The organism is Burkholderia cepacia, from assembly GCF_001718835.1.
Classification (GTDB): Bacteria; Pseudomonadota; Gammaproteobacteria; order Burkholderiales; family Burkholderiaceae; genus Burkholderia; species Burkholderia cepacia_F.
This window is the reverse complement of the sequence record NZ_CP013444.1, coordinates 286,372-401,714: the sequence shown is the minus strand read 5'-3', so window position 1 is coordinate 401,714 and position 115,343 is coordinate 286,372. Positions and strand designations below refer to the sequence as shown.

The window sequence follows — 115,343 nt, the reverse complement described above, 5'->3', positions numbered from 1 at the left end:
TGACGATCAAGGCCACCAACTATTCCAGCAGCCCCTACGCCTACCCTGTTGGCGAGCGTGAAGGTTCCAGAAAAGCAGACGACCCGACGAGCCCGGAGTCTTCCCTTCGTGACTTGCTCAAGCGGAACGAGCAGGTTCGTGTGGCCTTGAGCGACCTTGGACGGTCATCGGCGCAAAGCGCGAAAGAGTATGCGCGCAGGCGCCTGGAAGAGATTGAGGACATGCTGCGAAAGCTGGCAATGCTCGGGCTGTCGCCCAAGCAGCTCGCGGCGATGTTAAAAGAAGTGAAAGGCCTCGTTGAGCAATACCAGGCTGCAGGAAAAGCGCTGGGTGCCGACGCGTCCGTTGATTCGCCGACCGCGTCGGGAGACGCCGGAACGGCGGCGGGTGATGGTGCGTCAAACGTCGCCGCAAGCGTCAATGCCGCGCCGCTGGATGCTTCGACGGCGGTGACGCAAGCCACGACCGGGAATCCGACGACCGCCGGTGACGCCATCTCGCCATCAGGCGCGCTTTCGCAAGCGGGCGCCGGCGGCCAGGCCAGCCCCGCGAGCGCTTATCGCGCGATGGCCGATAACCTTTCCCGCACCAACGATGCCTCGACTGCCGACGTCAATTTCATGGCGCACGCGAAAAGCCTGCTGGAGCGGCTCAAATCCATGCTGAAGCATGCGAATGAGCAAGGCCACTCGCGCTGATCCGGGAAGAACCTGAAAAAATGCCCGACAACGTCGGGCCAATCGGTGACACAAGGAGAGATCCGTCCACCACACAGGACGGCCACGCCGCTCGCACTACCGCACTACACGACGTTCTTTTCGACGATCGGCCGGTTTTCCAGCACCCGCGCCCAACCGAGCGTCGACAGGTCGAGCGTGTCGTAACGCCCGCCCAGAATGAGTTCGCTGACCCCGCGCCCCGTCGCCGGCCCTTGCTGCAGCCCGTGGCCGCTGTAGCCGTTCGCGAACACGACGTTGTCGAGGTCCGGGTGATACCCGATGATCGCGTTGTGGTCGAACACGTTGTACTCGTAGTACCCGGACCAGCAGTTCTCCACGCGCAGCGCCTCGAACGCCGGCACGCGGTTCGCGAGCGTCGGCCAGATCACCTCGTCGAACAGGTCGTGGTCGACTTCGTCGAGCGGCAGGTCGTCCGGATCGCGATCCGGGCTCGGCGACGTCCCGCAGATGTACGTGCGCCCTTCCGGCCGGAAATACACGCCGGTCGGGTCGATCAGCAGCGGGCAATCCGCGAGCCGGGCAGGCGACGACACGTTGAAGATGCTGCGGCGCCGCGCATGCACGGGGATGTCGATGCCCATCATCGACGACAGCGTGCGGGCCCACGCACCGGCCGCGTTGACGAGCGTGTCGCACGCGTAACGTTCACCGTCACCCGTCACGACATGCGTGACCTTGTGACCATCCCGCACGACCGACTTAACTTCAGCCGCCACATACCGCGCGCCCAGCGCCTGCGCCTTCTTGCGCAATGCCTGCACGAGCCCGTAGCCGTCGAACCAGCCTTCGCCGCTCACACCATATGCGCCCGATACGAGATCGTCGACGTTCAGCCACGGAAACTTCGCACGCAGCGCATCGCGGTCCATCAGCCGGATGTCCGCGCCGAGGCTCGTCTGCAGCGCATGGTTCTCGCGCAGCGTCGCATCGCCGGCCGGCGTCGCGAGGAACAGGTAGCCGCCTTCGTGCAGGTCGATCGACGGCTGATGGCCGTCCACTTCGAGCCGCTCGCCGATCGTGCGCAGGAAGTCGATGCCGAACAGCGACATCTCGATCGACAGCGGCGTCGAGAACTGCTGGCGAATCGACGCGGCCGACAACGCCGACGACGATCTCGCATAGGTGGGGTCGCGCTCGATGACGGTCACGGATACCGTGGGATCGGTGGCGCGCAGGAAATAGGCGATCGAGCTGCCGATCACACCACCGCCGACGATGACGACTTGAGAACTCACGACTGACTCCAGATTGCGGATGATTGGCGCGGCGCGCCGTGCGCGCCGGACTGCTTGCGGTATTTCAGCATGGACGGAACCGGCGGGAAAGCGTCGCGCGCGCCCCCGGCCCGTCCGTTCAGCTCAATCCGCCGATTTCGTCGTGACCGGCTGCCACGCGGCGTTCTTCACCTCATACAGCGTCGAGCTCGGGTTCTTCAGGTCGCCCGTGTTCGTGAACGCGATCGTGCCCGTGATGCCGTCGTAGCGCGTGCCCTTCAGCGCGCCGTTGAAATCGGCCGGCTTCGTCGAGTTCGCCTTCTGCATCGCGTTGATCGCGATCCACGTCGCGTCGTAGGCGAACGGCGCATACGCGAGCATGTCGACACCGTACTTCTGCCTGAATTTCGTTTCGAACTGCTTGCCTTTCGCGAGACGCGACAGCGGCTGCCCGTATTCCCACACGGCCGCGCCTTCCGCCGCATTGCCGGCCAGCTTGATGAAGTTCGCGTTCATCACGCCGCCGCCCGCGAGGAACTGCGCGCGGATGCCGAGCTGGCGCATGCGCTTCACGAGCATCGCGGCCTGCGCGTCGAGGCCGCCGAAGAACACGAGATCGGCGTTGGTGCTCTTGATCTTCGTGAGCTGCGCGCTGAAGTCCACTGCCTTGTCGTTCGTGAATTCGCGCGCGACGATCGTGCCGCCGTTCGCCTTCACGGCCTTCTCGAATTCGTCGGCCTCGCCCTGGCCGAACGCGGTGCGGTCGTCGATGATCGCGATGCGCTTCGCCTTGGTCACGCTCGCCGCATAGGCGCCCGCGTTGCCCGCGTTCTGCGTATCGGTCGCGATCACGCGATACACGGTGCCGAGCCCGGCACGCGTGATGTCGGGATTGGTCGCCGACGGCGTGATCATCGGAATGCCGGCCTTCGCGTAGATCTTCGACGCGGGCAGCGTCGTGCCCGAATTGAAGTGGCCGATCACGACGGCCACCTGCGCGTCGGCGAGCTGCTGCGCGGCCTGCACGCCGGTGCGCGGATCGCTCTGGTCGTCCTGCGACGCGACGACGAACTTCACGGGCTTGCCGCCCACCGTCGGATGCGCGGCGTTCGCTTCGTCGACGGCCATGCGCACGCCGTTCTCGATGTCCTTGCCGTACGCGGCGCCGCCGCCCGTCAGCGGGCCGGCGACGCCGACCTTGACGACCGTCTCCTGCGCGTGGGCCGCGCCGGCGGGAAGCACGAGTGTCGCCGCGGCCAGCGCCGCGCCGGAAAGAGAGCGAATTCGGAATTTCATCGGGGCATTCCTTCGGTCTGGGGGGAAGCGGATGCGCAGCGCGGCGCCGTCTCCGGGAGCCTTTCATCGCGAAAGAGGTGAATGGATTGTGGGTAGCCAATACCCGTGCAGCAAACGAAATATCGGAACTATGTTGTGCGCAATAGTCATCAAGTCGCGGCGAACGCGCAATCCGGCAGACTGCGAGCGTCAGCCGTTCAGGCGCTAGAATGGCCCCTTTGTTTCATGCACCGCAGCCACCAGGAGGAACAGCCATGCCCCGCACAAACAGCCGGTCCGTCAGCATCGCGCCGGGCTCCGGCAAGACCGTCCTGTCCAAGGGGCAAAAGGCGTTCAACGCGCTGATCAAGCAAATCGAGAAGCGCCGCAAGCGCCTGTCGGCATGGGAGCACGTCATGCCCGCGTTCCAGAAGCGATATGTCGACGAGCTGTTGCCGCTCGAACGCGCGTGGACGGAGCTGCGCACCACGATGGCTTTCCGGCTCGACGAGGCAAGCGGCCGGAAAGGCTTGACCAAGGCCGAGCAACGCACGCTCTCGACGCTGCTCTCCAGCCTCGCCGGCGACCTGCTCGACGTCAGCGACGACGCGCAGTTGAAGATCCTCTACAACCGGCATCGCGGGACCGACTACGACGACGAAATCGCCGCCGGATTCGCGACGATGAAGGCCGAGCTGGAAGCGATGCTCGGCGTCGAGCTCGACGACGATCTCGACATGAGCGCGCATGACGAAGTCCTGCAACACGTTCGGGCGAAGCTGGAGCAACAGCAGGCTCGGGACGAGGCCAACAAGCGGGCGCGGGAAGCGCGGCGGGCCGAACGGCAAAAAACGGCGAAGCAGCTTGCGAAGGAGTCGCAACAGCAAGCCGAACAGGTCGCGCTGAGCCAGTCGATCCGCGACGTCTATCGCAAGCTGGCGAGCGTGCTCCATCCCGATCGGGAGCCCGACCCGCTGGAGCGCGAGCGCAAGACTTCGCTGATGCAGCGCGTGAACCAGGCTTACGACAGGAACGATCTGCTGAAACTGCTGGAACTGCAGCTCGAACTCGAGCACATCGACCAGCACACGATCAACCAAATCAGCGAAGATCGCCTGAAGCACTACAACAAGATACTCAAGGAGCAAGTCGCCGAACTCGACCAGGAAATCCGGCACGTGGAATCCCACCTCAGATTCGCCTACGGACTTTCTCCGTACGTCGAAGTCTCTCCCGACACGGTGTTGGTCATTCTCGCGCGTGAAATCGTCGGGCGCGAGCAGGACATTCGCAATCTGAAGGAAGAGATGCCGCTGTTCGACGACGTCGGGAGCCTGAAGCGTTGGCTGAAGGAGCTGAAACGTCAGCAGTCGGCCTTCCCGCTCGACGAGATGCCGTTCTGACGCGCGGACGTCGACGCTTTGCCGGCGTCGACGCCGTCCGTCACACCCCGAGCGCCCGCTTCGCGAGCTGCGCGATGTGCAGCGGCGCGCGGCCCGCGCCCTGCTCGATCTGCTCGCGGCAGCTGAAGCCGTTGGTGACGACGATTGCATCCGCGCTCGCCTGCCGCACGAGCGGCAGCAGCTTGCCTTCGCCGATCTTCATCGACAGGTCGTAATGGTCCTCGTTGAAGCCGAACGACCCCGACATCCCGCAGCAGCCCGTGTCGAGCAGTGTCCAGCGCACGCCGAGTTTGTCGAGCAGCGCGGTTTCTCCCTGCATCCCGAACAGCGATTTCTGATGGCAGTGCCCGTGGACGACCACGTCCGCGTCGAGCCGCGGCCACGCGAACTCCGCCTGCGCGACGAAATCGGAGAACAGGAACGTCTGCGCGGCGAGGCGCTTCGCGAGCGGTTCGTCGGGAAGCTGCTTCAGCAGTTCGTCCTTGAACACCGACAGGCAGCCGGGCTCGAGCCCGACGACCGGCACGCCCGCGCCGATCTCGCCGGCCAGTTCGTCGACCGCCGTGCGCAGCAGCGCGCGCGCCTCGTCGAGCAGGCCGTAGTCGTACAGCGGCCGGCCGCAGCACAGGCGCTTTTTCGGCAACGTCACGTCGTAGCCGAGCGCGCTCAGCACGTCGACCGCGGCCGCCGCGATGTCGGGCGAGAAATGCTCGTTGAACGTATCAACCCACAGAATCACCTTGTCGCGGGCCGGCGACACGTTCGTGCGCTGCCCGATCCCTTGCCGCTTCGCGATCGCCCGGAACGGACGCGGCGCGAACGCCGGCAGCGCCCGCTGCGGCGCGATGCCCGCGAGCCACTTGCCGATACGCGCCAAGGGCGGGGTCGAGGTCATAAAATTCGTAAGCCGAGGAAAACGGCTCGCCAGCGGCGCCCATTGTCCGATCCTCCCCATGAACATCGCCTGCCGCGGCCGGCGATGCGTTTCGTAGTAGTGCGACATGAATTCCGCCTTGTACGACGCCATGTCGGTATGCGTCGGGCAATCGGACTTGCAGCCCTTGCACCCGAGGCATGCATCGAGCGCTTCCTTGACCTCGGCGCTGTTCCAGCCGTCCTTGATCACGTCGCCCTGCAGCATCTCCCAGAACAGGTGCGCGCGGCCGCGCGTCGAGAACTTCTCCTCGCGCGTCGCGCGATAGCTCGGGCACATCGTGCCGCCGTCGAGCGAGCGGCACTTGCCCATGCCGATGCAGCGCTCGATCTCGCGCTGCATCCCGTCGCCCTCGGGGCTCGCGAAGGTCAGCTTCGTCTGCAGCGTCACCGGCTTGTACCCGGGGCCGAGCCGCAGGTTCTCGTCGGCGCGGTACGCGTTGATCACCTTGCCGGGGTTCAGCCGGTTCGCCGGGTCCCAGATCGCCTTGAACTCGGCCATCGCCTGCATCAGCTCCGGGCCGTACATGATCGGCAGGAACTCGGCCTTCGCCTGGCCGTCGCCATGCTCGCCGGACAGCGAGCCGCCGAAGTCCACCACGAGCTGCGCGGCCTCGCGCAGGAAGCCGCGCCACACCTGCACGCCTTCCGCGCTGCGCAGGTCGAACGTGATCCGCGCATGCACGCAGCCGTCGCCGAAATGCCCGTACAGGCAGGTTTCGTAACCGTAGCGGTCGACGAGCGCCTGGAACGCGCGCAGGTAATCGCCGAGCCGCAGCGGATCGACGGCCGCGTCCTCCCAGCCGGCGACCGGATCGGGCTTGGACGGATCGACCGACAGCGCAACGGCCGACGCGCCGGTTTCGCGGATCGACCAGATCTTCTGCTGCTTCGCCTTCTCCGTGACGACGAAGCCGCTCACGTCCGGCCCCGCGCCGCCGCCGTTGAAATACGCCTCGGCTTCACGCGCCTGCGCGAGCGCCGCATCGACGGTGTCCGCGCCGAACTCCAGCACGACCCACGCGTCGCCCGGCGGCAGCAGCGCGATTTCGTCGGCCTTCAGCCCGCGCGCCTGCAGCCCGCGGATGATCGCGCGGTCGAGGCCCTCGATCGCGATCGGCGCGAAGCGGTTGTAATGCGGCACCGCGTCCGCCGCGGTGAAGATGTCGGTAAAGCCGAGCACGAGCAGCACGCGGCACGACGGGCTGTGCACGAGCCGCACCTTGGCCTGCAGCGTGATCGCGCACGTGCCTTCGGTGCCGACCAGCGCGCGCGCGACGTTGAAGCCGTTCTCCGGCAAGAGCTGGTCGAGGTTGAAGCCGGATACGCGCCGCTTGATCTGCGGAAACTCGTTGCGGATGCGCTCCGCGTAGCGGTCGCGCAGGTCGCGCAAGCGGCGGTAGATCTCGCCGCGCCGGCCGCCTGCCGCGATGATCGCGTCGAGTTCGTGCTCGGGCGTCGGGCCGACCCAGAAGCGCGCGCCGTCATAAGTGAGGATCTCGAGCGCCTCGACGTTCTCGACCGTCTTGCCGGCCATCACCGAATGCGCGCCGCACGAGTTGTTCGCGATCATCCCGCCGAGCGTGCAGCGGCTGTGGGTCGCCGGGTCCGGCGCGAACGTCAGGCCGTGCGCCTCGGCCGCGTCGCGCAGCGTGTCGCACACGACGCCCGGCTCGACGAGCGCCGTCTGCGCGGCCGGATCGACCGACACGACGCGGTTGAAGTACTTGCTCGCGTCGGCGACCACCGCGACGTTCACGCCCTGCCCGTTCTGCGACGTGCCGCCGCCGCGCGTCAGGAACGGCACGTCGAAGCGCCGGCACACGCCGAGCGCCGCGGCAAGGTCGTCCGCGTCGGCCGGCACGACGACGCCGAGCGGCACCTGCCGGTAGTTCGACGCGTCGGACGCATAGAGCGCCTTCGTGCCGGCATCGAAACGCACCTCGCCGCGCATCGCGGTGCGCAGGTCGGCCGCGAGCGTGTCGAGCAGCGCCTGCCCGACTTCGATCGGAGTTGCGCGCTTCACGATTATTTCGCCGCGTTCGCCGTCATCTTGAAGATGCCCTGCGCGTTGCCCGCATCGAAACGCAGGTCGGTCACCCAGCGGCGCGCCGCCTGGTCGAAGGTGCGCTTGCGCGTGATGAACTCGTAGAACGAGCCCGGCACGTTGCGCTTCACCGTGCCGCCGTCGCGCGTGCGGAACTCGCGCTCGACGGTGTCGGCACGATAGGCGGTCTGGAACACGCGGCCCGAGCGCGAACGCTCGACTTCCGGCTTCATCGGCCGGCCCTTCGCCTTCTCGTCGTCGGACAGCTTGAACACGTCGGCCACGCGGTCGGTCGCATGGTTGAACGCGTTGCCTTCGGTCGCGATCCACGCCATTTCCGCCGATTCCAGCAGCAGCGTCTCGTAGTCGAGCTCGTTCGGCAGGTCGTGCTGGCGCGCGAACGCACCGACGATCTCCGGCAGCAGCGCGTGCGCGGCCTCCAGCGACAGCCAGCCTTCGCGCTCGACTTCCCACAGCAGCGCGACGGCCGCCGGCGACAGCGGATCGCGCGACGAGCTGACGACGTTCGTCACGGCCTGCTGGAATTCCTTCGAGAAACGCTCCGGGTGCAGTTCGCTGACGAAGAACTGCGCGATTTCGTCCGGCGCGTCTTCATGCGCATACGCGCGGCCCGTCATGCCGAGCTTGTCGAGCGGGTAACGGCCGTTCAGGCGGAAGCCGAGCGGACGCAGGATGCGCGTGAACGCGGCCTCGCCCGGCGGCAGCGCACCCGTGTGCGGCCAGCGCACCGTGCGCAGCGCGCCGTGGTCGAAATAGACCGAGCCGCCGCTTTCGATCGCGTCGGCCGTGTACGCGCGGCCGTTCGCCGAACGCTCGAGCAGCCCTTCGAACAGCGCCATGTTCATCGCCTGCGCGATTTCCGCGCGCGTCACGACGCCGTCTTCCCATTCTTCGAGGATGGCCGGCATGTTCAGGGTCGAGAACAGGGCGTCGGTCTTCGCCTGTCCCAGCAGCTTCGTCAGCAAGCTCTCGATATTCGGATTGCGCATCAGGATTCTCGTCTCTCGGGGGACCGCCGGCAAACGTGCCGGCAACTCGTCGGCCGGCCGCCCAGCGGGCGCCTGGCCTTGCGTGGGGAGCATTATTCAAAGGGTTGCAGCCGGGCGTAAAGCGAGATTAAATTGATACGTGATGAGTTTTTGGAATTATCAGCCGTTCCTCGCCCGCCTTCCGCCCCCGCGCGGCGCGGCCCTGTTCGTCAGACGAAACGAGCATCATGCGTAAATTCAAGATCCCCAACATGGGCGCGCTCGTGGCTTTCGAAGCCGCCGCGCGTCACGAGAGCTTCACGCACGCGGCCAAGGAGCTGTTCCTGACCGAAAGCGCGGTTTCGCGACAGATCGCGACGCTGGAAGCCAGCCTCGGCGTGCGGCTGTTCGCGCGCGTGAAGCAGCGCGTCGTGCTGACGCGCGCCGGCAAGCTCTACGGCACGCAGGTGCGCCGCGCGCTGGAGGCGCTCGACCGCGACACGCTGTCGATCATCGCGCACGGCAGCGGCGGCGGCTACCTGGAGCTGGCGGTGCTGCCGACCTTCGCGTCGCACTGGCTGATCCCGCGCATCAAGAGCTTCTACGACCGCACGCCCGACGTGCGCGTGAACATGGGCAGCCGCACCGACCTGTTCTCGTTCGAGGACACGCACTTCGAGGCCGCGATCCACTACGGCAAGCCGACCTGGCCCGGTACGTCGTCCGACTACCTGTTCGGCGAGGAAGTCGTGCCGATCTGCTCGCCCGCGCTGCTCGACGGGCCCGTCGAGCGCGTCGAGGATCTGCTCGCCTACCCGCTGCTGCACTCGACGACGCGCCCCGGCGCGTGGGCGCAGTGGTTCGAGACGCACGGCGTCGAGGACATCCGCACGATGCAGGGCGTGCGCTACGAGCTGCATACGATGCTGATCAGCGCGGCCGCGGCCGGGCTCGGCGTCGCGCTCGTGCCGAAATTCTTCGTCGAGGAACAGTTGCAGCAGCTCGGCCTGGTCGTGCCATGCGACGCGGCGACGGTCGGCGATTCCGCGTACTACCTCGTGTATCCGACGGAGTTCAGCCACAGCAAGCCGCTGGAGCTGTTTCGCGGCTGGCTGCTCGAGCAGGCGAGCGCGTATGCGGCGCCGGGGCGGGACCGGGACGATGAAGGGGACGAATTCGTGGACGACGAAGACGTCGAGTGACGCATGGGAAGGGAGGGAGACGCGGCCGGCCTGTCGGGGCCGCGTCGTTCTGCGCGCGGAGCGACGGGCCGAAACCCGCCGCCCCGTGCGTCATTTCAGTCGGCAGTTGCTCGCCGTCGCGATGCCCGATGCGACGTCCGCGCGGCAGTGCAGTGTGACCTGCTTGCCGACCAGGCGTTGCGCCTTCTGCTCGTTCACCGAGTCGGCGAAGGTCGCGCGCACGGCCTGCTCGGCGTCCTCGCCTTCTCCGATCTCGGCAAACGTCGCGCCCGTGAAGCCCTGCTGGAAGCCGAGCAACGTGCCGGTCAGCGCAATCGGCTTGTCGAAGTACTTGTCGCCGCCCGCACCCGTGTAGGCCGCAATCATCTGCTCGGCCGACACCTTGATTTCGCCTTTGGCGGCGAATGCGCCCGATGCGATCGTCAGGGCAAGCGCGGCAAGTGCCACTCGTTTCATGGTCTGGTTTCTCCGTAGTTGAATACCACTGCAAAAAATCGGCGCGACAGCGCCGACGAAGGACGGAGGCCTTGCGCGCACGCAGGCGGCATCGCTCCGCGCCGCCGCGATCGGGCAACCCGTCGACAGCGCATCGCGCAAGGCCGTGCGATTACTGGCGCGGCGCCCGCTCGATCAGCGCAGCGGCCGCGGCGTCGACCAGATCCGGCGCGGACTTCGCCTTGCGCGCCACGACCTCGCGCACGCTGCCTGCATAGTCGCTGCCGTCGACGTCGCCGCTCATTGCCGGCGCGTCGGGATTCGCGCCCGCTTCGAGCAGCGCCTTGACGCAATCGGGGTTGTGCGCCATTGCCGCGTAGAGCAACGGCGTCGGGACGCTCTTGGCCGGGCGCGCGGGCCTCGGGGGTTCGACCGGCGTGCCGGGCTTGTGCAGGATCGCGATGCGCTCGGCCGCCGTTGGGTCGGGCTGGCCGTTGAGTTCGTAGCGCCGCTCACAGACGAAGGTCAGCGGCGACGCCCCGGAATTTGAATGCGCATAGGGGTCCGCGCCGCCGTCGACCAGCGTCTTCAGCATCGCGAGATCAGAGGCGGCGCGACCGAACAGGATCGTGCGGCCGCTCGGGTCGGCGGCGCGCGGGTTGGCGCCGGCCTTCAGCAGCATCCGGACCAGCTCGAGCGAAGGCGTGTAGGCGCTCGCGGCCGTCTCGAGCGGCGTTTCGCCGTTCGGCGCGATCACGTTGACGTCCGCGCCGGCGTCGATCAGCAGTCGCACCGTTTCGATCTGCTCCGGCTTGGCCTCGCCAAGCGACAGGTTGCCGATCGTGTACGTCAGCAGCGTCGGGCCGCCCGGCGACATCGGCATATTGACTGCGACCCCGGACGCGAGGAACAACCCCACCACGTCAGGCACCCCGCTGACGACAGCGAGGCCCATCGGCGTCAGTTCCTCATCCGGCATCGCGGACGGCTGCGTGGCCGTCTTGTTGTACGGGCGGGCGCCCCGCTTCAGCAGCGCCTTGACGCGCGCCATGTTCTGCGGCGTCTTCTTCACCGCGTAATCGCCCATCGCGGCCATCAGGTCCCATTCCTTGCCATCCAGCGCGTAACTCGCGCCGGAAAACGCCAATCCGGCGCACAGGCACGCCAGCCCCCGTGCCAGCACAGTGGCAATTCTTTTATTTCTTTCGATCATCCAGGTTCTCAGGTTCTTTTTTGTTCGCAGCGCACGCGCTGGGCCGCCATTATCAGTGCAATTCGGAAAACGGGAAGCGCTTTGTTCGGGGCGCGGTGCATCGGATGCCCGGCGCACCAGGGCGAAAACGATACGGGCATTGAATGATACAGGCGAGAAGGCGCGTGTCCGGCGCGCGCCGGACCGGGCAACCCCGATCCGGCGCACCGGCCAGCCGACCTCGTATCGGCATCGCGGCAGATCCGGTTTTTTTCACGACGCGTGTGCTCTCAGGTTCGCTGTATTTGTTCGACGTTGCCGCGCGTCGCCATTATCCGCCCGATTTGGCCGAAAGTGAAACGTTTGCGCGCGCACTGAACCAGTTCGAGCCGGCCATTCGGTAACATGCTTTCTTTTTCATTACGGCGCGGGTCGGCGTCGCTCTAAATCTTGGGCACTGCACGTCACCGACGCGAAGAGCCGACATCTTGAGCGCGACATACTCGTGCTGCTGCTCGGATTCACATGTGGCATGCGCGTGTCGGAGACCGCCCAGATCGAGGAAGATCTCGCGGCACTCCCGCAGCAGGAACTGTTGCGCGTGGCGATGAATCGGCTGGGTATGACGCGGGCGGAGTTCGCAGCGCGGCTGAATCGCCGGTCGCGCGCTGGACAAATGGCTTCTGCCGGATGACTTCCATGACGCACGCACAATGCCCGATATGGGCCCATCGTATGTGCTTGATATCCTGCAATGGCAGCAAAAGCGAAAGCCCTCTTGACCATCCCCATTAGGGATATATCCTGTTCCTCAATTGAGCTCTCTCTGAGACGCAAATGCCGAATCAAACCGCCGCGCTGCTGAACGCGATCGACGCCGACAAGGCGACGCTCGACGCTGCGCGCCCGCTGCCGCAGCACACGATTGCCTCGCTGCGCGAAAAGTTGTTGCTCGAGTGGACGTATCATTCGAACGCGATCGAGGGCAACACGCTGACGCTGCGAGAAACCAAGGTGGTGCTCGAAGGCATCACGGTCGGCGGAAAATCCCTTCGCGAGCACTTCGAGGCGACAAACCATCGTGACGCGATCGTCTATGTCGAGGACATCGTGGCGAAAGCGGAAGCACTGTCGGAATGGCAGATTCGCAACATCCACAGTCTCGTGTTGAAGGGCATCGATGCTGAAGAAGCGGGCCGGTATCGCCGCGAAAACGTGGTGATCGCGGGCGCGAGTACAACCCCGCCGGATTTCATGCATCTGGCTGTCGCTATGGCCGCGCTGATCGACTGGAATGAGGCGGCCGGAGACATGCATCCGGTCGAGCGGGCGGCGGAACTGCACACGCGATTCATGAAGATTCATCCGTTCATTGATGGCAACGGGCCGACGGGGCGGCTGCTGCTCAACTTCGAGTTGATGAAGGCGGGCTATCCGCCCGCGATCATCCGCAAAGAGGATCGCCTTGCCTACTACGACGCGCTCGACAAAGCATGCGTGAGTGGCGATTACGGCGACATCACGCGACTGGTTGCCGAATCTGCACAACGCTCGCTCGACACGTATCTCGACGTGCTCGGGCTGCGTCATGCACCCGCACCGGAATCGCAATCTAATGGCAATGAGGATCGAGTTATATGGGTTCTCGATGAAGGCCACCGGACCACAACTGAATAATCCGATCGTTTTAATCACACCCTGTGATTTTTACTCTGGTCTCTCAGTTGTCGTACACGAGGCTCTCGACACGAAGGCCATCCGAAGTTTCGAGTATGTCTGCATGCGCGGCTACAGGACAGAACATGACGTTCGGCGGGAAATCGCCAGGCTTCGCTTTGCTTCGGTCTTCTACATAAATTCTGATTTCACCATTAGCCGGAGCATTGCCGAACTGCCTTCCGATGTAAAACAGCTTGCGGTTCACCCGGTAATACCCGCGCCCGAAATACCGGAAGGAGTCGTCCTTTTTCGCAATCACCTTTCCATCAAGATAGACCGCATCACCTTTCTGGACGAACGGAAAGAACGACGTGCCAATCCGATACTCGATCACCTGGTAATGCTTTTCCTTTATGTCAGTCTGAATTTTGTCTTCAAGGTCTCCGTACATGGGTTGTTCGGTCCCGTAGTATCCAGTTGTTTTTACCGCAGGCAAGCACGCGTACGCGAGCGTACTGCATGCAAGCGTGAGCAACGGTACAGCTATTCTTTTCGACGGTTTCAAGGCACTCCCCCTCAAGCCACGTCAGAAAAAAATCACAGGATGTGATTTTTGTTCCGAAGCTCCGTTATTCCTTCACCGGCAAGGCCGACCTCGCTTATCCCGGCGCGCATGCCGTTTGCGCAGCACCCGCCACCAGTATCGCCCCCCCTGCGCTCTGGCCCATTTTCGGAAATTTCGCGGCGTCATCTCCTTGCCGCGCTCCCGGCAGTCGCCGTGCCAGCAGGTGTCGAAATAGAGCTCTAGGCCATTGCGAACGAACCAGATTGAAACGGCATGGCATGCGCTCTGGCCCACGGTCCAGACAACACCCAAGATACCAACTCCGCCCCATATGCGGTCCAACGGATATGGCATAGGCATGCTTCCCACGACCAGGATTAAGGCACACACCAAGGGCATCAGCCGCCAGCGATGGGCACGCCAGGCACTTCGTTTTTCCGCTGTGGATTGATCCATAATTCTTCACCTTGATTACCGTCTGTACGTGCGCCGGAAGTCATCGACAAGCCTCCTGTATCGCAGGTATTTTGCCCCGGCAAATGCGGCACCAAGGACCACCGCCATCACCACAGCAGCCGTATCAAAATCCTTCCAGCCATCGTGAACGTCGAGAAGCAGCACACCAGTTATGCCCAGCGTTACAAGGGCGATTTCGGCAACGGGGATGAGGGAATAGGCGTAACTGTCTTTCCATGGCGCATTCACCCCTCGCAGTTCCCTGGCAGCCAGGTTGAGCGTCACGCCCTTCTCTCCCGGCAGCGCCACGAGCTGCGCGCCCTGCCCAAAGTGCGCCATCTTTGCCGCCAGCGCGTAGACCAGCCACCGTGATGCAGGAGCCTGTGGACCGATAGCGGGATCAAGCGCATGTGTCGAAACCTCCAGTCCGCTTTCCTTCACCGCGCCCAGGGTCGCGTGCTGCGCGATGCCCTTAAGGCGGCTGTGCCAGAAATTACGGATGCGCTTCGGTTCAACCTGTTCTGCCTTAAGTAGCAATGTCAGCGCTTCCTCGGCCTGATCGGCCTCCGTCTCAATCCCACGCAGCAACCACGCCTGCGGCTTGAGCTTGTCGCGCAGATTCCACCAGTGCTGATGCGAGGCCAGCAACAGCGCCACGGCAAACTCCGAACACGCCTTCGGCGCATCCGGGTTGTCATTCAGATGCCAAGCCAGCACCAGCCGGTATGACGGGTCGCGGTCAGCCGCGAACCACTGTTCCGCAAACTTTGGTTCCGTGCCGGCCTGCATGCGGATGATCTGCGGCGCACCAGGAAGCGCCAGCTTTTTCCACACGGCGTGAACGGCATCGGAAGATTCGTCCCGGTCGCCCTGCATCATGAGCTGGAATGAATTACTCTTCATCGCACGAGCCAGCTTCGACGTGAGCGGGACAAGCAACTTTTCCAGCACGGCGTGCAACCGGGATTCGGCCCCTGTCTCGTCCACGTCGATTGCCATTACCTTGCCCGGATTCTGCGGTGGCGTGCCGTCCAGCCCCAGCAGGCGCTCGCCCAGCTCCGGTTCCGGAGCAAGCACCACACTGTCGAGTACGGCGACACCTGAACGCCCGTCACGTTGCCATGAGCTACGCAGCTGCCAGCCCTCACGATTGGTAACTGCCGTGTCGAAGGCATACGCCCCATGACAAGTGTGGTATAGCAAGGCAGACAGCGCCCCCCAGAAAAGCGGCCCGTTCAGCAGGATTCCTTGGAGAAAGTCAAATGACGCTACCGATTTCCCCTTGGGCCATGTCACTACGGTTATCGCCAATGCAAAGCATTCCACGACAATGAACAGCACGAGATAAATCCAGATAGGCGGCGGCTCACCCGCATCCTCGTCGTCGGGTATCGCCTGGTTCCAGCGAAAAACCATCGTTCCTCCGTATCAACCTTCGTATGTCCAGTCATGCTGGGAAGCAACCAGCATCGGCGGCGGATTGCAGCGACAACGACAGAAGTCGCCTTCCAGTGCGGGCAGCTTGCCGTCCATGGCGTCGTCTTCCGAACGCGGGCCATTCGCGACGATGAGTCCGGTGGAGCCACATGCGGGGCACTGCACGCGCGCCCCGAGGTAGCTCATGCCGCGCTCATCGGGACCAACGCCGTCGAGGCCGTCGAGGACAGTGCCGTTTGCCGTGGTCCGGTCCAGGTGGAGAATGCAGGCACGTTCGCTCATGTCAGACTCCCAGCCATTCCCACTCGGCCCCATCGTCCCGCCCGGGCATGGTCTGCCCCTGACGCACGGTGACGATGCCCGCGAGATCGTAGCGGTACAACCCGCCAGAAAAACTCCCCGAGTGAATACGCGCAAGCCAGCGGCCACTACGTGGACATTCCGAATCCGGTTTGCAGAACTGCCTTGTTGCTTCGATCATGTCGAACGACCACTGCTTGACAGGCGTCGGCGCGCTACCCTCCCACAGCCATTGCACCGGCCCGTTAAGCTCAGTGCCACTGGCAGACGCCATCAGCATTTTCACGTTGTCCGTTGTGGCAACGTCTCCGGCCTTGAACGGCACGAGCTGCAGGCTGCGATGGGTGCTGGCGTTCGTGCGCACGGCACGGTACAGGCCGTCCTCTGCGAACGTCTCACCCGGCTTGACCGGCTGCCATGACATTTCGGCGCGACGCATTTTCTCCCACTGCTCGCGTTCCTCGGGTGTCGAGGGGTAATCGCGGTCGAATGTCACGCGTGTGGGGGTCTTGTAGTCCGAGTGGAAATCAACATAAAGCAGACTGGACTGGATTCCGGTGACTTCCATGCTCATGAATGCACCGGCATATAAATCGTAGCTCCCTGCCGAGAATTTATCGATGTTGTTCGTTTTCATCTTCAAAACCACGTCACTATGCGGTGCAAGATTTACCTCGCCATCAGGAAACTGCGCCGGATCGACTAGAGTCTGCCCTGCCAGACCAAGGCCAAATTTAGCTCCCGTACCGCTCTTCGAGTCACTTACACCCAAGCTATCCTTGCCCATTCTGGCATCCCATTTATCGGGAGTTTTGAACCTGATCGGGTAGTCGCCGCCATTCGTGAATCTGACGGACACCAGGAAACCATCCTTTTCGCGATCAATTGATACCAGTGAAATTTCTAGTTTCACGATTTTCCGGCCATCCAGTACCCCTGCATTGGTGAGCTTCTCTACCAGATCACCTATTTTGATCGCAACAGGGCGGCTAAAATCCGTCATATAACTGCTCCGCATCTCTCCGCCACACTTCGCAATGTAAAGATCAGGCAGCGTCACATCGCTTTTTGGGTCTTTCGGAGAACAGAGCAGCTCGGCCATCTGTCTGGCGGATTCCAGATTTTCACCATTCAGGTTCAGCTCATATATTCCAACACCGCTGATATTCCGGTTTCCGTCAGAATCACCAATCTGCACCCGAAGCACATCCCCCGAAACGGATACTTCGTTATTTCCATATTTATTGATGCTGCCGTCTGCAGCGCCATTCGTCGCGTAGCTAAATTTCATAAATTGACTCTCTGCATTCACAGTTTCAGCACCCACATTGTTTCCAAGCCCGGACAGAAAAATGGCAGCATACCCAAAGTGTGCGATCCATGACTTACGAGTCATAGCCAACCCTCCACAGTTTATTCGTCGCAAGCGAAAACTGGCGACGCACATATTCCAGATAATATGGCTTGATAGCCGCAGTGACGCGGCCGCCCTGTAATGCCGCATTCGCACCATCACCCATGACATTGGCACCGACGTATGTTGCGTCGGTTTGTGAGTGCCCTTGCCACACCATTGCACCCGCCTTCGCATCGACCAGCGAAAAATCAATCTTCTCGTTCTTGATATACGACTCATGAAGCCAGCCGCCCTGGTCGTAATATTCATCGGGGAAGTTGAAATAGTGCCCACACTCGTGTGCTTCCACATTCGCATCCGGGTAATCGAGAATTTTCCTATTTTGTTTATATTTATACTTCTCCCCCCAGGACCCCGTGTCCGCCCGAAGCACTTGCGGAAAAAGCTTAAGCGATACGTGCGGATTGAATCCGGCAATCGGTGCGCCCTTGACCGATACGCGAAGATCAACCTTGAATTTGACCTTCACCCGGCACCCACACGCTGCCCCTTTGGAACAACCATCCAGGATCAGCTTGTAGCCGCCCTGATTCAGCACCGCCTCGATGCGACCGATTAGCGCCTTGACGTCAAATTTAGGCCCGACCGCATCGCGGTAGTCCATTTTTACACCCTGCTTCACCATTCCAGGCGTCATCATTGAATGCGCAGAATACTCATATGGAATCGTCGCTTCGTCAGCGGACACCGATGTATCGCGCACGCCTTTCAGATCGACGGGGAACAAGTCCATCGGAATCATCATGGCGCGAACCGTACAGGTAATTTCCTTGTCCTGTTCGCTGTATGCAAACTCATAATTCGAATCTCTCGAACCACCACCCCGATATTGCACCGTTTTATCGTCGTTCATCCATGGAGTCCGGTTATTCAGCACGCCCCAATACGAAATAGATTCAACGTGCTGCGTAACGTCAGCCTTCAGATCCGACATTTTCCAGTCGCAGGGAACAGCGTTCACCAGCTTGATAGGATCAGGCGCAACATAGGTTTGCTGCTGGTCGCCAGGACTGTTCAGTGTGACCTTGCCTTTAGGAATCCCTGCATCCACATTTGACGGCTTTCCGTCAAACGGCGAAAAGGCAGACGCACCCGGCGGCAGCGCACTGCTGGATTGACGCGAGAAAAAGTCGCCAAACGGAGACGGCGCATTCGCACCCGCATCCGGCGCGGGAGCAACTGCCCCGGTATTGCCAAGTGACTCCCACTGCGGCGCGTCCAGTGCGCGCGCTGGCGGCTGTACGAAGTCCGGGTTGGTACGCCACACTTCGCACCCGGTCGTGTACGGCACAAACACTGGCGCGAACGCCGCCCCGCCCAGGTCCATCTGTGCCGGGCCTACCTTCTTCAAGCCGCTTGTCTTGAACACGGCACCGCCTCGCGAGCCGAATTCGATTCCGCCCGGCGTCATGCGCAGATACGAACCGCCGACGTTCAGCACGATCTCCTTGGAAGACTTCACATGCAGCACACCGTCCACCGTCTCCATGGTCATGTCGCCCTGCGAGGCGAGCTGCATGCGGCCGCGCTGGGCCTGTGCAACCAAATCCCCCGCCGACGTAATGAGGCTCATGCCCTTCTGCGAGAACAAGGACAGCATCTGACCCGCAGCGACCGTGAAGCGCTTGAGCGTACTGAAATGCACGCCTTTTTTTGCGCTGCCGATGATGGTGCCGTCAGCGGCAAGATGCACGCCGTCGCCCGACGCGACACCGACCGGTCCCGGACCCGTGACCAGCACACCCGGCTTCTTCAGGTCCTTCAGGCCAGCGTTGATACCCTGCTGCGCTTGCGTATCGGCGGGCGACGCCTTCGATGCCCCAGCAGAATCAGCCAGTGACTTGACGAACGTCTGGTGATCCTTGAACTGCGCGTCCGTCTCATCCATGGCGAGCACCTTGCCGCTGCCGCCACCCTGGCTGTACGCCGTCACCATCACGCCCGCGCCACCCCGGTTGACGAGATAGCCCCCCGTGCGAAGCTCCGCCCCCACCCCGCGTTCCTTCAGGTCGCGATCCGGGATGAAGCCGAGGTTGAGCTGCGAGCGGCCCGAGTGCTCCGTGCTGAGTTCGATACCCTCCTGGCCTTCCCAATCCTCCATCCAGAACTTGTTGCCGGACTGCGTGCGAATCTCGTTTCGCGACATGCGGCGGCGCGAACTGTTGATGAGGTCGGGCCGCGTGCTGTTTGGCACGAATGCAAGAATGACAGGCTTGTTCGGGTTGGCTTCCCAAAATCCGATCATCGCCTGGTCGCCGTCCAGCGCGGGCATGTGCATGCCGGTGTTGTTGCTGCCCGCAAACGGCCTTGCCAGTTTCAGAGGAATGCTTTCGCCGCCCTTCGGCCAGTTGCCGAAGTCGCAGTGCAGGCGGACAACGTATTCGCCTTTTTCCGTAAGGAAACTGTATCGATATTTATCCGGAGAACATACTGTTGCCCCGAGTGCACCGAAGATTTTAGGCCACCGGCTTTCGTCAATCGGCTTACGCCAGACACGATCGGCCGGAATCGCACGGATCGAATTCGAATAGCTCTCGCTGCGTCCACCCCGGTGAATCACGCGCGTGATCACCATGCCATGCGGCGCATCCTCGTGCGGCTTGTCCGTTTCCAGCGTGCGCCCCGGAAAGGCTCCAAGGATCGTGCTCTTGATGCGGTACTCGACTTGACGCGCAAGCGCAGCCTCGTGACGCAGCAACGCCTCGCGCTGTGCGCCGTCCTGGTCCAGGTGATGCGTGCCCCACACCACGGGCGTGCCCTGCATGGTCGTGTCGTCGTCGGTGTAGCCGACACTTTCTTCCGCCCTGATGCGCTCCCATGCGGCATCGGGATTGAAGTCCCCGACCATATAGCTGCGTGGCACCGAACGCGTGTGGACCTTGAACGAGTGAATCTCTTCCTCGAATGTGAGCAGCCCCGACGCGGGACGGTCTCGCACCATGATCGGCGGACGCATGTAACCGTCGATATCGTCGGCGATCACCAGCTCGTCGCCATGCTCGCCAGGCCTGGTGTACCAGTACAGGCCATCCTGCTCCATCTGCAACTGGCAGAACTCCAGATCAGAAAGGTTGTACTGGAAACGGAATGCGTGCCGCACATGCGTGCGGCGTAGGTTCGTTTCGACCTGCATGAAAAACTTCAGGTCGTGGCGCCCGATAATTTCCTGAATGATCTCCGGCGACGACAGCCCCTGGTATGTCGCGCAGTTCAATGCACCGTCGAGTACGGCGATATGCTGGCGGACAACAACCTCATATGTGCATAGGTCGCGTGATTCCGAAACGGCGTTGAAGGTGGAAACGGAACCATTGAATTCCCGCATTCCACGCCCGTCCTCGGGCTGGATGGTAAAGCGTGCGAGCTGCCCGAGAATCTGTTTGCGCGATACAGCCTTCGGCGTGGTGACAAGCAGCTTGACGCGGTACGGCTCGTTGAACGCTTCCCGCGCTTCCCAGGAAACGACCGACAGTTCTGGAGCGGTTGGCGTCTTGTCGTCATCGCGCCGTCTTGGCGACTGCCGCACGATGATATTCAGGTGCGCCGACTGGCGCCCCGTCAGTAACTGGTTGCGAACACCATCAAATTCAGCCATGCGGTTCCCTGCGATAAACAGTATGTCTAACGACAAACTTTCCGACATCGCAATCTAACGGGAATGAAGGCCGAGTTATATGGGATAAGTTCGAAATATCGACCTCCCCCCGCGTCGTTCATAGGATTCCTCTATTTTTTTGATAAATCGAAAATTACCTCAGTGTTTCACTGGTGACGCCAGCGCAAGAGAGAGCCTCGCTCGCCTGCGAGAATGATGTCGCGGCTCCGGCCAGCGACGTGGCGTTCAGCAGCGCGCGACAGGCGCTCTTGTTGCGTTTCATCTTGGAACGTGGATGGGTAGGGAAAGTAAACGGCGAAACAGGCAGTGACATCGCGTCATGGGCCGGAACATCTCGAAATCACCAACGATAATGATTCGCGTTTGCGATCTTGATGTTTCGCCAGCAGTCCCTTGCGTTCGCCACCGCGTTCCTTTTTAATGGAACTGGTTACATTTCTTGTGTCGGCCAGACCTCCGCGTGACGCTTCGTCGTGCGCGCGTCATCATGCCGATTCAGGATCGAGGATCGCTCAGCTCAGGATTCGCATCGCCCGTCCTTCCCGGACACCCCGTCAAACGAGACCGTCATGCCCGATTCCGCCTCCCTGCAACAGCTGTTTCCCGCTTACGAAGACATCCCCGCCGAATTCCGGCTGAAATCGCCGATTCACCAGCGCGTGTCGCTCGTCGACGGCGAATTGCGCCCGTGGGACGGCGCGACCAAGACCGTGCTGTCGCCCGTGTGCGTGCGACAGGCGGACGGCAGCGTCGAGCAGGTCGAGATCGGCAGCTATCCCGTGATGGGCGAACCGGAAAGCGACGCGGCGCTCGACGCCGCGGTACGCGCGTACGATTCGGGCCGCGGCGAGTGGCCGACGATGAAGGTCGAGCAGCGCATCGCGTGCATGCAGGACTTCATCAAGCGGATGGTCGCGCAGCGCGAGCTGGTGGTGAACCTGATCATGTGGGAGATCGGCAAGAGCCTCGCCGATTCGCAGAAGGAGTTCGACCGCACCGTCACGTACATGACGCAGACGATCGACGCGCTGAAGGAGCTCGACAACGCGAACTCGCGCTTCGTGATCGCGGAAGGCACGATCGGCCAGATCCGCCGCACGCCGCTCGGCGTCGTGCTGTGCATGGGCCCGTACAACTATCCGCTGAACGAGACTTTCGCGACGCTGATCCCCGCGCTGCTGATGGGCAACACCGTGGTGTTCAAGCCGCCGCAATACGGCACGCTGCTGTTCGAGCCGCTGCTCGAGGCGTTCCGCGACGCGTTCCCGAAGGGCGTGATCAACACGATCTACGCGCCCGGCGCGGTGGTCGTGCCGCACATGCTCGCGTCGGGCAAGATCAACGTGCTCGCGCTGATCGGCTCGAGCAAGGTGGCCGACCACCTGAAGAAGCAGCACCCGAAGTCGCACCGGCTGCGCGCGATCCTCGGCCTCGACGCGAAGAACGCGGCGATCGTGCTGCCCGACGCCGATCTCGACCTCACCGTGAAGGAGTGCCTGCTCGGCGCGCTGTCGTTCAACGGCCAGCGCTGCACCGCGCTGAAGATGCTGCTCGTGCACCGCTCGATCGTCGACGAATTCCTGAAGCGCTTCACCGCCGCGCTCGAGCAGCTGAAGATCGGCATGCCGTGGGAGAAGGGTGTCAGCATCACGCCGCTGCCGGGCATGCACCGCACGGCCTACATGACGGACGCGATCGACGACGCGAAGGCCAGGGGCGCGCAGGTCGTCAACCATTCGGGCGGCGCGTTCAGCAAGACGCTGTTCTATCCGGCCGTCGTGTACCCGGTGTCGGAAGGGATGAAGCTGTACCGCGAGGAACAGTTCGGGCCGATCATTCCGGTCGCGCCGTTCGACGACATCGAGACGGCGCTCGACTACGTGACGACGTCGGATCACGGCCAGCAGGTCAGCATCTTCGGCTCCGATCCGGTGCAGATCGGCGCGCTCGTCGATCCGCTCGTGAACCAGGTGTGCCGCGTGAACATCAACTGCCAGTGCCAGCGCGGGCCCGACGTGTTCCCGTTCGCGGGCCGCAAGGATTCGGCGGAAGGCACGCTGTCGGTGAGCGACGCGCTGCGCGCGTTCTCGATCCGCTCGATGGTCGCGGCGAAGCAGACCGACAGCAGCAAGCAGCTGCTCGATTCGATCGTGTCGGATCACACGTCGAAGTTCATCAACACGGGCTTCATTTTCTGAAGCGGGTGCGGGCGGCGTGGCGCGTTGCGCGCCGCCCGGTTTCGCATCGAGCGCGATGACGCAAGCGCCGATCCGGCAGTTTGCGCTCACGCGTGTTCCGCGACGACCTCGTTCAGCCACGGCCGCAACCCGCCGAGCGTCAATCCGCCGTCGACCAGGATGCTCTGCCCCGTCACGAACCGCGCACCGTCGGACAGCAGTCATGCGACGGCGTCGGCGACGTCCTCGATCCTGCCGGAAGCCGCCTGCGTTACGCGATCCTGGCGGCGTGCCCGGCCACGACGCGCCAGACGGCCCCGGACTGCCGCCACAGCCGGGTATAGGCGAACTCACCGTCGAACGGCGTCGCGCCGAAGCGGCCTGCCAGCGCGGCCTTCGTGGTGACCAGGATCATTTCTCCGATGCGGTGAACGGCGGTCCCGTGCAAATCCAGCCGGTCCAGACGCAGCAGCCTGTCGCGGTGAACGGACAGATCGTCGGGTTTCGACAGGACCTGCCCGTCCGGGCCGGTGAAAACGAGGTCGTCATCCAGCAGATTAGCGAGCGCTTCGACGTCGTTGGCGAGCATCGCCGTCCGGAGCGCCGCTTCATATTTCCCGATGATCGTCACGTCGTCCATATCGAAGCCCCGCATCGCCATACGCGTCGTTGATCCTGCCGGCAGTCACCGCATCGCGCGTTTTTTTTACCGCGGACTCGAACCGCCCGTCAATCGAACGGCCATGCCCGCAACCACGCGCCGCTATTGACCAGCCCATCCGCGAAACGCTACGATGCCCGTCATGCCCAGTCACGTTCACCCCCTCCTTTCTCCGGTGCGCGCATGTTGTCGAAACATGCCGGGGGGAACCTGCGTCTAGCGTATCGCTATACGTCACTGCGTCACATCCTTCTGGCCGCCCGTTGCAAAACCGGCGGCCTTTTCGTTTTCGCGCGCTGCCTTCTAGCCGGAGCAACACGATGCCGCTTGCGCTGTATGACACCTGGTCGCGCACCCTGCGCCCGTTCGCTGCGATACGCGACGATCACGTCGGCCTGTATTGCTGCGGCCCCACGGTCTACGACGATGCCCACATCGGCAACCTGAGAACCTACGTGTTCGAGGACATCCTGCGTCGCGCGCTGACCCGCAACGGGCATGAAGTCCGGCACGTCGTCAACATCACCGATGTCGGCCACCTGACTTCGGATGCGGACGAAGGCGAAGACAAGATGGAAAAGGGCAGCCGCCGCACCGGCGAATCGGCGTGGGAGATAGCCGCGCACTACACCGACGCCTTCAAGGCGGACTGGCGCGCGCTCCACCTGCTCGAGCCGACGGTCTGGTGCCGCGCCACGGATCACATCGCCGAACAGATCGCCTTTATTGAGGAAATCGAACGAGCCGGCTACGTCTATCGCACGGACGACGGCCTCTACTTCGACACCAGTCGGCAGGACGACTACGGTTATCTCGCGCGGCTCGACCGCGCGGGGTTGCAGGCAGGCAAGCGGGTTGCAGTCGGCGCGAAGCGGAACGCGACGGATTTTGCGCTGTGGAAGTTCAGCCCGGCCGGCGTCAAGCGGCAGATGGAATGGGACAGCCCGTGGGGGCGCGGCTTTCCGGGCTGGCATATCGAATGCTCGGCGATGTCGGCGAAATATCTCGGGACGTTGTTCGATATCCATTGCGGCGGCGAGGACCATATCGCCGTGCATCACAGCAACGAGATCGCGCAGACGCGGGCGGCCCACGGCACGCACCTCGCGAATTACTGGATGCACGGGCATTTCCTGACGCTCGACGCCGATACGAAGATGTCGAAGTCGAGCGGCGATTTCGTCCGCCTGCAGACCTTGCAGAGCCGGAATATCGATCCGCTCGCGTACCGTTACCTGTGCCTGACGGCCCATTACCGGAGCAAGCTGCATTTCAACTGGACGTCGCTTGATGCTTCGCAGACGGCGCTGAATCGCCTCAGGCAACTCTATTCCGGCTGGCCCGACGGCGGCAGCGCCGATGCGGCATTCGTCGCGCGATTCGATGCCGAGGTCGATCAGGATCTGAACATGCCGCGCGCGCTGGCGGTCCTGTGGGAGCTCGTCAAAAGCAACCTGCCGCCCTCAACCTTGAAAGCGACGGTGGAAAACTTCGACGCAGTGCTGGGGCTCAAGCTGCGCGATTGGCGGCCGTCGGCATCCGACGTTCCGGAAGCGGTTCGCGCGCTGCTTGGCGAGCGCGAGCGGGCCCGGGCAGAAAGGAACTGGGCACGGGCCGACGAAATCCGCGAGACGCTGAAGGCGCGCGGCTGGCAGGTCGAAGACGGCAAGGATGGGCAACGCGTGACCAGACTCGCCGCGAACGTCACGCATGCCGGGCCAGATTGAGCCGGCCACGGCATCGAATCAACGACGGTCGACGACGGCCGGCAGCCTCGCGGCCTCACGCAAAGCGCCCACCGCCGTCGACATGCAGGATTTCGGCGTTCACGTAACCATTGCCCAACAGGAACGCAATCGCTTCGCCGACTTCGTCCGGCCGTCCGACGCGGCCAACCGGCAACGTGGCCGCCGCCTGGGCAAGGATCGCGTCGCGGCCCTCCGGGCCGAACACGTCGAACAGCGGCGTATCCACGAACCCCGGCGAAACGACGTTGACCCGGATCGGCTTGAGTTCGAGCGCAAGCGAGCGCGCGAGCGCCTCGACGCCGCGCACGGCGGCGGCAATGACGGACGTGCCGTCCCCCGACGGACGATCGGAAAGCTGCCCGCTCGTCAGGACGATCGACGCCGTGGGCGGCATCAGCGGCAATGCGGCCCGGATCGCATGCACCGGCCCCGCGATGCGCTCGCGAACCGCGGCCAGCAGTTGCTCCGGATCGGAGTCGGCCAGCTTGCCGACGATGAAGCTGCCCGCGGTAATGACCAGATGGTCGACGCGGGTCATCTCGGCGAACACCGCGGCGACCGCTTGCCTGTCGGCGATGTCGGCCACCGCGATGCGCGCGCCGCCGATCGCCTGCGCGGCGGACTCGAGCTTCGCGCGGGTCCGGCCGACGAGCGTGAGGTCGGCGCCGCGCGCCTTGGCCGCCGCCGCTGCCGCAAGGCCGATTCCCGAGCTTGCCCCGAACACGACGACATGCGCGCCGCCGAGCGACGATTGCGTGACTGATTGCATGGTGTTCCTGTCGAAAGAAGTGAAGGTGAGGCAACGTTACGTCATGCCAATCCTGGATGGAATGCGCGAAAATCGCATACGGCCTATTCCACAGGGGAATGACTTGGATTCGCTTCAATCGATGTGGCTGTACACGCGCGCCGTCGAGCTGGGCAGCTTCTCGGCGGTTGCCCGCGAAGAAAAAATCGGTCAGCCGACGATGAGCAAGGTTGTCTCCGCGATGGAGAAGCAGCTCGGCGTCCGGCTGCTGCAACGGACCACCACGAGCCTGACGCCGACCGACGAAGGCCGGCGCTTTTACGAGCGCTGCAAGCAGATGCTCGAAACCTATGCCGACGCCGTCGCCGACGTGCGCGGCCAGGCGCAGCGGCCGGTCGGCAAGCTGACGGTCAGTGCGCCGATGGGGCTCGGCGAATTGCGCCTCAACGCGCTCGTGCTCGAATTCCTCGCGCAATATCCGGAGATCGAAGTCGAGCTGAACCTGACCGACCGCATCATCGACCTCGTCGAGGAAAGCATCGACGTCGCGATCCGCATCGGCAACGCCCTTCCCCCGGATGCCGTCGCCCGCAATGTCGCGTGGTCGCCGCGCGTGCTGGTCGCGACACCCGACTACCTGAAGCGCGCGCCGCGAATCCGCCGGCCGGAAGACTTGCTCAGGCATCCGTTCGTCGGCTATGCGCGCGCCGCCGTCGGCGCGCAGCTCGAACTCAGCAAGGGCGCCGAGACCATCGTCGTCCTGACCAACGGGCGCTACCGCGTCAACAACTCGGTCGCGCTGCGCGAGTGCTATCTCGCCGGCATCGGCCTGGGCAGTGCGCCGGCGTGGGTCGTGCAGGACTTGATCGATGCGGGGCAGTTGGTCAGGGTGCTTCCCAAGTGGGCAATCCCGCCGCATTCGGTGCACCTGATCACGCCGTCGCGCCGCTACCCGCCGCTGAGGGCGCGCGTATTCCTGCAGTTCATGGCCGAGCGCATTCCGATGCTGCCGGGGTTTCATGCGTCGGGAGTTTGAAGCAGGCGGCCGCCCCGTCGACCGCCCGCGGCTGTGAGACGATACGGCCTCTCGAACGTCATCCTTGCGGAGAATCTGCTTGAAACAAGAAAAAGTGCTTGCAGCGTTAGGTCGGGCCAGCGCGCCCATGGCGATTTTCGTGACCGGCGACGGAACGCCGGTGCCGTGGGGAACGGCATGCGGCATGGCCGATGCATCCGCCAACCGGCCGTTGGGCATCGACACGCCGCTGCGGGTCGCCAGCAATACGAAGATGTTCACGGCAGCCGCCGTGCTGAGACTTTGGGAGCAAGGCAGGATCGACCTCGATGCGTCGATCGCGTCCGTCGCGACGCCGAGCCTCATTGCCGTGCTGCAGGCAGGCGGCTATCGCACCGAATCGATGACCGTGCGCCAGTTGATGAATCACAGTGCGGGACTGTACGACCACGGCGACGCCCCGAGCTTCATGCAGACGGTGCTCACCGATCCGTCGCACCACTGGACCCGCGACGAACAGGTCCGCCTGTCGGCCCGGTATGCCGGCCCGCAAAGCGAACCCGGCGCGCGGTTCCAGTACTCCGATACCGGATACGTGTTGCTGGGCGACATCGTCGAACGCGCGACCGGCGAAACGCTTGCCGCGGTGGTGCGCAACGCACTGCGCTTCGACGCGCGGGGCTTGCGTTCGACATGGTGGGAGCTGATCGAGCGACCGCCGTCGCATGTCGAGCCACGGGCGCGCCAGTTCTACGGCGATATCGAAATGACGGACGTCAACGCGACGATGGACCTCTATGGCGGCGGCGGGCTGGTGATGTCGGCGCGCGACCTCGCGTCGCTGGCAGCCGATCTGTTCGAAGGCAGGGTGTTCGACAACCCGCAGACGCTGGCCGAAATGCTCAAGGCGGACGCACACGAAGGCGCCGACGCATACCGGCTCGGCGTGTTCGTCAGCGAGATCGGCGGCACCGTCTGCTACTCGCATGCCGGCTTCTGGGGAACCGTCGTCTACTACGTGCCTCGGCACCGCATCGCCATATCAGGTGTCACCACGGCGCGTGGTGCGCGGCCCGAACTCGAGTCGATCATCGAAACCGCGATCGGCGAGCTGGGCCGCTAGATCGTTCCGTTCTCCGAATCACCTATTTGCACCGCTCCATCGGCTCGCCGACGACGAACCCGCCGCCCTGGAACCGCTGCGCGGGATCGTCGTAGTCGGCGGTCGGCGCGGTGAGCGCGAAGCGCCCGGCGAACTGCGCCGAACTGTCGCGCGGGCGGAAGCCGAGGAAGTCGGCCTTCGTGTTGTCCCACCACTTCACCGGGTTGTCCGACGCGCCGTACACGATCGCGTGCCCGACGCGGTTCGTGAGCAGCGAACAGCGCACGAGCTCGATGAAGTCGCGATAGCTGAGGAACGTCACCAGCATGCGCGGATTCTTCGGCACTTCGAACGACGAGCCGATCCGCAGGCATACCGTCTCGATCCCGAAGCGGTCGAAGTAATAGCGCGACAGCGATTCGCCGAAGCACTTCGTCACGCCATACAGGCTGTCGGGGCGCAGCGGCGAATCGGCGTCGAGCACTTCCGTGACCGGGTGGAAACCGATCGCATGGTTCGAGCTCGCGAACACGACGCGCTTCACGCCATGCTTGCGCGCGGCTTCGTACAGGTTGTACGTGCCGGTGATGTTCGCACCGACGAGATCGTCGAACGGCGCGTCGACCGAAATGCCGCCGAGGTGGACGATCGCGTCCACGCCGTCGACGAGCGCCGCGACCGCCTGCCGGTCCGCGAGGTCGGCGACCCGGACTTCCTCGTGCGCAGCCGCGTCGCCGAGCGCCGCGATGTCGCTGACGCGCACGACGTCGGCCCAGTCGGCGAGCGCGCCGCGCAACTGGCGGCCGAGGTTGCCGGCCGCGCCCGTCAGCAGCAGGCGCCCGAACGGTTTGCGCGCGCCGGTGGATGAGGCGTTCATCGAATCTCCTTGGAACTGGCTTGATTGGAAAACGTTTTCCAACTATAGGTTTGATGTGGACGTGGCGTCAATGATCGAAGCCGTCGCCCGGCTTGCGCTTTGCGCGCCGGCTTTTTCTGCCACAATCCGGTGCCCGGCGAAGAAAACGTTACCCTCCGCATGAAAAAAGTTTCCCCGACGATCCGCGACGTGGCGGCGGAAGCCGGCGTGTCGGTCGCGACGGTATCGAAGTACGTGAACGGCACGCAACGCTTTTCGCCGACCGTCGAAGCCCGGCTCAAGGAGGCGATCGACCGGCTCGGCTACCGTTCGAACCCGCTCGCGCGCTCGATGATCACCGGCCGCACGCGCACCATCGGCCTCGTGATCCTCGACATCAGCAACCCGCACTTCACGAACGTGGTGAAGGGGGCGAACCGCGTCGCGCTGCAACACGACTACACGCTGCTGCTCGTCGATACCGAGGAGAGCCAGGCACGCGAACGCTCGCTGATCGAGGCGCTCGCGCAGCGCGTCGACGGGCTGATCGTCAGCACGCGGATGCCCGACGACGAAGCCGGCGCTGGATGCTCGACCTCAACAAGCCGCTCGTGCTGCTGCGCCGTAGCCCCGGCCTGCCGATTCCGAGTGTCGGCATCGACAACCGGCTGTCGACCTACATGCTCGCGCGCCATCTGCTCAACCTCGGCCACACGCGCATCGCGTATCTCGGCTTCGGGCACGTGCGAACGACGAGCGGATCCAGGGCGCGCGCGACTGCCTCGCCGAGGCCGGGCTCACGCTCGACGTGCACGATGCGCATGCGCCGACCGCCGAGGCCGGCGAGCGCGCGTGTTCACGCGTGATGCTCGGGCCGCAGCGTCCGCAAGCCGTGATCTGCTACAACGACCTGATCGCGCTCGGCTTCATGAAGGAAGCCGCGTCGCTCGGCTTCCGGCTGCCGCAAGACGTGTCGGTCGCGGGCATCGACAACGTGCCGTACGGCGAATACGCGGCGCCCGCGCTGACGACCGTCGACATCCAGAGCGAGAACATGGGCGAGCTCGCGATGCAGAAGCTGATCGACGCGCTCGCGGGGCGCACCGATGCGAGCTATTCGACGTTCGAGCCGCGGCTGATCGTCAGGGGCTCGACGGCCGCGTGCCGCTGAACGCGGCTGCGCGCGGCCGCGAACGGCCCGGGTCGCGGCATCACGCATCAATGCAGGCATCAATTCACGCATCAAATCAGGCATCGAGCTTCGCGGGCGCCATGCGCGGCGTGAGCGCATGCATGACCGCGAGCGCCAGCAAATAGGCAAGCGCGCCGATCGCGAACAGCACCCAGTAGTGGCCCGTGCGCTGCAGCACCTGGCCGATCACTTCCGAGAACAGTACGCCGCCGATCGAACCGGCCATCCCGCCGATCCCGACCACCGATGCAACCGCGCGGCGCGGAAACAGGTCGGACGCCGTCGTGAACAGGTTCGCCGACCAGCCCTGGTGCGCGGCGGCGGCGAGGCCGACGATCAGCACCGCGACCCACAGGCTCTGCACCTGCGACACGAACGCGATCGGCAGCACGCAGCACGCGCAGATCAGCATCGCCGCCTTGCGCGCGCGGTTCACGCTCCAGCCCGCGCGCAGCAGCATCGACGACAGCCAGCCGCCGCCGATGCTGCCGACCGTCGTCAACGCATAGATGCAGACGAGCGGCAGGCCGATGTGCTGCATGTCCATCCCGCGCGATTCGTTGAGCCACTTCGGCAGCCAGAACAGGTAGAACCACCACACCGGATCGGTCAGGAACTTGCCGATCAGGAACGCCCACGTTTCGCGCTTGCGGATCAGTTCGCCCCAGCGCGGCGCGCCGGCGTTCGCGTTCGCCGCGTCGAGCGCTTCCGCTTCGTCGCGCGGCTCGTCGAACGCCCGGCTGAGCGCCTGCGGGTCGGCGGGCCGGTAGAACGCGAGCCATACGACCAGCCACAGCAGGCCGATCGCGCCGATGATCACGAACGCCGCGCGCCAGCCGTAGGCCACCGCGATGGCCGGGATGATCGCCGGCGCGAACACCGCGCCGATGTTCGCGCCCGAGTTGAAGATGCCGGTGGCGAGCGCACGTTCGCGGCGCGGAAACCATTCGGCCGTCGTCTTGATCGCGGCCGGGAAGTTGCCGCCCTCGCCGATCCCGAGCAGCGCACGCACGAACGCGAAGCCCATGACCGAGCCGACCGCCGCGTGCAGCATCGCGGCGATGCTCCACACCAGCATCGCGACCGCGTACGAGACACGCGTGCCGAGCCAGTCGACGATCCGCCCGAAACCGAGCAGGCCGAGCGCATAGAACGCGGAAAACGCCATCACGATGCGGCCGTACTGCACCTGGCTCCAGCCGATGTCGTGCTGGAGCATCGGCGCGAGCAGGCCGAGGATCTGCCGGTCCATGTAGTTGATCACGGTGGCCAGGAACAGCAGCCCGCACACGGCCCAGCGGTAGCGGCTCGCGACGCGCGCGACGCCGACGACGGCAGATTGCATGAATGTCTCCGATGCGCGCCGCCGCTCGTCGTGCCGCGCGCTTGTTCGTTGCCGGCGACGAGCGCCGGGGCGGGCGCGCCGCGGGTCTCGCGCGCGGCGCCACGTTTCGCCATCGCTTTGGAAAACGTTTTTCAAAGAATAGGAAGTTTTCGGACGTCTGACCAGTGCGGGATTTCTATGAGTCATCTCTAAACACGCGGCGCGAAGATACGACTCAGGCACTCGTCTGAGTTAATCGTTTTTTACCGCACGACGAGTCGGCCGCGGCCGCAATGGTTTACATTCGTCGCCTGAACTTCGATCCGGACACCAGCCATGACACACGGCAACCTGATATCGAGCCCGCTGGGCGACATCGTCGTGCGCGTGGAAGACGACTGCCTGACGGGCCTCTACTTCGTCGGCCAAAAGTATTTCCCGTCGATCGCGATCGCGACCCACGAGCAGCCCCTGTCACCGGTGGCGCAACAGGCTCAGGAAGAAATCGCCGAGTACTTCACCGGCACGCGCGAAACGTTCTCGGTGCCGATTCACCTGCGCGGCACCGGATTCCAGCGGCGCGTGTGGAAGGAATTGCTGGCGATCCCGTTCGGCGCGCTGGCCTCCTACGGCGAGCTGACGCAGCGCATCGGCCTGCCCGTCAGCGCCGCGCGCGCCGTGGGCGGCGCGGTCGGGCGCAACCCGGTGTCGATCATGGTGCCGTGCCATCGCGTGGTCGGCGCATCGGGCAGCCTGACCGGTTATGCGGGCGGCATCGACCGCAAGCGTGCGCTGCTGTCGCTCGAAAGCGCCGGCCGCCGGTCCGTCGGCGACCATCCTGCGCAATACACGCTGGCGCCTTGATCGGAGCGCTTGCGACGGCGCGCCGCGCTGCGCGCGGCCGTCAACCCGGCTTGACGATGCGTCGCGCCGCCTGTTTCGCGAACGCGCCGGGCGTCACGCGGAATTTCGCCTGGAACAGCGCGATGAACGACGACGTCGAGTCGTAGCCCAGTTGCGCGGCCACCGCGCCGATCGGCTCGCCCGCATCGAGCAGCGGCAGCGACGCCAGCAGCCGCACCGCCTGCCGCCATTCGGTGAACGACAGCCCCGTGTCCTGCCGGAACAGCCGCGACAGCGTCCGTCGCGTCGCACCGACCTGATGCCCCCATTCGTCGAGGTTGCGCGCGTCGCCGGGATCGGCGTGCAGCGCGCGGGCGATCTTCAGCAGGCGCGTGTCGCGCGGCAGCGGCACCGTCAGCGGCGCCGCCCGCAGGCGCTGGATGCGATCCGCGATCAGGCAGACGAGCGCACCATCCGGCCCCGTCTCGTCGTAGTTCACCGGCAATTCGGCCGTGGCGATCACCAGCTCGCGCAGCAGCGGCGTCATGCACAGAATCCGGCACGTATCGTCGAAGCCGTCGCCGGCGATCGCCTCGTCCAGATACAGGCTGTGGAACGCGACACAATCGCGCGTCGACACCGCATGCGGCACGTGCGGCGGTATCCACATCGCATAGTGCGGCGGCAGCAGATGACGCCCGTGCGGCGTGTCGACCTCGATCACGCCCGCCGTCACATACATCAGCTGCGCCCACGGATGACTGTGCGCGTCGACGCTCGCGTTGCCGGGAATCTCGAACGCCCGCACGTACAGCGGCCTCGGCAGGCGCGCCATCGCCAGCACCGCCGGGACGGCGCAGGGTTGGGCCGATTGTCCCGCCAGCAACATAAGACGTCCTCCGAATGCCATTCCGTGCACGGGCGTGGTGATACCTTGACGCACCTTCACCCGACACGACATGTGTTCATGAGCGCGCACACTACCACCAATCGCAAGACCGTCACCACGATCCGTTCGACCAAGGGCGTCGGCAGCCTCGTCTCGTTGACCGCGTATTCCACGCCGATGGCGAAACTCGTCGACGAGGTGGCCGACGTGATCATCGTCGGCGACTCCGTCGGCATGGTGCTGTACGGGATGCCCGATACGCTGCGCGTCACGCTCGACATGATGATTGCACATGGCGCGGCCGTCGTACGCGGCGCCGCGCAGGCATGCGTCGTCGTCGACCTGCCGTTCTCGACCTACCAGGAATCGCCCGCGCAAGCCTACCGCTCCGCCGCGCGCCTGCTCGCCGAAACCGGTGCGCAGGCCGTGAAGCTCGAAGGCGGCAGCGAGATGGCCGACACGATCCGCTTCCTGACCGAGCGCGGCATCCCGGTAATGGCGCACGTCGGCCTGATGCCGCAGCAGGCCAACGCGACGGGCGGCTTCAAGGCGCAGGGGCTGGAGCCGCGCACCGCCGAACGCATCTTCGCGGCCGCGTGCGCGGCCGAGCAGGCCGGCGCGTTCAGCGTCGTCGTCGAAGGCACCGCCGAGGCGCTCGCGCGCCACATCACGGCCGCGCTCGAGATTCCGACGATCGGCATCGGCGCATCGCCCGCGTGCGACGGGCAGGTGCTCGTGACCGAGGACATGACCGGCGCGTTCGATGCGTATACGCCGCGCTTCGTGAAGCGCTATGCGGACGTCGGCGCCGTGACGCGCGACGCGATCGCGCAATACGCGCACGACGTCCGGCACCACGCGTTTCCCGAAGCGCAGCATTGCTTCGGGGTCGGCAAGCCGCTGCAGTTGCCCGGCGCGACGGACGACGCACGCGCCGCCGCCTGATCTCCGCGCACGCGCATCGGCATGCGCCTGCGACGAGCGTCACGTCCGCCGGCGCATCGCATGCGTGACCCGCGCGTTCGCCTCGAATTTCGCGCGATGCGTCGAGAAGAACGTCCGCACGTTGCGGACGTTCGATGCGCCGGTGAACAGCCGCCGCGCGAACTCGTCGTATTCGGCGACGTCGGCCAGATCGGCCACCACGACGAAATCGGGCCCCGGCGACACGCGATAGCACTGCGTGACGGCCGGCTCCGCGCACACGTACGCTTCGAACGCGTCGTGGTCTTCCGCCGTCTGCCGGTCGAGACTGATCTCGATCAGCGCGGTGACGGCCGTGCCGATCATCTGCTGATCGAGGATCGCGACCTGCCGGCGGATCACGCCCGCCTCCGTCAGCCGCCGCACGCGGCGCATGCAGGTGGGCGGCGACGACAGCGCGCGCTCGGCCAGTTGCAGGTTCGACACCGACGCGTCGTCCTGCAGGATCGCGAGAATGCGCAGATCGAGATCGTCGAGGGTCACGCTGGCCAAGGGGCCTCCCGTTCTTTTAGAGTGAAATTTAATTTCAACATGATACGCGACGATCGCCTCGTTTCATCATTTCATGTTTTTTGAAATTTAATTCCATTTCATCGCCTCTACCATCGCTCTCACTGATCCAGACAGGACATTTACGGAGCGCGATATGTGTGGAATTGTCGGGGCGGTCGCCCAGCGGGACATCCTGCCGAACCTGGTCGACGGCCTGAAACGGCTCGAATACCGCGGTTACGATTCATGCGGCGTCGTGGTCTACCGCGACCGGGCGCTGGCGCGCGCCCGCAGCGTCGACCGCGTCGCGAACCTGCAGCGCGAGATCGCCGGTCAAGCGCTGTCGGGCTACACCGGCATCGCGCACACGCGTTGGGCCACGCATGGCGCGCCCGTCACGCTCAACGCGCATCCGCACTTTTCGCCGAGCGACGCGAACGCACGCATCGCGTTGTCGCACAACGGGATCATCGAGAACTGCGATCAACTGCGCGCCGAACTGCAGGCGCACGGCTACGTGTTCGCGAGCCAGACCGACAGCGAGGCGATCGCGCACCTGGTCGACCACCTGTATGACGGCGATCTGTTCGATGCGGTACGGCGCGCGGTGGCGCGACTGCGCGGCAGCTACGCGATCGCGGTGATGTGCCGCGACGAGCCGCACCGGATCGTCGGCGCGCGCGACGGGATGCCGCTCGTCGTCGGTGTCGGTGATGGCGAGAATTTTCTGGCGTCCGATGCGATTGCGCTGTCGGGGATCACCGATCGGATCGCGTACCTCGAGAACGGCGACGTTGCCGATATTCAGCTGCATCGCTACTGGATCGTCGATGCGGACGGCCAGCGCGTCGAGCGCGCGGTGCAGCGGGTCGCCGCGCATGGCGGCGCGGCCGATCTCGGGTCGTATCGCTACTACATGCAGAAGGAGATCTTCGAGCAGCCGCAGGCGGTGGCCGATACGCTGCTCGATGTGTCGTCGATCATGCCGGAACTGTTCGGCGACCACGCGTGGCGCGTGTTCAACGACGTCGACTCGGTGTTGTTGCTCGCATGTGGCGGCAGTTATCACGCGGCGCTCACGGCGAAGAACTGGATCGAAAGCATCGCGAAGCTGCCTGCCAGCGTGGAAATCGCCAGCGAGTTTCGCTATCGCGACAGCGTGCCGAATCCGCGCACGCTCGTCGTCGCGGTATCGCAAAGCGGCGAGACGGCCGACGTGCTCGGCGCCGTGCATGTCGCGAAGCAAAGCGGGATGATGCGTACGCTCGCGATCTGCAACGTCGCCACCAGTGCGCTGATGCGCGAGTGCGCATTGCAGTTCGTCACGCGTGCGGGAGTCGAGATCGGGGTGGCTTCGACGAAGGCTTTTACGACGCAGCTCGTTGCGCTGTTCCTGCTTGCGCTGTCGCTCGCGCAGGTGCGCCGCCGGTTGAGCGACGACGACGAGAAGCAGCATCTGCGGGCGCTGCGGCATCTGCCCGATGCGATGTCGAAAGTGCTCGCGCTGGAACCGCAGATCATGGCGTGGTCGGAACTGCTCGCAAGGCGCGACAACATGCTGTTTCTCGGACGCGGAATGCATTATCCGATCGCGCTCGAGGGCGCGCTGAAGATGAAGGAGATTTCCTATATCCATGCGGAGGCTTATCCGGCCGGGGAGCTTAAGCATGGGCCGCTGGCGCTTGTCAGCAACGAGATGCCGGTGATTGCGGTGGCGCCGAATGACATGCTGCTCGAGAAACTCCGGTCGAACATGCATGAGGTCAGTGCGCGGAATGGCCGGCTTTTTGTGTTCGCGGATGTGGACTGCGGGTTGGCGCCGGGCGACGGGATCGAGGTCATTCGGCTCAACGAATACTACGGGCCGCTTTCGCCGATTCTGCATACGGTGCCGATGCAACTGCTGGCGTATCACGCGGCGCTGGCGCGGGGGACAGATATCGATAAGCCGCGGAATCTGGCGAAGTCGGTGACGGTGGAGTGAGGGAACGGGGAAACCGTGACCAATTGGCAATCCAGATTAGAAGCGTTTACACGTAAACGCTTCTATCCCGTCTGGGACCAGTTTTTGGCTCCAAACGCTTGATTTCTCAACGTAAACGCTTCCAATCCGGCAACACCAAATCGCCCGCTTTCGAAGGGGAAATTTCAAAAAAAGTGTCACGGGATGAATCCACCAAGCGGGCGGACCGGGGCTTCGGTCCTGGTCTCTCCCTCCCGCTCCCCCGCAGTTTCCGTGTCTTTCCACCCTGCATCATCGCGTCCGCCGCGTCGCTTCCCTTGGCAACCGCGCGCTCTCACTTCGTGGCGCCATTGGCGTAGTTGATACCGTAGTGCCGCTCGCGATGACAGTTCGGACACAAGGCCATCGCGTTCTCGATGCTACCCGTGCGAGTCGCCCCAAGCGCGCGCCCACGAGAGTCCGGCATCCTGCGCTTCCTCTTCGGAGTCAAAGACACCGAGGACTCCCGAGGCTTCTACGAAATTCCGGTCCCGAGTAATCGTCCCGCTCGCGGCGTATTGCTCGGGCGCGGTAACCTCTTCCTGCTGCTCAATGGCGTAGCCCCATAGCACGTAACCTTTATAGGTAGCCTGTTGCATCGTCTTCGTGTTTCTATGTGGGCGCTTCGACTTGTCGGGCGCCGAACATGGTTGAAATGAATCGTTTCGCTTCTTCGCGGCTCACATGCTCGAACGGCGCGGCATGGTGAGCGTACAGAAATAGTGTGCCTTTGCGGTCAGTCAGCGTGACCGAGAGCCGGAACAGCGAGCCTGCTGGATATTGCCGCCGCATGGAACGACTGCACTCGACTTTGAGGTTTGGGTCTACCCCCTGCCCAGGAAGCGGCTTCACGCGCAAGCTTGCCGACGAAGGTTCGCCAGAGGGCACATACGTCTCAACGATGATTTCCATCCGATGACTCCACTCAGGTAGGCGTCTGTCGACGCGCGGCCGGCGCGCAGCTCGCCATGGGACGCGGCTCCGGCGACCGACACAATGGCCAGCGTCCTCGCTGTCTCGCTGCCTGTTATTGTTGCAGAAACAAGGCACGCTTTTGCGAAGGCCTCGAGTGAGGCGATGCGCAAGCGCGAAACATGGAGGCAACTTTCATGGTTGGTTCGAGCGTCAATCTCCCGGTAGTTCCTTTCGAGACGATACGGAAGCTGATTACAGACGTTCTGTACGACGTCAAATCGTACAAGCTTCCGCACGTATGTATGCGGCTGGGCATCCAGCCGGCCGTTGGACCGGATGACGAAGCAGAGGCTCACAGCGGCAAAAGGACCTATATCAGTCGGAGAATCCTCGATTTCAGCGAGGAAGCGCTCATCGAACTGGCGCGTAAGATACTCCGCGAATATCCGAGTGATGACCTCACGGAGGCCCTTGCCGAGCTGACCGAGCATGGTCAGCACCGCGTGAGCAAGCTTGTTCGCTGCGATGTCCTCAAAGTTCTGAATCGGCTTGAATCACTGTTCGGCGACTTCCCGGCCCTTGATAGCCTGGAGGAAGTATTCGGCGCCGCGGCTTTGCGCGAAGGCGATTCGTGGTGGGTGGACAACTCCAGCGTCAGAGCTCAGATAGAGCAGCACTATCTGCGCAACCCAGATTGGTCCAATGAGGAGATGCTCATTCAGTGCGGCGCGTTGACGTGCACGCAGTTTCGCTTCTTCGCTCTACTTGAAAAGCTCGTCCATCCGATGACGCGCCGCGACGCTGAGCAGGCGACGTTGGCCGGCGCCATCAGCGACGCACTGAAGCGAGACGGCTTTACGCTGAAGCAGACTACTGTCGAGTCTGGATACGCGATTTACGGAGTCGTTCGCGCTCAAGCGGGTGTCGCCGGGACGATGAAGAATCTGATTTTCGCGTCGACCGGTGAGAAGCCAGAGATAGTCTTTCGCGACGCGCTGAACAATGACGTCGAAATCACAAAGCACGCGGACAAGGTACTCATCTACGACCAACCGCTTCCCAGCTCCGGTATGCTGCTGTGGAACGACCTTCGTGGCTGGTACGCCGAAATGCACGGCGTAGACAGCGCTGAGGGCTCGAAGATGCTGTACAGGCGCCTGCGCCAATCAGTCATTGGCACCAATTCGCCAGGTGAATACGCGCTTTTTCACGGGTACTACAAGCGTTTCGGGAAACAGCTTGGCGATAGACTTCCCGCTTTAATTCCTCAGGTCTACCTGCATTACGACCCATACACGCGTCGCGAGCGTGGCGATGAGAAATTCTTGGCGCGACAGCGCATGGACTTTCTTCTCATGCTCGAGCAGGGCGTCCGCATCGTCATCGAGATAGACGGTCGCCACCACTATGCCGTGCAAGACCAAGGCGCGCCCGCGCGCTACATCGCGAACGCCGAACTGTACGCCGAGATGGCATCAGAGGACCGGCGGCTGCGATTGATGGGCTACGAGGTGTATCGCTTCGGTGGTTACGAATTCCGCGATGTCGACCTCGGCGCCCGCAAGGTAGGTCCGGAAGCGCAGCGCCGTGTAGCCGAATTCTTCGACAGATTGCTCGCTCGGCACGGAATCCGCTAGGCTTCGCGGCGCGTGGCGCGCAGCACGCCGTCATGTACGAAGCCCAAGCTGCAGAGAGGCATACGCCTGTACCTGACTATGAGGTCCCGGCTGTCAGCAAGCGGCTCGTCATCGCTGTGCTGCCGGCGACGCTCGTCGAGTTGTAGCGGCGAGTTTCGATATTCGCCAACGTCTTTTTCGTGTAAAAGGACGCTGGCGGCCGCCGAGAGTTGAGCGGGAGCGCATCCATCTGCCTCCGGAGCACGTGAAGGTCGTTGGAGACGCATGTAGTCGCAAGTACGGCCAGCAATTCGACTGCCCAGGACGGCAGGCGCCGCCATACTGCCAGATTCGCGCGACCAGGCAGCACTCAAGCCTTGCGTTCGAACTCCCAGAGCGCGGGCTGCGACCGGTAAGCACCGGACCGGTCGGGAGCAAACACCTCGGGCATGCGCTCGCCCTGCTGCACCCGCACACCGGGCACGTGATGGCCTTGTGCTCTCCAGATGCCGGTTTCCGGGCAGACCTGACCGGTGCGCACTGTCTTCGGCCCGTTGTCCTGAAGTGCCGGCGGATTCCCCTTCGCGGGGTCGAAATTGCGCGCGAAGTCGGCAAGGTCCTTCGGATACAGCAGATTGTCGCGGAAAGAGCTATCGTCCAGCTGCAGCAAATAAGCAACTGCAGCGGCTTCAACGGCCCAGTACCCGACGTAGGTGCCCTTACCCTTCTTCTTCGCTTCCAGATGCCCATCGTGCCACGGAGCGGCGGCCATGCCTCGATACCAGCCTTCGAGGTATTCGGTCATGTCGTCGACAGACTCCTTCTTCGTCTCGCGATACAGACTGAAAACAAGAGGCCGATACGGCACGTCGTGATTCCAGCGGTCTACGTTGATTCGACCATCAAGTTCGTAGGCCAACAGGTCCTCATACAAGGTGTCGGTTCCCCGATAGGAGGGGTCGAACATCTCGACAATCCGCGGAAGCAAGTCACGTCGATGCAGCAGGTAGCAAAAGCCTATCAGTTGCATCACTGTTTCATACTCACTGATTTCCTCGAAGACCAACGGCGGCTCGCTGGCCTCCTGCCGATTCAGGCGTTGGGCTGTCGTGTACCGCTCATAGGCTTCGATAACAGTCTCGAGTTCACCGCGCATCGGCTCGATTTCCGCGCCCCCCGTGTACATGAGCAGGAAGCGTCGATAGACATCGGAAACGAGATAGCGCTGCGTCAACGCCTTCCGCTCGTTCTCAGTACTGCCAGTAGGGGCAATATTTTCTGACCAGTACGTGATGTTGTCATTCAAGAGGCCCATGCGCCAATTGAAGTAGTCCTCGCCAAGGAAGCGTTGTCGCCGTTTCGAATCGAAGTCTTCGCTCATATCAACAATCTCGTAGCAATGCCGCTATTTTATCCTGCTCGCTTTCAGCTTGACCGCCTCTTCAACTTCTCCATCCTTGTAGTGGTGTGTGAACGGAAGGTCGTGGTCCGCATGTTCATGTTCGGTGCCCGCGGCGAGCGCTTCGACGTGTTGCACCGCGGACGGAAGATAAAATGGAACATACAACAGATGACGCGAGTAGCCTAAACGCAGAATCGCATCTGCTAGCTCCTGCTCCGGAACCGCTCCCGAGATTTTTGCTTCAATCCACTCGTGACTCATCTGGACTCTGGCGATTTTTGCGCTACTCGGTCCGGTCGTGGCAGGTTTGTCTTTCTGAGTTGTTTCAGTCTTCGGCGATGCAGAGTCGGACTGCTCCCTTCTCGGAGGGCTGCCCTCATTCGTAGAACCACCCGGCGTTGGTTTTCCACCGCCAGGTGATGGCTTCCCTCCGCCGGGTGAAGGCTTCCCTCCGCCAGGCGACGGCTTCCCTCCGCCAGGCGACGGCTTCCCTCCCCCGATATTTGGCCCGCCCGCAGTCGGCGATGCTGGTCCGGAATCATCGGGCGGCGGCTCGAGAAGGTCCTGGGCAGGGGGGCGTACCTTTTCCTTAATCGTCCCGAGTTTGCCCGCGATACTATGCTTGGCATTCGGGTCTTTCAGTTTTCGCGTTGTCGTCGACGCTTTCATTTCGACGATAGCGAAGTCCTTCATCTGGTTGCTGAACGGCGCGGCACGCCAAACGCCGTCGATACCGTGGCCACGGGCCTTGAGGTCGAAAAGTTTGTTCAGCCTGCCCTTGTCGTTGAGCTTACCCATCACCCGAAGGCCCGGCCGCTCGCTCCATTTGCCGCTCAAACCTTTGTCGTGGCCGGTCCAGCCATTGCCCCACTTCAGCTTTTCATAACAGTAGTAGTCCCCAATGTGCTCGCCCAGAATTCCGGTGATTTCGGTCGTAATGTCGGTTACTGCCAGCTTTGCGTTCACGACTCCCTTGGAGGGTGTCGAGACCGGGCGGTCATGACCCGCCTTAGCCTCTTCGCCCTTTGCGCCTGGCTTCTCGGTCGTCCGGTGCTCCTCAAGGGTACTGACGGCCGATGAGTTCGGTTGCTTCTTTCGCCAGTGAAGAAGCTTGCGCTGGACAAACTGTCCGAGCCAGTACGGCAGATTCGTTTCAACGAAGGTCAGCGCTTGCATGAATGTGACCTGCACCGAGGACGGCATCTCACGGTATAGCCACGACTGCTGGATATGCTCGCGAGCCTCCGTGAGGTATTTCTTGACGCCTGTTGCATCGAACAGCTTGTCAATCAGTGCATCCGGACTGGTCTGCACATGAGCGCGCTGGAGCACTAGGCGCAGAATGTCGAACAGCAGCGGACCGTAGATTTCCGACTTGTGGTTGACGAGGCGGAACGTGCGCTTGACGCCGGCGCCGACGACGGGCACCCAGCCCACGACCGCAAACACCAGGTCGATGCCCGCTTCGATTTTCGCCATCTCGTCCGCGCTTTCACGCGCGTTCCAAACCGCCCAGACGCTCTCGGTAGTGTCGTAGACGTTCTGCGCGACGTAGAACACCGGGAAGGCGTTGGACGCCATCGAAAGCCCTATTTCTTTGACTGCGTCTTCAATCGCTTGTTGGTCGTTTGCGTTCATTTCACGTCCGGCCGGCCAGAAAATTTATTGAACAGGCTGTAGAGGTTTTCGTCCGTAATGCCTTCGTGTCCGCCGGCATGCAGTTCCTTGAGGATGTCAGACTGAGCAAGCTCCTTTGCGGCAGGTACAGACTGTGGATTGAACGGCCGCGCATCTTCCCCAAAGAAGACCTTGGCGGCACCGTCCGGCACATCGCGAAGGACAGCGTGGCCGTTACCGTCCAGCTTGCCTGCCATCGTCGTGCCGTTCTCGAACACGACCTTGTACGGTGCGTTGGGGACCGCCTTCAGGTTGTCGTCCGTGAGGTTCAGCTCCAGCTTGCTGTGCAGGTCACCTTTGGGCAGTGCGGGCAAGTCGTACGTACCGCTCGTCGGTCCGTTGAAGGCATGCTGCGCGCCCTTGATGTCTATCTTGCCCGGAGCGTGAATCTCGATGTTGCCGCCCTGGATTCGAATGTAGGCACCACCCGATGTCAGCAGGATTCCCTGGCTAGCCGCGACCTCCACCTTCTCGGTGGTCGACAGGACCTTCACGGTCTTCTGCGCGGTCAGCTCGATATTGTTCGACTGCGCTTGGATTTCCACCTTTCCCATTGCCGCAAAGAGCTTCATTCCAGCATTCTGGACGAACAGACTGATACGCTCCGCCACACTCGCGAGCAACGACTTTCCGGCTGCAAGGTGCGTGCTCTGGCCGCTGACCAAGGTGACCTGTTCGTCCGCGCTGACGTGCACAGTCTGCTGCGACGACAGGGCGATGCCGGCCGGGCTCGCGGCCAGCAGTACCGGGAGCTTGAAGGCGTTTGCCGCCCCCTTTCCACCGCCAGCCGTACGGCCGCCCGACGACTGATGTTCGACGTTGTCGGTCGTAGCGTCCGAGAATACCTTCAGGGCATCCTGGCCGGGCTTCAGACTCTCTGCCTGGTGGATTGTGCTGGCGTCGGACAACGATTCAAGGAGATTGTGGGCGCCGGCGAGTTGCTGCTGAGCCTGCCGGACCTCGAGCTGCTGAGTCGCCGCGCCGGAACCAGGGTGCGTCGTGATGAATAGCCCGCGGTTGGCGCGAATCGCGCCATATGCATCGGTACGTAGGTCGAAACCGCTGCCCAGGTAGTTGCCGCGGACGTTGCCGTTCTGGGCAATCAGGTACCCGAGGTGCAGCATCGAGCTGCCTTGCGACGAGAAAAGCTGCAGACGGTTCTGGCCCGTCGCGTCATCCATCACGAGCTGGTTGTAGCCCCCTCCGCCGTACTCCTTCGAACTGAAACCCGAGAGGATGCCGTTCGAGTGCCAGCGAGGCTGCGTCGCCCCGTTGTATACGCGCCCAGTTGCCAACGGTCGGTCGCAATCACCACCGACCCAGTCGATGGTAACTTCTTCCCCGACGCGCGGTACATGCACGCTGCCGTAGCCGCCGCCTGTGTCGGAATAGGCGACCCGGACCCAGCACGTTGCTCCAACACCGTCGCGTCGGTCCCAGTGCATGCGAACGAGGATGCGGTTCAGCGAGTCGGTGTAGACCTCCTCGTTCTCTGGGCCAACGACGGTCGCCGTCTGCAGGTGCATGACAGGCTTCTTGTGGTCGAACGGGCTGCGAAACGGCACCTTCCGGCGCTGGGCTTCCACTTCCACGAGGAAGAAGCCCTCGCTGCCCAATGCGTCCTTGACGGCGAATGCCGACGCCGCCGCCTCATGAACATCGTGAACCTCAGCAAGACGCGCATCCAGGCTATGCGGATAGGGGCGACTTCCGCCCACCGGCAGATTGTTGCGGATGTACCAGGTTGCCTCGACGACCGCGAACTTGCGGTCCTCTACAGCGTCCCGGTCGTGCTCAGGATGGTCGAAGAGGGTGAACCAACGCCCCACGTCAATGCCGGGCAGACTGCCCACGCCGTAGAATCGCTTCGCACGCGACTCCCATTCCTCGAGCCTGAGCTTGGTCAGCCGGTTACCGCGGTCCTCCTCCAGGTACGTGTACGGCCCGGTGTACTCGTAGACCTCGGCCTGCTGCGGCAGGTCGCCCTGGTTCTCGACGGTAGGATAGGACTTCTCCTTTCGTGCCTCGGGATGCTTGTAGTCGAATGTACGGGTCGAGTACGAGGTGCTCTGCAGGGTGCGCGCGCCTGCCCAATGCACGAGCGTATCTGGCGCTCGAGTGACGCCGGCACGGTAAAACTGAACGCGCTCAGGCTCGAGCGGCTTGAGCGAATACAGGTCGTCCGTGATGACGAGGGTGTGCGACTTGCCGTCCTCTGCGTGCTCGAAATGATAAAACCAGCCCTCCGCTTCCAGCAGCCGGTGCACGAAGTTCCAATCGTCCTCGTACTGGACGCAGAACGAGCGCGCGGGCGACGGCGTGCGCACCTCGAATCGATACGCCCCGACCGCCTGCGGATGTCCTTGAAACACTGTTTCGAGAATGGCTTCGGCCGACTGGTCCTGGAATATTCGAGCGTCCTTGCGGAACTTCAGGAAATGCAACCAGGATGAGAAAATCAGCTGCATACTCGTCAGCTGTCCGTCCGCACCCAAGCGTCGTGCGGTATGCACGTAGCCATGTCGCGGCCGGTATGTCTTGTCGGCCTGCTGAATCCAGAGTGTGACCGGTTGTGCAATAAGCGACTTCAGTTCGAGCGAATCGTGCAGCGAGACCACATCGACTGCATACTCGAAATTGCCCCCCAGCCGGGCAACGCCGACGACGATATGCGGCAGCAGCACGTCCGGCCCAGCTGGAGTGTCCAGTTTCACTAGACGGTCGGACTGGAGTAACCCTGATTTCATTAATGCGATAAGGTCCTGCGCTCCCATTTGCTTTTCCTTGTGCCGGCCTCTCTCGCGGCCGAGCAAAATCATACGGGGAAACCCCTATTCGGACAATAAAAATGGAGGAAAAACAACCGAGATTGCCGGCACAAGTTCAATGCGCCGCCATTCACGACAATAACGAAACAACCAGCATGCAATCCCGAAATTGCTTACATATTTGCGATATTCTGGACATCGCCCATCCACAAGTAGTCACTTTGCGCGCCGACAATTCGGTCCATCTCGTTACTGTCGAGTCGCTGAAAGCCACTGCGACAGTGTTCTTCACCTCGTGCTACGGAACGAGAGCGAGTTAGAGGCGTGCCTTGCGGCGCTTGCGTCTCGGCCGACATACGTTATTGGTGATTGCGCACCGCTGAGAATTCTCGAGGAGAGAGCGTAAGCGACGTGACAGAGTTGAAGGGATGGCCAAATCTCAATTCGGGCATCCGGCGTACTCGAGGCCATACGCGACGACGGTGGCTACCTCGATTGTCTCCGCCGTCGAGGGGGCCGAAATAATTCGCTCCTTCGTGAAGGCTCAAACATCGCCAGGGCATATCCAGTGATACATGGGCGGCTATTTTGCGACCACGGCGCCACAGCCCCCAAGTTCCCATCACCACACACTCATTCCCCCGGCTACCCGCGCCAATCCAGCGCATAGCGTTCGCCTATTCACTTTCATTCATCATCATATTTATCTATTTACTGTATAAATATACAGTTTCATCTCTATACTTCTGAAGCCCTTGACGGAGATGCTTGGTCCTTTCTCTCGTTTGTCGCATATCAGCATCGAGAAAACCGCGACCACATGACGAAAGTGTGGCTATTTCGTAGTAGCCGCTGGAAGCCCGATAAAATCGCAACCTAATTGAGAGGTCGAACAATGAGCGGTGGGCAAAGCAAGATTGAGTGGACGGAGCGCACGTGGAACCCAACCGTGGGTTGTACGAAAATCTCCAAGGGCTGCAAGAACTGCTACGCCGAAGGCATGGCGAGGCGTCTGCACGCCATGGGCACCCCGGGCTATGAGAACGGCTTCAAACTGACCATTCTGCCGAATCGCTTGGACGAGCCGTTAAAGCGCAAGAGTCCGACAGTGTATTTCGTCAATTCGATGTCCGACTTGTTCCACCGCTCGGTTCCTGATGCCTACATCACGCAGGTATTCGATGCGATTCGCGCGTGCCCTCAGCACACGTTCCAAATTCTCACGAAGCGCGCTGAGCGCCTCGCGAGCTACTGCAGCCGTCGTGATATTCCGGCAAACGCCTGGCTCGGTGTGACCGTGGAGGACCGTCGGTATGGGGTACCTCGCATCGATGAGCTGCGCGCGGTGCAAGGCGGTGTGCGCTTTTTGTCCGTCGAGCCGCTGCTCGAGGACCTCGGAACACTGAATCTCGAGAACATCGACTGGGTCATTGTCGGCGGGGAATCCGGTGCGAAGGCGCGCCCGATGCTCGAAGAGTGGGTGCAGAACGTAAAGGTCCAGTGCGAGGAGCAAGGCGTGAAGTTCTTCTTTAAGCAGTGGGGTACATGGGGCAGCGATGGCGTACGTCGCTCCAAGGGCGCAAATGGGCGGCTCCTCGAAGGACGCACCTGGGACGATATGCCCGACCGCGTGCGGCTTACGTGAAGAAATTTCGCTGCGGCGAGTATTCGATGATGTCGGAGGGTTTGTAGTGCTTTGACGGCCGCCGCACTCTGTCGTCTTTATTCGACACCACAATACTCCCTGAGGCGTGCAAGCCACGGATAACCATTTGCAGCCGAGTTTCGTCTGCGATAGTGTTGGAAATGTGGTCGGTGAGCAGTTGCCGAACAGTGAGCGGCTGCTGCCGGCCTGACAGAACGCGGCCGAGGTCTTCCTTCAATGTCTCGATGCAGAGCTCTGCCCCACCAGCATCGAAGAGGATAGACTGACCGGTATATTGCTCGTCCCGTTTCGGGTCGTAGCCAAGCATGAAGAGTCCCGGCTCGAGCTCGTGTCCGAACTCGCTCGAGTGCGCCCAGTGCAGCGACTTCATCACGTCGTGGGCTTTGTACTGCTGCGACAAATGCACTAGCCAATAGCTCCACGGATTTGCCGAGTCTGGCCGAACGAAGAACAGCGTCATGTACGGCGCGCCTGTTTCAGCTTTGATGCCATGCGCAACGTAACGTTGGAGCGCCGCTCGTCCAGACTCCGCCTTGATTTGCCCCAGTTGCTCCCAAGGGATGTACCGCTCAATGCCAATACTGCGAACGGCCTTTCGATTTGCCTCTCTGTCGCTGATGTAGGTGAGGAGCGAGTCGACGTTGAAAGTCATGATGACTTCTGCGTTCGGCAGCTCGGTCATCAGCCACCGAAGCTTGTCCATCGGTACGGCGTTGTAGCTGTACTGGTCGAGCAGAAAAATCGCCCGGCCTCCGCCTCGGCGTGCTTTGATGCGCTCGACGATTCTCGGCAGCTCGTCGAGAAATCCACCGTTCAGCACTTTCGACCGCTCGAAGTCCCGTTGCGCAATGGCACCCTCCGCTCGCCGCCTTTCCAAGTGCTGACACAGATACTCCGCAGATTCCCGCTTTTTTTCCACGAAGAAAAACTCAGTGTCCACTTCGCGCAGCGTGCGCCGACCGACATTGAGGGCGGCTCTCGCCAGGTGCGCCGCCCGCATCATAAGCAGAGGCGTGCCATCAACTGATTTGGCCTGCGCGTTGAGGTATTCCCCACCGCCGGCAAACCCGTCGACCAACGTCAAAGTCAGTTTGGGCATGGTCGGCAAACTCATCAGGGTTTCGATGTATTGCTGAACATACTCTTCGACAATCGAATGCTTAACAGCGCTGTGCTGGTCAAGAATCGGCGGAGGATGCCCGACCTGCCAGAAATACTTGTCTTCTGTCTTTGCCATTCTTGGTGTAATGCGGGGCTCTTGGTCTCTCGAAAGATTATCAGGTTTTGGTAGATATTTCGAAATAGCGGCATACTATTTGACATCCCCATTGAGCCCTCAAAATACGGGACACAAGCGTGGCCAAAAAAAATGACGACGAGATTGTCATCGACCCGGCTGATGGTCTGCCGGTCATGAAGGTTGGTCCTTGGTCGGAAGACAAACATGTGGCGCTGTCCCGTTATGTCGACGCAGCCCGAAAAGCTCGCGCAAAATGGCCATATGCCTCGTTTATCGACCTTTTTTCGGGGCCAGGACGAGTCATGAACCGTGAATCGGGGGTTATCTCTGATGGCGGCGTGCTGTCTGCCTGGCGTATGTCGGAACGCGGTGGAGCGCCGTTCAACGAGATATACATCGCCGATGCCGATGCTGAAAGCGTGGAGGCTTGTAGCTCGCGACTTCGCGCCGCAGGCGCCAAAGTGCAGGCATGCGTGGGCACCGCATCCAAGACCGTTGACTGGGTGCTCGAGACGCTTCCGAGGGGATTACATTTCGCCTTCCTCGACCCATTCAACATCGAGCACTTGGACTTCGAGATTATCCGCAAGCTTGCCGCTCGGCCGAACATCGACCTCCTGATTCACTTCAGCGTAATGGACGTTCAGCGAAACATCGGTGTCGACTTCAATCTGGCCACCTCAAGATTGGATGCGGCCGCGCCGGGGTGGCGCAACAATTTGCGGCTGAAGGAGGTTCCCAAGCGCGAACAAGTCAGTGTGTATCTTGAGTATTGGGAATCGCTCGTCACGGACCTGACTAAGATGCAGGTTGCCCAGTCCAAGCCGCTATTCGTCAACATGAACAAGGGGCCGCTATATCGCCTCATCCATCTTGCCCGTCATCCGCTCGCTACGAAGCTTTGGAATGACGCCGCGTTGCCGACATCGCGCCAGCAATCGCTGCCTGGAATGTGATTACTAGGCGTACGGATGCTGTCGTTCGCCGTGACTTGGACGAGACCGACGGTCGCGGAATCCACAGTGGAGACCTGACGGCACAGCCGTCCAACCTGTGGTCGGGCGCCAGGTGCCTCGCGCCGACCGACGGGGCGCTGGGGTTCGCGCACTACCGGAAGCCCGCAAACGGGTCTGGAAATGCACCCGCATCGCCTCGCCGGCCCTCGGTAGGCAACCGGTTGAAGCGAAGGCTAGAATGGCGTTTCGCTGACCGACCCGAGGGAGCCGAAAAGACATGCTCTCAACGGCCATGCCCGTTCTACCGCCTTCCTAAGTTGGCTATGCTCGTGTCATCGAACTGGCGGCGAAGGCTACATTCGGCTACCTGCAGACGGCTGTCAGCACCCTGAACCCTGAGCGTTCTACATTTTCTCTATGATTTCGTTCCAGCAGACCGTCAGCCTCCGCGAGATTGAAGCCGCGTACGATGAAGCGGTCCGCGATTCGATTTTGCGGATTCCACTCTCCCTTCGGTATGGCGGTGCTGTTGGCGTCCCATCGGCGTTGATGCAGTATGTCGCGACGTGGTCGCGCCTTCAGGCGAATTCCGCGCTTCGACTGTACGGACACGTTGACAGCAATCCGATGGAGGCCCTGGCGCAAGAGCCTCACGGGCTGGTATCCACATATTTCGCCGGCTCAGTCGAAGTGCCGGGACGTGAAGACCCGTTATCGACACGGGAGGCACTGTCGTTTGGTGTCGGCAGAATCCAGGCCATGCAGGAGAGTCAGTTCCGCGACACGATGCGCGGTAGAGGGGTCTTCCTCTGTTGCTTTGCACGGGCGAAGAACGAATATCTCCTTCCGTTCTATAACCGGCCGCAGCCCGGCGCGCTGCGCTCGCGAGCGGATTTCGTTTGGCTCACCTCGAAGATAATCACTGCAATCGCGCCCGCGGCGGAATGGAAGGTTTCCGAGGAAGCCAATACCTCGATTGGGACGTTGATATACGAGCTCTTCAAGAACACCGATGAGCACGCCACCGTCGACGAGGACGGGAAGCCGTATGTCAGAAACGTACGGGCACTCATGGCAAAGTTCATTTCCTATGACCGAGATGCTCAATACGAGCAGGTGGTCTCCGACGACGCGGTATTTAGCGAATACCTCGCAGAGCATTCTGCGGCTCACGCCGCGGCGGCGCCCGGCGGGGATTCCCCTCTCCAACGCACGTCGTTTTTAGAGTTGACGGTGCTCGACACCGGGCCCGGTCTCGTCCGTCGCTGGATGTCACGATACGGTGCGCCGCCTACAGGAGCTCTTTCCATTGACGAAGAGGTCGACATCGTTAAGCGTTGTTTCGCTCTGCACGCGACAACGAAGGGCACGAATGCGAGCGGTGGTGGGCTTACCTACGTACTCAAGACGCTGAGCGAGTTGAACGCATATCTTCGACTCCGCACGGGACGGATTTGCCTCGTCCAGGATTTTTCGAACACACCCGCCGGCGCATTCGAGCCAACGCATTGGCTTGAAGACCAGAGAGAACTGAGCCACACCGCAGGCGCGTCGTACTCCATTGTTATTCCCATGACGACGGCGGTGTCGCGATGAAGGGCTTTTTTGCGTTTGATTGGGTACCCGAAAGCAGTTCGCCGGTCCGAAACTTCCATTTCCTCTTCAAACCACCAGGCACGTTCAACGTAGCAAACCTGGCCGATGCCATTGAGGCCGGCTTGCAAGGCATCAATCCGCCGGACGTGGTCGCCATCATCTGCGAGACAGAGGAAGCCGCTGAGGTCAAGAAGGCGTTCGAGCAACCGCTGCTCGTCCAGGCTTCGAACCGTACGTCGAACAAAGTTTGTCTTTGTATCTGCTCATTTGGCCACGACGGGACCATCAAGCAGGTGGATGCGCTCACCAACCCGGTTGCCGACCTTGAACGGTTGTTCCGCGGCCAGACCGCAGCCATCCGGACCGCGGGTCTCAAAGAACTGTTTTCGGCCAGGCACGTCTCCGTCGTTGCGCCGCCGGGCTTTACTTTCGTCAAACCATCTCAAAAGCGCTCGACGCACTTCTTGCGCGCCGAAGAAGCGTTGACCGAAGTTGAGGGAGTCCAGTTCCTCGCGTTCGCCCTGCTCGAAAAGCTCTGCAATCGCGCCCTGAAAGTTGGGGCGAAACTCGATGTGATTTTCGTCGACACGATGGGAATTGCTGCGGTGGCCTACGCGCTGCGTGACATGTACTGCACGTTGTTCGGCGTTGCAAAGCCTCGCGTGGTCACATTCCATTCGCACGAAGGGATAGACAAAATCGATGCGCCGCTTCATGGCACGTCGTTCACGCTCATCTCGGCATCATCGTCGATGAATCTGGAGCGCGACTGGAAACAGAAGGTGAAATGCGACGCCACCGAAGTCGTCACGCTTCTGACGCTGGTCGACGCGAAGGACGCCACGGATGCTCTCTTTGCACTTCCGGCTCCGACAGGCCTCGATGGCAGACCGCACCATAAGCACCTGAAGGACCTGCCAATCGTCGGCGAGCGCTTCGCTCCAGAAGACTTGTTGCCGAAGTCCGTCCTGCTCCGAAAGAAGCAACATCGACTGCAAGATGTCTCTGATTTATGTAAGGCCTACGGTCTGAACGGCGCGCTCGCCGTTCAAGCTCGCGGCCCAATTCCAACCGCCAAAGTCCGCCCCATTTATCTCGATGGACGGAAGCTGATGGGTAACCTCGGCTTCAGGAATTTCGCCGACAAGCTGGTGAGTCAGCAGACCCCCGCATCGGTGAGCGCCATCGTCTATCAAGATGATGAAGCGTCGCGTGAGATTGCGGAATACTGTGCCAAGAAGCTGCGGGAGGTCATGCATCGAGCGACTCCGCTCACTCTGGTAAGCGATGCCGAAATCGAATCTGGTGACGCCAAGCTGGATGGTACCGCCGGGATTCTGGTGGTTGCAGCGGTGGTCGGGCGTGGCACGCGCCTGCTTTCGATAAGCCGTGACTTACGCGACGTCCACTCGGGCGCGCGCACCTACTTCATTGGGGTCCAGATTGCGGAGACCGCAGCCCAGCTCTCTGCACTTCCGTTGAATCTGAAACACTCGGCTTCCGGGGCAGAAATCAGAATCGAGAGATTCAATGGCGTCGCCGTTGGGCAAGGTATCGAAGAATCGTTCCAGGAAGAGTTACAGGCGCTGCGAAACATTCAACGGCGGTTGGGTGACCCTTTCGCTGCGCGCCTAGAGCGGCTTGCCGGCTCCGCGGACGGCTTGGGGAACGCGGTCTTCATGCCGCGCGATGACAGTCTCGTTACGGATATGCGACTCCGTCCTGATTTCGCGTACTGGGACGGCTTCTACGAGGAAGAGCAAGACACAAACGCTGCTGTTCTGGCGACGGCCGGCGCGCTTCTCCAGAATGCCAGAGAGGGGAAAAAATTTACGAGTGAAAGCGACCGGCTCGCCACCGACGCATTCCAGCAAGTCATCCTCAATCCAGAGAACTTTACGCGGTACAACGATGGCGCAATCCAAGCAGCACTCTTGCGCTGCGCGCGCCCCAGCGAGCTGGACTACTCGCGAGAAGCGAGCGCCAGTCAGTTCATGCTGGACCTGCTGGCAAACATCTTCGAGCAGCACAACCGGCGACAAGGCGAGGCAGCGTGCGAGTTTGCGTTCGCGCTGTACACACGCAAATTGCGCCTCCAGCAACAGCACCTTGATGAGCTGAAGGCTCGCATTCAGCCAAAGCTGGAAGGCTCCACCCACAAGCTTCGCCTGCTCCGAATCCTGTTTGAATTTGACGCGATGCCGGCAAGCGATACCCTTCCCGACGAGTTCTGAACGGGGCATCGTCAGAGTCATCGCCAGCTCACATGGGTGACTAACGCCGCGCTACCTCTTGCTCGAGCTTTGCACTTCGGCCAGCCAGTCTCGAATTCGCTGTTGCGCCTCCTCATCTCCAATACCGCGCTGACCGTCAAGCAGGACGAGATGCGGCTCCAAGTTGAGAACGTTCGTGTTCAGGTGATATGCACCGTAAACCGAATCGTCAATCGCGAGCCAGTTTTTGAGACGGTGCCCAAATACGTACGAGCGAATGATGTATGTCCGCGCGGAGCCGTCCTGCACGTAACCGAAACGTGGCTTGATACCCTGAGTTGTCCCGACTACCCGCTTAGCAAGCGGTGGCGGCAGATATGACAAGACCGTTTCGAAAGGCAACGTGTCGAGCCATGAAGTGGTCAGAACAATTTCAACCTGGGGATAAGGGTCAAGCAGGCTGGCCAGGAGAGGAGCAAATTCGAATAGCGGATTCCCCGTATCGAGTGACACGTGTCCACTTTCATCAAGCAACGCATGGCCACGATGGAGCGCTCCGTCATAATCAACAAAAAGGGTTGGTGTCGGTTGGTCCAGGACCAGTACCTGCGGCTTTAACTCTTTGCGCATGGCATAGGCCTCCGATTTCAGGATTGAGCAATCGAAAACGGACATTAGGACCGGCACATTTCTATCACTTTCCGTATCGAGCCCAAACATTGGCCGCGTCCGCCCATCCACAGTGAACCATTGGGCGCAACCGAGTTCTTATCACATCGCTTGTGATGGAGGTTTGCGTCGACGCTTACTCGCGCGCTGCCTCGGACTCGCGTTTCTCGTCATCATCAAAGGATTGACCGTTGGAACCGGGGCAATCAACTCGAGCCAGGACTCGCGGCCTAAGGTGCGTACGACTTCGATAAGCGTGTGCAACGACGAACCCTTTCCGCTTTCAAGGTTTCGCAGCGAACGTACGCTAATACCCGCTCGTGCCGCAAGGGTCATTTGGTCGAGGTTTCGATGGAGGCGGAGCGCTTTCAAGCTTTCACCCAGTTCGACCTCCCACTCCTGTACCGTTCGGCTGCGCATTGTCAACCTCCCCGACATGAAGCATCGCACTGCTAACGTGCGAAATTACAAGCAAATTTTTGCCTATAAAAGTAAAGAGCGCCGTGTAACAGGCGAAATTTTGCCGCTTGTTGCGAGCGTGCATCTCTTTCTCCGCTCAGTCACGTCAAGAACCGTTGGCAACCTCTCCATCACGCCCCGTGGTTTCCCTGTTCCCTAGACGAGCGAAAACGCCCACGAGCGAATCCCCCACCCCCTGATTACCGAAGGCTCTTAGAGCGCACTGGCCAGTCCGGTGGGAAAGCACCGCCCCATCGCTCCCTACAAATAAGTATGAAATACTTCCGATTTCATTCTAGGAGACGCAATCAGAACGGCAAACGGATAGTTGAAGACGGCTCACAAGGAGCGCTCAGCCGCTGCGCCACGAGCAACCGCGACCAGGTCGTCGTAGTCGATGTATCGGTCAAGGCTCAAGCTGCCGAGCGCCACAACGCACTGGAGAAATTCGGGGAGCGAAATAGTCCCCTGTTCGATATGCAAAGCAAGTGTCTTCTCGCTCAGACTCGCGCCGAGTTGCACCATTCTTAGGGCAAGGTCGCCCACGGACACGGTTGGATGTCTAGCGCGTTCCGCGTCCAAGACCGCTGCCGCACGAGCCTCCCAGCTATCCTCCAACGATAGCGCATCGAGCCAGAGTCGTGGTGTTGTGGAATGCGTGACATGCAAAATTTGGAGCAACAGCGAGAACTTCACTCGACCACGCATCACTCGAAGCGCAAGTGACCGCTCATTTTCCTCAACGCCCACGGATTCCAGAGCTTTCGCGAGTTCTGCGTACCCCATGCCCTTCCGCGCGAGGATGACCCGCACAACACGCGCTGCCATATCTGCCCAAGATATATCAACTTGACTCACAAGGCTCCTTGTAATCGTGCGACGGCGAGCTAAACTAAAGCGAAGTAAAAGTCACCAAAAATGAAGCGAATCCATGCTGCCGGACGACAGCGAAAGAAGGGGCGACATCGGATGATTGTACTGTGCCGCAGCTTGGCGATGACGACGGCTGCAGCGCGAACATCATGACCCGGCAGACAGGGCGCACGGAGCAACTCTGAGCCGCGCCTTGAGCGAGCGAATCAAATGAAGATGAGGTGCCAGAACGGCAAAGGAAATGCAAAGACGAGCAAAAACGCGCACATATGTTGCTGTGCGAGATTGCTCAATGTAGAATATCTTTGAATATTATCGTGTAAAACCGCATTTGTCAACTAACACCACCTGACATTTTGCGGTTTGCACTTTGTGCACAGTTACCACAAATTGAGTTTTTCGCCGCACCGCAGGAGCCACGCGGCATGGCCACAGATTCGTCACCCAGGAGGTCTTAGCGCAGTACCAAGCTTACAAATGAAAAACGGGGCAAAGGGAATGCCGTCCCGATGCCCCGCCTTGTGGCGAACCCCGAAAAGGGACCCCACGCGTAATACGCGCGCGTACGGTCTCACATGGGGTTCGCTTTGTCAACCCTTGCCTGCTTACTTTGCAGGCTCAGGGGGAAGACACGCGCCCCCTGATTTTGTGTGAGAACCCTATGAACACGCCCTTCGAAAGTGGCGTCGCTGGCGCCAGCACGGCGTCACCCAATCCATTTTTCGTGGCTGCACCGGTCTCTCCTGGCTGGTTTGCTAGCGTCGCCACGAGCACTCGCCCCCTCCGGGCCCTCGTCACTAGCGACCGCCCAGCGCCCGGTGCACAACACCTCGCGCTCGCCGGGCTTGAGCCGGGTCGAGTCCTGTTCGCAGTCGTGCCCAGCACACAATTCCGTCTAGGTGTCCCATCGTCGTATAGCCCGCATGCTCGCGACCAAGTCACGTGGGGTGCCGCGTGATGGCGACCGTAGACGGAATCGTCGACGAGGTCCTGGATTCTGCCCCGGGAAAGGTAAGCAAGCGCAATCCTACACTCGACTACACGCCTGTTTGGCGTGGGTATGACGACGCAATGGAGCAGCTGACCTTTGACCCCGCACGGACGAAATCTGGCCTGATGGAATCCGACGGAACAGCAAACTTCGCGACAGACGCCCAGGCACGCCTCGTCCAGGCGCTCGTTACGAACATCACCCACAGTCGCCTGGAACGTAATCCAGCGGACCCGCTATTCCAGGCCCGGCTGTACGACGCCGCCAGCTTCATCGCCGATTCAGAAGACGCACACGGACGGCGCACCGACTCCAAGGTCGTCGATGTCCCAACATCAGGTGCACGGGGCCTTTGGGTGTCCATACCTGCAGATATGGGGGAGCAGGCTTTAGTCGACGCAGTGCAGCGGGTCATAGGAACAAGCGCTCATCGGTTCTACGTAGACGCCCAGGCAGGCGGGCGATTTGACGTAAGCATTGTGAGGTCGTTGACTGTTCCTTTCCCTGAGACAGGTTCTCCGCGCAGCTTCATTGACACTCTGCTCAAAAAAATGGACTCCGTGGTGAATGACGGCTCGTCGACGCACCGGACCGGGCCGTTCCACCGAAACTGGGACGACTTTGCCAACGCGATGAGTAGCTTGGCAATCCAACACAATCTCGGTGCGCTCCTTGTCCCTAACCTGACGGCCAAGGCTGTCAGAGGAAGTGCTGCAGGAGTGCTGCTCAGCGCTCTCGCAAGATTCACAGAGCTGTCCGGCATTCCAGTTGTCTGCTTCGGTACGCCGGGCGCCACGGCTGAGATTTACACGCACGGCAAAGCGCTCAACTCTCTACGGAACAAGGGCGCGGTAAGCATCACCGCATTCCGGCTCGATGAAGCCCAGTGGTTCATGTGGGCTGAGTACCTGTGGGACAACTACTTCGCTTTTTCATTTCGGCATCCCACGCCGGATTGGTTTCCAGCTGAGCTCTGGCGCCTCACAACCGGCCTCACTGAGCTGGCGACAAAGCTATCAGTCTATGTCTACAGCCTGCGAGAAATTGAGCCGGAAGAAGAACTCACCCAACAGTTGCTTTCGTCATATGCAGACGTTGCTCTCCAACTGGACATCGGGCCCCTGACAGCATTGCGCCTCACCCAAGGAGGCAAGTTCTCCACCTGTGGACAGGGCCCCGCCCGACTATACGCAGACTGGATTCCTCTCGAATCCGCGCTGGCGATGGCACTTTCAGTAGATGGTATGCCTCTCAGCATAGCGCTGGCGAGCATGAGGAAAGCAACATGACGCGCTTGATGCTCTTCCCGGCCGTACCTCGTGAAACTGTGACCAGCATAGCTGCAATGGTCTCGCAAACGACCACATCAAAGGAAGCCAAGGAAATCAGCCACCTCGGAAATCGACGAGGTCTGCTCCTGTACAGCACACTCCCGTGTCGAGCTCAGCGCTTCTGTGACGTCACCCAGAATGCATATGGTGACGCTATGGAGGTCTTGGCCAAACACACGTTGCTCTCGTACGGCACATGCGGGATGTCCTTGGAGATGGCCGAGGCAGCGACACGCAACATCGCTCGTGGCTCCGCGTCGAGGACCATGTTCCCCCGATTACTACCAGGAGTCGAGTCGGGAAACCGCTTCGGCCTGCGCTGCCCAGAGTGCACTGACCAATTGCCTGGCGGTCGTACCCGCCAAGCCTCCCTTTGCGCTCACTGTATTCCGTATGTAACTCGTTGCCCATGGCATGGCTGCCGCCTGGTCTGCATGCACGAATCCAGCACGCTCGAGATACTCATGTCGAGCACGGGAGGGCATGCACGAGCTGACAACTCACTCCGCTACGCTCAGCTTTCGTGCTCGGTGAGCGAGGTCATGCCGCGTGAACCGCTCTGGCCGAAGACGTTCGGATTGCTGCACGAGAAAGGGTACGTGACCGAGCGCGGCGCGCTTCGAATGGAGCGACTGCACCGGGACTTCAAAAAGCTGTTCTCCGCAGGGTTCGAAGACGAAAGGCTCACGCATCTAGTGACCGACACAAGTGCTCTCGACTTGTGCCTTCAGGCCGTACGCCAGAGTGGCCGCGCAGCACCTGCGCCGATTCTCGTGCTCATCTACTGCACTGCCTGCGACGTAGAGGCTCTCTCGCATCTGCCGGCCCCATATTCTGCAAAACGGCCGAAATCAGAGGTCGATGGCGACCAGCGAGACCGCTACCGTGCTCAGTGGCTCGCACACATCGGCGAGCATCCCGAGATGACGCGAACCCAATTGCGCAAGTCCATGCCGGCTGCGTGGACCTGGCTGCATCGTCATGACGATGAATGGCTCAGCTCTAACCAACTTCCGAAGCGCCGACCTCACGGAGGCCGGATTCAACGCGAGCTTCCGTCCTTCCTGACGAGCGCCATCGCCCACAGCCAGGTCGACAGGCGCGAGCACACCGGCGGTCGCGAGCCGCTCCCGTCCGCGTACCAATTCCGCCTCGCATACGGCATGGGTGACTTCCTCTTCGGTCGCATCACCGCGAAGTCGACAGCTGTCGGCACCGTAGCGCAGTTGCCGGGACGCAAGGAAGTATTCGTCCGCCGACGCGTGCAGCACGCAATCGAACAGCTTGCGCGCCAAAACAAACCGCTCGACATCGCCACTGTCGCGCGTGCAGCACGACTGCGCATCGCGACCGTCCGAGCCTTCAGCTTCAACATCGAATCCTCACCGCATGACGTCACGAAAGCTCCATCGCCCGGCCCTTGGCCTGTCCATCGTCAAGGGAGAGCTGTTCCCGCTGTATCTACGGAGACTCAGAGCTGTATCCAAACACAACCTATCACCGACGAACGTGTGGATGCTCCCCAGCCGCATGGGGCCGGTCATACAACTGCTGGGAGGAAACGTCGGCTCAGTTGAGGATGTCATCCAACACAACATGTTGATACCTCTTGCATCGCGGTTCATTCCTCCGGAGGACACCAAAAGCATCATGTCGCACTTTATTGATGGCCCCAAGCAGGGGCTTGCATCGAAGGTAGGAATGGCAGGCCCAACCTCTGGTTGGGCCAAACATCGCCTCCTCCGCTGCCCCAAATGCCTCGAAGAAGACATTGGCTGTTGCGGCAGGCCCTTCTGGCGTCGCGACCACCTGCTGCCCGGCATCTTGTTCTGCGGAAAGCATCAGATGCCGTTACATGTACCATGCGACGATTGTTTGAACTACACGGTATTCCCTGAACGCACGTTGCATGCAGGACACCACTGTGGCTGCGGCCTCAAGCCTTTGCCGGAAGCAACTCGGCTAACAGACGCAAAGGCGGAAGCAGAAATCGGCCTGGCACGTGTCGCATCACTTCTCATTGAGTCTGACTACCTCCCGAACTTCGACTACCGTCGCGTCGCTGATGAAATCAACCTCAGCGCTGTCGACCTCGGCCTGGTCCAAGGGGGAGAATTTCGGCCCGCACTGGCGAGGGAATATTTCTCGAACTCTCCGTTCAGCGCCCTCCTCTCAAGAACGGGAATCTTTCGCTCGGATGCCGACACCCTGAGCGAAATCTTCAAGGGGCGTCGTTGCATTCGCCATCCCATCACCGCGATTGCAGTGCTCAAGTCGCTTGCTGGCGGATGGGGCCAAGTGGAAGACCGAATGAGAGGCTTCGTTCGTGACCTTGCAAACTTGCCGGTGCAAGACGTCCCGAAGACTCCGGGTTACCCCCAAAAAAGTACGCAGGGGCGTTTCATTTACTACGCGAAATGGTACAGCCAGCTAAGCGTCGAGCACCCCGAGCTGAACCACGCCAGGCTGATGGGCCTCTTGCCGGGGGCGGCAAAAAAACACCTGACCAAAAAGAGGCTAGAAAGCGCCGGATTTGATACTCCGACTACCACCAACGATACGCGGCTCGCCGGAGAGCTGATTGTCCATATCGAACAGCGGTCGCGTCATCTCCGAGCGACAGGGTATCAGCGGCGCATCACCAAAACCGCGCTCTTGAGTACTTTTCACCGCCCCAAAGTATTCAGTCAGAGAGGGATGACCGAAAGGCTCATCGACGCCTGGGAGACGCTGGAACGAAACACCGAAGACCCCGCCGCGTGGCGTGAACGGTTGAAGTCGAGAAACGCCGCGTCGAAGGCAACACGCACCGCCACTCAACGCCCACATGGGTCGAAAGCCAGCACATCCACCACAGTCGACCAGGAGGACTGATATGACGATGCGACCGGTCTACGCAAGCTACGGAAATCGCAAATCCAAGCTGAAGTCAGCACTCGGCACTGCTGCAATGGAATGGAACGACCCCAACTTCGAGTACGACGAGGGTGTCCAACCCATCGTCACACCCGAACAGAAGAAGGGATTTCACATCTTCGATTTGAAGCCCCCTTACCCCGCGCCTTCGCAAATTTTGCTTCCATCACACGACGCGTTTGGGTGGCCACACGGAAACGAGTACACGCCACTGCTCAAAGCTCGTACCCCTTCGATGAGCACGCGAGCAGTGATGCCAGGATTCAAGCTGGACCGGCTGCATCAAGCGCTCTCGATGGCCGAGCTACGCGTCATGACGAAGCTGGCACTTCATCCAGGCGTCCTCGACTTCCGAGAGCAATACGGCATCGTCGACCGCAAAGCATTCTGGCGTGCTGAAGCGGCCAAGACGCGTATGCAGCGCTCCAAGCTGATGACCATCGACGTCATTGTGACCTACGCCAACCCGCTCGACTTTAGCCTGAAGTATCACGGAATTTCCATCAAGGCACGGGGGTACACCCCGACCGAGCAGGAGTTGCGTCGCGAAGCGCGCGAGCGAGACGCGATGGCCGAACGGGGTTGGACATGGGAGCTCATCATCGGTGACGAAGTCTCCATCGTCGAGTTTGGCAACTTGCGGCTCATCTACGGCTTGTCAGCCCATCGAAACATCGCCTCTCTGTATGGCGCTGCCGAGCAGTTTTCCAAAGTAGTCATACGATGTAGCAATCGAGGCAGCCTCGACGCGGTCTTACTGCGGGTCGCTCGGAACACCGGCATCAGTCTCGACGACGCATACGTCAGGTTCAGTGCCGCGGTCACATACGGCTTTCTCAAGGTCGACCACCGCTATGACCTTCGACCGGCGAACCGTCTCGAACTCATCCGCGACAGCCGTCGCACGAATCAGGATTAATAGCTTGGCCATGTCCACACAAACTGGAGAAGGCGGTGACGTCGCGCCGCTGTCGAAACTGAGGCCGCGAGTAGCCGATGCGGCCACCATTCTGCGGCTACGGCAACTCGAAGAAGAATGGCCCAAGGGCCTAGTCCGATTCGACCTGTTCAAGCATCGAGATGACGAGACCGCGCGCTATCGAGCAATATGTTGGAATCCTATCGACAGGCAGCTTCATGTTCTGAAGCTTGTCGCGAAAGGTTCCCCGGAGGGTCCCGGTGACTGGAGTGCCTGGTCAGCCGATGCTCCTGATTCTCCGCTGCGAGGCATCAGGCGTATCGAAGAGAACGTCGTTCCAGCGTATATGAAGCTGCCGTTAGATATGCTGCCTGATAGTTTGAGGAAGGCACGCAACGGATTCGCGCGGCGCCTGCAAATTCTCCAAGCATTTTGCATGCTTGATGTGGGTGGTAACGGCAACCCTGCCGATTTCGTCTTCAACGACCTGGTGGTCACAGACCGCGCCGCGCGTCTCGAAGCGCTAGATTTCGTCATCTCCGCATTGCGCGTGCAGCGAGGCTATAGCAGCTACATACAAAAGCTGTTCCACCAACACTGCCATTTCAATGGTCACGAGAACTCGATGCTCGCCCAACACAGCGAAAAGGGGAAGACCGGACCTCGACCAAATCTGGCGAACAAACCAGGAGCGTTGAGCAAGGAGGAATTGCGGGACAAATGGAAGTGCGAAGCGACGGGTAAGCCTAGGAAGCTCCGACGCAAACCCGTAAGCGATGAAGATAGAGCGAAGTTTCTGGGCGTTCTCGAACGCTACTGGGTAAAGAAGGGTTGGCCCTTCACAAAAACGTATAACCAGCTCATCAAGGAACACTATGCAGGGGTCGATGAGCGTCTGAATCCAACCTACGACACCTTTTGCAGGGTCGCGAATGAAAATCTGATTCCGTTGCACAACCTGTTGGCGCGTCGAAATGGAAGCAACATCCACCAAAAGCATTTCGCACCACTCTCCGGTACGGCTACCGACTACACGCAAGGTAAGTTCGAAACAGTCGATGTTGACGGGTGGGTTCCCAAGGTCGGTGTCCGGGTCAAAGTCCAACGTAGGTGGAAAAATATTTCCGTGCGGGTTCTGTTCGCCGTCTCTCGCAACTCGCGCGCAGTTCTTGGAATTGAACCGATTCTGACCGGGGAGAATGCAATTGCATATCGAAGGTGCATCGCTTCCTGCTACCTGGACAAATCCAGGATTGCCACGGAATTCAACCTTGCCTCGTCAGACGGATTGCTGCACGGGAACATTGACGGTGTTTTCGTCGATAACGGAGCAGGTCCCTCCAAAGATAACATCAGAATCGCGTGCAGTGTGATGCGACTTTGGTTCGAGACGGCCCCGCCGGCATCTGGTCAGAAAAAATCCGTTGTCGAGAGTCTCAATGAGCTGATGGTCCAAGCTTTAGTGGATTCCCCGAGCGGATACACTCGAAAAAAAGACCCTCTTAGCACAGAGAAACGTAGGAAAGCGATTTTGACTCGGGGCGTTTCGCTTCGACAATTCCTCGCCTCATTGTACGAAGCAGTGCGGCAGCACAACCTTACGGCTTACCGACCGCGTCTTCGTAATCACGAAGACTTCATTGAGGGCGCAGCGAGCACGCCGAAGGACATCTTCGTCTCGCAACAAGCAGAGCGCAGGGGAGATGCAAGGAGGCAGTGGTCGGAGAGGGAAATCCTCTCCCGGTTCATTGACTGGGAGTCGCGCACGGTGCGATGCGGTCTAGTACATTTCCACGGGCTCCGTTATGAATCTGCTCCACTCAAAGCCCTCGCGGAAGAACATGCCGGCCTCCGCCCGGAAGCAAGAGAGAAATTGGTGGTCTTGGTAAAGCGATTCACCGCAGACCCGCACCACCTCATTTGGAAGCATACCTTAGGAGACGAAGAAAAATTGCTGACCATCATCCCTGAGGACATCCGGCGAGTTCAGAACTTGTCGTGGCAGGAGTTCTACCTGACCCAACACGCCGACACTGTTCTCAAGAATGAAAGCGAAAGCAAGAGGCGGAAATCTAAACGACGGGTGACAGCCGAGCAGCATAAAGTGATTGCCGAAGCCGAGCGCACCCGTGCGGCTAACGGAGACATCCACGACCTTGCAGGAACCTCCGTCGCAAACGCGAAAGCACTCGGGATTATTCAGCATGAGCGCGCCTGGGAGGACCGTGAAGCCGCGGCACTGGGCCTCGAAAAGCGGAACGCGATGCCAGCCGTCCCCGTACCGCCGCGGGTATCGAGTTCGGTCAACGATTCATACGCAGCCCGGTACCGCGCAAGAAGGGCCGCCATCAAGGAAGCCACCGCCGAATCGCCGGAAAGATAGGATGCTTAGATTTGTGGCACAGCTGGGTATCGTTTTCTGACCAATGGACGGTACTGCTGTCCGAAGCCCTGGTATAGCGCTGCCAAGCCGCAACCAGGGCGCAGGACAGTTTGAGAGCCAGTTATACAGCAAGCGTCGAATGACGGCTGATGACCTTACCGTCCCTTGTCATCCAAAAATATATCGTCAAAGTTCATGTTGCGCATCTGATAGGTTTGGTTTGCGGTCAGGCGCGCCAGCTCGTCGATACTGAGAAGGTCGATTCGACCATTTGGAAGGTAGCGCACACTGAGCAAACTATCGGGGCCTCGGAGTCCCTTAGCGAAACGCATTTTCCCGTTTATCACTTGTTCCCGCGCATAGTTCATCCGCTCTTCAAACTCGGCTCTAGTAGAGGGCGTTTGCATAGACGTAAACATACTGTCACTACTCTCTATAGTTTGTGAAGGACTGCTCGGACTTTACCATTGACTCGTAGAATCCACCGCATTTGCCAGCCTTCAGGCAATGCAAGTGCATCCCGCTCAATCGCAAGTAGCGCGTTCTCATGTCGACGACTTGACGCTAGGCTCGTCACAGTACCTCCATCTCTCCAATGGTATCGGACGGTTTTCGACGCCTGAGCGCGAACAAGCTGCAGAAATCGAGGTGTTGGAATGGCTGGACTAACGGAACCGAAGTACGCAATGGTCGGCAAGGCTCTGCCACAAATAGCGATGGGTTCATCGGGGCCGGGCCGTGGCAGCTCCGTTGCCTTGAAGCTAGGCGGCGTAGGTGGTGCTGGCTGGGAGTGGCCGGGAGGCACAAGGTGCGATGTAAGCTCTACGTCAGTGGTACGGTGCTCAATCTCCATGAGGCATTGAAAATCGAGGAAGACCAAGTTCCCATGCGATGGCACGTAATTTCGTTCGCTGCCGCTTTCCACGCACGCGACGAGGCTTGCCAGCAGGTCTCGTCCGTTCTCGGGCTCCCGAAGCGTTTCTGGGTTATAAACTCTGAGCACGACCTCAGCATTTCCGAGCTTGCTGGCGGGCATGGGCTGAAAGAGTGCGGTATTCAGCGCATAGCGAACGATTGAAGCCCAACGGCCGGTTGGAAGACTCGAGTCTTCTCGCCCACCCTTCGCGACGAGCGACTCCAACTCAAAGGCCAATTCGACCGTCAACGGCAGACATGAATCAACCATCTGAGCTGCGAAAGCTCGTAGGCTGCCTTCGGTAAAAAGACCGAGCTGGGACAAGTCACGCCAGAGCTTGTGCAGCGTCAGCGGGACAAAATTAGGCGGTCTCCTATCGGGGGCAGGAGTGGAGACGGGGCAGTCCTCGGGGAATCGCTCCTGCAGCGTCCTAAAAGCCGTCACGGCCGAATCGATACCACGTTTGCTCGCGCGCTCAACGATTCGCATGAACGTTGTGAACCGGCTAATATGCCGACACTCCTCGATAACATGTGCAAGCTCGATGTAGGGCTCGATGCGCAGCCACAACCCCACCGGGTCTTCACGAGAGAGGATGTCCAAGGTAGCAGAGGCAATATCTGCCCTATTTCGCCTGTCCATCGAGACAGCAAGACGGGCGAGTTTTGAGAGCCAGTCTCCGTCCGTACGGGCAACCCACAGCACCATCGCCGCGCCGCTATCACGGCGTTCCCAAGCCGGATGGTCTAAAGTCCAAAGCAAGAGTTCGAGCAGTGCCTCAGATGCGCCGCCCGCCGCAGAGCTACCGATGTATGCGAACGGCGCCGCGGAGGCGTCACCCACGATTTGCCTGACGTGGTCAACGGCTACCGCCAAGAGTGCCGTCTGCTGGGCTGCGTCAATCTTTTTTCCGACCAGCGATATGAGGTGGGATGAAACCGCCCACCGTTGCGTATGGCGCTCTTCGAGAGCCAGGGGGCCATACAGTCTGGCGAGCTCATCTGCGTTCTGGACTTGAGCGTCGATGAGCCGGTCGGCGTCGCTGCCGGAATGGTTGTTCGACCAGACCGACCATCCTCCTGCCTGCAACGTTTGTAGTGCCCGTATGCACTCTTGCGTCGCCGCCGAGAAGTTGCGTCGGTTTATCAGTGTACGTGCGCTATCAATTTGAGCACGGGCGTCTCTTACTGTCGAACGTTTTCCAAAAGTACCAGGCATGAAAAAGCGGTCATCCTCGGCATCCGCTTCGGCCACGTCATCGGTCGGCGCATTGGTGTCAGATTCAGGCGTCGGTATCTTATCCGCTTCATCTTGCTCATAGCTAAGACCGAAACTCGATGTCAGCCGTTCAATCTGGCTTGCGTCCAGGTTAGACATCACATCATCGCGGAGACGCACAAAGTCCGGCTGAAGGTTGGACGGCAGACTTAGAACGAAACTCCTCAATAGTAGCCATGCGCGCTCATTATTCAACGAATTTGCAATCGAGCGGACCCGGTCCTTTGCTCGCTCCAAGTCGTCAGGACAATCAACCAGTTGCGAGATGATGGCAGCGTACTCTTGCCCCCAGTCCGTCAGGTGCCGTTCGTCGCCATGTTGATACACCTCGAGGAGTGCCCAACGTAGCTGCCAGCTCGCCTGTTCACGACTGTGGCGCAACAGCGGAAGCAGGGCAGCCTGCTCCTCCAACGCTGCTCCTGGAAACCGCATCCCAACAAGGGTTGAGACGCGGTCGAGGTTGCCACTCGTTGCTTGTGCGAACAACTCGCTGAGAGTGCCACAGGTCTGATGTTGGAAGTATCGGACAGCATCCGAGAAAAACGACCTATGGCAAAGCTGGCCGATGAAATTTCCCTTGTCGGCGCGAATAAATCTTTGAAATGTCATCTCGCCCGTCGCTCTCTCCAAGAGGCCAGCGATTTGGGCTAGCGACGAAGCATCAACGGGCGTCGTAGCCGGTAGCGCCTCCAAGGTGCTGGTCATCATGGATAACTGGTCTTCCTTGTACCAGCTTGGCCCCATCGAGAACGACAACATCGACTTATAGGTTCGGAGAGCCTCCTCATGGGCGTCCAGCATGGCGAACAGCGGGACAATTCGCAGAAGCTCTGGCACCAGTTCGAACCTATTCTCAACGTTCGCTGAGACGTAATCCCTGTAGCGCAAGACGAGTGAGAAGACCTTGTCCGCGACTAGCCCTTCGGGACGGCGCTCGATGAAGAGGCGCAGCACCTCGTGGAGCCCCTGCCGGAAACCTTCGTTGTAGATGCCAAGCTGTACTGCGAAATTGCCCTCAATTGCGTCGAGCAAGACCGCTGCTTTCGTCGGAAAACAATCAAGCACCAGCTTTGCAACGCGCCGGTACAGTTGCGGAACCACGGTCTCGGGAATGAAGTAGCTTGACTCCCAGTGAATACGGGATTCAAGGTTGAACGCAAAGCAAGGAAGTAGGGCATCGGCTAGAAACGACCATACGGCATCCAGCCCGGGTTGGTCTTTTATCGCCATGGCCCTCCGGCCCTTGCCGTCACACCATGCAACTGCTCGTGCGATGGCCTCGAGAGTCTTCTCCCAATCATTCTTGGTCGGCATATGCACCGAAGGCGTGGCATATCCGTCCTGACGGAACGAGGAAGCGCGGAGGCGTAGCATCGCACTCTCGAAGATGGCTTCGTCAGGCTCTGCTCGATTCTTCTCATAGAAGGGCAGCGTTTCGTCGCCCATATCTACGCCCACGGAGTATGTCTCGACGATACCGGGGCGGGCTCCAGCCTCAATCAAAGCATCTATAAAAAATAATTGTCGGTCCTCAGGGAGTAGAGGCGCGTCAATAGCTCTTTCGATGTCGGCGAGCAAGAGGTCGACCATCTCGCGCTCAAGCACTATTCCATAATGCTCTGAGTACATTTCGGCATGCGCCAGCGACTGCAGAAAAAGGAGCAGTTGATGACGCAAATCAACGTCGACAGGGACGCCTAGGCTTAAGAAAGGTCGATACCCGCCCTGCAAGCAAAGCTGAGCCCCTGTTATCTCGCCGGTTAGCTGCCTAAGTATTCCGCTCCCTTCCTCTCGCGAGAAGTTTCCATTGGGGCGAAACAAAAAGCCTTCAGTAATGGCACGAAGGAATCTCGTGAATGATGGAGCGTCGCCAGCGGCGTGTGCGAGTGAAAAAGCATGCAGTCGATGATTCACCGCACTGAGGAATTCTTGGATACCGACACCGTTCTCGGAACCCATTTTTTCAAATACTTTATTTATCTCGCGCTGAACAAGCTCCAAGACTTTTAAGGCTTGTTCCGAGCTTCCTTTCTGGGTTAAAGCGTTTGCTACTGCGAAAGCTTCATCTGCCGAGACAACAAGGCGGCCGTTGCGAACGACATGCCTAAGCGCGTCGTCAGTTTTTCCTATTGAGATGAGCGCCAACGCGACGAGTTCTGCCGACTGCACAAAGAGTGTGTTGTACCGAAAGGTAAGGCGCTGGGAAAGTAGCAGCAGCCGAATGATGTCGATTGCACTCCCGACACTGGTAGCGGCACTGAGGGCCTCATCAATGTCCGCGAGCAAGACGTCTGGTTCCGCGCCAAGTAACACGGAGTCGTCAACCCACGCCTGCTGACAGTTGGGAATGGCCAGCAGCAGGGATTCTGGACCGCCTCTCAGCCCGTGGTAAAGCTTGTTAAGAATTCCATAGTCGCCGCTTGCTCTCGAGCTGCAAAAGCCTGCAAGACGCTCGTGCACCCATTCGTCGATAGATGCTGTCTTGTGAACGACAAATTCTGAAAATGAGGGGTGGTAAATCTCAGTATTCTCGGGATTGGCGAGTAGATGCCGAACACGAAGGAGTGTGGACGGGAAGACACCCGATTCGGCAGCGGTCAACATGCTTGTCAGGTTGCTGGTCGGGATACCCCAACGTAGGCGAGCAAGGATTCCAAGCAAGTTGACGACATCCGCGTTTTGCACCAGTTTCGCCCAGATGGTCTCATAGTAATCTTGAATGGAGCCGCTGAAAACTGGCAGCTCAGCAATGTCACCCTGAGTGGCCCCGCTGTTCACCAGGTCGGCTAAATACCGAAGATATAGCGGGTGTCCCATCGCCCTGTCGCAAAGAGCGCCAATGATTTCGGTCGTGGATTTTTCCTTGTCAAGAAATCCTAGGCATACCCCGTATTGGATGTCGCGGTCGAGGGTGGGCAGGGTCAAGCGCTCCGCACTCTGAAGGAGTGTTCCAAGGCTGCTGGCAATTGAATCTAGTCCGACGCCAGTGATGGCGACCACCAAGCCGTCAGGCACTTCTTGTGGTAGCAGATTGATAAACCGCTTTAGCGTTTCTTCCCCTGCAGCGGCAGCCTCATTGATTCCATCGATGAAGAGCACGCCCACTTTCCCCACCTTCGCGCAACGGTTCGCCAAAGACTGAAGTACCTCATTGGTACTCTGAATGAGCTGGCTGTACGACAGTTCCATTAGCCTGGCTGGCTTGCCCGTGGCCCTTTCAGAAAGTAGAGAATTTGCCCAGTCGAAGAATACCTCTGGTTGGGCTTGGTGCGCCGGCGTTGAGCCACGGACACGCTCAGTAAATTGGTAAACGCCGAGCTTATCCAGCTCTGGTAACTCCGGGCTGAATTGTTGGCAATACGTAGACTTACCGATACCGTGCGAGCCCTCGATGAAGACATAGCCACCGCGCTTGGTGGAAATGGCGGATTCGAAAAGTGTGTTAAAGGCAGGCCGCGTTCCGATTGTTACAGGGTCGTCGTTGTCAGTTGGCTCATCAGGCAGCAGGCCATTTGCTAGGAAGAAGGGCTTTAGAATGGAGAAGCTCAGGCCCCCGATGGCACTGTCTACGTTGAGTCGCAGCAATCCTTTGCAGGCGGCGCCGACCATGAACGGGGCGCCGGAGAACCCGTGGTAATCCGATAGATGCGTTCCTGGCTCTATCGACAGGTCCAGGTCGACGCCATGTACCCGCTCGGGCAGCACTTGTTGTATCTCTCCCCTGACGACATGGCCCAGCAGTAGTTTTGCTGCCGGGTAGCCGAATGCGAACCACTTCTCGCCAGGACGCAGGCCATCAACATTAATGGGTATGGGTTCGACGCTGAGCGGCGTAGATAAATGCAGCAGGCAAATATCGAGGTCTTCATCGTGTTTGCCCACAGCCACCGTGAGTTCAATAGCGGACGACCCAATTCCAAACCGAACAGTCACTTGTGCGCCATCACGTATTGCGGTTTCGACGCAGTGATACGCCGTGAGGACGAGGTCCGCCTTGATAAGCCACCCGGTTCCGGATTCGTTCTTACCCGCGACTAGGCACGTAGCCTGCTTGATTTCGTCTTCAGTCATGGTTGACCTCCCCCAGTTGAATCCAGTCGTTCTTAGCCACATGGACACTGAAGGCAGTGCCGGACCTCGATGTATGTAACTCAAGCTGCTTTGTCGCAGCGGTCTCGTAGTTAAAAAACAGGTGCCTTGTGAATGGAGCCGGTCTGTCCACGATTTCGGCTAGCACCTCAAAGTCCGGATGGCCATGGCGAGTTCCGTCGGATGAGATGAGAAAGCGGGGCGAGTCTGCAACCGAGAGCAGGTCTACACTCGTGTTGTGGAGGCTCCCGTGATGCGAAACCTTGATAGCATCAAAGATGAGAGGCGTAGTTGGCGCGTGAAATGACCGCAGCTTCGCTACGACATCTTCAGCCCAAGCATCTCCGAGGAAGAGAACTCGCTTGTTTCCCGCAGAGACGATGAACGTGATGGAACTGCCGTTCGGGATGGAGGTGTCTGGCGTATAGACTTCTGCGAGACGAAGATTTCCGCTGGCTGCTATGGGTGTGGCCTGAGGATTGGAACGGTCTGGCATGCTGGCGCACCACATCTCATATGCGTCGTCAATGATGTCGCTGGGCTGAGATGAACCCTTGTAGCCAAGTCTTTTGACCTCACTCAGCCACAGGTTTCGCAGGTCTTCGAGACGGGCTGTCGTAGGCCCAATAACGTGGATGCTCACATCGCCCGGCAGAGTATGCATGTGCCCCTCACTGATGCACTTTGAGCCATTCCCCGAGTTCCAGATATAGCTATGCTGTCGAAGCAGCCTGGCAAGCGAACTTCCTTGTCGAGCGCTTATGGGATTCGGCGAAGATGTCGGAGGTCTCGGAAATCCACGCCGCCGAATCGCTTCAAGGACTACGCCGTCATAGATGCTGTCGGGCCCTGCGGTCGGAGCCGGCAACGACCGTAGGCTATTGTGCCAGACTGCGGCCACCTCAATGCCTCGTTTGGCAGGAGTGCCGTTTTGGGAGAAGAACTCCAGAAGGCCGCCGATGTGGTCAGCGTCGATATGCGTGCAGACAACCAGGTCGAGTCGAGCTCCCTTTTTTGCAAGCTGCGTCAAGTCTGGCGCAATGAACTCTTGGTAGGTGGTCGCGAAGCCGGCATCAATGAGAAGGTACGTCCCTCCGGCGTCAACAAGAAAGGCGTCGCCGTTTTTGGCGGGGTACATCTTCAATCCAAACATGTTAGTGGGCGAACAGGTGGTCGTTTTCACGTCAAATGTACTTATCCGAGTGCGCATGCCCAGCTGTGCTCACTCCCAAGGTTTATCGCCATTGCCGTAACCGGAATAGCATGCCAGCATTATCTACTTGCTTTGGCTTGCGATGCACTCATTCCATATCTGCGCCGGGGGCAGGGGCTGGAGCAGGTGACGTATCCCAGTAAAGCACTGGAGGTCGCTCGGCCGAACGCTGGGTGTGCCCATCTTCCAGGAGCAGGTATGCAGGTCGCTATCCTGGCTGCCGGCCGGAACCCGCCCCGCTGGAGAGGCGCTTTAACGGAGCCGGCCAGGTCCGCGAGTCTCATTCTTCCGTGTGCGAATCCAGCCATGCGCGGAATCCGGCGTCGTTCTTGGCCCGATACGCGAGCGCCGACAGCGGGTCAATATTCGGCTCGTCACCAGGGCGCTTCGGCCAGACCTCGGCCAACGCACCTCGGTCAATGAGCTTGCGAACGTGCGGCCGACTGACGAATAGGAACCGCGCAGCTTCGCTTACGGTCACAGGTGGCTCCTCTATTGCGGGCGGCTCCCTTTGCAGTCGTGCGACGGCCGCTCATCGCGCGGCGAACGCAACCGCAGCCGCCAACACTACGTTGACCCATCCATGAGCCAGCGCTCGCAGCGGAGTGGCGCGACCAAGGGCGTAGTACGGCTGACTGAGAAACGCCCACTTCCTCCATCCAGATATACAGCCTAGCTCTCGTATTAACCGTCGAACAGCACAACGACGTTGCCGATTCGGTGCGCCACCGCACAGCAAACGGGGACATTCACGACCTAGCAGGCACCACCACCGCTAACGCGAGAGCCCTCGCGATTCTTGAGAATAATCGGAAGTGGGACGAGCGGACAGCTGCTGCACTCGGGTTCGAGAAGCGGCCTGTTGCGCCAGCCCCTGCGGTGCTATCAGCGCCAGCGACGCCTGCGGACGCGGAATACGATGCGTGGCTACAAGAACGGAAGGCCGCCAGAGATGAACGTAGGCGGGAGTCAGAGGAACGCTAGCGCGTCAGACGCGCGGCGCGGCCATGGCGAGGAAACGCCCGATGTGTGGTCGTGCTCGGCAAGTACACTTTTTCACGGGAAGCCTTGCCTTGCGGGCGTAACCACTTCTAATCCAGATTTGCCGAAAATTCATTCACTGTGCACTTTCGGCGGCTCGCCGTGGAAGAGAAGTGATTACGCTCTCTGCAGGGCCATGATTCTTCGGGGAGTTTCTTGCCCGGCCGCGCAGGATGGATTGTGTAACTACTTCTAATCCATATTGGCACAATTGGAATCAGATAAACATCGTCTCAAGCGGCAAGCTTGTGTTCGTAGTATGGCCGGTCCTTGTCATCGACGATGGCGTACATCGCATCTAGGTTCGATGCGCTCGGATTGCGCCATGTTTCGATGTTCCCGGGCTTGATGAGAATGATGCACCGGTCACGGCCGGCCGCTTCAATCTCAGGCGGAGGGTCATCCGTGATGACCGCGAACAACAGCAGGTCCGGCTCACCAGGTTTAGTCCATCGCGACCAAAGACAGGCGACGTGCATCAGTGCCTTCGTCGCGGATTTTCAGCCGCAGCACGTCAAAGTACGGCTCGTAGATGTCGTAGAGATGCGCTTGTATCCTCTCGACGTTTACTGCACACGAGGCCGCGAGAGGGGGAGGCAGTCGTCCTTAGAGTCAGGCCTTGCGTTCGAGCGTCCAGAGCGCTGGCTGCGGCCGGAAGGCACCACTTTTATCCGGCGCAAAAACGTCAGGCATGCGCTCGCCCTGATTCACCAGCACGCCTGGCACGCTGTGACCTTGCGCCTTCCAGACTCCTGTTTCTGGACAAATCTGCCCAGTACGGACCGGTGTAGGTGCTGTGGGAACTGGAGTCGGAGGCCAAGACTCCTGATAGTTTCGACCAAAATCGACGAGGTCCTTCGGATAGACGATATGTTCGCGCAGTGAGGTATCGTCGAGTTCAAGCAGGTAGGCCAATGCAGCGGCTTCGATTGCCCAGTACCCCACATAAAGCCCCCATTCATTCGAGAGATTGAGGTGGCTATCGTGCCATCCGAGCTCTTTCATCGACACATACCACTTCTCCAGATAGGCGTTGAGGTCCGCAAGGCTCTCCTCATCCGAGTCTCCGTACATGCTGTTGATACAGTCGCGGTACGACTCGTGAAACCAGCTGTCAACGTCAGTACGCCCCTCCATGCCGTACGCAAGAAGGTCCTCATAAAGCGTATCGCGCGCGCGATACGTAGGGTCCTCCAACGCAGCAATACGGGGAAGCAGGTCGATTCTATGCAGCAGATGACACAGGCCGATGAGTTGCATCGCGCGTTCGTAGTCGCCCAACTGGCTCAGCCGGAAGGCTGGCCAACCAGGCCGATAGACCAGCGACTCGCGTTGTGCGTACTCTTCATAGGCAGCAACCACTTGCTCCAATTCTTCGCGCATTGGCGCGATGGGCTCCCCGGCCGTGTAACGCAGGAGCATGAGACTGAAACGGCTATCGGCACGGAAATAAGCAGCGCCTGCCTGCTTCTCTTCGGGGGTACCTTCCGCAGGGAGCGTATGTGTCCACTGCTCGATGGACTCGAGGTGAAAGCGCGACCACCACTCGAAGTATTCTTCGCTAATGAACCGTTGACGTCGTTTCTGGGTAAAGTCCATTTAAGTTGCCGTCCTGATGCCGTATCTGTCGTTCAGCCGCTGCTGTTTTTCGTTTACCGCAACCCGGACTTCTTCCTCACGATAGTGGAACCGGATGTTGTGGTTCGGATGGACATGCTCAATACCTATCAGCAACGCCTTCGCATGCTGCAAGGCGCTCGGCAAGTAGAACGGAACGTACAGAATGTGGCGAGCATAGCCCTCTGCCTCGACCGTACGCGCCATCGCTGGCCCAACCGCATCCTGCAGGTTCTGCCGTATCCAGCCACGGCTCATCTGTGCAATTTTATCGCCGGTAGGCGCAAGGTCCCCACTCTTCGGCAATGAGGTGCCAGAGGCTGGTGGCGTGCCTGCGTCGCGGCCACCTGCTTTTGGCGCTGGCGAGCCCGACTTGGGCGGCCTTCTGCGGCCACCTTTCTTTTTTCCCGTCGAAGTGTCGTTGTCCGCCGCTTCGCCTTCATCGTCGGGCGGCTCAAGCAACTCGACGGGTCGGGGCAAGACTTTGTCCACCGCATGACCAAGCAAGCCCGAAACTCCGGGCTTCCCTTTGCGAACGCGCTTTTGAGCGACCCGCGAGGACTTCGCCTCTACGATGGCAAATGGCTTCCCGTTGTTGTTCGCGGGAGTTGCGCGCCATACCCCGTCAATCCCGTTTCCGTGTGCCTTCTCGGCGAACAGCTTGTTGAGCTTGGCTCCGTCATTGAGCTTGCCGAACACCCTGGCGCTCGGCGCCATTTCCCACTTACCAGCGAGGCCGTCATCGTGCTTCGTCCAGCCGTTAAGCAACAATCACTGGTTGGGACTTCAGCCGGATAGCGCTCAAGAAGGTGGCAACCGTGAACGAGGTGCCAACCAAAAAGCCGTCGACAAAGAGGCCTTTCCAGGCCTCGAAGAAGGCGTCTGCCAAGAAGGCCTGCGTAAAAAAGGCCGCATCGAAGAAGGGCGAAGCAGGTGGTTCCCGAGGCTGCACACCGCGCGGTGACCGACGCTGCTGTAATCGCAAATGTTCACGTTCCGACCGAAGGCGCTGGGGCCGCTTGAGCGCCCTCCAGTGTGCGCCGTGAAGGTTCATCGCGACACTACATACGCTCCGGGGAGAGCTGTTGGCTCCTGGAAGTCACCGACTACAACGATTTGGTCGGCACGTTCCCCGGGGCGCATGGGTCGATGCGCAATCGCCTGAGGTTGTTCGGCGGCTGCTCGATGCGACGGATGCCCTGGACGGCAGGCGACACGATACTGCCAGATTCGTGTGACCAGACAGCACTCAGGCCTTGCGTTCAAACTCCCAGAGCGCGGGTTGCGGCCGAAAGGCTCCGCTTTTATCTGGCGCGAAAACATCAGGCATGCGCGCACCCTGCTGCACCATCACGCCCGGCACCTGGTGACCCTGTGCCTTCCAGATACCCGTCTCGGGACAAATCTGTCCGGTGCGAACGGTTGCGGGCGCGACCGAAACGGTGGTCGACTGGGTTGGTTCTTTAAACGTGCGAGCGAAGTCCACAAGGTCCTTGGGATAGACGATGTGTTCGCGCAGCGAAGTGTCGTCGAGTTCAAGGATGTAGCTCAGTGCCGCGGCCTCGATTGCCCAGTAACCGAAATACAGACCCCACTCGTTCGATAGGTTGAGATGGCTGTCGTGCCACGATACATCCGACATAGACGCATACCACTGGTCCAAGTACGCATTCATGTCGGTAAGGCGCTCGTCATCGTCCTCGCCGTAGATGCTATTCAAGCAATCGAGATAGGAGCCGTGTATGCACGTGTCGACGTCGATGCGCCCCTTTATAGCGTAGGCCAACAGGTCCTCATAGAGTCCGTCCTCGCCCTCGTAAAACGGGTCCTCCATGGCTGCAATTCGTGGCAGCAGGTCACGCCGGTGAAGCAAATGACCTAGTCCAATAAGCTGGACCGTCCTCTCGTAATCTTCCAGTTCGCTCAATCGCAATGGCGGCCAACCCGGGCGGTGCACCGCGGCCTGACGCTGCGCATACTCTTCGTATGCGGCGACAACGCCCTCGAGTTCCTCACGCAACGCCACAACAGGCTCGCCCGCTGTGTACCGCAGCAACATCAACTCAAAACGGCTCTGTGCCCTTCTTGCGGCAGCGACAGCCTGCTTCTCATCCTCGGTTCCATTCTTGGGCAACTGCGTTGTCCACCGCACGAGGGCTTCGCGGTGGTAGCCTGACCAAAAATCGTAGTAGGTCTCGCTGATAAAGCGCTGACGGCGGCGGTTAGAAAAGTCATCCATATATCAGGCCGGTTTGGGTCCGTAACGTTCGTTAAGGCGTTTCTGCTTCTCGTTGACCGCCTTGAACACTTCGTCCTCGCGATAGTGGTGCTGGACGGAATGGTCCGCGTGGTCGTGTTCCCTTTTGGTCATCAGTGCTTCTGCGTGCTGCCTTGCGCTCTTCGAATAGAACGTAGTCCCGCGCACTGCGTCAACGTTGTCGGCGTTCGTGGCACTCGTCAGGCCAGCGCGTTCCCTCCAACGCTGCGCGAAGAGCTGGCGCGTCGGCCGGTGTAGCGGCAATCATGTCCAGTTCCGTTTGCATAGCCAACCGGGTCGAGTAGTTTCCGCTTCACGTAGCGCGAAGCCGCGCCCAGCAAGAATTCCGCCGACTTCGCCACGGCGAGAAGCGTCCTACGGAATGCTTTCATTGTTGGCGAACAGTTGGCAATCCGGATTGGAAGCATTTACACGTAAACGCTTCCGCCCGACGACCCACCGGGTCTTGCCGAGGCAGACCCGCGGCGCAATTGTGTAGTCAGTCAGGCAGCGAGACTGTTCTTGAAGAATTCGCCTTGCTTCATGATGACATCCAGGTGACGCCCTTGCTCCCCCAGCAGACCGATGTTCTGCAGCGGGTCTCCGTTGACCACCAGCAAATCGGCGGTGGCTTCCGGCGCCACCACGCCGAGTTCGCCGGTCTTGTTCAAGACCTCGGCTGCGATCGACGTCGCCTGACAAATCACCTCGAAGTTTGAAAACGCTCGCGTGCGCAGCAGGAGTTCCTCGCTTTGGCGTTGATGCATCGTTCCCAGCAAGTCGGAACCATAGGCCATCTTGACCTTGTGGCGCTTGTAAATCTCCAGTGAATCCAGCCCCTTCTGCAGCACGGCGACATTCTTCACCAGCGAATCCGCCGGATAACCCGCTTCAGCGCCATCCGTTCTACAGGCCTCGTACGTAATCAGTGTCGGCACGATGAAGGCGCCTCGCTCAGCCATCGCACGGGCCGCATCGTCGTCGACGAGGTTGCCGTGCTCAACCGTGCGAACGCCGAGCTCGACAGCGCGCTTGATTGCTTGAGCCGTGTAAGCGTGCGCCATGACGTACGTCTGATGCTGGCGCGCCTCGGCAACGGCGGCCCGGATTTCGTCCTCCGAGAACTGCAGATTGCCGATCGGGTCCGTCGGAGACGAGACACCGCCGGACGCCATGATCTTGATTTGCGTCGCGCCCTGACGGATTTCCTGTCGAATGGCGCGGCGAATGTCATCCACGCCATCCACGATGCGACCAATCGCACCGTAGTACTGCGAGCAAGGGCAGTGGTCGGCGCTGTGGTCAAGCCTGACACGATAGTCTGCGTGCCCGCCGGTCTGGGAGAGCGCCTTGCCCGAGGTGAATAGGCGAGGACCTTCTGCGAGCCCGGCCTCTACGGCCTGTGCCAGTGCATAGTCGGCACCGCCTGCATCGCGAACGCTCGTAAAGCCGCGCTCCAGCATCCCGCGAAGAATCGGCACCGCGCGGAACAATGCAAAGGCATTGGGCAACTTCGCGTTTGCTCCCAGGTTGGCCATGCTGGCCATGACGTGGACGTGGCAATCAATCAGCCCCGGCATCAACGTCTTGCCTCTGATGTCGAGCACATTCGCATCCGACCGGACCTCGATGTGTGCCGCGACTTCCCGGATGATGCCATCCTCGATCAGAACGTCGTACGGCTGGTCGTCTTCGTGGTGGTTGACGTCGACGATCCGTCCGCCTTTTAGGAGTGTAAGCATCGTTTCCTCTTCAAGTAATGCCAAACGTCGAGGCCAGAAATTCAGCCTCGACGGGGGAATTGACCATGTAATGGGTACCGAGGCAAAGGCAGCTATGGCAGCTTCAATCGCCCGATACCCGAATCCTGAATTTGGCCTTGTTCCGCTTAAGCGCCAATCATCCCAGGTTTCGCGGCGGATCAACGAGAAGGGAAGATTGACTTCGACGAATAAGGCAAGCGCCTGACTAAAGGTCGCCTGCCCGGCCGGTGCCAGCTCGCAGCGCACCCAAGACTTCTCGATGTGCCCGCGAAACTCGATTGCACCATCCCCGCTTCATCAGCTTGCTAGACTTTCCGAACGCCGTTTCGAGCCAGAGTTTGGCGCAGAAACCCCACTTGCGATTCGGTAAGCAGGCGTTTCGGTATGAAGCGGAGCATCAGCACCGACTGGTAGTACAGGATCACGTGGCGATCCTCGCTCCAATGGACAAGATCCGCGTAGCGGATTTCTTCGCGGGAGGTCGGGGTTTCGACGACGAGGCAATCGCTGCGGCAGGTGACCGTGTAAGGCTGGTGGAGATTTTTTTGCTGGACGTAGACCTTGCGGGCGGCGCGCGGCAGCAACAGATTGGCAAGCAAGGGCCAGCCGATCGTAACCAACGCCGCAATTCCGACGATCCACCAGACAACGCGCAGTTCCGGCAGGGTTCGGTTTGCTATCCAGGCAACACCGAGCGAAAAAAGGACATACACGGCCAACGTGATCGCGAATGTCTTGAGCAGATATTTCCAGTTATATCTGCGCCAAAGATTCAGGCGGTAAGCGAGGACGAGGTCCTCCAAGGTGGGCTGAAAGGCGATTACGGTGTCACTCATGTACCGGCTCGGAATGGTTCTTGATTTTTACTGTCGATTGGGGCTCTGAAAAACGCACCGCCAAAGGCATCGGCCGTTCGAACGGCGTTCCCCGGCGCAATGCCCACGAGGAATACGCTCGTAATGATCTGCTGCCGGCGCTCATCCGCGATGCGTTTGACATTACCCCACCGTATGTCCTTACATTATCGCCGAATCGGAACGTGGCCATAAGAAGCCCAGCCGCACGACGGCCGTCGCGCCCCGCTCACCGGGTCGTGAACACGGATAGTGGCTCGATTCCCGCCGCGGAGCAGGTGGAAGAAAAAGCGATCGCCGGATCCGCGGCGATCGCAAGGCCGCCTGCATCGAGCCAATTCAAGAAACGCAGGCGGGACACAAAATTGGGGACTTGCGTCGTGTCCCGATACGCCAAAAGCGGCCTAAGCGGATCGCCAATAGCCGACGGCGAGTTGACGTCGGCGCTCCCGAACGGGCGTCATCTCGTCTCGCATTCCTGCGTGCCGCCGATTCCTGCCGATTGTTTACAAAACAAACCCCAAAGACCCCAAAGTTTCAAAAAATCAAAATAACGCCAACGACAACATAGTTAAATTGCCTCTTAAAATCCCGATCAAAAATCCACCATCCCGGCAAGGCTCGATTGATTTTCCACAGACGGCACCAGTAAGACATCCGCGAAAATTACTGATACAGTACCCGCGTGCGCATGCTAGATCGGAGTGTGGACGACAATTCCCCGAAACTATTCGGGTAATTTTCATTAAATTTGTTCACAATGCGCCCCTTGCACCTCACCGGGCTACGCCATGAAATGCGACAGCGCAGTTGCCAGCCTCATCGAAAACTTTCCGACTTCGGCAAGCCTGAAGGAAGCGGACACCGGCAGATACATCGTAAATAACCTGCACAACTCGCTTCAGTTTGGAATAAAAAATCCAAAGGATCTCCTGGGGCTGACGATACAGGACATCAGATTCAATCAACCCGACTGGGGAACACAGTACGCAAAGTCGATCGAGCGCCTGGATTTATCCGCGCGCGAAAAGAAATCCCACGTGATCGGCAGACACCAGTTTCTCGACGCTTGCGGCGAGGCGCAGGTCGAGGAAATGGTCAAATTCCCGGTGCTGGGAACGCGCAAAAACATACTTGGCATCGTCACCTATCGGCACGACATTACGCGAACCCTCCCGCCGATTAATGTCTATCTGCTGAACAGGAAGTTTTACAACACGACATCGTCGATCGAACGAACGCTCACCTATTTCAAGGTCCACCAGTATTTCATCACGCCCTTGACGGATGCACAGGTCCGCGTTTTTCTTTTGAGATCGGAGCGGCTCAGCACCAAGGAAATCTCCCGATTCCTCCGCATTTCGGACAGAACGGTAGAGTGCCATTGCGCCGCGTTGCGCAACAAGGTCATAGACGGAAACCTTCCCTACGTCCTGTCGCTCATGAAGGAAAGCGTTTCATGCGATCAAGATTTGACCCAATCCTGAAAATAGCGCTCACGGCCAACCTTTTTGAATGGTATGAATTTTCACTCACTGCCTTCATGGCATTGGAAATCGGCCGTCTATTCTTTCCGCCCGCAAGTGACAAACTGGCGCTGGCGCTGAGTTTTTCGGTGTTCGCAAGCAGCTACCTGGCACGCCCTTTCGGCAGCCTGTTTTTCGGCGCCTTGGGCAATCGATACGGCACCGGCACGGCGCTCAAGTTCAGCATGCTGGGCATGGCAACGCCGGCGTCCCTGATCGCATTCCTGCCGACTTATCAGGCGGCCGGCTACCTTGCGACCATCCTGCTGCTGACGTTGAAAGTGCTGCAAGGCTTTTGCGCCGGCGGCGAAATGCCGTTAAGCGGATATTTCGTGTCGCTCAACGCGAATGACCGGAATCGCGGACCTTATTGCGCGTTCGTTGTGGTCAGCGGATTCATCGGCATGCTGTTGGCGTCAGGCACCACGTTCGGCTTGCCGTATCTTGCCAGCGCGTTGCGCCCGCTCACGGACGGGTCGACCGCGGGGCACTGGTCCGAATCATGGCGCTGGCCGTTTTTGCTCTGCATTCCATTGTCGCTCGCGATCTACTCGCTCAGGTCGTCGGTCAGCAAGGGCTTGAGCGCGCAGGAGCGCCGCACTTCGCGCCGGAAGCCGGCGTTGCCGCTGGCGCAGGCGTTCATCCTGGTTGCGTTCATGGAAATCGTCATCTATGCGTTGCTCGTGTGGATGCCGAATTATTTGCACAGCTATCTCGGCGCATCCAGCTTCGACGCGCATTTTTCGAATGTCGTCACCTTGATCGTCTTCTCTGCGTCGACGATCGGCGCAGGCTATGGCGCTCGCGTCACAAGCGCGGCCAATCTCGTCCTGGCCGGGATCGTCTCGCTGGTCCTCGGCAGCTATCCGCTGTTCCGCGTGTTGCAGACGGGCGATCCTGTTTTGCAATTGCTTGCGCAAGCCGCTTTGGCAATCATGGCCGGCTGCATCGTCGGCGTCATTTTTGTCGTTCTCGCAGACTTGTTCAAGGAGAGCTGGGGGGATGTCGGCATGGCCAGCACTTACTCCTTTGCCACTGCGATTTTCGGCGGGACTGCGCCCGTCGTGTGCGCTTACCTGATCGAAGTCACGCATCTGGTGACGGCACCCGCAATCTATATTCTGGTCACGGGACTGCTTGCCGCGCCCGTTGCGTACAGTCTGGCTTCGACGCAACGAGGCCGGATGCGTTTCCGCGTATCCGACTGATCTCCGACAACGATACCGCCCATCCCTTGTTATCCCTCGCCTGTCACCAAGCCCGATGCAGCATTCAACCAAGTTGCCGTCGACCTGTCTGGTCACGCCGGAACCCCCGGCCGACAAACCGTTAGGCGGTTTTCTCGTGGATCTCGAACGCGCGTTGAAGGCGGGCATCCGCCTGGTTCAGCTCCGCGCCAAAACCGTGACTGCTGCGCAGTATGCGTGGCTGGCCGAGCAAGCGTTGACGTGTTGCCGGCGCCACGATGCGCGGCTGCTGCTGAACGCGCCGCCTGAAGTGGCAGAGACGCTGCACGCAGACGGCGTACATCTCACCAGCACTCGCCTGATGGCGTGCTCGAGCAGACCGTTGCCCGCAGGATTCCTGGTTTCCGCTGCATGTCACGACGCCAACCAGATACAGCATGCAAATCGGATAGGGGTCGACCTATTGACCCTCTCGCCTGTTCTACCGACTGCAACGCATACCACTGCCGAACCGCTTGGCTGGCCGCGTTTTCGCGAACTCGCGGCACTGACCTCGATTCCGATCTATGCGTTGGGCGGAATGTCCGCCGATACGTTGGCCGAAGCCCGCGACGCCGGCGCGTATGGCGTCGCGGCAATTCGCGCGTTTTGGGGAGGGGTCGTGGAAAAGTCGTAATCGAAGAAGCAGAGATTCCTGATGCGCCCGGCTTCCGGTCATCGACTCCCGCGCATCGAAGCTACCTGCCTCTGACTTTCAACTTCACCTGAAGCAAGGTCAGCGCCCCCAGCACGAATACGGCGAGCGTCCACGTGCCGCCATGGTGCTGCAGCAGCGCGGCCGTCGCGGCGATGCCCGCCAGTCCTTGCTGCAGGAAACCGCACAAGGCCATCGCATGCGCGCCATGTTCATGCGCGTCGCCGACGGCAGTCGCCATGCTGTTTGGAAACAGCACCGCCTGGCCGAAGATCGCCAGGCAATACAGCGCGATGAAGATCCACAGGCCGGTGACATGGATCAGCAGGCCGCTCAGCCACGACACCAGCATCAACGTGGTCGCAAGCGCCAGCAGCGTCGCGCCGGCATGCATCAATCGCACGCCGCCAAGCCGTCTCACGAGACGGTTGACCAGCATCGCCCCGCTGAAATAGGCCATGCCGAGCAGCAGGCCGATACTGCCGAAGCTCGTCACGGCCAGCTTGAAATGCGCCTGGAACACGAACGGGCTCACCTCCTGCAAGGTGACGGTCGTCGCGAACCCCAGCCCACCCGCGCAAGCCGGCCACAGGAAGCCCGGGCGCCGCAGCACGGCCCGGTATGTGCCGGCCATGCCCGACATGACGGCGGCGCGGCGTCCCGCCTTCAAAGGCAGCGAATACGAGATGCCGATCGCCAGCGCGGCGACGACGGCCATCAGCACGAAACCCGTTTGCCAGTGACTGTACCGGCCGATCAGCCCGCCGATGAACTGGCCACCGCCCAGGGCCGTGATGAACGCGATCGACAACACGGAGAGGCGTCGCGCCAGTTCGTCGCCGCGCCAGTTGTCGCGGACGATGATCCGGGCGATGATCGCCGCGCCGCCACCGCCGATGCCCTGGATGGCGCGCAGCACGAGCAGCGCCGGTGCGACCGTGCAGCTGGCGAGCAGCAGGCTGCTGGCTGCGAACAGCAGCAAGGAGATCAGCAAAGGCGCGCGCCTGCCCCAGCGTTCCGCGGCCGCGCCCCAGAACGGCACCGGCAGCGCGGCGCCGATCACATAGGCGGAGATGGAGAACTCGGCGCCGCCTTGCGTCATCTTCAACTCGCGCATGACGACAGGCAGCGACGGCAGGTACACCGTCGTCGCCATTTGCGCCATGAACACGACCAGGCACGCCAGCGCCATCGCGCGAAAAGCCGATGCGGCGCTTTCCAGCGGCGCATCGGCGGTGAGAGCCGGTTTGTCATTCATGAGCAGCCTTGGCAGGTCTTTCGCGGGGAAGAGCGCGGTGAACGAAGCATGGCATATCCGGAGATGACCAACGGGCGCCGATCCGCATGCGCAAGAGATGAAATGCGCGTTGCGATATGGCTATTCATCGAACCCGATGGCCGCAAGCGGGGAATCAATTTAAATCAGAATCGCCGGACCCGCATACAAAAAGCGAAGCAAAATTCCTCGGCATATAGAATGATTCTTCTATTTGCGGGATTCCGCCACTCACGTGACGAACGCTACTTTCCACCGGTAGAAGCACATGACCCCACCCATCACGCTACGCGCGGCAACGCCGGCTGACGTCCCGTTCCTCCTGAGACTGCGCAAGCTCACGATGACGGCGCATCTGCAACGCTCCGGCGTCCCCACCGACGACGACACGCACTACGGCCGCATCCGCGCGAACTTCGAGGACGCGAAGATCATCTGCGACGGCACCGAAAGCATCGGGCTTCTCAAGTTGAGCCGCACGCCGGATGAGTGGCACCTCCATCAAATCCAGGTATTGCCCGCACACCAGGGCAAAGGCATCGGCAGCGCGGTACTGCGCGACGTATTGGCTGAGGCGACACGCGCGGGCGTACCCGTCTCGCTGAGCGTTCTTCAGGGCAATCCGGCGCGGCGCCTCTACGAGCACCTCGGTTTCAGACTCGTCACGGAAACGCCCATCGATGCGAAGCTGACGTGGCATCCGTGATGCGTCGCGTCAGCGCGCGCGCAGCAGCGACGGCGGGACGCCCAGCAGCCGCAGGAAGCTGCGGCGCATGTTCTCGGCGTCGCCGAAACCGCATTCGTTCGCCACGCGCTGCAGCGACGACGCCCCGCTTTCGAGCGCGGCGCGCGCCGCTTCCACGCGCAGTTTTTCCACCGCCTTCGCAGGCGTGAGACCGGTTTCTTCCTGGAACGCCCGCGCGAAATGGCGCGGACTCATGCACGCGCGCTCGGCCATATCGCCGACGCGATGACGCGCGCCGAGGTTGCGGCGCACGTGATCGAGCAGCGGCTTGAAGCGGCCGCGCGCGCAGTCCATCTCGATTAGCGCGGAGAACTGAGACTGTCCGCCGGGGCGCCGGTAATAGACGACCAACTGCCGCGCCACCGCGCGCGCGACACGCTCCCCCAGATCCTCGCCGATCAGCGCGAGCGCAAGGTCGATGCCGGCGCTGATGCCCGCGCTGGTCCAGAACGGGCCGTCGTTCACGTAGATATGGTCGGGCTCCAGATGCACCTGCGGGAACGCGCGGGCGAATTGATCGCTGCGGGACCAGTGTGTGGTGGCGCGCCGGTTGTCCAGCACGCCGGACGCGGCCAGCAGCAGGCTGCCCGTGCAGACGCTCGTCACGCGCGCGCCGCGCTTTGCGCAGCGCTGCACGAAGCGATGCAGGCGCGCGTCGGCGATCAGCGCGTCCACGCCGTCGCCGCCGGCGATGAGCAGCGTGTCGACCGCGCTTGCCGGAGGCAGTCCTTCGGCTGCCCAGCTCACGCCCGACGAGCTGCGCACGAGGCCGGCTTGCGCGGCGATGGTGCGCATCGTGTAGTAGCCGTCGCGATAGTAGCTGGCGACTTCGAACGCGGCCACGGGCCCGGCCGCGTCGAGCAGCTGGAAGTCGGGAAAGACGAGCACGGCGATGCGGTGAGGCATGGCAGAAAAAGCAGGATCAGCGACATTGCTGCCAAAACGATAAGGCGCGACGCTGTGGGGTGTCAATCCACCAGAAGGAGATTCACGACATGACTGCCGCACCCTACGTCGTCGTTTTCGCGCTGTTCGACAATGTGACGCAACTCGATTTCGCCGGCCCTTACGAGGTGTTCCTGCAACTGCCCGGCGCGCAATGCGTGATGGCTTCGTCCCGCGGCGGGACGATCGTCGCCGACGGCGGCCTCACGATCGCGAACGTCAAGCGGCTGGCCGACATCCCGCATGCGGATCTCGTGTGCGTGCCGGGCGGCTTGAGCGTCGTCGACGCGCTGGGCGACGCCGAATACTTGCGCGAGCTGCGCCGGCTCGCGCAGGGCGCGCGCTATGTGACGTCGGTATGCACGGGATCGGTGCTGCTTGGGGCGGCGGGGCTGTTGCGCGGCAAGCGGGCGGCTTGTCACTGGTCATGGCGCGACCTGCTGCCGCCGTTCGGCGCGATCGTCGATGAAGCGCGCGTGGTGCGCGACGGCAACGTGATCACCGGCGGCGGGGTGACGGCCGGCATCGACATGGCGCTGACGGTAGTGGCGGAGATTGCCGGCGCGGAGCACGCACAGTCGGTGCAGCTTTGCGTCGAGTATGCACCGGCGCCGCCGTTCGATTGCGGGCGCCCCGAGCGCGCGGCACCCGAGCTACTCGATGCGGTGGCGGCGAAGCTGGACCGGATGAGGACCGATCGCTACGCGGCGGTGCAGCGGGCGGCGCAAGCGCTCTGACGCAGAGCCGGCCGCGCTTTCCGCACGCGCTCGGTCGGGCTCGCTCCTTTGCCGGGCAGGCCCGCCGATGTGCGCGCGGAAGACGCATACTCCACGCATCCGTCACCGTCGCGAACCGCGAACTCTGGCGCATCAATGTTGTGCCGCCCACACCGGTTCGCGCAGGCTGTGGAGTTCCTTGTTCCGCGCAATGGTTTCAGGGCCCGGCGGATAGTCGTGGTTGCTGGTCGGCAGCAGGCCATCGTGATACGCGCGAATCAGCTCCTGACGGACTTGCTCGCGCGTCATTCCGGACGGAGCCGAATTCCCGGACGGGCTGGCCGGCGCAACGGCAGCGGCGCCGCGGGTGCTCGACGCGCTGCTCGCCACGTATGCGCCGGGGTAATCGTGACCGCCATCCGCGAAGGCGGACGTGGCAGCGGTCGCGGCAACAATCATGGCGACGACAATTCGAATGTTCATGTGATCTCTCCGGTTCGAAACCCGGAATCGCGACAGGCGACTCCAATGGCTTGCATTCTGGAGAGCGGCCCCTGAATGGCCCGTGACGCATGCATGACCTTTCGGTCACGCCGCTTTCATCCGCCACCGAATTCAACCGATGCCTCCCGCCTTCAACGCGTCCGTGGTCATGTGTGCGCCAAGCGCAAGCAGCATCACGCCCATGCTCCAGCGTTGAGCCAGCAGGAGTCCCGGGCGACTGGCGAGGAACGTCGCCAGGGCGCCGGAGCAGACCGCCACGAAGCCATTGACCGATGCGAACGCGAAGATCAACGACGAACCGAGCACGAGCGACTGCCTGAGAACGCTGCCGTCATGATCGTTGATGAATTGCGGCAGGAGTGACAGAAAGATCATCGCGAGCTTGGGATTCAACAGGCTCGTCGCGGCGCCCATCGCGAACAGCCGGCGCGGCTGTTCCCGGGGCAGATCGCGAACTTCCAGCGGGGAACGGCCGCCTGGCCTGACGGCCTGCCATGCCAGATAGAACAGATACACGGCGCCCACCGCACCCAACACACTGCCTGCATAAGGCACGCTCAAGAAAAATGCCGTGATGCCGAACGCTGCGCCAAACATGTAGAACAGGTACCCGATCATCACGCCGCCGAGCGAAATGAGCCCCGCCGTGCGGCCCTGTGCGATCGAGCGCGACATCACGTAGACCATGTTCGGGCCCGGCGTCACGGCAATCATTCCGGCAACCGTCAGAAATCCGTACATCGATGCGGAACCGTACATTGCCGTGCTCCCGAAGTGTTCAACGATCGCAGTATCGGTTCGATGCAAACTCCAGTAAAACGAATTAAACTGAATCGATTGATCAGTTTTTCTGAATACGATGAAAAAGCTCGACCTGGACGTGCTCGAGATGCTCGTGGCGATTGCCGATACGGGGTCGTTTGCTCGAGGTGCGGAGTCCGTGCACCGGTCGCCTTCGGCGGTGAGCATGCAGATCAAGGCGCTCGAAGACGCGCTCGGCAAGCCGCTTTTCGTGCGAAGCACCCGTAACGTAACGATTACCCCGGAAGGCATGACGCTTTTGGACTATGGCCGTCGCATGCTTGCGATGCGGGATGAAGCGTGGGCGTCGGTCGTTCGCCCCGAAGTGAAGGGCCGCGTGACGATCGGCGTGCCCGACGACTACATTTCGTCGCTGCTGCCGCAGGTTCTGGGAAAGTTCGCGGTGGCGCATCCGCGTGTCGAAATTCGGGTAATCGGCCTGCCTAGCCACGCGCTCGTGCCATTGCTCAAGGACAACACGCTGGACCTCGCCTGCATCACGAAAGCGAAGGGCGTTGCGGGCGAATTCCTCCGGTTCGAGCCAATGGTGTGGGCCGGATCGCCCGCAAGAAAGGTGTGGAAGGAGCGCCCGCTTCCGATCGCCGTTTTTGCGCATGGCAGTACGGCGCGCGCCCATGCCATCAGCGCGCTTCAGCGGGCGAACATCAAATACCGGATGTCCTACGAAAGCCCGAGCCTGATGGGCCTGATCAGCATGGTCGAAGCAGGGCTCGCGATAGCGCCCCTCGCAAAATGCGGCGTGCCGGGGCACCTCGTTCAGCTATCGCAGAACGAAGGGTTGCCGCCGCTGGACGAACTCGAAGTCGTCCTTGCCCGCAGTGCCCGGTCCGGTCGACCGCCCTGTGATTTTCTCGCCGGGCAGATTCTGGCTGAACTGAGGGCTTGAGCCGGACGCTCGATGGGCGAATTGGGCCGCTACCGCTCAGGAATCTACCTGCCGTGCCGATAATACTTCGGAGCACATACGCCTGATCCTGCATATATAGATAGAGTCATGAAACAAGCCCTCCTTTCCCTGATTCTCTTTCTGTTCGCCTCGGTGGCACACGCCGGACTGGATATCACGGCATACAGTGGATTGAAGATTGTCGAATCGCCTGTCCTGTCATCTGACGGCATGCCTCAACGAGAGAATCAAGTCATTCTCGAATCCGGCGATTTCCCTGAACGTTTTCGCGGGCTCGAAAGCGGGAAGGTGTATCAGTTCGAATCGTCTTTCGACTTCAGGGCCGGCTCCTATTCCGGCTACAACGCATGGCGAAACAAACTGGCAAAGCTCGCAGGCTATCAGCCAAGCACGTCCGTCCGGAATGACGTGGTCGAATTGAGATACGACGAGACGGCATGGAAACTCGACCACGGGCCGTTTTGGGAGTTGATCGATTTCTCCGACGCAGAAGGCACGATTGGTCCGGATGTCTGCAGAAAGGTCTACCAGGATTTTGTCCAGTACCGCGATCAGGCGGCACACGTGGCCGACGCCTACTTTTACGAGTCTTATGTTGACTGGATGAAGGCCTTTGAGATGTGTGCGAACCATGGCGCAATCGTCTTTCACTAAAGGCCTTCGCGGATGAACCGGTTACCGACACACATGCCAGGTAGCACCACCAACGAAACCAATGACGGGGTTACGGACCACATTCGCTGCGAACCTGGCTCTGTACGCGTCGTCGCCCCACGGACGGTTTCTAACTCGAAGCATTGTTTGGGAGCAGCAGCATGACGTTCCGATCTCTGGTTAATGCGCTGTTGGGACGCAAGAAGCATGAGCCGTCTGCCGCCCCGGTGCCACAGGCCGCAGTCGGCCCCAAACTGAGCGAGCAGTTTGAACTTCCGGCCCAATGGGTCTTGCAGCAGGAAGATGAGCGCATCGCCTTTTTCGGCAACGCAGCGGGTGATGTCCTCACGATCAACTTCTTCATGGCCACGCCCGATATAAAAGCGCCCATCGACGACGTCGACGCGCTGCGCGCGTTTTACCGTCGCACATCGGAGGCCAACGGTCTCGCCTTGGTCGAGACGGAGCTGGCACAACTGACCACCTTGAGCGCCGTGCGCACGCTGTTCAAGGCGCGAATGAACCAGATACGCGGTTTCGCCTTTGTCGGCGCCTACACGCTGCCCTTTGCCGACCGCTCTTACGTCATCAAGGTACAAAGCGCCGAGCAGGGCGTCACCGGTATGCGCGAAGCGGCCGTCATGGTTCTGATGGGGCCACCGGAGATTGACGAAGCAACGGGTGAGTTGATCGGATGGACTCAGGATCCCTACGACTCGAGCCATCGCGCCGCGTTCATGCGCAACCAGGCCGATGATCAGAAATTCGGCGCCCAGTTTCCCGACCATCCGCTGAGCAAGGTTCGACGCTATCTGGCAGAGCTTGAAACTGGCGTACGCGTCGATCCGGCCATGCGTGGACTTCAACCATTCGCCTATCCAGCGCAAGGGTACTGAAGAGACGACACATCCGCACAGACCGCTCCGGGCCGGCAAGCGACATCCACGAAGAGCCGAAAAAGAGCCCGGCCACACGGCCGGGCCTGCAAAGGATGGTCGCCGCATGCCAAAGCCGCAGCGTCACGGACGAACCACCCGCGTGGACGGATACCGCAACCGGTCGGCCTACCCCGTGCCCGGCAGCGCACTCGAGACGAGCACGGCCGCGACCAGCAGCACGCCGGCCAGCACGAGCGACTCGACCTTGAGCACCGCGCCGAAACGGCGCAGCGGGCCCGCCGGCGATGCCGCGGCAGGATGCTTCAGCGCGGCCAACAGCTTCGGCATCCCGAAGAAGCGGTTGTGTCCGCCGAGCGCCGCGGCGATCAGCACCAGCGCGAGCTTCAGCAGCAGCACCTGCCCATAAGCGGACGCCAGCAGGTTCGAAGGCGTACTGACTCCGCGCCATCCGTTGTATGCGCCCGTACTGAACAGGACGATCAGCGCCCACGTCGATGCATCGGAGAGCGATTGCACGAACGATGCGCCGTTCCGGTATTCACTTCCCGGAGCGCGAATCAGGGACGGCATCACCGCATACGTCGTCACCAGCACGAGCCCGACCCACGCGCTGATCGCCAGCAGATGCAGCCAGTCGATCCACACCGGCACGCTGAACAGCCCTGCGTCCACCGGATGCCCGGCGTTGCTGCGCGCGAGCGCGACACCCGCCAGCGCAATCCACATCGCGAACGGAACACGCGCGTCGCTTCGTGACGGCAGAAACGACAGCACGACGATGCAAAGCGTGAAGCCGGCGCCGGCCAGCCACGCATGACCGAACCCCGTGCCCGCGAGCATCGCGCACACGGCCGGCCCTGCTTCGAACAGCGTCGACTCGCTCATCAGCGCGCAGTGCGCCCAGAACGCGACGATGCTCGCGACCAGCGATACGACGGACGCGATGCGCAGCGTCGCGACCAGACGCCGAGCCATGCCCGCCTGCCAGTCGGATGCGCCGCGCGCGAGCCAGCGGCTGCCGAGCAGCGCACCGACGACGACGGCGAAGCCGACGTTCTGCACGGCGACCGCGACCAGCCTCAAGATGCCGAGGAACCCGTCGTTCATCACTTCACCCTGAACACGTAGGTGCCTTTGGTCTTGTGCGCATCGGCCGTCATCGCGGCCCACTGCACCGTGTACGCGCCGGGCCCGAGCTTCGGCATCGCGACGGTCATCACGCGCGGCGCGGACGCGTCGACCTTGGCCTTCTCCTTCGTGACGGCGGCGCCGCCTGCGTCGGATACCTTGACCGAACTGAAGGTCGGTTCGAGGTCTTCGTTGAAGGCAAGGCGCAACACGTCGGGCGCGGCATCGACCGTGCTGCCCGATGCGGGCACCGCGCTCTCCAGCTTGCCGTGCGCCAGCGCTGCAACCGGCGCGAACGCCAGGGCGCCGGTCGCGGCCAGTCCGGCGAAGTGCTTGAGGGTGAATGTCTTCATGTCGGGGCTCGTCTCGTCACTGCTTCTGCAGCTTCGTGACGGTCAGCGCTCCGTTCACGTCTTCCGCGACGAAATCGATCCTGTCGCCCGCCTTCACCTGCGACAGCATCGCCGGGTCCTTCACCTTGAACACCATCGTCATCGCGTCCATCCCGAGGTTTTCGAGCGGGCCGTGCTTGATCGTCAGCCTGGCCGCAGCCGTGTCGACCTTGCGGATTTCGCCGTGCGACATGCCGCTCGCCGCTTCGGCGCCCTGCTTCGCGCCGCCGCCCATGTCCATGTTGCCCATCTCGCCGGCCGCATGCGACGCGGCCGAGAACGCGAGGGCGCAGCCCATCGCAATCGAAACAAGTGCTTTTTTCATCGTGCTTTCTCCAGGGTTGAGGGGATGAAACGGTCGGCCGGGTCAGGCCCGGCCTGGTTGTGTCGTTCAGCCGTCCGGCAGTTCGCCGGTGTACTCGTACGCGACGGTGCCCTTCGGATGCCGGAACCAGCCCGGATCGCGATAGTCGTTGCGGCCGAGCCCCTGCCGCACCTTGCAGACCGTGAACATGCCGCCCATCTCCAGCGGCCCGAACGGGCCGGTACCCGTCATCATCGGCAGCGTGTTGTCGGGCAGCGGCATCTCCATGCCGCCCATCGCGCCGCCCGTGCTGCCCATCGCCATGTAGTCGGGCACGAGCTTGCCGATCTTCCTCGCGAGATCCTGCTGCGGCACGCCGATCAGGTTCGGCACCTGGTGGCCCATCGCATTCATCGTGTGATGCGACTTGTGGCAGTGGAATGCCCAGTCGCCCGGGCGATCGGCCGTGAACTCGATCGCGCGCATCTGGCCCACCGCGACATCGGCCGTCACTTCCGGCCAGCGCGCCGCCGGTGGAATCCAGCCGCCGTCGGTGCCCGCGACTTCGAAGCTGTAGCCGTGCAGGTGAATCGGATGGTTCGTCATCGTCAGGTTGCCGAAACGAATCCGCACGCGGTCGCCCGCGCGCACCGGCAGCGGATCGATGCCCGGGAACACGCGCGAGTTGAACGTCCACATGTTGAAGTCGGTCATCTCGTTCACGCGCGGCGTGTAGCTGCCGGGATCGATGTCGTACGCGGCGAGCAGGAACACGAAGTCGCGATCGACCGGCATCGTGCCGCGATCCTTCGGGTGCACGATGAACATGCCCATCATCCCCATCGCCATCTGCACCATCTCGTCGGCGTGCGGGTGATACATGAACGTGCCGTGCGCTTCCAGCTGGAACTCGTAGACGAAGGTCCTGCCGGGCGGGATATGCGGCTGCGTGAGGCCGCCGACGCCATCCATCCCGTTCGGCAGCCGCAGCCCGTGCCAGTGGATCGTCGTGTGCTCGGGCAGCCGGTTGGTCACGAAGATGCGCACCTTGTCGCCTTCGACGGCCTCGATCGTCGGACCGGGCGACTGGCCGTTGTAGCCCCACAGATTCGCGTTCATGCCGGGCGCCATCTCGCGCACGACGGGCTCGGCCGTCAGGTGAAACTCCTTCCAGCCGTTCTTCATCCGCCACGGCAGCGTCCAGCCGTTCAGCGTCGCGACGGGCGTGTACGGCCGGCCGTTCGGCGGCACGAGCGGCGGCTGCGTGCCGGTTTTCGCCATCGTGGGCGCGTCGGGCAACGACGCGGCGCCGGCCTTGCTGACCATCGCCGCACCGAGCAGCGCCGCGCCCGAGTGGCTGAGAAATTGTCGACGGGACACCATGTCAATGACCTTCCGGATGCGTTGCCGGCGCCGGTTGTGCCGTGGGAGCCGAAGCGGGCTGCGCTGCGCCCGCGCGGGGCAGATGGCCGCCGACCGCCTGCTGGAGGTCGGTTTCGGCAAGCCAATAGTCCTTCAGCGCGTCGATGTAGCCGTTCACCGCGCCGACCTGTTCGCGTGCATCGGCCAGCAGCTCGAACACGCTCGCGAGCATCCCGTTGTAGCGCAGCAGCAGCTCGTCCGAGATCGTCTTGCGCAGCGGCACGACTTCGTCGCGATAGTGGGTGGCGACGTCGTAGCTCGTCAGGTAGGCCGCATACGATTCGCGCACGTCGGAACGCGCATCGATCGCGGTGCGCGCGAGCTGGTTCGCCGACTGCATGTACACGGCCTCCGCTCGCGCGACCTTCGCGCCGCCCCAGTCGAACAGCGGAATCTCGACGCTGATCTCGAAGCCGTGCTCGTGACCCTTGCCGGTCTCGTAGTCGTTCAGATACCCGACATCGAGCGCGTTGATGAAGCGCGTCGCCTTGGTGAGCCCCAGCGACGACGCGACGCCCCGCGTCTGCAGCTTCGCGGCCTGGATGTCGAGGCGGTTCTGCATCGCGTAGCTTTCGAGGTCCTGAAGATCCGGGCGCGCCGTCGGCAGGTCCGGCAAGCGCTCGGGCAGCGCGTATTGCGTGCCGGCCCCCCACACGCCCATCGCGCGCGTGAGCTTCTCGCGCGCGGCCACGGCCTGCTGGCGCGCCTTCGCGTGCTGCGCGACCGCATCGGCGTGGAACGCCTGCTCGCGCGCATGGTCGAGCTTGCTGAAGTTGCCCGCCTGACGCATGCGCGACGCCAGTTCGGCGCCGGCGTCCGCGGAATCCTTCACCTGCTCCGCGTACCTGGCGGCCTGCTCGGCCGCCACCGCGTTGACGTACGCGCGACGCGCGTCGGCGGCGACCTTGAGCATGGCGTCCGCCGTCTCGAGCTTGGTCTGCTCGAAGCGGCGCCCTTCGATGCGCGCGGCGAACGGCAACGTCAGGAGACCGAGCACGTTCGCCGAAAACGTGCGGCCGATGCTCAGGTCGCCGTTTCCCGCGCGGGTCCGGCTGAACGTGAACCCAGGGTTCGGGAGGCGGCCGGCCTGCACCAGGTCGGCTTCGGACAGGCCCAGTTCCGCATAGGATGCCTGAAGGCCGCGATTGTTCAGCAGCGCGACCTGCACGGCATCGTCCATCGTGAGCGGCTTGGCGAGCAGTTCCTGCGTGCGTTTTGCCGCGACATTCCGGTCGTCTTCCGTCCTGACGACGATCGCGTCCTTGCCGAGCCGCTCCCTGGCGGCGGTGGACACCGTATCGAAACCGCCGTCCCTGGAGAACGTGGTGCAGCCCGCGAGCAACGCCATCACCGCGATGCCCGCTCCCATTCGAGCGGTAAGGAATCGTCGCATCATTTGGCGGTTTCCTCGTGCTTCGCGTGGTTCGAATGGCCGCCGGCCGGTTGGGCCGGCGCGCCGCCGCGCTTCATGCCGCCTTTGGCCGGTTTGTCGAGGACGGCCTTGTTCAATTGCAGCCACGTCGGCCCGTCGCCGTCGCGGTAAGGCTGATAGCCGTCGAACGCAGAGGGAACGGTCATCGCCGGCACCGGGGCCGTCGCGTCCGTGGGGTCAGGCATCGTTGTTGCGGCATGCGCGAGCGACGGCAAGGTAGCCGCCGCGCCGAGCAGCGCTGCAGAGATTAGTCGCATACGTGTTCTCGTCATGAATCAGCTGGCAGGCGCGTATCGGCGCACCAGGTCGAAGGCGTAGCGCGGTTCATCGACCGCGACGGCGAACTAGACGGGAAAGCGGCGAGGCGGTCGCTCGATGCCGTCGGTCAGGAACGACGCGACGCCGACGGGAGGCGGAATGGGGCGGGCGGCGCGAGCGGCGGCCGGTGCAACGGCCGCGGCAGGCATCGCCGGCAATCCCGTGCCGATGCAGCAGGATGCACAGGTCGAACACGCATGCGCGTGGTGCGCGCCGTCGTGATGTCGAGGGTGATGCGCGCCGTCCGCACGCGCCATGCGTTGCATGTCGCGGTGGTATGCTGGCGCGGCCTGTTGCAGGTACCGGGGCGCATCGTCCTGCGCGGCGGCGCATTGCGTCGAGACGGCCGCAAACGACTGAACCGGAAGGCTCAGCGCCAGCAAGACGACGATGAAGAATGTGCGCCAGTACGACATGGAAGCGGCAATCGAGTGTGTCAGGACAGAACGTGGGCCGCAGCTTAGCGCCGCGCGCATGACGCCGGCATGGCCATAAAATGACCGAAATGTCATGCAGGCGCGTTGTCCGGACCGTCGACGGCCGGCGCTTCATGAAAAAATTGTCATCCAGCCGTCATGCCCGGCGCGTCCGCGCCGCCCCAAGCTCGGACCCTGGACCGACCCGCCTCACTACAGACAGCACGACCCACTCAGCAATGCGGATACTGATAGTCGAAGACGAACCCAAGATGGCGTCGTACCTCCGGAAAGGGTTGATGGAGGCGAGTTACACGGTCGACGTCGCGGAAACCGGCAAGGACGGGCTGTTCCTTGCGCTGCACGAAAGCTTCGACCTGATCGTGCTCGACGTGATGCTGCCGGAAATGGATGGCTTCGAGGTGCTCCGGCGCCTGCGCGCGCAGAAGCAGACGCCGGTGCTGCTGCTCACGGCGCGCGAGGCGATCGAGGACAAGGTGACCGGCCTTGAATTGGGCGCGGACGACTACCTGCTCAAGCCGTTCGCGTATGCCGAGTTTCTCGCGCGTATCCGCTCGCTGCTGCGGCGCGCGCCGCGCAACGTGCGCGACATCCTGCATGTCGCCGATCTCGAAGTCGACCTCATCAGGCGGCGCGTGAAGCGCGCCGACACCCGCATCGACCTGACCGCGCAGGAATTCGCGCTGCTGCAACTGCTCGCGGAACGCGAAGGCGAAGTGCTGACGCGCACCTTCATCACGTCGCAGATCTGGGACATGAATTTCGACAGCGACACGAACGTCGTCGATGCGGCGATCAAGCGCCTGCGCGCGAAAATCGACAACGCCTACGAGAAGAAGCTGATCCACACGATCCGCGGAATGGGCTACGTGCTCGAGGATCGTTCGTGACCGACGGCCCCGCACCGTACTCGCTGCTCCGGCGCCTGACGCTGGCGTTCGCCGTCGTCGCCGCGCTCGTGTTCGCGCTGACCGGCGCGTACCTGTATCGCTCGCTGTCCGCCGAGCTGACGCGGCGCGACGACATCGAGATCTCCGGCAAGCTCAACCAGTTCCTGCAGCTTGCGCATGCGAGCGGCTCGACCGAGGCCGTCCGCACGAACCCGGCCATCGTTCACGAAGTGCTGCTGTCGCATCCGGGCGTCTATCTCGGCATCTACGACAGCCGCAACACGCTGCTGGTCGAGCACACCGACAAGCCGGACGTGAAGCTCGACGCGCTCGTCACCGGCCGGCATCCGGGCCGCCGGCCGTTTAGCTGCTCGCCCGACGGCATCGGGCCGTCCCGCTGCATCGTCGCCGAAGCGACGCTGCCGTCCGGCGATGCGATCCAGGTCGCGCTGGCACGCACGGCGGCCGATCGCCAGTCGCTGCTCGAAAGCTATCGCGTCGACATCTGGCTCGCGGTTGCCGTCGGCGCGATCCTCGTCGGCGCGCTCGGCTATGCGGTTGCGCGCCGCGGGCTGCGCCCGGTCAAGAGCCTCGGCCGGCAGACGTCACGCATCGAGGCGCACAACCTGAACGCGCGGCTCGACGCGCGCGGCGGCCCGGTCGAGCTGCGTGAACTCGCCGTCTCCGTGAATCGCATGCTCGACCGCCTCGAACGCGCGTTCGTGCGGCTCTCCCAGTTCTCGTCCGATCTCGCGCACGACATGCGCACGCCGCTCGCCAACGTGATCAGTTCGTCGCAGGTCACGCTGTCGCGCGCGCGCACGACCGAGGAATACGAAGCGCTGATCGATTCGAACATCGAGGAATGCGAACGGCTGCAGCGGATGATCGAGAACATGCTGTTTCTCGCGCGCACCGACAACGCGCAACAGCACCTTAAGCTGTCGGACCTCGACGCGGCGAACGAGCTGGGCCGGCTGGCGTCGTACTTCCAGGGCATCGCCGACGAAAAGGACATCAGCATCGTGGTCGAAGGCGACGCGCGGGTGGCGGCAGATCCCTCGTTGTTTCGCCGCGCCGTCAGCAATCTCGCGTCGAACGCGCTCGAACATGCGCTGGCCGGCTCGACGATCGAACTGGCCGCGCTATCGTCCGCGGGGTTTTCCGTCGTCAAGGTGACGAATCGCGGACGCCCGATCGCGCCGGAGCACATCGACCGCATCTTCGAGCGCTTCTACCGCATCGATTCGTCGCGGCACGGATCGTCCAGAAATGCGGGCCTCGGGCTCGCGATCGTGAAATCGATCATGGAGCTGCATCGCGGCAAGGTCGAGGCGGTGAGCGACGACGCCGGCACGACCTTCATCCTGCGCTTTCCCGTTCCGGCCACGGCCTGAACCGTTCTTCACTCGCCACGCCGCGCGGCATGGCGTGCATGCCGCGCGGCGAAGCCCCCCGGCCGGCGATCAGCGGCCGCCCGGCAGCGCGATATCGATCAGCACCGGGTCGTGATCCGACGAACGATACGCATCCGGCGCGTACCAGGTCCGTTGCTGCTCGGCGCTCTTGTAGGCGAGCGTGTACTGCAGCGCGAGCGGCTCGTCCGCGTTGATGTGCCATTCGTGCACGGCCTTCACATGCGACGCGAGCGGCAGCGTCGCGAGCGCGTGATCGAGATAGCCGGCTTCGCCGTTGTACACGTAGCTGTACGCGTTCGCGCCGATCCAGCGCGCGACGAGGTTGCGGTAGCCGCGCGATTCGAGCGTGCGGATCGGGTCTTCGTACGTGTAGCTGTTGAAGTCGCCGATCAGCAGCACGCCCTGGCCCGCGACGCCCGTCGGATTGCCGGCGAGCCAGTCGGCCACCTTCGCCGCCGCGCGCGTGCGCGTCGGGTTCCAGCAGCCCTGGCCGTCACCCTGGTCGAGATCGTCGTTCGTGGCGTCCGGGCAGTTCTTCGACTTCAGGTGGTTGACCGCGACCGTCAGCGACTGCTTGTTGCCGCCGACCAGCCGGAACGACTGCGCGAGCGGCTGGCGGTTCTTGTCGTCGATCGCGAGCGTGGCCGCGCGGCCGACCGGTTCGACCTTGCGGCTGTCGTAGATCATCGCGACCGCGATCGCGTCGCCGCCGAGGCGCGACACGCCCGGATCGACCACGCGCCAGTGGTTGCCGAGCTTCGCCGCGAGCTGGCGCACCGCGCTCAGTTCGCCGTAGCCGTTGTTCTGGATTTCCATCAGGCCGATCACGTCGGCGTCGATCGCCTTCAGCGCGCTGACGATCTTCGCCTCCTGGCGCTGGAATTCCTGGAAGGTTTTCGCGCCGCGGTTGTTCGGATCGTCGAAGCCGCCTCCGAGCCCGTTGCCGTTGAAGTAGTTGAGGACGTTGAACGACGCGACGCGCAGGTTCGATTTCGGATCGCGCGCGGGTGCGTTGGTGCGCGGGTTCGTGCGCGCGTCGAATGCCGGCACGGCCGCGCCGGGCAGCGGCTGCACGCGCCATGCACCGTAACGCACTTCGAGCACGCCTTCGACGTCGCGCACCGTGTAACCCGCACGCAGCGTGTTCGCGGCCGACAGGCCCGGCGCCGGATACGGCACGGTCGCGGGGTTCTGCTTGTTCGAGCCGTCGTCGAGGACGAGACGGTTGCGTGCGTTCGCATCGATCTGCGCCTGTGCCTGCGCGGGCGGCACGACGCTCGTCGGCGTGCGCAGGCGGCCGTTGCTGAGCAGCACGCTGCCGTAGCGGCCGAGTTCGTAGTTGTCGGTGACGTTCAGCGTCTGCGGCAGGCGCACCCGCATCCCTTCGTATGCGGCGAACGCGTTCGGGCTGTCGACCGGCAGCGTGAGCGTCGCGGGCGTGACGGTCTGGCCGTTCGCGCACACCGCGATCGCGCCCGACTGCGTGAGCTGCGTCTGCCCGTACTTCTCCTCGACCTTGCCCGTCACGTGCACGAGATCGCCCGCCTTCGCCCGCACTTTCGGCGCATAGACGAACAGGCCCTCGGACACGCCAGGCTGGTTGCGGCGCTGCGCATCGGCCTGCTGGACGAAGAAGCCGCCGAAGCCGTCCGCGCCGCCGAAATCGGCAGTGACGACCGCTTCGATCGACACGTTCTGGCCGGCGAGCGGCGACGGCGCGCCCGGCCCCTGGATATCGGCGATCGGCGTCGTGCTGCCGCCGCAGTTCGCGCTGACGGGCGCGGCGGTGGCCGCGAGCGCCGGCGCGGCGGCAAGGGCGGGCAGGAGCAACAGGAGGGCAGACACGGGAATCGGAGCACGCATGACGGAGGGTCCGGTTGTGAGGGTGGCGAAAGCTTAGCGGTGCTTGGTGACAGTTTTTGGTAAGCGAAGGATGGATGGATGTAATGTTTCCGATCCGATCGGACGGACCGCCGCATGGCGGATGCCCCGGGTCGCCGGAAAGCCTTCGCGACCGGCTCGGCCCGACGGCAGCGGGCCCCGCGCCATTCCTTCGTCGATCGCCGCGCCGAAACCCGGCGCCGCCAATTACTACGAGAAATTACATGTGCTATCGTTCGGCCCACTCGTGCCGTGGGTCGCTCATGACTCGCGCGCACGCCTCGCTACGCCGGCCGTTTTCGGCCCCAGATAAATCACGCCCGGTCCGCCGGCGAACTCCAGACTCATGCAGATCCAGAACGCCCGCCGCTGGGCGCCACGCGGGCCACGGCGATGGGTTGCCGCACTCGCCGCGCTGGGCCTGGCGAGCGGTGCGCGCCTCCTGTTGCACCCGCTGCTCGGTCCCGTCATGCCGGGCACCGCTTTCAGCATCGCCGCCGTGCTGATCGAGTACTACTTCGGCCTCGCGCCCGCGCTGACCGTGATGCTGGCCGGCCTGTGCATCGCCGACTACCTGTTCGTGCCGCCTTATGGCGTGTTCGACGTCATCGATCGCTCCGACATCCTGTTCGTCGTCTCGTACCCGCTGGTCGCGCTCGTGCTGATTACGCTGATCGAGCGCCTGAGGCGCGCGCAATTCCGCGCGGAACTGATCGCGTCCGTCGCGCAGTCGCGCTACGAGATGCTGCTGCGCCACGACAACGAGCGCTTGCTCGCGCGCCGCGCGATCGATGAAACGCACCGGCTGCTGCATCACCTGTCGCAGTACCACCGGACCTTCGTGCTGATGCAGGCGCTCGAACACAACCCCGCATGGAGCGGCGGCACGAGCGGCCCGGCGAGCGGCGCCCATGCCGCGCTGCCACCGCCGGCGGAAATCGCGCCCGGCCCCCGCTTCGACGACGTCGACCCGGACGATCTCCGCCGCCTGTCGAAGACCCTCTCGGCCGGCCGGCACCGCGTGCGGCTGCGCCGGTCCGGCACGCCCGCCACGCGCGCGGCGGGCGACGCGGCGGGCGACGGCGCCAGGCGCTTCGCCGACTGCGTCTGCGAACGCTTCACGACGCACGCGGGCGATTTCCTCGTGCTGCGCATCGACGACTGACGCCAGGGTCTGTTTACACATGTCAATCTCCGCCAGAACGGTGTTCAACGAAGGCGACGGCCACGCCGTGCTGATGCTGCACGGGCTGTCCAGCTCGCCGCTGGAATTCCGCTATCTCGCGCGCTTCCTGAACGACGAGGGCTTCACGACGTGCGCGCCGGTGCTGGACGGCTACAGCGCCGGCACGCCGGAACAGGCGATGGAGCAATGGCTCGACGCCGCGACGCGCGAATACGACGCGCTCGCCGCACGCTACGAACGCGTGTCGATCTGCGGGCTGTCGATCGGCGCGACGCTTGCGCTCGCGCTCGCGCATCGCCGTCCACAGGCGCAGGCCGTTGCGCTGCTGTCGCTCACCCTCGCGTACGACGGCTGGGCGATTCCGTGGTATCGCTTCCTGCTGAACTGGGCGTATTACTCGCCGATGCGCCACCGCTACCGGTATCGCGAATCGGCGCCCTACGGCCTGCGCAACGAGGCGCTGCGCGCGAAGATCGCGCGCGCGATGAGCCGCGACGACTTCAGCGAAATCGGTCCGTCGACGATCTCGCTCCCCGCCCTGCACGAGGCCAGCCGGCTCGCGGCTTGCGTGCGCCCGAAGGTGCGCGCGATCCGCAACGACTGCCTGATCATCCATGCCATCGACGATGAAACGTCGAGCCCGCGCAATGCGCGCTTCATCGCTTCGTCGATCGGGGCCGGCTTCCTGCGAACCATCTGGCTCGACGACTCGTATCACATGATCACTTCCGACAACGAACGCGAAATCGTCGCGCGGGAAACCGCGCTGTTCCTGCGCGAAAGCGAAATGGCAAGCCGCACGGGCGACGCCGGCGCCAAGCCGGTCGTCTCGAAGGCGCTGGCGCGCCGCCTGCGGCAGCTGGCGACACTGGGCAACGGGCGGACGTCGTGATGAAGCTTCCTGCGTTCCTCACCGCAAAGCGGGCCGCGCTGCTGGCGGCGGGATTGTCGCTGACCGTCTGCGCGCTCGACGCATCGGCCGCCGACGCCGCATCCGCCGCAACCGCTGCCGACGCGGCCGTCCAGCCCGCCGGCAAATGGAAGATCGCGTTCGGGCCGGGCCTGTTCGTCTCGCCGCGATACCCGGGCTCGCGGGACCTGCGCGCGTTCCCCTATCCCGCGCTCGACATTTCCTACGACGACCGCATCTTCTCGCAAGGCCCCGACGTGCTGGGCGTGAACGTGCTGCGCGGCGACGACTATCACGTCGGCGCAGCCCTCACGCTCGATTTCGTGTCGCGCCACGAGAGCGACGATCCGCGCCTGCACGGGCTCGGCAACGTGAACGCCGGCCCGAAGCTGAAGCTCTTCGCCGATTACACGGTCTGGATGTTCACGGGCTCCGTCGCGATGTATCAGGACATCGCCGGACACCATCAGGGCAAGACCGTGCTCACCGATCTCTACGCGTCGCTGCCCGCAGGCGGCTGGCTGTTCTCCGCCGGGCCCGGCTTCACGTGGGCGGACGCCGTCCATACGCGCACGTTCTTCGGCGTGTCGAACCAGCAGAGCGCCGCGTCGGGGCTGCCCGCCTACAACACCGGCGCGGGCATCCGCGACGTGCATCTGAACGGCTACGTCAGCTACGACTTCTCGAAGCACTGGGTCGGCTCGGTCGCGGTGACGCTCGGGCGCTTGCAGCACCATGCCGCGTCGAGCCCGATCACCGAGCGCAGGACCGAGCTCAATACGCTCGCGTCGGTCAACTACCGCTTCTGACCGCGCGTGCGGCCGGGACGATGCGGCTCAGCGCCTGGCCTTCGACCGGTTCAGCGCCACCGCATCGCGCACGAGCGTCTTCAACGCGCGTTCGTTGATCGTTTCGCCTTCGTGGAAATCGATCGCGCGCCGCGTGTTCCCTTCGAGACTGGCATTGAACAGGCCGGCGGGGTCCGGCAGCGCCGCCCCTTTCGCGAAGGTCATCTTCACGACGCTCTTGTAGGTCTCGCCGGTGCAGAGGATGCCCGCATCCGACCACACCGGCACCCCGCGCCACTTCCACTCCTCGACGACGTCGGGATCGGCCTCCTTGACGAGCGCCCGGAGCCGGCCGAGCATTTCGCCGCGCCAGTCGCCCAGTTCCTCGATTCTCGCGTCGATCAGTTGCGAAGGCGACTGGACGTTCTCGTGCTGCGACTCGCTTTTCGTCATTTGCGTTTCTCCTTCGGCAAGCGTTCCAAAGTACACGTCATGTTCGTTCGGCGTGCCGGATTCATCACTCGCGAGTTATCGATTGAATTTGGTCGGGAACCGGCGCGAGTCAAGCGGGCATGTCGAAACGTCCGGGGCCCCGTCCACCGCGAGTAGAAACGACTCGATCGCCGCCACCAGCGCGAGCGGGGTTTCGTTCATCGGATAGTGGCCGGCGTTCGCCAGTACGTCGACCGTGGCAAGAGGATACCGCCGCAGATAGGTCCTGGCCATCAGCGCCGCGTTGAACGTCGGATCATGCTCGCCTACCAGCACCTTCACCGGGTGCCGCCCGGCGATCTCGTCGCTGAAGTCCGTATCGGCCCATGCGTGAAAGTAGGCGGCGAACGCTTCCGGCGACGAATGCGATGCCGAATACGCCGCTTTCCATTCGACCCACGACGACGGCAGCCGGCCGCCGGTGCTGCGATCGATGATGGCCCGCCGGTTGCCCGGATGCCCGGCGGCGCCTTCGAACAGCGCGCGCCTTGCGGCATCGAACGCGATGCCGCCGCACGGAACAGGCGCGACCGGCACCAGCGCACGCACGCGCTCGGGCGCGCATGCGGCGATCTTCTCGATCGCCATGCCGCCCATCGAATGACCGACGAGGCTGAACGTGCGAAAGCCGAGCGCATCCGCGAGCGCAAGCGCGTCGGCGGCGATCTCGTCGATCGTGTAGGCGCCGCGCGTGTCGCGCCTTTCGCCGTAGCCTCGATAATCGACGAATACGTAGGAGAACTTGTCCTGTGAGAGCCATGCTTCGATCGGCTCGAACGAGCGCGCGTCACCGAACCAGCCGTGCAGCACGAGAACAGCGTGCGGGCCATGTCCCACGCGATGAAAGGGTTTGGGCATATCGACTCCGGAAGAATCACGATCAGGCGTCCGGCGACTTGTTCGACTGCGCCGTCGCGCCACGCATGAAACGGATCGTAGGCCGGTCGACCATGGCCCGCCTTCGACGCCGGGCCATTCGCTATAGAATCCGGGCCATGCGAAATACCCTGCTCGACCCTTACGAGAACATCCCGCGCAGCGTGGTGGTGACCGTGAACGACTATCCGGCCGGCCTGACGTTTCCGCCGCACGCGCATCGACGCGGGCAGTTCGCGTTTGCTTCGCGCGGCGCAATCAGCATCGCCACCCCGCAGGGCCGCTGGCTCGTGCCGCCGCAGCGGGCGTGCTGGGTCCCGGCCGGCGTCGAGCATGAAATGACGATGAGCGGCCCGGTCACGATGCTCAATACCTTCGTGTCGGGCGACGCGGCGCATGCGGCGGGGCTGCCCGACCATTGCTGCGTGTACGGCGTGTCGCCGTTGCTGCGGCAACTGATCGACGATGCGATCGACCTGCCGGCTCTGTACGACGTCGACGGACGCGCGGGCAAGCTGATGGCGCTGCTGGTCGCGGAAATCGCGACGATGCCGCGCCTGTCGCTGCATGCGCCGTTGCCGGACGATCCGCGGCTGGCAAGCGTGTGCCGGCAACTGTTCGAAGCGCCGTCGATCGCGATCGATCTCGACACCGTGGCGGCCGACGCCGGGATGAGCAGGCGCACCTTCACGCGGCGCTTCCGCGCGCAGACCGGCGTGAGCTTCGCCGCATGGCGGCAGCAGGTCTGCCTGCTCGCGGCGGTCTCGCGCCTGAGCGACGGGCAGCCGGTCACGCGCGTTGCGCTCGATCTCGGGTACGCGAGCGCCAGCGCGTTCACGTCGGCGTTTCGCCGCATCCTGGGCGATACGCCGAGCCGTTATCTGGAAGGTCGTCCATCGGGCGAGCACGAAACGAAACCTAGTCCGCCGCCAGCACATGCTGCACCGACGCGCGACTCCCGACCCGCTCGTACTTCTCGGAGCAACAGATGAAGCGCCCCGTTCCGCCCCGACTGTCCCTGCGCCTCGCCGCGGCCAGCTTCGCCTGTTGCACGCTGCCCGCCGCCGCGCATGCCGCCGAGCCGCTGCTGACGTTCAAGGTCGACCGCGACGTGACCGCGCGCATCGAGCACGCCGACGGCAAGCATTTCACCGTCCGCTTCCTGCCGCGCGGCAACACGCAGACGCTGGACATCGGCGTCACCGGCGAAGAAGGACGCTACGATTTCGACACTGCCGACTACAACTTCGACGGCCATCAGGACCTTGCGGTCACCGCGCCGAGCGGCATGGTCAACTTCAGCTACCGGATCTACCTGTACGACGCGGCCCGCCGGCGTTTCGAGCCGCTGCGCATGCCGGCCGGCGACCGGCCGCACGGCCAGTGCGGCGAACTGACCGACGTCGTCCCGAAGCCGATGGAGCGTACGCTGTACAGCTCCTGTCGCAGCGGTCCGCTCTGGTACACCGACGCCTATCGCTACGACGGCGACGGCCGGCTGTATCTCCATCAGGCCAGCGAGGCGATGCCGGACGACGTGAGCGCGCTGCTCGACGATGCGCCCGACGTGGGGCCCGCGTCGATGCTCACGACCTACGACGCGCGCGGCCGCCGGATCGCGCGCCGCCCCGACGCCTATGGCGGCGGCACCGTCGCGTTCAAGGTGCGGGTGGCGCGGCTGCCGCTGCACGATGCGATGACCGATGCGCCCACGCGCCGCTATGTCGTCGCGGGCGACACGCTGGAAATGATCGATGTCAGCGCCGACAATCGCTGGCTGAAGGTGCAGTACCGCAATCCGCGTGCGGGCGTCGTGTCGGGCTGGATCAGCGTGCGGGAAGCGACGCCCGGCTGACGCGGCGCGCCGGCGCTTCCCGCAAGGATGCGACGGGCCGACCGGACGCTGCGATCCCGCTCGGCCGTCGACGCTCAGAGTTCCTTGACCATGAACACGCGCGCGGCCCCGGCCGGCTGGCACGGCACTTCGCCGAATGCGCGGTAGCCGTGCTTCTCGTAGAACGCGGGCGCCTGGAACGTGATCGTGTAGAGCACCGCGCGCGCGCAGCCGCGCTGCTTCGCCTCGGCTTCCGCCGCATGCAGCAGCTTGCTGCCGAGGCCGTCCTTGCGCAGGGATTCGGGCAGGTACAACAGGTCGATGAAGAACAGCCCCAGCGAGGTCCGGCCGACCAGCCCGCCGAGGGTCTCCCCCGTCTTCGGGTCGGTCACGTACACGTCGAGCGCCGTGTTGTCGGGCTGGCCGGTAATCGCGTCGTTGTATTCGTTGAGCTTGCGGCTGATCAGGTCTCGGGCCGTCGGCTGTCCGACAGCGGCCAACTGGATTGCAACGTCTGATGGAGCGGTCATGTCAATGTATTTATCGGCGAAAGAATGTCGGGCCGGTTGATCCGGCCCCCTCGGAAACTGCCGCGCCATTCTGCCCGATTTGCACCGCCCCGGGTCGTCCGCTTGCCGCGCCGGCGATGCAGGTCAGTTGTAGCCGAGGATCGCGGCCGTCGCAACGTCCGGTCGATCGGTCGTGCCGCCGACGAGCGACGTCATCGGCTCCTGCAGCACGGCCTGATACGACGTCGCGCGCGCGTCGTCCCCGTTGTCCGCATTGCCTGCGTCGTCCCACACGGGCTCGGCAAAATCGTCGATGCTCGAGAAGAACCCGGGTTGCATTTGCGAAAAAGTCATCTCCACTCCTTAAGTTTTCGTTGATGTTCTAAACCACTTGCTTCATTTTCGCTGGTCGCGCCGGCTCGCCGTCGCGGCCGGCATCCGCATGCGCCAGCTGCGCGCGCGTGCGCCGCGTGACGTGAATCACCGCGAACACGACCGGCGCGATCAGCAGGCCTTCCGCCAGTTCGGGATCGACCGGCAGGTTCATCACGTGCAGCGCCTTGAACGCTGCCGTCGCGAGCGACAGCACGTAGTACGAAATGGCGGCCACCGACAGCCCCTCCACCGCGTGCTGCAGATGCAGCTGGTTGCGCGCGGTGCGCTCCATGCCCGCCAGCAGGCGCGTCACGTCCTTTTCCTGCGCGAGATTCACGCGCGTGCGCAGCAGGTCGACCGCCCGCGCGATCCGCGCGGCGATCTGTTCGTGGCGCGCCCATACGCTGCGACAGGTTTCCATCGCCGGCGCAAAGCGCCGTTCCATGAATTCGGCGATCGTCGGCATCCCTTCGATGCGTTCCTCGCGCAACTCGTGGATGCGCGCCAGCACGAGCTTTTCGTACGCCCGCGACGCGCTGAAGCGCGCGCCCGATCCCGACAGCGACTCGACCCGTACCGCCAGGTGCGTGAGCTTGACGAGCAGTGCGGTGTCGTCGCCGTCGGCGCCGCTCGCGTCCATCCGCTGCATCAATGCGTGCAGCGCCGCGTGGATCTCGTCGAGTTCGCGGCTCATCCGGCGCGCGACGGGCAGCGCCAGCAGGGCCATCATCCGGTACGTCTCGATTTCATGCAGGCGCTGCAGCAGCCTGCCGCCCTGCTCTTCGCGGAAATCCTCGTCGACGACGAGAAAACGCATGAAGCCGTCGTCGCGCACATGCCAGTCGCAGAACACCTTGCCGCCGCCGAGCACGTTGCCGCCGACCATCATCGGCCCGTCGATCCAGCGGCGCAGGTCGCCGCACACGAGCCGCGCGGCGTCGCCCGTCAGCAGCTCCATGCGCACCGCGACGAAGCGGATGCCGGCAAGCCGCGCGAACCACGCGGCCGGAATGCCCTCGATCGCGAGATCGTCGAAATAACCGGTGTCGCGACGCGGCGCGACGAACGTGAAGGTCGAGAATTCGGTATGGCGCTCCCACTTCAGGTGCCAGCCGCTCGGCGACTGCACCGCGTAATGCGTCGCGCCTTCGTGCGGCGCGGCGATGCCGGTATCGCGGCACAGCGCGTGCAGCAGCGTTTCGTGAATCGCCGGTTCGCCATCCGAATAGATCGCGTAATGCGTGAGCGACACGGCTTCGGCGAGCCGCAGGAACGGCCGGGCATGCAATTCCGCGGCCAGTGCGGCGCGCAACGGATGGTCGATCATCGATACACCGGGTTTTCCTCGTTCAACTGCGCGGGTTCGGCATGCCGGCAATCGTGGCCTGGCATGGCCCGACGCACCGGCGGCCGCAGCGGAATCGCTTGCGTGATCGCACTATCGCACGCACGTAACGACAATAAAAACGCATAATGCTGATCGTTACGTTCAGTTTTCCTGATACCCATGAAGATGCTCGATCACGACGTGCTGGCCACCGTCGTCGCCGTCGCGGAAACCGGCAACATGACCCGCGCCGCCGAGGCCGTGAACCGCTCGCAGTCGGCCGTGAGCATGCAGATCAAGAGCCTGGAAGACGCGATCGGGCGGCCGCTGTTCGTGCGCAAGCCGCGCAGCATCGTGCTGACGCGCGAAGGCGAGGTGCTGCTGGGATTCGCCAGACGAATGCTGGCGCTGCGCGACGAGGCGTGGGCGGCCGTGGTGCGGCCGGAGGTGACCGGCAAGGTCGTGATCGGCGTACCCGACGACTATGCGTCGTCGCTGCTGCCGTCGGTGCTGAAGAAATTCTCGGCGACCTACCCGAAGGTCGAGATCCAGGTGATGGGGCTGCCGAGCAGCGCGCTCGCGCCGCTGATCAAGGAAGGCACCGTCGATCTCGTCTGCGGCACGCGCATCAAGGGGCTGTCCGGCGACTTCATCCGCCACGAGCCGATGGCGTGGGCCGCGATGACGAACGGGCCGCGCGTGTGGGAGGAGCGGCCGCTGCCGATCGCGGTGTTCATGCCGGGCAGCGTCGCGCGCGAGAACGCGATCCGCAGCCTCGAACGCGCGAAGGTGCCGTACCGTACCTCCTATGAAAGCCCGAGCCTGCTCGGGCTGCTCAGCATGGTCGAGGCCGGCCTCGCGGTCGCGCCGCTCGCGCGTTGCGCGATTCCCGCGCAACTGTCGATGCTCGGCCGCGCGCACGGGCTGCCCGACCTGCCGCCGCTCGAACTGATCCTCGCGCGCAGCACGAAATCGAAGCGGCCGCCGTGCGACTTTCTCGCGGAACAGCTGATGGAAGACCTGCAGCGTCAGACCGGGCAGACCGGCGACGCATAGGCGCCGGCGCGGCGCTCAGGCCGGCGGTGCGCACCGCCCGCCGCTACGCGAACGCTTCGAGCGACGCGCGCCGCCGCTCGTCGACCATCGATTCGATCAGCGACACCAGATCGTCGGTCAGCGGATCGCAGATGCCCGGCGAGCGATGCAGTTCGAGGTCGGCCGCCGGCAGCGGCGGCAGCCCTTCCGTCGCGTCGAGCACGCGCCAGTTCTCGGGCAGCGTGCAGCGGTCGATCATCGTCACGGCCGCGCCGTGGTTCACCGCGATCTTGATGCCGGTCGGGCTCTGGCTCGTATAGACGACGTGATACGGCCGCTCGGCCGTCGCGAGCGCCTGCAGCCCGCGTTGCCGGTAGCAGCATGTCTCCGGAAACAGCGCGAGCGGCACCGACGCCCGCGGGCCGAGCACGAAATCGCGGTGCGCGGCCCACACGACATCGTGCCGGCCGAGCAGCCGCCCGCCCGCGTTCGGCCCGTGCCGCACGACGAGCGCGACGTCGAGCTCGCCGGCCTGCAGCCGTTCGAGCAGTTCGAGCGACGTGCGGCAATGCACGTGAAAGCGCGCGCCGGGCCGCATCGCATAGAACGACTTCAGCAGGTCGGGCAGCCACAGCTCCGCGTAGTCCTCCGGCAGCCCGAAGCGCACGACCCCGCGGTCGCTGCTTGCCTGCTTCAGCGCGAGGATCGCGTCGTTCTGCACCTGGATGATGCGGCGCGCATGGATCAGGAAATTCTCGCCGTCGCGCGACAGTTCGAGCCGCCGGCTGTTGCGCATGAACAGGTGCGTGTCGAGCCGCTCCTCGAGCGTGCGGATGCGCAGGCTGATCGTCGACTGCGTGCGATGCAGTTGCCGGGCCGCCGCGGTGAAGCCGCCGCTCTCGACCACGGCGACGAATGCGCGGATCAGTTCCGGATCGAGCGAACTGAGCTTCGACCAATCGGGCCTTTGAATGGCAGCCATCGGAATTACTCGCTTTCTAAAAAAGTAGGGAAGACGAAAGATAGAGCTCGGAGTACGCCGATTGTTGTCCGGATGCGCCCGGCCCTCCAACCCCTGCCCGGGTATGACAAACCCGGAGCCGGCGGGCGTTTGCGCGGCCGGATCAGGGCTTTCCCGGAGACGACGAGCACGCAGCCCCGATCAGGAACCCGCGATCCACGGACCGCCGTGCGGCCGCCCGCCATCGCTCCACCCTCTATCGACGAGACACCGCAATGACCGCATCCCAACCCAGGCAGCTTTACATCGGCGAAGGCTTCGAAGGCCCCGGCGTCAACCTCGCGCACATCAACGTGCTGGTCGGCCCGCGCAACGGCCCCGCGGGCCAGGCGTTCGCCACGGCCCTCGCGACGCCGTCGGCCGGCCATGCGCCGTTCGTCGTGATCGCGCAGCCGGGCGTGCCGACCAAGCCGCTCACGCTGTACGTCAACAAGGCGCAGATCGCCGGCGATTTCCACGGCAACGCCACGTGGGGCGCGTCGCAGGCCGGCATCGCGAAGGCCGTGGCCGAAGCGCTCGAGAACGGCACGCTGCCGCCCGAGGCGGAGAACGACTGGGTCGTCGTGTCGGCGAACTGGGTGAACCCGCAGACCAACGATCTCGATGCCGTGTTCGAGAACAACTATCGCGCGTGTCGCAACGCGATCGTCGCCGCGATGGAAGGGCTGCCGCATCGCGACGCGGTATTCGCCGCCGCGCGCGACGTGTCGAACCCGTTCTACACCCCGAAGAAAAACTGACGACGACAAGCGGCCGGTACAAGGCCGCACCTGGAGGAAGCATGGAATACGTCCGCCTCGGCCAGTCCGGCCTGAAGGTGTCCCGCCTGTGTCTCGGCACGATGAACATGGGCACCCCCGAATGGAAACCCTGGATCTTCGACGAAGCGCAGAGCGAGCCGATCGTGCGCCGCGCGCTCGATGCCGGCGTGAACTTCATCGATCTTGCCGATTTCTATTCGACGGGTGTCGGCGAGGAAGTGGTCGGCCGCATCCTGAAGCGCAACGCGCGCCGCGAGGAGCTCGTCGTGACGACCAAGGTCGGCTACGACATGGGCAGCTACCCGAACGCGGGCGGCCATTCGCGCAAGCACGTGCTCGACGGCATCGACGCTTCGCTGAAGCGGCTCGGGATGGATTACGTCGACATCTTCATGCTGCACTTCTTCGACGTGAACACGCCCGTCGAGGAGACGATGAGCGCGCTGCACGACATCGTGCGCGCGGGCAAGGCGCGCTATATCGGCGTATCGACGATGTACACGTGGCAGTTCGCGAAGATCATGCAGGCCTGCGAACGAAACGGCTGGGACAAGCCGATCAACATGCAGCTGCAGCTGAACCTCGCGTATCGCGAGGAAGAGCGCGAGATGGTGCCGTACTGCATCGACCAGGGCGTCGGCGTGTCGGTGTTCAGCCCGCTCGCGCGCGGCCTGCTGACCTGCGAGCCGCAATCGACGCGCAACCAGACCGACTTCTTCACCGCGCAGATGTACGGCGATGCCGCATCGCTCGCGATCGCGGAATCGGTCGCGAAGGTCGCGAAGCGCCGCGGCGTGCCGCCCGCGCAGATCGCGCAGGCGTGGGTGCTGAGCCGCCCCGGCGTCGCGAGCATGCTGGTCGGCGCGGATTCCGTCGCGCAGTTCGACAGTGCGCTCGGCGCGCTCGAAACGCAGCTCACCGAAGAGGAATTGCACGAACTGGAGCGCAACTACACGCCGTGCGACCTGATCAACGACTACACGGCCGGCAAGCGCATCGCGCGCGCGTCGCGGCCGGCGCAGGGCAGTTTCGCGGCCGACTGAACGAAGGAAAGACGATGAACGAATTTTTGAGGACCGGCCATTACATCGGTGGTGAATGGCACGAGCCGCACAGCGCGACCTACGCGGTGCGGAATCCGGCGACGGGCGAAACGATCGCGCAGGTCGCGACGGGCGGCGCCGAGACCGCGCGGTACGCGATCGCCGCGGCCGCGCACGCGTTCCCCGCGTGGCGCGCACTGACCGCGAAGGCGCGCGGCGCACGCGTGAAGCGCTGGGGCGAGCTGATGCTCGAACATCGCGACGCGCTCGCCGAGCTGCTGACGCGCGAGCAAGGCAAGCCGCTGGCGGAAGCGCGCGGCGAAGTCGCTTACGCGGCGAGCTTTCTCGAATGGTTCGCGGAAGAAGCGAAGCGCATGTACGGCGACGTAATCCCGAGCCCGAAGCCCGATGCGCAGATCGTCGTCACGCGCGAGCCGGTCGGCGTCGTCGCGGCGATCACGCCGTGGAATTTCCCGCTCGCGATGATCACGCGCAAGGCCGGCCCCGCGCTCGCGGCCGGCTGCACGATGGTGCTGAAGCCGTCGGAGGAAACGCCGCTGTCGGCGTTCGCGCTGGCGGTGCTCGCCGAGCGCGCGGGCGTGCCGGCCGGCGTGTTCAACGTCGTGTCGGGCGACGCGGTCGCGATCGGCGAGACGCTGACGAGTTCGTCCGTCGTGCGCAAGCTGTCGTTCACGGGCTCGACGCGGGTCGGCAAGCTGCTCGCGAAGCAGTCGGCCGACACGCTGAAGAAGCTGTCGCTCGAACTCGGCGGCAACGCGCCGTTCATCGTGTTCGACGACGCCGATCTCGATGCGGCGGTGGCGGGCGCGATCGCGTCGAAGTTCCGCAACACGGGCCAGACCTGCGTGTGCGTGAACCGCTTTCTCGTGCAGGACGGCGTGTACGACGCATTCACGCGCAAGCTCGCGGACGCCGTGCGCACGCTGCGCGTCGGCAACGCGCTCGCGGGTGAGGTCGACCAGGGGCCGCTGATCAACGAGGCGGCGCTCGGCAAGGTCGAGCGGCACGTGGCCGATGCGACCGCGAAGGGCGCGACCGTCGTGACGGGCGGCAAGCGTCACGTGCTCGGCGGCACGTTCTACGAGCCGACCGTGCTGACCGGCATGACGGCCGACATGCTGATCGCCGAGGAGGAAACCTTCGGCCCCGTCGCCGGCTGCTTCCGCTTCACGACCGAGGAAGAGGCCGTCGCCGCGGCCAACGACACGCCGTTCGGGCTGTCCGCGTATTTCTACACGCGCGACCTCGGCCGCGCGTGGCGCGTGTCGGGCGCGCTGGAAAGCGGGATGGTCGGCGTCAACGACGGGATCATCTCGACCGAAGTCGCGCCGTTCGGCGGCGTCAAGCAATCGGGGCTCGGCCGCGAGGGCTCGAAGTACGGCCTCGACGAATACGTGGAACTCAAGTACACGCTGATGGCCGGGCTAGGCGGCTGAGCGCCCCGTGCCGATCGCATGGGTACCGGGGCGAAGCATCTGACGCTCGGGGAGGCATCGGAGCATTGACGACGCAAGGCGGGCGTGTTCGGGCCGACAGGCTCGGCCGCCCCGCCTTCGCGGTGGTCGTTTGGCCGAATGGGTCGGCCGGAACAGCGGTGATACGCTGGATTCTTTCCGCTCCGTACCCACTGCCATGCCCGCCCCATGTGTCGATCTCAGCCATGTCCTGCCGTACGAGACGACGTACTTCGACGATCGGCTGACGGTCAATCGAAACGATCTGGACATCCCGTCGTTGCTTGGGGTGTACGGCGACGTTTCCGACGGACTGCTCGTTTCGTTGTGCGGAGCACCGGCCGAATCGGATAGTCAAGCCTATCTCGACAGTGCTGACAGACTGACATTCGCCGTCACCCACCCGATACTGATCCGATCCGAAAATCGCGTATCCGTGCTTCACACCCCGGACACGTCCGTACTCGAACTCGGAACCATCGATCTCGTCGACAACGCGATCGCGGGACTCGGCGCGGCGATGCTGTGGCGCATCGTTAGAGCCTGTGATAGGTTGGGGATCGCCTGGATCAGCGCTTTTGCAATAGGTGGTCGCAAAGCAGCACCGGAACCTGGTGGGTCGCAGGATCGCATCGGTGGGTGACATTCGACGTTTCGCCGCATGGCAAGTCAGTGCTGGCGCTGCAACAGTACTTGATCGAAAAGGGAATTTACGAATGACCAAAAAGCACCGCCCGATTTCCGGATTCCGGATCGCGCAGCCTGCAGCGCGGCGCGGTCGCGCGGCGAGCGAAAACCGGCCCATTCGTCTCTCGGAAATCAAGCAGCTCATTGGCGAGCTCATCACGAGCGAACGCCACCATCACGGCCAAGCACATGCCATGCTCGCACCGGCCGGCAAGCCGGCATCACCGCCGCAAAGAAAGGTATTTGACGTGGGGCGCATCGATCGCTCAAGGAGCCAGTTGCGCGTCATATCGATGGCCGACGCCGAGGCGCGTTGTCGCCGGGAAACGCTCATGCACTTCGGGCTGGATCCCGATCAGTAACTTGTCGCGGCAACGAGAAGGCCGCAGCCGTCATGCCGTTCGGTCAAGCGACTGAACGGCAGTTTTGTTTGCGGTGGCAACGACGGACAGGGCGGTGCGACATCCAAGCGAAAAGCTGCCGCATGCACGACGCCATGCGGCGAAGCCCTTTTCGCACGCCAGATATCGGGTAACCCTCGAACTCATTCAGAAAAGAACGGCCGCATAGTCACGCGCACCATGCAGCACGTGAAGAATGTCGATCCGCGCCGGCGGATCACCGACGACCCGATAGAAGATCTGGTAGTTGCCGTACACGCGGTGCCGCACGCCGTGACGCTCGAAGCGCGGCACCAGCGGAAACGCCAGCGGCATCGCGGCCAGACTCATGCACTTGTCGCGAATCTCCCGCACGAACGTCACGGCGCGTTGCGGGTTGTCGCGCGCACGCGGGTTGTCGCGTGCAATGTAATCGGCAATCGCTTCGAGTTCGGCAATCGCCACGTCCGACAAGCGGACGATCAGGCCTGCCGATCCGCCTGCGCCCGATACTTTGCCTCGAGACGGTCGAAGACTTCCGCCGCCTCGGCGCCGCGTCCTGCTTCCGCATCGGCCAGGCTGCGCGCGATTACCGCGTCCAGCGCATTCAGTTGCGCCTCGCGATCCTGGATCAGGCGCACGCCTTCGCGCAGCACTTCGCTCTTGGATCCGTAGCGCCCCGATTCGACCAGCTTCGCGACGTAAGCCTCCAGTTGCTGGCCCAGTTCCGCACTGATCATGTCGACCTCCCGACGGCATTGAACTCAATGCGCGTAGGGTAGCTCGGTTATCAACTATTATCAAGCGATCGACCTCCAGGCGGATCGGCGCGAATGCAGGCATCGCCGATCGAACGGATGGACGGCACGCGACTCGTATTGGGCACGTCCCGACAACGCCCGGCCGTCATCGGCCGATCGCCTTCGCTCGTGTCGCCCTGCCGAACCGCTGCCGTGCGAACGCCGATCATGATTGAAGACATCGTCACGCCACAACCCGGCCTGAAGGTCTACCCGTCCGATTCTGTCATCTTCTCTGAGACCTCTATCGCGCCTCGCTCCTGACGTTCGACGTCGTGACGCCGGCGGGAACCGCGACAAGGCGTCGAACCCACTGGCTGTGCGAAACGAGTGCCGCCGCTCGCCTCTCCCTCGCCACCCGCTCCTGCAGCCAATATCGCCAGTCGCTCGCGTCGCCCCGTCACACAGCAAACGGCCGCCTCCCCATGCCGCGCGCCTACAATAAGCATCCCGCACCGAACACGACACCGCCCCGTGAGACGCAAGATGCCGGCGCTGAACGCGCTGAAAGCCTTCGAGATGGCCGGCCGCACCGGCAGCTTCACGCGTGCGGCCGAACTGCTCAACGTGACGCAGAGCGCGGTGAGCCGCCAGGTTCGCCAGCTCGAGGGCCAGCTCGGCGAAACCCTGCTCGAGCGGCGCCATCACCAGCTCGAACTGACGGCGGCCGGCCGCGTGCTGCTGCGCGCGCTGCAGCAATCGTTCGACAAGATCGAGCTGACCGTACGCAGCCTGCAGGAAAAAACCCACCTGAACCGCCTGCGCGCGAACGTGCCGCCCACCTTCGCCGCGCGCTGGCTGATGCCGCGGCTCGGC

At 62.3% G+C, this 115,343-nt stretch carries 103 protein-coding genes and 2 pseudogenes (2 of these 105 only partly in view); 46 read left to right on the top strand and 59 right to left on the bottom strand.

The genetic code is table 11. From position 1 onward, the window contains the following. Positions 1–698: the 3' portion of a hypothetical protein gene (locus WT26_RS22240; RefSeq protein WP_069270874.1), read on the top strand. 1 nt of this gene lie to the left of the window's left edge; 698 of the gene's 699 nt are visible here — the last part of the coding sequence; only part of the start codon is in view: it crosses the left edge, with 2 bases visible at positions 1–2; it ends in the stop codon at positions 696–698. Between the two features lie 104 nt (positions 699–802). Here WT26_RS22240 and WT26_RS22235 read toward each other — a convergent pair whose 3' ends face one another. Then, complete coding sequence (locus tag WT26_RS22235) at positions 803–1,975, bottom strand: NAD(P)/FAD-dependent oxidoreductase (protein ID WP_069273961.1); 1,173 nt, start codon at positions 1,973–1,975, stop codon at positions 803–805. A gap of 123 nt (positions 1,976–2,098) precedes the next feature. Next, positions 2,099–3,250 (bottom strand): branched-chain amino acid ABC transporter substrate-binding protein, encoded by a 1,152-nt coding sequence (locus tag WT26_RS22230; RefSeq protein WP_069273960.1) that lies wholly within the window; start codon positions 3,248–3,250, stop codon positions 2,099–2,101. A gap of 254 nt (positions 3,251–3,504) precedes the next feature. Between WT26_RS22230 and WT26_RS22225 the strand changes: the two genes are divergently transcribed. Continuing rightward, positions 3,505–4,632 carry a J domain-containing protein gene (locus WT26_RS22225; RefSeq protein WP_069273959.1) on the top strand — a complete coding sequence of 376 codons (1,128 nt, stop codon included), beginning with the start codon at positions 3,505–3,507 and terminating at the stop codon, positions 4,630–4,632. A gap of 40 nt (positions 4,633–4,672) precedes the next feature. Here WT26_RS22225 and WT26_RS22220 read toward each other — a convergent pair whose 3' ends face one another. Together WT26_RS22220 and WT26_RS22215 are read right to left on the bottom strand one after the other, a co-directional pair. Continuing rightward, complete coding sequence (locus tag WT26_RS22220) at positions 4,673–7,591, bottom strand: FAD-binding and (Fe-S)-binding domain-containing protein (protein WP_069273958.1); 2,919 nt, start codon at positions 7,589–7,591, stop codon at positions 4,673–4,675. A gap of 2 nt (positions 7,592–7,593) precedes the next feature. Then, the gene (locus tag WT26_RS22215) at positions 7,594–8,622 is read right to left on the bottom strand and encodes a DUF1338 domain-containing protein (protein WP_059664951.1); all 1,029 of its coding nucleotides are present in this window, start codon (positions 8,620–8,622) and stop codon (positions 7,594–7,596) included. Positions 8,623–8,849: 227 nt separating this feature from the next. Between WT26_RS22215 and WT26_RS22210 the strand changes: the two genes are divergently transcribed. Next, entirely contained in the window at positions 8,850–9,803 is a 954-nt protein-coding gene (locus WT26_RS22210; protein WP_069273957.1) for a LysR family transcriptional regulator, read from the top strand. 90 nt (positions 9,804–9,893) lie between these two features. Here WT26_RS22210 and WT26_RS22205 read toward each other — a convergent pair whose 3' ends face one another. Together WT26_RS22205 and WT26_RS22200 are read right to left on the bottom strand one after the other, a co-directional pair. Continuing rightward, entirely contained in the window at positions 9,894–10,259 is a 366-nt protein-coding gene (locus WT26_RS22205; protein ID WP_060156188.1) for a hypothetical protein, read from the bottom strand. A 151-nt stretch (positions 10,260–10,410) separates the two neighbouring features. Continuing rightward, a complete protein-coding gene (locus tag WT26_RS22200; protein WP_230461711.1) occupies positions 10,411–11,658 on the bottom strand; it encodes an ankyrin repeat domain-containing protein in 1,248 nt (415 codons plus the stop codon). A 277-nt stretch (positions 11,659–11,935) separates the two neighbouring features. Between WT26_RS22200 and WT26_RS38515 the strand changes: the two genes are divergently transcribed. Next, on the top strand, positions 11,936–12,124 hold the full coding sequence (locus WT26_RS38515) for a hypothetical protein (RefSeq protein WP_230461710.1): 189 nt from the start codon (positions 11,936–11,938) through the stop codon (positions 12,122–12,124). Positions 12,125–12,267: 143 nt separating this feature from the next. Further along, the gene (locus WT26_RS22195) at positions 12,268–13,107 is read left to right on the top strand and encodes a Fic family protein (RefSeq protein WP_081333757.1); all 840 of its coding nucleotides are present in this window, start codon (positions 12,268–12,270) and stop codon (positions 13,105–13,107) included. Between the two features lie 43 nt (positions 13,108–13,150). Here the strand turns inward: WT26_RS22195 and WT26_RS22190 are convergent, their stop codons facing one another. The 5 genes from WT26_RS22190 to WT26_RS22175 form a co-directional block, all read right to left on the bottom strand. Beyond that, the gene (locus WT26_RS22190) at positions 13,151–13,540 is read right to left on the bottom strand and encodes a hypothetical protein (RefSeq protein ID WP_069270872.1); all 390 of its coding nucleotides are present in this window, start codon (positions 13,538–13,540) and stop codon (positions 13,151–13,153) included. 585 nt (positions 13,541–14,125) lie between these two features. Next, on the bottom strand, positions 14,126–15,526 hold the full coding sequence (locus WT26_RS22185; RefSeq protein WP_059893779.1) for a hypothetical protein: 1,401 nt from the start codon (positions 15,524–15,526) through the stop codon (positions 14,126–14,128). 12 nt (positions 15,527–15,538) lie between these two features. After that, positions 15,539–15,829, bottom strand: coding sequence for a PAAR domain-containing protein (locus WT26_RS36140; protein ID WP_059866255.1), 291 nt, complete (start codon positions 15,827–15,829; stop codon positions 15,539–15,541). A gap of 1 nt (position 15,830) precedes the next feature. Continuing rightward, positions 15,831–17,243, bottom strand: coding sequence for a hypothetical protein (locus tag WT26_RS22180; RefSeq protein ID WP_069270871.1), 1,413 nt, complete (start codon positions 17,241–17,243; stop codon positions 15,831–15,833). Beyond that, entirely contained in the window at positions 17,233–20,859 is a 3,627-nt protein-coding gene (locus WT26_RS22175; RefSeq protein ID WP_196222182.1) for a type VI secretion system Vgr family protein, read from the bottom strand. Before WT26_RS22175 ends, WT26_RS22180 begins: the two co-directional genes overlap by 11 nt. A 590-nt stretch (positions 20,860–21,449) precedes the next feature. Here WT26_RS22175 and WT26_RS22170 point away from each other — a divergent pair. Beyond that, complete coding sequence (locus WT26_RS22170) at positions 21,450–23,078, top strand: NADP-dependent glyceraldehyde-3-phosphate dehydrogenase (protein WP_069273956.1); 1,629 nt, start codon at positions 21,450–21,452, stop codon at positions 23,076–23,078. A 250-nt stretch (positions 23,079–23,328) separates the two neighbouring features. On the opposite strand, the gene WT26_RS22165 is transcribed toward WT26_RS22170, so the two are convergent. Further along, entirely contained in the window at positions 23,329–23,697 is a 369-nt protein-coding gene (locus WT26_RS22165) for a nuclear transport factor 2 family protein (protein ID WP_069271816.1), read from the bottom strand. Between the two features lie 341 nt (positions 23,698–24,038). On the opposite strand from WT26_RS22165, the gene cysS reads away from it, so the two are divergent. Then, entirely contained in the window at positions 24,039–25,445 is a 1,407-nt protein-coding gene (gene cysS / locus WT26_RS22160; RefSeq protein ID WP_069273955.1) for a cysteine--tRNA ligase, read from the top strand. Positions 25,446–25,500: 55 nt separating this feature from the next. Here the strand turns inward: cysS and WT26_RS22155 are convergent, their stop codons facing one another. Further along, positions 25,501–26,235, bottom strand: a complete 735-nt coding sequence (locus tag WT26_RS22155) for an SDR family oxidoreductase (RefSeq protein WP_069273954.1) — start codon at positions 26,233–26,235, stop codon at positions 25,501–25,503. Between the two features lie 103 nt (positions 26,236–26,338). Between WT26_RS22155 and WT26_RS22150 the strand changes: the two genes are divergently transcribed. Both WT26_RS22150 and WT26_RS22145 read left to right on the top strand, forming a co-directional pair. Next, a complete protein-coding gene (locus WT26_RS22150; protein WP_069270866.1) occupies positions 26,339–27,250 on the top strand; it encodes a LysR family transcriptional regulator in 912 nt (303 codons plus the stop codon). Between the two features lie 139 nt (positions 27,251–27,389). Then, entirely contained in the window at positions 27,390–28,352 is a 963-nt protein-coding gene (locus WT26_RS22145) for a serine hydrolase domain-containing protein (protein WP_230461709.1), read from the top strand. Positions 28,353–28,374: 22 nt separating this feature from the next. Here the strand turns inward: WT26_RS22145 and WT26_RS22140 are convergent, their stop codons facing one another. Beyond that, positions 28,375–29,208, bottom strand: a complete 834-nt coding sequence (locus WT26_RS22140) for an NAD-dependent epimerase/dehydratase family protein (protein ID WP_069273953.1) — start codon at positions 29,206–29,208, stop codon at positions 28,375–28,377. 159 nt (positions 29,209–29,367) lie between these two features. On the opposite strand from WT26_RS22140, the pseudogene WT26_RS22135 reads away from it, so the two are divergent. Beyond that, positions 29,368–30,358, top strand: a pseudogene (locus WT26_RS22135) (LacI family DNA-binding transcriptional regulator). A gap of 76 nt (positions 30,359–30,434) precedes the next feature. On the opposite strand, the gene WT26_RS22130 reads toward WT26_RS22135, so the two are convergent. Further along, a complete protein-coding gene (locus WT26_RS22130; protein WP_069273952.1) occupies positions 30,435–31,724 on the bottom strand; it encodes an MFS transporter in 1,290 nt (429 codons plus the stop codon). Between the two features lie 315 nt (positions 31,725–32,039). Here WT26_RS22130 and WT26_RS22125 point away from each other — a divergent pair, with 315 nt between their 5' ends. After that, complete coding sequence (locus tag WT26_RS22125; protein ID WP_069273951.1) at positions 32,040–32,567, top strand: methylated-DNA--[protein]-cysteine S-methyltransferase; 528 nt, start codon at positions 32,040–32,042, stop codon at positions 32,565–32,567. A 40-nt stretch (positions 32,568–32,607) separates the two neighbouring features. On the opposite strand, the gene WT26_RS22120 is transcribed toward WT26_RS22125, so the two are convergent. Next, positions 32,608–33,435 (bottom strand): AraC family transcriptional regulator, encoded by an 828-nt coding sequence (locus WT26_RS22120; protein WP_069273950.1) that lies wholly within the window; start codon positions 33,433–33,435, stop codon positions 32,608–32,610. A 78-nt stretch (positions 33,436–33,513) separates the two neighbouring features. On the opposite strand from WT26_RS22120, the gene panB reads away from it, so the two are divergent. Next, positions 33,514–34,380, top strand: a complete 867-nt coding sequence (panB, locus tag WT26_RS22115; protein WP_069273949.1) for a 3-methyl-2-oxobutanoate hydroxymethyltransferase — start codon at positions 33,514–33,516, stop codon at positions 34,378–34,380. A 39-nt stretch (positions 34,381–34,419) separates the two neighbouring features. On the opposite strand, the gene WT26_RS22110 is transcribed toward panB, so the two are convergent. After that, positions 34,420–34,911: an Lrp/AsnC family transcriptional regulator gene (locus WT26_RS22110; RefSeq protein ID WP_069273948.1), complete on the bottom strand. Its 492-nt coding sequence runs from the start codon at positions 34,909–34,911 to the stop codon at positions 34,420–34,422. A 154-nt stretch (positions 34,912–35,065) separates the two neighbouring features. Here WT26_RS22110 and glmS point away from each other — a divergent pair, with 154 nt between their 5' ends. Next, positions 35,066–36,895: a glutamine--fructose-6-phosphate transaminase (isomerizing) gene (gene glmS, locus WT26_RS22105; RefSeq protein WP_069273947.1), complete on the top strand. Its 1,830-nt coding sequence runs from the start codon at positions 35,066–35,068 to the stop codon at positions 36,893–36,895. Between the two features lie 398 nt (positions 36,896–37,293). On the opposite strand, the gene WT26_RS38510 is transcribed toward glmS, so the two are convergent. Together WT26_RS38510 and WT26_RS37500 are read right to left on the bottom strand one after the other, a co-directional pair. Then, a complete protein-coding gene (locus WT26_RS38510) occupies positions 37,294–37,512 on the bottom strand; it encodes a hypothetical protein (protein WP_059741722.1) in 219 nt (72 codons plus the stop codon). A gap of 13 nt (positions 37,513–37,525) precedes the next feature. Next, positions 37,526–37,825 (bottom strand): hypothetical protein, encoded by a 300-nt coding sequence (locus tag WT26_RS37500; protein WP_155123171.1) that lies wholly within the window; start codon positions 37,823–37,825, stop codon positions 37,526–37,528. 197 nt (positions 37,826–38,022) lie between these two features. Here WT26_RS37500 and WT26_RS22095 point away from each other — a divergent pair, with 197 nt between their 5' ends. Further along, entirely contained in the window at positions 38,023–39,465 is a 1,443-nt protein-coding gene (locus WT26_RS22095; protein WP_069271815.1) for a hypothetical protein, read from the top strand. Positions 39,466–39,814: 349 nt separating this feature from the next. On the opposite strand, the gene WT26_RS22090 is transcribed toward WT26_RS22095, so the two are convergent. From WT26_RS22090 to WT26_RS22080, 3 genes are read right to left on the bottom strand one after another with little or no spacing between them, the layout of a single operon-like run. Beyond that, positions 39,815–40,825, bottom strand: a complete 1,011-nt coding sequence (locus tag WT26_RS22090; RefSeq protein WP_059732221.1) for a PoNe immunity protein domain-containing protein — start codon at positions 40,823–40,825, stop codon at positions 39,815–39,817. 24 nt (positions 40,826–40,849) lie between these two features. Next, entirely contained in the window at positions 40,850–42,484 is a 1,635-nt protein-coding gene (locus tag WT26_RS22085) for a hypothetical protein (protein WP_069270858.1), read from the bottom strand. Next, entirely contained in the window at positions 42,481–45,297 is a 2,817-nt protein-coding gene (locus tag WT26_RS22080) for a type VI secretion system Vgr family protein (RefSeq protein WP_069271814.1), read from the bottom strand. The genes WT26_RS22085 and WT26_RS22080 overlap by 4 nt, the downstream gene beginning before the upstream one ends. An 889-nt stretch (positions 45,298–46,186) precedes the next feature. On the opposite strand from WT26_RS22080, the gene WT26_RS22075 reads away from it, so the two are divergent. Beyond that, the gene (locus WT26_RS22075) at positions 46,187–46,936 is read left to right on the top strand and encodes a DUF5131 family protein (RefSeq protein ID WP_059553536.1); all 750 of its coding nucleotides are present in this window, start codon (positions 46,187–46,189) and stop codon (positions 46,934–46,936) included. On the opposite strand, the gene WT26_RS22070 is transcribed toward WT26_RS22075, so the two are convergent. After that, positions 46,929–48,194 (bottom strand): three-Cys-motif partner protein TcmP, encoded by a 1,266-nt coding sequence (locus tag WT26_RS22070; protein WP_059732222.1) that lies wholly within the window; start codon positions 48,192–48,194, stop codon positions 46,929–46,931. The genes WT26_RS22075 and WT26_RS22070 overlap by 8 nt on opposite strands. Before the next feature lie 119 nt (positions 48,195–48,313). On the opposite strand from WT26_RS22070, the gene tcmP reads away from it, so the two are divergent. The 3 genes from tcmP (at position 48,314) to WT26_RS22055 (ending at position 52,983) form a co-directional block, all read left to right on the top strand. After that, positions 48,314–49,153: a three-Cys-motif partner protein TcmP gene (tcmP, locus tag WT26_RS22065; protein WP_230461708.1), complete on the top strand. Its 840-nt coding sequence runs from the start codon at positions 48,314–48,316 to the stop codon at positions 49,151–49,153. A gap of 417 nt (positions 49,154–49,570) precedes the next feature. Continuing rightward, positions 49,571–50,749 carry a hypothetical protein gene (locus tag WT26_RS22060; RefSeq protein WP_059961656.1) on the top strand — a complete coding sequence of 393 codons (1,179 nt, stop codon included), beginning with the start codon at positions 49,571–49,573 and terminating at the stop codon, positions 50,747–50,749. Beyond that, the gene (locus tag WT26_RS22055; RefSeq protein ID WP_069270857.1) at positions 50,746–52,983 is read left to right on the top strand and encodes a hypothetical protein; all 2,238 of its coding nucleotides are present in this window, start codon (positions 50,746–50,748) and stop codon (positions 52,981–52,983) included. Before WT26_RS22060 ends, WT26_RS22055 begins: the two co-directional genes overlap by 4 nt. 51 nt (positions 52,984–53,034) lie before the next feature. On the opposite strand, the gene WT26_RS22050 is transcribed toward WT26_RS22055, so the two are convergent. From WT26_RS22050 to WT26_RS22045, 3 genes are all read right to left on the bottom strand, one after another. Continuing rightward, positions 53,035–53,682 (bottom strand): HAD domain-containing protein, encoded by a 648-nt coding sequence (locus WT26_RS22050; protein ID WP_230461707.1) that lies wholly within the window; start codon positions 53,680–53,682, stop codon positions 53,035–53,037. A 51-nt stretch (positions 53,683–53,733) separates the two neighbouring features. Further along, positions 53,734–54,051, bottom strand: coding sequence for a helix-turn-helix domain-containing protein (locus tag WT26_RS36130; protein WP_071759683.1), 318 nt, complete (start codon positions 54,049–54,051; stop codon positions 53,734–53,736). 378 nt (positions 54,052–54,429) lie between these two features. Next, the gene (locus WT26_RS22045) at positions 54,430–54,948 is read right to left on the bottom strand and encodes a DUF6471 domain-containing protein (RefSeq protein WP_155123170.1); all 519 of its coding nucleotides are present in this window, start codon (positions 54,946–54,948) and stop codon (positions 54,430–54,432) included. A 1,086-nt stretch (positions 54,949–56,034) separates the two neighbouring features. Here WT26_RS22045 and WT26_RS22040 point away from each other — a divergent pair. From WT26_RS22040 to WT26_RS37490, 5 genes are all read left to right on the top strand, one after another. Continuing rightward, positions 56,035–57,243: a hypothetical protein gene (locus WT26_RS22040; RefSeq protein WP_143134619.1), complete on the top strand. Its 1,209-nt coding sequence runs from the start codon at positions 56,035–56,037 to the stop codon at positions 57,241–57,243. Positions 57,244–57,719: 476 nt separating this feature from the next. After that, positions 57,720–58,862: a TnsD family Tn7-like transposition protein gene (locus WT26_RS36125; protein WP_196222181.1), complete on the top strand. Its 1,143-nt coding sequence runs from the start codon at positions 57,720–57,722 to the stop codon at positions 58,860–58,862. After that, on the top strand, positions 58,801–60,159 hold the full coding sequence (locus WT26_RS37495) for a TniQ family protein (protein WP_069273946.1): 1,359 nt from the start codon (positions 58,801–58,803) through the stop codon (positions 60,157–60,159). The genes WT26_RS36125 and WT26_RS37495 overlap by 62 nt, the downstream gene beginning before the upstream one ends. Position 60,160: 1 nt before the next feature. Next, complete coding sequence (locus WT26_RS22025; protein WP_155123168.1) at positions 60,161–61,120, top strand: TnsA endonuclease N-terminal domain-containing protein; 960 nt, start codon at positions 60,161–60,163, stop codon at positions 61,118–61,120. A gap of 10 nt (positions 61,121–61,130) precedes the next feature. Next, positions 61,131–63,503 carry a hypothetical protein gene (locus WT26_RS37490; RefSeq protein WP_155123167.1) on the top strand — a complete coding sequence of 791 codons (2,373 nt, stop codon included), beginning with the start codon at positions 61,131–61,133 and terminating at the stop codon, positions 63,501–63,503. 155 nt (positions 63,504–63,658) lie between these two features. On the opposite strand, the gene avs1c is transcribed toward WT26_RS37490, so the two are convergent. From avs1c to WT26_RS21965, 12 genes and pseudogenes are all read right to left on the bottom strand, one after another. Then, positions 63,659–63,910 carry an AVAST type 1 anti-phage system protein Avs1c gene (gene avs1c / locus WT26_RS39105; protein ID WP_230461706.1) on the bottom strand — a complete coding sequence of 84 codons (252 nt, stop codon included), beginning with the start codon at positions 63,908–63,910 and terminating at the stop codon, positions 63,659–63,661. A gap of 26 nt (positions 63,911–63,936) precedes the next feature. Beyond that, on the bottom strand, positions 63,937–69,768 hold the full coding sequence (gene avs1b, locus WT26_RS22005; protein WP_069270851.1) for an AVAST type 1 anti-phage system protease Avs1b: 5,832 nt from the start codon (positions 69,766–69,768) through the stop codon (positions 63,937–63,939). Beyond that, positions 69,761–70,924: an AVAST type 1 anti-phage system MBL fold metallo-hydrolase Avs1a gene (gene avs1a, locus WT26_RS22000; protein WP_196222180.1), complete on the bottom strand. Its 1,164-nt coding sequence runs from the start codon at positions 70,922–70,924 to the stop codon at positions 69,761–69,763. The genes avs1b and avs1a overlap by 8 nt, the downstream gene beginning before the upstream one ends. A gap of 355 nt (positions 70,925–71,279) precedes the next feature. After that, the gene (locus tag WT26_RS38835) at positions 71,280–71,405 is read right to left on the bottom strand and encodes a hypothetical protein (protein WP_257786182.1); all 126 of its coding nucleotides are present in this window, start codon (positions 71,403–71,405) and stop codon (positions 71,280–71,282) included. A gap of 868 nt (positions 71,406–72,273) precedes the next feature. Beyond that, positions 72,274–72,519, bottom strand: a pseudogene (locus tag WT26_RS21995) (hypothetical protein); the annotation flags it as partial. 133 nt (positions 72,520–72,652) lie between these two features. After that, positions 72,653–73,639, bottom strand: coding sequence for a PoNe immunity protein domain-containing protein (locus tag WT26_RS21990; protein ID WP_069270850.1), 987 nt, complete (start codon positions 73,637–73,639; stop codon positions 72,653–72,655). Continuing rightward, a complete protein-coding gene (locus WT26_RS37485) occupies positions 73,640–74,356 on the bottom strand; it encodes a hypothetical protein (RefSeq protein WP_155123166.1) in 717 nt (238 codons plus the stop codon). Between the two features lie 61 nt (positions 74,357–74,417). Then, positions 74,418–74,711, bottom strand: coding sequence for a hypothetical protein (locus WT26_RS38505; RefSeq protein WP_231130509.1), 294 nt, complete (start codon positions 74,709–74,711; stop codon positions 74,418–74,420). Positions 74,712–74,906: 195 nt separating this feature from the next. Continuing rightward, a complete protein-coding gene (locus WT26_RS21975) occupies positions 74,907–75,896 on the bottom strand; it encodes a PoNe immunity protein domain-containing protein (protein WP_069270848.1) in 990 nt (329 codons plus the stop codon). Positions 75,897–75,899: 3 nt separating this feature from the next. Next, positions 75,900–76,028: a hypothetical protein gene (locus WT26_RS38830; protein ID WP_257785713.1), complete on the bottom strand. Its 129-nt coding sequence runs from the start codon at positions 76,026–76,028 to the stop codon at positions 75,900–75,902. Between the two features lie 389 nt (positions 76,029–76,417). Further along, on the bottom strand, positions 76,418–77,656 hold the full coding sequence (locus WT26_RS21970) for a metal-dependent hydrolase family protein (protein WP_069271811.1): 1,239 nt from the start codon (positions 77,654–77,656) through the stop codon (positions 76,418–76,420). A gap of 326 nt (positions 77,657–77,982) precedes the next feature. Further along, a complete protein-coding gene (locus WT26_RS21965; protein ID WP_069273943.1) occupies positions 77,983–78,513 on the bottom strand; it encodes a YcxB family protein in 531 nt (176 codons plus the stop codon). A gap of 20 nt (positions 78,514–78,533) precedes the next feature. On the opposite strand from WT26_RS21965, the gene WT26_RS37475 reads away from it, so the two are divergent. The 4 genes from WT26_RS37475 (at position 78,534) to WT26_RS21950 (ending at position 81,920) form a co-directional block, all read left to right on the top strand. Then, a complete protein-coding gene (locus WT26_RS37475; RefSeq protein WP_155123164.1) occupies positions 78,534–79,085 on the top strand; it encodes a hypothetical protein in 552 nt (183 codons plus the stop codon). 237 nt (positions 79,086–79,322) lie between these two features. Then, positions 79,323–80,018 carry a helix-turn-helix transcriptional regulator gene (locus WT26_RS21960; protein ID WP_069270847.1) on the top strand — a complete coding sequence of 232 codons (696 nt, stop codon included), beginning with the start codon at positions 79,323–79,325 and terminating at the stop codon, positions 80,016–80,018. After that, a complete protein-coding gene (locus WT26_RS21955; protein WP_059592952.1) occupies positions 79,991–81,265 on the top strand; it encodes an MFS transporter in 1,275 nt (424 codons plus the stop codon). The genes WT26_RS21960 and WT26_RS21955 overlap by 28 nt, the downstream gene beginning before the upstream one ends. 55 nt (positions 81,266–81,320) lie before the next feature. After that, positions 81,321–81,920: a thiamine phosphate synthase gene (locus WT26_RS21950; RefSeq protein WP_069270846.1), complete on the top strand. Its 600-nt coding sequence runs from the start codon at positions 81,321–81,323 to the stop codon at positions 81,918–81,920. A gap of 61 nt (positions 81,921–81,981) precedes the next feature. Here the strand turns inward: WT26_RS21950 and WT26_RS21945 are convergent, their stop codons facing one another. Beyond that, positions 81,982–83,196 carry an MFS transporter gene (locus tag WT26_RS21945; protein ID WP_069273942.1) on the bottom strand — a complete coding sequence of 405 codons (1,215 nt, stop codon included), beginning with the start codon at positions 83,194–83,196 and terminating at the stop codon, positions 81,982–81,984. Between the two features lie 286 nt (positions 83,197–83,482). On the opposite strand from WT26_RS21945, the gene WT26_RS21940 reads away from it, so the two are divergent. After that, positions 83,483–83,920, top strand: coding sequence for a GNAT family N-acetyltransferase (locus tag WT26_RS21940; protein WP_069270845.1), 438 nt, complete (start codon positions 83,483–83,485; stop codon positions 83,918–83,920). Positions 83,921–83,929: 9 nt separating this feature from the next. Here the strand turns inward: WT26_RS21940 and WT26_RS21935 are convergent, their stop codons facing one another. Beyond that, the gene (locus WT26_RS21935; protein ID WP_069270844.1) at positions 83,930–84,865 is read right to left on the bottom strand and encodes a GlxA family transcriptional regulator; all 936 of its coding nucleotides are present in this window, start codon (positions 84,863–84,865) and stop codon (positions 83,930–83,932) included. Positions 84,866–84,954: 89 nt separating this feature from the next. Between WT26_RS21935 and WT26_RS21930 the strand changes: the two genes are divergently transcribed. Continuing rightward, positions 84,955–85,641: a DJ-1/PfpI family protein gene (locus tag WT26_RS21930; RefSeq protein WP_059486788.1), complete on the top strand. Its 687-nt coding sequence runs from the start codon at positions 84,955–84,957 to the stop codon at positions 85,639–85,641. A gap of 132 nt (positions 85,642–85,773) precedes the next feature. On the opposite strand, the gene WT26_RS21925 is transcribed toward WT26_RS21930, so the two are convergent. Next, positions 85,774–86,103, bottom strand: coding sequence for a DUF4148 domain-containing protein (locus WT26_RS21925; RefSeq protein WP_063896609.1), 330 nt, complete (start codon positions 86,101–86,103; stop codon positions 85,774–85,776). A 132-nt stretch (positions 86,104–86,235) separates the two neighbouring features. Beyond that, positions 86,236–86,883, bottom strand: coding sequence for a LysE family translocator (locus WT26_RS21920; protein WP_069273941.1), 648 nt, complete (start codon positions 86,881–86,883; stop codon positions 86,236–86,238). Between the two features lie 100 nt (positions 86,884–86,983). On the opposite strand from WT26_RS21920, the gene WT26_RS21915 reads away from it, so the two are divergent. The 3 genes from WT26_RS21915 to WT26_RS21905 all read left to right on the top strand — a co-directional run bounded on the left by WT26_RS21915 (position 86,984) and on the right by WT26_RS21905 (position 89,403). Continuing rightward, on the top strand, positions 86,984–87,832 hold the full coding sequence (locus WT26_RS21915) for a LysR substrate-binding domain-containing protein (RefSeq protein ID WP_069273940.1): 849 nt from the start codon (positions 86,984–86,986) through the stop codon (positions 87,830–87,832). 108 nt (positions 87,833–87,940) lie between these two features. Further along, positions 87,941–88,507 carry a hypothetical protein gene (locus WT26_RS21910; protein ID WP_069270842.1) on the top strand — a complete coding sequence of 189 codons (567 nt, stop codon included), beginning with the start codon at positions 87,941–87,943 and terminating at the stop codon, positions 88,505–88,507. A gap of 161 nt (positions 88,508–88,668) precedes the next feature. Continuing rightward, positions 88,669–89,403: a hypothetical protein gene (locus tag WT26_RS21905; protein ID WP_069270841.1), complete on the top strand. Its 735-nt coding sequence runs from the start codon at positions 88,669–88,671 to the stop codon at positions 89,401–89,403. A gap of 168 nt (positions 89,404–89,571) precedes the next feature. Here the strand turns inward: WT26_RS21905 and WT26_RS21900 are convergent, their stop codons facing one another. The 7 genes from WT26_RS21900 to WT26_RS21870 all read right to left on the bottom strand — a co-directional run bounded on the left by WT26_RS21900 (position 89,572) and on the right by WT26_RS21870 (position 94,818). After that, positions 89,572–90,513, bottom strand: a complete 942-nt coding sequence (locus WT26_RS21900; protein WP_069273939.1) for a copper resistance D family protein — start codon at positions 90,511–90,513, stop codon at positions 89,572–89,574. Next, the gene (locus tag WT26_RS21895) at positions 90,513–90,887 is read right to left on the bottom strand and encodes a copper resistance CopC family protein (RefSeq protein WP_069273938.1); all 375 of its coding nucleotides are present in this window, start codon (positions 90,885–90,887) and stop codon (positions 90,513–90,515) included. The genes WT26_RS21900 and WT26_RS21895 overlap by 1 nt, the downstream gene beginning before the upstream one ends. 16 nt (positions 90,888–90,903) lie before the next feature. Further along, positions 90,904–91,251: a copper-binding protein gene (locus WT26_RS21890; RefSeq protein WP_069273937.1), complete on the bottom strand. Its 348-nt coding sequence runs from the start codon at positions 91,249–91,251 to the stop codon at positions 90,904–90,906. A gap of 66 nt (positions 91,252–91,317) precedes the next feature. Further along, positions 91,318–92,613, bottom strand: a complete 1,296-nt coding sequence (locus WT26_RS21885; RefSeq protein ID WP_069273936.1) for a multicopper oxidase family protein — start codon at positions 92,611–92,613, stop codon at positions 91,318–91,320. A gap of 1 nt (position 92,614) precedes the next feature. After that, entirely contained in the window at positions 92,615–94,048 is a 1,434-nt protein-coding gene (locus WT26_RS21880) for a TolC family protein (protein ID WP_069273935.1), read from the bottom strand. Beyond that, complete coding sequence (locus WT26_RS21875) at positions 94,045–94,341, bottom strand: hypothetical protein (protein ID WP_059866088.1); 297 nt, start codon at positions 94,339–94,341, stop codon at positions 94,045–94,047. The genes WT26_RS21880 and WT26_RS21875 overlap by 4 nt, the downstream gene beginning before the upstream one ends. Before the next feature lie 87 nt (positions 94,342–94,428). After that, entirely contained in the window at positions 94,429–94,818 is a 390-nt protein-coding gene (locus WT26_RS21870; protein ID WP_069270837.1) for a DUF2946 family protein, read from the bottom strand. 239 nt (positions 94,819–95,057) lie between these two features. Here WT26_RS21870 and WT26_RS21865 point away from each other — a divergent pair, with 239 nt between their 5' ends. Beyond that, the gene (locus WT26_RS21865; protein WP_069273934.1) at positions 95,058–95,729 is read left to right on the top strand and encodes a heavy metal response regulator transcription factor; all 672 of its coding nucleotides are present in this window, start codon (positions 95,058–95,060) and stop codon (positions 95,727–95,729) included. Beyond that, complete coding sequence (locus tag WT26_RS21860; protein WP_069273933.1) at positions 95,726–97,126, top strand: heavy metal sensor histidine kinase; 1,401 nt, start codon at positions 95,726–95,728, stop codon at positions 97,124–97,126. Before WT26_RS21865 ends, WT26_RS21860 begins: the two co-directional genes overlap by 4 nt. Positions 97,127–97,195: 69 nt before the next feature. On the opposite strand, the gene WT26_RS21855 is transcribed toward WT26_RS21860, so the two are convergent. Next, positions 97,196–99,010, bottom strand: a complete 1,815-nt coding sequence (locus WT26_RS21855) for an ExeM/NucH family extracellular endonuclease (RefSeq protein ID WP_069273932.1) — start codon at positions 99,008–99,010, stop codon at positions 97,196–97,198. 364 nt (positions 99,011–99,374) lie between these two features. On the opposite strand from WT26_RS21855, the gene WT26_RS21850 reads away from it, so the two are divergent. From WT26_RS21850 to WT26_RS21840, 3 genes are read left to right on the top strand one after another with little or no spacing between them, the layout of a single operon-like run. Continuing rightward, entirely contained in the window at positions 99,375–100,193 is an 819-nt protein-coding gene (locus WT26_RS21850) for a DUF4118 domain-containing protein (protein ID WP_059869695.1), read from the top strand. 19 nt (positions 100,194–100,212) lie between these two features. Continuing rightward, complete coding sequence (locus tag WT26_RS21845) at positions 100,213–101,106, top strand: alpha/beta hydrolase (RefSeq protein WP_042587021.1); 894 nt, start codon at positions 100,213–100,215, stop codon at positions 101,104–101,106. Further along, on the top strand, positions 101,106–101,933 hold the full coding sequence (locus WT26_RS21840; protein ID WP_407060633.1) for a MipA/OmpV family protein: 828 nt from the start codon (positions 101,106–101,108) through the stop codon (positions 101,931–101,933). The genes WT26_RS21845 and WT26_RS21840 overlap by 1 nt, the downstream gene beginning before the upstream one ends. Before the next feature lie 27 nt (positions 101,934–101,960). On the opposite strand, the gene WT26_RS21835 is transcribed toward WT26_RS21840, so the two are convergent. Together WT26_RS21835 and WT26_RS21830 are read right to left on the bottom strand one after the other, a co-directional pair. Next, positions 101,961–102,365 (bottom strand): DUF1801 domain-containing protein, encoded by a 405-nt coding sequence (locus WT26_RS21835; protein ID WP_059861658.1) that lies wholly within the window; start codon positions 102,363–102,365, stop codon positions 101,961–101,963. A gap of 75 nt (positions 102,366–102,440) precedes the next feature. Next, positions 102,441–103,262 (bottom strand): alpha/beta fold hydrolase, encoded by an 822-nt coding sequence (locus WT26_RS21830; protein ID WP_080406468.1) that lies wholly within the window; start codon positions 103,260–103,262, stop codon positions 102,441–102,443. Between the two features lie 137 nt (positions 103,263–103,399). On the opposite strand from WT26_RS21830, the gene WT26_RS21825 reads away from it, so the two are divergent. Together WT26_RS21825 and WT26_RS21820 are read left to right on the top strand one after the other, a co-directional pair. Then, positions 103,400–104,272, top strand: a complete 873-nt coding sequence (locus tag WT26_RS21825) for an AraC family transcriptional regulator (protein WP_196774816.1) — start codon at positions 103,400–103,402, stop codon at positions 104,270–104,272. Beyond that, on the top strand, positions 104,269–105,135 hold the full coding sequence (locus WT26_RS21820) for an FG-GAP repeat protein (protein ID WP_069273931.1): 867 nt from the start codon (positions 104,269–104,271) through the stop codon (positions 105,133–105,135). The genes WT26_RS21825 and WT26_RS21820 overlap by 4 nt, the downstream gene beginning before the upstream one ends. Before the next feature lie 74 nt (positions 105,136–105,209). Here WT26_RS21820 and WT26_RS21815 read toward each other — a convergent pair whose 3' ends face one another. The 4 genes from WT26_RS21815 to WT26_RS37470 all read right to left on the bottom strand — a co-directional run bounded on the left by WT26_RS21815 (position 105,210) and on the right by WT26_RS37470 (position 107,507). Then, positions 105,210–105,644 (bottom strand): GNAT family N-acetyltransferase, encoded by a 435-nt coding sequence (locus WT26_RS21815; RefSeq protein ID WP_059538257.1) that lies wholly within the window; start codon positions 105,642–105,644, stop codon positions 105,210–105,212. A gap of 123 nt (positions 105,645–105,767) precedes the next feature. Beyond that, the gene (locus tag WT26_RS21810) at positions 105,768–105,977 is read right to left on the bottom strand and encodes a hypothetical protein (RefSeq protein ID WP_069273930.1); all 210 of its coding nucleotides are present in this window, start codon (positions 105,975–105,977) and stop codon (positions 105,768–105,770) included. Between the two features lie 28 nt (positions 105,978–106,005). Next, the gene (locus WT26_RS21805) at positions 106,006–107,325 is read right to left on the bottom strand and encodes a DUF3422 family protein (RefSeq protein ID WP_069273929.1); all 1,320 of its coding nucleotides are present in this window, start codon (positions 107,323–107,325) and stop codon (positions 106,006–106,008) included. Further along, positions 107,322–107,507, bottom strand: coding sequence for a hypothetical protein (locus WT26_RS37470; protein WP_155774686.1), 186 nt, complete (start codon positions 107,505–107,507; stop codon positions 107,322–107,324). Before WT26_RS37470 ends, WT26_RS21805 begins: the two co-directional genes overlap by 4 nt. Between WT26_RS37470 and WT26_RS21800 the strand changes: the two genes are divergently transcribed. Continuing rightward, the gene (locus WT26_RS21800) at positions 107,506–108,381 is read left to right on the top strand and encodes a LysR family transcriptional regulator (RefSeq protein WP_021160509.1); all 876 of its coding nucleotides are present in this window, start codon (positions 107,506–107,508) and stop codon (positions 108,379–108,381) included. The genes WT26_RS37470 and WT26_RS21800 overlap by 2 nt on opposite strands. A 43-nt stretch (positions 108,382–108,424) precedes the next feature. Here WT26_RS21800 and WT26_RS21795 read toward each other — a convergent pair whose 3' ends face one another. Next, on the bottom strand, positions 108,425–109,342 hold the full coding sequence (locus WT26_RS21795; RefSeq protein WP_069273928.1) for a LysR family transcriptional regulator: 918 nt from the start codon (positions 109,340–109,342) through the stop codon (positions 108,425–108,427). A gap of 254 nt (positions 109,343–109,596) precedes the next feature. Here WT26_RS21795 and fae point away from each other — a divergent pair, with 254 nt between their 5' ends. The 5 genes from fae (at position 109,597) to WT26_RS21770 (ending at position 113,709) form a co-directional block, all read left to right on the top strand. Next, positions 109,597–110,121 carry a formaldehyde-activating enzyme gene (gene fae / locus WT26_RS21790; RefSeq protein ID WP_069273927.1) on the top strand — a complete coding sequence of 175 codons (525 nt, stop codon included), beginning with the start codon at positions 109,597–109,599 and terminating at the stop codon, positions 110,119–110,121. Positions 110,122–110,162: 41 nt separating this feature from the next. Beyond that, a complete protein-coding gene (locus WT26_RS21785) occupies positions 110,163–111,185 on the top strand; it encodes an aldo/keto reductase (RefSeq protein ID WP_069273926.1) in 1,023 nt (340 codons plus the stop codon). Between the two features lie 14 nt (positions 111,186–111,199). Then, positions 111,200–112,642: an NAD-dependent succinate-semialdehyde dehydrogenase gene (locus WT26_RS21780; RefSeq protein ID WP_069273925.1), complete on the top strand. Its 1,443-nt coding sequence runs from the start codon at positions 111,200–111,202 to the stop codon at positions 112,640–112,642. 130 nt (positions 112,643–112,772) lie between these two features. Further along, entirely contained in the window at positions 112,773–113,303 is a 531-nt protein-coding gene (locus WT26_RS21775; protein ID WP_231130507.1) for a hypothetical protein, read from the top strand. Between the two features lie 73 nt (positions 113,304–113,376). After that, the gene (locus tag WT26_RS21770; RefSeq protein WP_059852688.1) at positions 113,377–113,709 is read left to right on the top strand and encodes a hypothetical protein; all 333 of its coding nucleotides are present in this window, start codon (positions 113,377–113,379) and stop codon (positions 113,707–113,709) included. Positions 113,710–113,895: 186 nt separating this feature from the next. On the opposite strand, the gene WT26_RS21765 is transcribed toward WT26_RS21770, so the two are convergent. Next, on the bottom strand, positions 113,896–114,213 hold the full coding sequence (locus tag WT26_RS21765; protein WP_069275106.1) for a type II toxin-antitoxin system RelE/ParE family toxin: 318 nt from the start codon (positions 114,211–114,213) through the stop codon (positions 113,896–113,898). After that, positions 114,210–114,467: a type II toxin-antitoxin system ParD family antitoxin gene (locus tag WT26_RS21760; protein WP_048021519.1), complete on the bottom strand. Its 258-nt coding sequence runs from the start codon at positions 114,465–114,467 to the stop codon at positions 114,210–114,212. The genes WT26_RS21765 and WT26_RS21760 overlap by 4 nt, the downstream gene beginning before the upstream one ends. A 546-nt stretch (positions 114,468–115,013) precedes the next feature. On the opposite strand from WT26_RS21760, the gene WT26_RS21755 reads away from it, so the two are divergent. After that, positions 115,014–115,343: the beginning of a LysR substrate-binding domain-containing protein gene (locus WT26_RS21755; protein ID WP_069273924.1), read on the top strand. 609 nt of this gene lie beyond the right edge of the window; 330 of the gene's 939 nt are visible here — the first part of the coding sequence; the start codon lies at positions 115,014–115,016; its stop codon lies off the right edge, out of view.

Coding starts and splice junctions, on each gene's coding strand:
- WT26_RS21990 (WP_069270850.1), bottom strand. CDS start 73,639: ATGGACTTTACCCAGAAACGACGTCAACGGTTCATTAGCGAAGAATAC.
- WT26_RS21845 (WP_042587021.1), top strand. CDS start 100,213: ATGTCAATCTCCGCCAGAACGGTGTTCAACGAAGGCGACGGCCACGCC.
- avs1b (WP_069270851.1), bottom strand. CDS start 69,768: ATGACTGAAGACGAAATCAAGCAGGCTACGTGCCTAGTCGCGGGTAAG.
- WT26_RS21835 (WP_059861658.1), bottom strand. CDS start 102,365: ATGACGAAAAGCGAGTCGCAGCACGAGAACGTCCAGTCGCCTTCGCAA.
- WT26_RS21935 (WP_069270844.1), bottom strand. CDS start 84,865: ATGCCTCACCGCATCGCCGTGCTCGTCTTTCCCGACTTCCAGCTGCTC.
- WT26_RS22060 (WP_059961656.1), top strand. CDS start 49,571: ATGATTTCGTTCCAGCAGACCGTCAGCCTCCGCGAGATTGAAGCCGCG.
- WT26_RS21895 (WP_069273938.1), bottom strand. CDS start 90,887: ATGAAGACATTCACCCTCAAGCACTTCGCCGGACTGGCCGCGACCGGC.
- WT26_RS37500 (WP_155123171.1), bottom strand. CDS start 37,825: ATGGAAATCATCGTTGAGACGTATGTGCCCTCTGGCGAACCTTCGTCG.
- WT26_RS37470 (WP_155774686.1), bottom strand. CDS start 107,507: ATGGGTATCAGGAAAACTGAACGTAACGATCAGCATTATGCGTTTTTA.
- WT26_RS21940 (WP_069270845.1), top strand. CDS start 83,483: ATGACCCCACCCATCACGCTACGCGCGGCAACGCCGGCTGACGTCCCG.
- fae (WP_069273927.1), top strand. CDS start 109,597: ATGACCGCATCCCAACCCAGGCAGCTTTACATCGGCGAAGGCTTCGAA.
- WT26_RS21865 (WP_069273934.1), top strand. CDS start 95,058: ATGCGGATACTGATAGTCGAAGACGAACCCAAGATGGCGTCGTACCTC.
- WT26_RS21970 (WP_069271811.1), bottom strand. CDS start 77,656: ATGCTTACACTCCTAAAAGGCGGACGGATCGTCGACGTCAACCACCAC.
- WT26_RS22175 (WP_196222182.1), bottom strand. CDS start 20,859: ATGGCTGAATTTGATGGTGTTCGCAACCAGTTACTGACGGGGCGCCAG.
- WT26_RS22095 (WP_069271815.1), top strand. CDS start 38,023: ATGGTTGGTTCGAGCGTCAATCTCCCGGTAGTTCCTTTCGAGACGATA.
- WT26_RS38505 (WP_231130509.1), bottom strand. CDS start 74,711: ATGAACCTTCACGGCGCACACTGGAGGGCGCTCAAGCGGCCCCAGCGC.
- WT26_RS38510 (WP_059741722.1), bottom strand. CDS start 37,512: ATGCAACAGGCTACCTATAAAGGTTACGTGCTATGGGGCTACGCCATT.
- WT26_RS22170 (WP_069273956.1), top strand. CDS start 21,450: ATGCCCGATTCCGCCTCCCTGCAACAGCTGTTTCCCGCTTACGAAGAC.
- WT26_RS22070 (WP_059732222.1), bottom strand. CDS start 48,194: ATGGCAAAGACAGAAGACAAGTATTTCTGGCAGGTCGGGCATCCTCCG.
- WT26_RS21905 (WP_069270841.1), top strand. CDS start 88,669: ATGACGTTCCGATCTCTGGTTAATGCGCTGTTGGGACGCAAGAAGCAT.
- WT26_RS21955 (WP_059592952.1), top strand. CDS start 79,991: ATGCGATCAAGATTTGACCCAATCCTGAAAATAGCGCTCACGGCCAAC.
- WT26_RS22085 (WP_069270858.1), bottom strand. CDS start 42,484: ATGAACGCAAACGACCAACAAGCGATTGAAGACGCAGTCAAAGAAATA.
- WT26_RS21770 (WP_059852688.1), top strand. CDS start 113,377: ATGACCAAAAAGCACCGCCCGATTTCCGGATTCCGGATCGCGCAGCCT.
- WT26_RS21915 (WP_069273940.1), top strand. CDS start 86,984: ATGAAAAAGCTCGACCTGGACGTGCTCGAGATGCTCGTGGCGATTGCC.
- WT26_RS21810 (WP_069273930.1), bottom strand. CDS start 105,977: ATGACTTTTTCGCAAATGCAACCCGGGTTCTTCTCGAGCATCGACGAT.
- WT26_RS21945 (WP_069273942.1), bottom strand. CDS start 83,196: ATGAATGACAAACCGGCTCTCACCGCCGATGCGCCGCTGGAAAGCGCC.
- WT26_RS22195 (WP_081333757.1), top strand. CDS start 12,268: ATGCCGAATCAAACCGCCGCGCTGCTGAACGCGATCGACGCCGACAAG.
- WT26_RS22215 (WP_059664951.1), bottom strand. CDS start 8,622: ATGCGCAATCCGAATATCGAGAGCTTGCTGACGAAGCTGCTGGGACAG.
- WT26_RS21950 (WP_069270846.1), top strand. CDS start 81,321: ATGCAGCATTCAACCAAGTTGCCGTCGACCTGTCTGGTCACGCCGGAA.
- WT26_RS21780 (WP_069273925.1), top strand. CDS start 111,200: ATGAACGAATTTTTGAGGACCGGCCATTACATCGGTGGTGAATGGCAC.
- WT26_RS22165 (WP_069271816.1), bottom strand. CDS start 23,697: ATGGACGACGTGACGATCATCGGGAAATATGAAGCGGCGCTCCGGACG.
- WT26_RS21870 (WP_069270837.1), bottom strand. CDS start 94,818: ATGTCGTACTGGCGCACATTCTTCATCGTCGTCTTGCTGGCGCTGAGC.
- WT26_RS36130 (WP_071759683.1), bottom strand. CDS start 54,051: ATGCGCAGCCGAACGGTACAGGAGTGGGAGGTCGAACTGGGTGAAAGC.
- WT26_RS21825 (WP_196774816.1), top strand. CDS start 103,400: ATGCGAAATACCCTGCTCGACCCTTACGAGAACATCCCGCGCAGCGTG.
- WT26_RS22225 (WP_069273959.1), top strand. CDS start 3,505: ATGCCCCGCACAAACAGCCGGTCCGTCAGCATCGCGCCGGGCTCCGGC.
- WT26_RS37495 (WP_069273946.1), top strand. CDS start 58,801: ATGCTCCCCAGCCGCATGGGGCCGGTCATACAACTGCTGGGAGGAAAC.
- WT26_RS22140 (WP_069273953.1), bottom strand. CDS start 29,208: ATGAACGCCTCATCCACCGGCGCGCGCAAACCGTTCGGGCGCCTGCTG.
- cysS (WP_069273955.1), top strand. CDS start 24,039: ATGCCGCTTGCGCTGTATGACACCTGGTCGCGCACCCTGCGCCCGTTC.
- WT26_RS36125 (WP_196222181.1), top strand. CDS start 57,720: ATGCACGAATCCAGCACGCTCGAGATACTCATGTCGAGCACGGGAGGG.
- WT26_RS21930 (WP_059486788.1), top strand. CDS start 84,955: ATGACTGCCGCACCCTACGTCGTCGTTTTCGCGCTGTTCGACAATGTG.
- WT26_RS22190 (WP_069270872.1), bottom strand. CDS start 13,540: ATGTACGGAGACCTTGAAGACAAAATTCAGACTGACATAAAGGAAAAG.
- WT26_RS37490 (WP_155123167.1), top strand. CDS start 61,131: ATGTCCACACAAACTGGAGAAGGCGGTGACGTCGCGCCGCTGTCGAAA.
- WT26_RS22210 (WP_069273957.1), top strand. CDS start 8,850: ATGCGTAAATTCAAGATCCCCAACATGGGCGCGCTCGTGGCTTTCGAA.
- WT26_RS21760 (WP_048021519.1), bottom strand. CDS start 114,467: ATGATCAGTGCGGAACTGGGCCAGCAACTGGAGGCTTACGTCGCGAAG.
- WT26_RS21965 (WP_069273943.1), bottom strand. CDS start 78,513: ATGAGTGACACCGTAATCGCCTTTCAGCCCACCTTGGAGGACCTCGTC.
- WT26_RS21785 (WP_069273926.1), top strand. CDS start 110,163: ATGGAATACGTCCGCCTCGGCCAGTCCGGCCTGAAGGTGTCCCGCCTG.
- WT26_RS21885 (WP_069273936.1), bottom strand. CDS start 92,613: ATGGTGTCCCGTCGACAATTTCTCAGCCACTCGGGCGCGGCGCTGCTC.
- WT26_RS21925 (WP_063896609.1), bottom strand. CDS start 86,103: ATGAACATTCGAATTGTCGTCGCCATGATTGTTGCCGCGACCGCTGCC.
- WT26_RS22205 (WP_060156188.1), bottom strand. CDS start 10,259: ATGAAACGAGTGGCACTTGCCGCGCTTGCCCTGACGATCGCATCGGGC.
- avs1c (WP_230461706.1), bottom strand. CDS start 63,910: ATGCAAACGCCCTCTACTAGAGCCGAGTTTGAAGAGCGGATGAACTAT.
- WT26_RS22075 (WP_059553536.1), top strand. CDS start 46,187: ATGAGCGGTGGGCAAAGCAAGATTGAGTGGACGGAGCGCACGTGGAAC.
- WT26_RS21975 (WP_069270848.1), bottom strand. CDS start 75,896: ATGGATGACTTTTCTAACCGCCGCCGTCAGCGCTTTATCAGCGAGACC.
- WT26_RS22185 (WP_059893779.1), bottom strand. CDS start 15,526: ATGGTTTTTCGCTGGAACCAGGCGATACCCGACGACGAGGATGCGGGT.
- WT26_RS22050 (WP_230461707.1), bottom strand. CDS start 53,682: ATGTTTGGGCTCGATACGGAAAGTGATAGAAATGTGCCGGTCCTAATG.
- WT26_RS21830 (WP_080406468.1), bottom strand. CDS start 103,262: ATGCCCAAACCCTTTCATCGCGTGGGACATGGCCCGCACGCTGTTCTC.
- glmS (WP_069273947.1), top strand. CDS start 35,066: ATGTGTGGAATTGTCGGGGCGGTCGCCCAGCGGGACATCCTGCCGAAC.
- WT26_RS38830 (WP_257785713.1), bottom strand. CDS start 76,028: ATGACCAAAAGGGAACACGACCACGCGGACCATTCCGTCCAGCACCAC.
- WT26_RS22180 (WP_069270871.1), bottom strand. CDS start 17,243: ATGACTCGTAAGTCATGGATCGCACACTTTGGGTATGCTGCCATTTTT.
- WT26_RS21815 (WP_059538257.1), bottom strand. CDS start 105,644: ATGACCGCTCCATCAGACGTTGCAATCCAGTTGGCCGCTGTCGGACAG.
- WT26_RS21800 (WP_021160509.1), top strand. CDS start 107,506: ATGAAGATGCTCGATCACGACGTGCTGGCCACCGTCGTCGCCGTCGCG.
- WT26_RS36140 (WP_059866255.1), bottom strand. CDS start 15,829: ATGAGCGAACGTGCCTGCATTCTCCACCTGGACCGGACCACGGCAAAC.
- WT26_RS22125 (WP_069273951.1), top strand. CDS start 32,040: ATGACACACGGCAACCTGATATCGAGCCCGCTGGGCGACATCGTCGTG.
- WT26_RS22055 (WP_069270857.1), top strand. CDS start 50,746: ATGAAGGGCTTTTTTGCGTTTGATTGGGTACCCGAAAGCAGTTCGCCG.
- WT26_RS21805 (WP_069273929.1), bottom strand. CDS start 107,325: ATGATCGACCATCCGTTGCGCGCCGCACTGGCCGCGGAATTGCATGCC.
- WT26_RS21875 (WP_059866088.1), bottom strand. CDS start 94,341: ATGCGACTAATCTCTGCAGCGCTGCTCGGCGCGGCGGCTACCTTGCCG.
- WT26_RS22080 (WP_069271814.1), bottom strand. CDS start 45,297: ATGGGAGCGCAGGACCTTATCGCATTAATGAAATCAGGGTTACTCCAG.
- WT26_RS21900 (WP_069273939.1), bottom strand. CDS start 90,513: ATGAACGACGGGTTCCTCGGCATCTTGAGGCTGGTCGCGGTCGCCGTG.
- WT26_RS22090 (WP_059732221.1), bottom strand. CDS start 40,825: ATGAGCGAAGACTTCGATTCGAAACGGCGACAACGCTTCCTTGGCGAG.
- WT26_RS22120 (WP_069273950.1), bottom strand. CDS start 33,435: ATGTTGCTGGCGGGACAATCGGCCCAACCCTGCGCCGTCCCGGCGGTG.
- WT26_RS22130 (WP_069273952.1), bottom strand. CDS start 31,724: ATGCAATCTGCCGTCGTCGGCGTCGCGCGCGTCGCGAGCCGCTACCGC.
- WT26_RS22040 (WP_143134619.1), top strand. CDS start 56,035: ATGGAGCAGCTGACCTTTGACCCCGCACGGACGAAATCTGGCCTGATG.
- WT26_RS21920 (WP_069273941.1), bottom strand. CDS start 86,883: ATGTACGGTTCCGCATCGATGTACGGATTTCTGACGGTTGCCGGAATG.
- WT26_RS22025 (WP_155123168.1), top strand. CDS start 60,161: ATGACGATGCGACCGGTCTACGCAAGCTACGGAAATCGCAAATCCAAG.
- WT26_RS21840 (WP_407060633.1), top strand. CDS start 101,106: ATGAAGCTTCCTGCGTTCCTCACCGCAAAGCGGGCCGCGCTGCTGGCG.
- WT26_RS22230 (WP_069273960.1), bottom strand. CDS start 3,250: ATGAAATTCCGAATTCGCTCTCTTTCCGGCGCGGCGCTGGCCGCGGCG.
- WT26_RS21850 (WP_059869695.1), top strand. CDS start 99,375: ATGCAGATCCAGAACGCCCGCCGCTGGGCGCCACGCGGGCCACGGCGA.
- WT26_RS21910 (WP_069270842.1), top strand. CDS start 87,941: ATGAAACAAGCCCTCCTTTCCCTGATTCTCTTTCTGTTCGCCTCGGTG.
- WT26_RS21855 (WP_069273932.1), bottom strand. CDS start 99,010: ATGCGTGCTCCGATTCCCGTGTCTGCCCTCCTGTTGCTCCTGCCCGCC.
- WT26_RS21890 (WP_069273937.1), bottom strand. CDS start 91,251: ATGAAAAAAGCACTTGTTTCGATTGCGATGGGCTGCGCCCTCGCGTTC.
- avs1a (WP_196222180.1), bottom strand. CDS start 70,924: ATGTACCCCGCCAAAAACGGCGACGCCTTTCTTGTTGACGCCGGAGGG.
- panB (WP_069273949.1), top strand. CDS start 33,514: ATGAGCGCGCACACTACCACCAATCGCAAGACCGTCACCACGATCCGT.
- WT26_RS21795 (WP_069273928.1), bottom strand. CDS start 109,342: ATGGCTGCCATTCAAAGGCCCGATTGGTCGAAGCTCAGTTCGCTCGAT.
- WT26_RS21880 (WP_069273935.1), bottom strand. CDS start 94,048: ATGATGCGACGATTCCTTACCGCTCGAATGGGAGCGGGCATCGCGGTG.
- WT26_RS22155 (WP_069273954.1), bottom strand. CDS start 26,235: ATGCAATCAGTCACGCAATCGTCGCTCGGCGGCGCGCATGTCGTCGTG.
- WT26_RS21960 (WP_069270847.1), top strand. CDS start 79,323: ATGAAATGCGACAGCGCAGTTGCCAGCCTCATCGAAAACTTTCCGACT.
- WT26_RS21820 (WP_069273931.1), top strand. CDS start 104,269: ATGAAGCGCCCCGTTCCGCCCCGACTGTCCCTGCGCCTCGCCGCGGCC.